General features: G+C 72.3%; 107 protein-coding genes and 2 tRNA genes (2 of these 109 cut by a window edge). 62 read left to right on the forward strand and 47 right to left on the reverse strand.

The window, feature by feature from the left end; genetic code table 11:
- Positions 1–179 carry the 3' end of an alpha/beta hydrolase gene (locus O7546_RS28530; protein ID WP_281600250.1) on the forward strand. 649 nt of this gene lie to the left of the window's left edge, so only the last 179 of its 828 coding nucleotides appear in the window; the start codon falls outside the window, past its left edge; its stop codon occupies positions 177–179.
- A 49-nt stretch (positions 180–228) separates the two neighbouring features.
- On the forward strand, positions 229–1,452 hold the full coding sequence (locus O7546_RS28535; protein WP_194800329.1) for an ABC transporter substrate-binding protein: 1,224 nt from the start codon (positions 229–231) through the stop codon (positions 1,450–1,452).
- 78 nt (positions 1,453–1,530) lie between these two features.
- On the opposite strand, the gene ddaH is transcribed toward O7546_RS28535, so the two are convergent.
- Positions 1,531–2,364, reverse strand: a complete 834-nt coding sequence (gene ddaH, locus O7546_RS28540) for a dimethylargininase (RefSeq protein WP_194800328.1) — start codon at positions 2,362–2,364, stop codon at positions 1,531–1,533.
- Between the two features lie 59 nt (positions 2,365–2,423).
- On the opposite strand from ddaH, the gene O7546_RS28545 reads away from it, so the two are divergent.
- Together O7546_RS28545 and O7546_RS28550 are read left to right on the forward strand one after the other, a co-directional pair.
- On the forward strand, positions 2,424–2,882 hold the full coding sequence (locus O7546_RS28545; RefSeq protein WP_013289323.1) for an Lrp/AsnC family transcriptional regulator: 459 nt from the start codon (positions 2,424–2,426) through the stop codon (positions 2,880–2,882).
- Positions 2,883–2,943: 61 nt separating this feature from the next.
- On the forward strand, positions 2,944–3,900 hold the full coding sequence (locus O7546_RS28550; RefSeq protein ID WP_194800327.1) for a zinc-binding dehydrogenase: 957 nt from the start codon (positions 2,944–2,946) through the stop codon (positions 3,898–3,900).
- Positions 3,901–3,907: 7 nt separating this feature from the next.
- On the opposite strand, the gene O7546_RS28555 is transcribed toward O7546_RS28550, so the two are convergent.
- The 3 genes from O7546_RS28555 to O7546_RS28565 all read right to left on the reverse strand — a co-directional run bounded on the left by O7546_RS28555 (position 3,908) and on the right by O7546_RS28565 (position 6,140).
- Entirely contained in the window at positions 3,908–5,062 is a 1,155-nt protein-coding gene (locus O7546_RS28555) for a hypothetical protein (protein WP_194800326.1), read from the reverse strand.
- 65 nt (positions 5,063–5,127) lie between these two features.
- On the reverse strand, positions 5,128–5,385 hold the full coding sequence (locus O7546_RS28560; protein WP_013289326.1) for a DUF6457 domain-containing protein: 258 nt from the start codon (positions 5,383–5,385) through the stop codon (positions 5,128–5,130).
- Entirely contained in the window at positions 5,382–6,140 is a 759-nt protein-coding gene (locus O7546_RS28565; RefSeq protein ID WP_194800324.1) for an NTP transferase domain-containing protein, read from the reverse strand. Before O7546_RS28565 ends, O7546_RS28560 begins: the two co-directional genes overlap by 4 nt.
- Positions 6,141–6,399: 259 nt before the next feature.
- Here O7546_RS28565 and fdhD point away from each other — a divergent pair, with 259 nt between their 5' ends.
- On the forward strand, positions 6,400–7,254 hold the full coding sequence (gene fdhD, locus O7546_RS28570; protein ID WP_194800323.1) for a formate dehydrogenase accessory sulfurtransferase FdhD: 855 nt from the start codon (positions 6,400–6,402) through the stop codon (positions 7,252–7,254).
- Between the two features lie 39 nt (positions 7,255–7,293).
- On the opposite strand, the gene O7546_RS28575 is transcribed toward fdhD, so the two are convergent.
- Positions 7,294–8,457, reverse strand: coding sequence for a DUF4192 domain-containing protein (locus tag O7546_RS28575; RefSeq protein ID WP_281600251.1), 1,164 nt, complete (start codon positions 8,455–8,457; stop codon positions 7,294–7,296).
- Positions 8,458–8,609: 152 nt separating this feature from the next.
- Between O7546_RS28575 and O7546_RS28580 the strand changes: the two genes are divergently transcribed.
- From O7546_RS28580 to O7546_RS28600, 5 genes are all read left to right on the forward strand, one after another.
- The gene (locus O7546_RS28580) at positions 8,610–9,524 is read left to right on the forward strand and encodes a fructosamine kinase family protein (RefSeq protein WP_194800321.1); all 915 of its coding nucleotides are present in this window, start codon (positions 8,610–8,612) and stop codon (positions 9,522–9,524) included.
- Positions 9,521–10,537 (forward strand): GTP 3',8-cyclase MoaA, encoded by a 1,017-nt coding sequence (moaA, locus tag O7546_RS28585; protein WP_194800320.1) that lies wholly within the window; start codon positions 9,521–9,523, stop codon positions 10,535–10,537. The genes O7546_RS28580 and moaA overlap by 4 nt, the downstream gene beginning before the upstream one ends.
- 2 nt (positions 10,538–10,539) lie before the next feature.
- Positions 10,540–10,785, forward strand: a complete 246-nt coding sequence (locus O7546_RS28590; RefSeq protein WP_194800319.1) for a MoaD/ThiS family protein — start codon at positions 10,540–10,542, stop codon at positions 10,783–10,785.
- Positions 10,786–10,805: 20 nt separating this feature from the next.
- A complete protein-coding gene (locus O7546_RS28595; protein WP_269697854.1) occupies positions 10,806–12,068 on the forward strand; it encodes a metallophosphoesterase in 1,263 nt (420 codons plus the stop codon).
- A gap of 94 nt (positions 12,069–12,162) precedes the next feature.
- Positions 12,163–15,348 carry a UvrD-helicase domain-containing protein gene (locus O7546_RS28600; RefSeq protein WP_194800317.1) on the forward strand — a complete coding sequence of 1,062 codons (3,186 nt, stop codon included), beginning with the start codon at positions 12,163–12,165 and terminating at the stop codon, positions 15,346–15,348.
- A gap of 30 nt (positions 15,349–15,378) precedes the next feature.
- On the opposite strand, the gene O7546_RS28605 is transcribed toward O7546_RS28600, so the two are convergent.
- Complete coding sequence (locus tag O7546_RS28605) at positions 15,379–16,008, reverse strand: A24 family peptidase (protein ID WP_194800316.1); 630 nt, start codon at positions 16,006–16,008, stop codon at positions 15,379–15,381.
- Positions 16,009–16,019: 11 nt separating this feature from the next.
- Positions 16,020–17,027 carry an EamA family transporter gene (locus O7546_RS28610; protein ID WP_228531854.1) on the reverse strand — a complete coding sequence of 336 codons (1,008 nt, stop codon included), beginning with the start codon at positions 17,025–17,027 and terminating at the stop codon, positions 16,020–16,022.
- A gap of 85 nt (positions 17,028–17,112) precedes the next feature.
- Here O7546_RS28610 and O7546_RS28615 point away from each other — a divergent pair, with 85 nt between their 5' ends.
- A complete protein-coding gene (locus O7546_RS28615) occupies positions 17,113–17,964 on the forward strand; it encodes a flagellar basal body protein FliL (protein WP_228531853.1) in 852 nt (283 codons plus the stop codon).
- Positions 17,965–18,107: 143 nt separating this feature from the next.
- A complete protein-coding gene (locus O7546_RS28620) occupies positions 18,108–19,343 on the forward strand; it encodes an ATP-binding protein (RefSeq protein ID WP_194800315.1) in 1,236 nt (411 codons plus the stop codon).
- Positions 19,344–19,363: 20 nt separating this feature from the next.
- Here the strand turns inward: O7546_RS28620 and O7546_RS28625 are convergent, their stop codons facing one another.
- On the reverse strand, positions 19,364–19,912 hold the full coding sequence (locus tag O7546_RS28625; RefSeq protein WP_194800314.1) for an N-acetyltransferase: 549 nt from the start codon (positions 19,910–19,912) through the stop codon (positions 19,364–19,366).
- Positions 19,913–20,047: 135 nt separating this feature from the next.
- Here O7546_RS28625 and O7546_RS28630 point away from each other — a divergent pair, with 135 nt between their 5' ends.
- Positions 20,048–20,593 carry a DoxX family protein gene (locus tag O7546_RS28630; protein ID WP_194800313.1) on the forward strand — a complete coding sequence of 182 codons (546 nt, stop codon included), beginning with the start codon at positions 20,048–20,050 and terminating at the stop codon, positions 20,591–20,593.
- Positions 20,594–20,800: 207 nt separating this feature from the next.
- Entirely contained in the window at positions 20,801–22,225 is a 1,425-nt protein-coding gene (locus tag O7546_RS28635) for a glycosyltransferase 87 family protein (RefSeq protein ID WP_281600252.1), read from the forward strand.
- 10 nt (positions 22,226–22,235) lie between these two features.
- Here the strand turns inward: O7546_RS28635 and O7546_RS28640 are convergent, their stop codons facing one another.
- The 5 genes from O7546_RS28640 to O7546_RS28660 all read right to left on the reverse strand — a co-directional run bounded on the left by O7546_RS28640 (position 22,236) and on the right by O7546_RS28660 (position 28,194).
- Complete coding sequence (locus O7546_RS28640; protein WP_194800431.1) at positions 22,236–22,661, reverse strand: molybdenum cofactor biosynthesis protein MoaE; 426 nt, start codon at positions 22,659–22,661, stop codon at positions 22,236–22,238.
- 35 nt (positions 22,662–22,696) lie between these two features.
- Positions 22,697–23,956: a molybdopterin molybdotransferase MoeA gene (locus tag O7546_RS28645; RefSeq protein ID WP_194800311.1), complete on the reverse strand. Its 1,260-nt coding sequence runs from the start codon at positions 23,954–23,956 to the stop codon at positions 22,697–22,699.
- Positions 23,957–23,993: 37 nt separating this feature from the next.
- On the reverse strand, positions 23,994–24,464 hold the full coding sequence (locus O7546_RS28650; protein WP_194800310.1) for a MogA/MoaB family molybdenum cofactor biosynthesis protein: 471 nt from the start codon (positions 24,462–24,464) through the stop codon (positions 23,994–23,996).
- Positions 24,461–24,952 carry a cyclic pyranopterin monophosphate synthase MoaC gene (moaC, locus tag O7546_RS28655; protein ID WP_013289345.1) on the reverse strand — a complete coding sequence of 164 codons (492 nt, stop codon included), beginning with the start codon at positions 24,950–24,952 and terminating at the stop codon, positions 24,461–24,463. The genes O7546_RS28650 and moaC overlap by 4 nt, the downstream gene beginning before the upstream one ends.
- Before the next feature lie 236 nt (positions 24,953–25,188).
- Complete coding sequence (locus O7546_RS28660; RefSeq protein WP_281600253.1) at positions 25,189–28,194, reverse strand: tetratricopeptide repeat protein; 3,006 nt, start codon at positions 28,192–28,194, stop codon at positions 25,189–25,191.
- Positions 28,195–28,853: 659 nt separating this feature from the next.
- On the opposite strand from O7546_RS28660, the gene O7546_RS28665 reads away from it, so the two are divergent.
- The 5 genes from O7546_RS28665 (at position 28,854) to O7546_RS28685 (ending at position 34,523) form a co-directional block, all read left to right on the forward strand.
- The gene (locus O7546_RS28665) at positions 28,854–31,319 is read left to right on the forward strand and encodes a bifunctional diguanylate cyclase/phosphodiesterase (protein WP_194800430.1); all 2,466 of its coding nucleotides are present in this window, start codon (positions 28,854–28,856) and stop codon (positions 31,317–31,319) included.
- A gap of 40 nt (positions 31,320–31,359) precedes the next feature.
- A complete protein-coding gene (locus O7546_RS28670; RefSeq protein ID WP_269697857.1) occupies positions 31,360–32,703 on the forward strand; it encodes a glycosyltransferase 87 family protein in 1,344 nt (447 codons plus the stop codon).
- Positions 32,700–33,332, forward strand: a complete 633-nt coding sequence (locus O7546_RS28675) for a phosphoribosyltransferase family protein (protein WP_194800307.1) — start codon at positions 32,700–32,702, stop codon at positions 33,330–33,332. The genes O7546_RS28670 and O7546_RS28675 overlap by 4 nt, the downstream gene beginning before the upstream one ends.
- Positions 33,333–33,355: 23 nt before the next feature.
- On the forward strand, positions 33,356–33,748 hold the full coding sequence (locus O7546_RS28680) for a zf-TFIIB domain-containing protein (RefSeq protein ID WP_281600254.1): 393 nt from the start codon (positions 33,356–33,358) through the stop codon (positions 33,746–33,748).
- A 94-nt stretch (positions 33,749–33,842) separates the two neighbouring features.
- Complete coding sequence (locus tag O7546_RS28685; RefSeq protein ID WP_194800306.1) at positions 33,843–34,523, forward strand: maleylpyruvate isomerase N-terminal domain-containing protein; 681 nt, start codon at positions 33,843–33,845, stop codon at positions 34,521–34,523.
- A gap of 6 nt (positions 34,524–34,529) precedes the next feature.
- Here O7546_RS28685 and dnaB read toward each other — a convergent pair whose 3' ends face one another.
- Entirely contained in the window at positions 34,530–35,933 is a 1,404-nt protein-coding gene (gene dnaB, locus O7546_RS28690) for a replicative DNA helicase (protein ID WP_194800305.1), read from the reverse strand.
- Between the two features lie 397 nt (positions 35,934–36,330).
- On the opposite strand from dnaB, the gene O7546_RS28695 reads away from it, so the two are divergent.
- Entirely contained in the window at positions 36,331–38,007 is a 1,677-nt protein-coding gene (locus O7546_RS28695) for a hypothetical protein (protein WP_194800304.1), read from the forward strand.
- A 66-nt stretch (positions 38,008–38,073) separates the two neighbouring features.
- On the opposite strand, the gene rplI is transcribed toward O7546_RS28695, so the two are convergent.
- From rplI to rpsF, 4 genes are all read right to left on the reverse strand, one after another.
- The gene (gene rplI, locus O7546_RS28700; RefSeq protein WP_135242573.1) at positions 38,074–38,520 is read right to left on the reverse strand and encodes a 50S ribosomal protein L9; all 447 of its coding nucleotides are present in this window, start codon (positions 38,518–38,520) and stop codon (positions 38,074–38,076) included.
- A gap of 14 nt (positions 38,521–38,534) precedes the next feature.
- The gene (gene rpsR, locus O7546_RS28705) at positions 38,535–38,774 is read right to left on the reverse strand and encodes a 30S ribosomal protein S18 (protein WP_013289355.1); all 240 of its coding nucleotides are present in this window, start codon (positions 38,772–38,774) and stop codon (positions 38,535–38,537) included.
- A 41-nt stretch (positions 38,775–38,815) separates the two neighbouring features.
- Positions 38,816–39,343 carry a single-stranded DNA-binding protein gene (locus O7546_RS28710; protein WP_018788497.1) on the reverse strand — a complete coding sequence of 176 codons (528 nt, stop codon included), beginning with the start codon at positions 39,341–39,343 and terminating at the stop codon, positions 38,816–38,818.
- An 82-nt stretch (positions 39,344–39,425) separates the two neighbouring features.
- Entirely contained in the window at positions 39,426–39,716 is a 291-nt protein-coding gene (gene rpsF / locus O7546_RS28715; RefSeq protein ID WP_013289357.1) for a 30S ribosomal protein S6, read from the reverse strand.
- Between the two features lie 631 nt (positions 39,717–40,347).
- Here rpsF and O7546_RS28720 point away from each other — a divergent pair.
- Positions 40,348–41,130, forward strand: a complete 783-nt coding sequence (locus O7546_RS28720; RefSeq protein WP_262012929.1) for a deoxyribonuclease IV — start codon at positions 40,348–40,350, stop codon at positions 41,128–41,130.
- The gene (locus tag O7546_RS28725) at positions 41,127–43,127 is read left to right on the forward strand and encodes a hypothetical protein (protein ID WP_269697858.1); all 2,001 of its coding nucleotides are present in this window, start codon (positions 41,127–41,129) and stop codon (positions 43,125–43,127) included. The genes O7546_RS28720 and O7546_RS28725 overlap by 4 nt, the downstream gene beginning before the upstream one ends.
- Before the next feature lie 21 nt (positions 43,128–43,148).
- Here O7546_RS28725 and O7546_RS28730 read toward each other — a convergent pair whose 3' ends face one another.
- From O7546_RS28730 to O7546_RS28740, 3 genes are all read right to left on the reverse strand, one after another.
- Entirely contained in the window at positions 43,149–44,705 is a 1,557-nt protein-coding gene (locus O7546_RS28730) for a glycosyltransferase 87 family protein (protein WP_194800302.1), read from the reverse strand.
- Between the two features lie 120 nt (positions 44,706–44,825).
- Positions 44,826–47,633 (reverse strand): transglycosylase domain-containing protein, encoded by a 2,808-nt coding sequence (locus O7546_RS28735; RefSeq protein ID WP_194800301.1) that lies wholly within the window; start codon positions 47,631–47,633, stop codon positions 44,826–44,828.
- Between the two features lie 194 nt (positions 47,634–47,827).
- Positions 47,828–48,274: a DUF5318 domain-containing protein gene (locus O7546_RS28740; RefSeq protein WP_013289362.1), complete on the reverse strand. Its 447-nt coding sequence runs from the start codon at positions 48,272–48,274 to the stop codon at positions 47,828–47,830.
- A gap of 175 nt (positions 48,275–48,449) precedes the next feature.
- On the opposite strand from O7546_RS28740, the gene O7546_RS28745 reads away from it, so the two are divergent.
- Positions 48,450–49,088, forward strand: coding sequence for a PadR family transcriptional regulator (locus O7546_RS28745; protein ID WP_120572535.1), 639 nt, complete (start codon positions 48,450–48,452; stop codon positions 49,086–49,088).
- Between the two features lie 23 nt (positions 49,089–49,111).
- Positions 49,112–50,191 (forward strand): inositol-3-phosphate synthase, encoded by a 1,080-nt coding sequence (locus O7546_RS28750; protein ID WP_013289364.1) that lies wholly within the window; start codon positions 49,112–49,114, stop codon positions 50,189–50,191.
- 65 nt (positions 50,192–50,256) lie between these two features.
- Here O7546_RS28750 and O7546_RS28755 read toward each other — a convergent pair whose 3' ends face one another.
- Positions 50,257–50,736 carry a methylated-DNA--[protein]-cysteine S-methyltransferase gene (locus tag O7546_RS28755; protein WP_194800300.1) on the reverse strand — a complete coding sequence of 160 codons (480 nt, stop codon included), beginning with the start codon at positions 50,734–50,736 and terminating at the stop codon, positions 50,257–50,259.
- A gap of 79 nt (positions 50,737–50,815) precedes the next feature.
- Here O7546_RS28755 and O7546_RS28760 point away from each other — a divergent pair, with 79 nt between their 5' ends.
- Both O7546_RS28760 and O7546_RS28765 read left to right on the forward strand, forming a co-directional pair.
- The gene (locus O7546_RS28760; protein ID WP_194800299.1) at positions 50,816–51,358 is read left to right on the forward strand and encodes a hypothetical protein; all 543 of its coding nucleotides are present in this window, start codon (positions 50,816–50,818) and stop codon (positions 51,356–51,358) included.
- A gap of 25 nt (positions 51,359–51,383) precedes the next feature.
- The gene (locus O7546_RS28765; protein WP_194800298.1) at positions 51,384–52,892 is read left to right on the forward strand and encodes a flotillin family protein; all 1,509 of its coding nucleotides are present in this window, start codon (positions 51,384–51,386) and stop codon (positions 52,890–52,892) included.
- A 56-nt stretch (positions 52,893–52,948) separates the two neighbouring features.
- Here O7546_RS28765 and O7546_RS28770 read toward each other — a convergent pair whose 3' ends face one another.
- Both O7546_RS28770 and O7546_RS28775 read right to left on the reverse strand, forming a co-directional pair.
- The gene (locus tag O7546_RS28770) at positions 52,949–54,985 is read right to left on the reverse strand and encodes a S8 family serine peptidase (RefSeq protein WP_281600255.1); all 2,037 of its coding nucleotides are present in this window, start codon (positions 54,983–54,985) and stop codon (positions 52,949–52,951) included.
- Positions 54,986–55,162: 177 nt separating this feature from the next.
- The gene (locus tag O7546_RS28775) at positions 55,163–56,623 is read right to left on the reverse strand and encodes a CCA tRNA nucleotidyltransferase (RefSeq protein WP_194800296.1); all 1,461 of its coding nucleotides are present in this window, start codon (positions 56,621–56,623) and stop codon (positions 55,163–55,165) included.
- Positions 56,624–56,755: 132 nt separating this feature from the next.
- Here O7546_RS28775 and murJ point away from each other — a divergent pair, with 132 nt between their 5' ends.
- The 7 genes from murJ (at position 56,756) to O7546_RS28810 (ending at position 65,034) form a co-directional block, all read left to right on the forward strand.
- A complete protein-coding gene (murJ, locus tag O7546_RS28780) occupies positions 56,756–58,504 on the forward strand; it encodes a murein biosynthesis integral membrane protein MurJ (protein WP_194800295.1) in 1,749 nt (582 codons plus the stop codon).
- Positions 58,505–58,915: 411 nt separating this feature from the next.
- Positions 58,916–60,526 carry a protein kinase family protein gene (locus O7546_RS28785; RefSeq protein ID WP_194800294.1) on the forward strand — a complete coding sequence of 537 codons (1,611 nt, stop codon included), beginning with the start codon at positions 58,916–58,918 and terminating at the stop codon, positions 60,524–60,526.
- Positions 60,527–60,569: 43 nt separating this feature from the next.
- A complete protein-coding gene (sigM, locus tag O7546_RS28790; RefSeq protein WP_194800293.1) occupies positions 60,570–61,274 on the forward strand; it encodes an RNA polymerase sigma factor SigM in 705 nt (234 codons plus the stop codon).
- Positions 61,271–62,218: a hypothetical protein gene (locus O7546_RS28795; RefSeq protein WP_194800292.1), complete on the forward strand. Its 948-nt coding sequence runs from the start codon at positions 61,271–61,273 to the stop codon at positions 62,216–62,218. Before sigM ends, O7546_RS28795 begins: the two co-directional genes overlap by 4 nt.
- A gap of 177 nt (positions 62,219–62,395) precedes the next feature.
- The gene (gene trxB / locus O7546_RS28800; protein WP_194800291.1) at positions 62,396–63,349 is read left to right on the forward strand and encodes a thioredoxin-disulfide reductase; all 954 of its coding nucleotides are present in this window, start codon (positions 62,396–62,398) and stop codon (positions 63,347–63,349) included.
- A gap of 38 nt (positions 63,350–63,387) precedes the next feature.
- Positions 63,388–63,711 carry a thioredoxin gene (gene trxA, locus O7546_RS28805; RefSeq protein ID WP_013289375.1) on the forward strand — a complete coding sequence of 108 codons (324 nt, stop codon included), beginning with the start codon at positions 63,388–63,390 and terminating at the stop codon, positions 63,709–63,711.
- A 162-nt stretch (positions 63,712–63,873) separates the two neighbouring features.
- Positions 63,874–65,034, forward strand: coding sequence for an N-acetylmuramoyl-L-alanine amidase (locus O7546_RS28810; RefSeq protein ID WP_194800290.1), 1,161 nt, complete (start codon positions 63,874–63,876; stop codon positions 65,032–65,034).
- Between the two features lie 8 nt (positions 65,035–65,042).
- Here the strand turns inward: O7546_RS28810 and O7546_RS28815 are convergent, their stop codons facing one another.
- Positions 65,043–65,699 (reverse strand): GNAT family N-acetyltransferase, encoded by a 657-nt coding sequence (locus O7546_RS28815; protein ID WP_194800289.1) that lies wholly within the window; start codon positions 65,697–65,699, stop codon positions 65,043–65,045.
- A 282-nt stretch (positions 65,700–65,981) separates the two neighbouring features.
- Here O7546_RS28815 and O7546_RS28820 point away from each other — a divergent pair, with 282 nt between their 5' ends.
- A complete protein-coding gene (locus O7546_RS28820) occupies positions 65,982–67,295 on the forward strand; it encodes a PLP-dependent aminotransferase family protein (protein ID WP_194800288.1) in 1,314 nt (437 codons plus the stop codon).
- Between the two features lie 7 nt (positions 67,296–67,302).
- Positions 67,303–68,295, forward strand: a complete 993-nt coding sequence (locus tag O7546_RS28825; RefSeq protein WP_194800287.1) for a D-alanine--D-alanine ligase — start codon at positions 67,303–67,305, stop codon at positions 68,293–68,295.
- Positions 68,296–68,297: 2 nt separating this feature from the next.
- On the opposite strand, the gene O7546_RS28830 is transcribed toward O7546_RS28825, so the two are convergent.
- The 9 genes from O7546_RS28830 to rpmH form a co-directional block, all read right to left on the reverse strand.
- Entirely contained in the window at positions 68,298–69,164 is an 867-nt protein-coding gene (locus O7546_RS28830; RefSeq protein WP_269697863.1) for a hypothetical protein, read from the reverse strand.
- Positions 69,165–70,731: 1,567 nt separating this feature from the next.
- Positions 70,732–71,772, reverse strand: coding sequence for a ParB/RepB/Spo0J family partition protein (locus tag O7546_RS28835; RefSeq protein ID WP_194800285.1), 1,041 nt, complete (start codon positions 71,770–71,772; stop codon positions 70,732–70,734).
- Positions 71,773–71,799: 27 nt separating this feature from the next.
- Entirely contained in the window at positions 71,800–73,137 is a 1,338-nt protein-coding gene (locus O7546_RS28840; RefSeq protein ID WP_269697864.1) for an AAA family ATPase, read from the reverse strand.
- Positions 73,138–73,382: 245 nt separating this feature from the next.
- The gene (rsmG, locus tag O7546_RS28845; RefSeq protein ID WP_228531913.1) at positions 73,383–74,246 is read right to left on the reverse strand and encodes a 16S rRNA (guanine(527)-N(7))-methyltransferase RsmG; all 864 of its coding nucleotides are present in this window, start codon (positions 74,244–74,246) and stop codon (positions 73,383–73,385) included.
- A 236-nt stretch (positions 74,247–74,482) separates the two neighbouring features.
- Positions 74,483–75,070, reverse strand: coding sequence for a R3H domain-containing nucleic acid-binding protein (locus tag O7546_RS28850; RefSeq protein ID WP_135242593.1), 588 nt, complete (start codon positions 75,068–75,070; stop codon positions 74,483–74,485).
- A gap of 211 nt (positions 75,071–75,281) precedes the next feature.
- Entirely contained in the window at positions 75,282–76,283 is a 1,002-nt protein-coding gene (yidC, locus tag O7546_RS28855) for a membrane protein insertase YidC (protein WP_194800284.1), read from the reverse strand.
- Positions 76,284–76,523: a membrane protein insertion efficiency factor YidD gene (gene yidD / locus O7546_RS28860; protein WP_013477538.1), complete on the reverse strand. Its 240-nt coding sequence runs from the start codon at positions 76,521–76,523 to the stop codon at positions 76,284–76,286.
- Between the two features lie 44 nt (positions 76,524–76,567).
- Positions 76,568–76,981, reverse strand: coding sequence for a ribonuclease P protein component (rnpA, locus tag O7546_RS28865; protein WP_194800283.1), 414 nt, complete (start codon positions 76,979–76,981; stop codon positions 76,568–76,570).
- A 34-nt stretch (positions 76,982–77,015) separates the two neighbouring features.
- Positions 77,016–77,153, reverse strand: a complete 138-nt coding sequence (gene rpmH, locus O7546_RS28870) for a 50S ribosomal protein L34 (RefSeq protein WP_018788530.1) — start codon at positions 77,151–77,153, stop codon at positions 77,016–77,018.
- 576 nt (positions 77,154–77,729) lie between these two features.
- On the opposite strand from rpmH, the gene dnaA reads away from it, so the two are divergent.
- The 5 genes from dnaA to O7546_RS28895 all read left to right on the forward strand — a co-directional run bounded on the left by dnaA (position 77,730) and on the right by O7546_RS28895 (position 84,367).
- Complete coding sequence (gene dnaA / locus O7546_RS28875) at positions 77,730–79,562, forward strand: chromosomal replication initiator protein DnaA (protein ID WP_269697865.1); 1,833 nt, start codon at positions 77,730–77,732, stop codon at positions 79,560–79,562.
- Positions 79,563–80,576: 1,014 nt separating this feature from the next.
- Positions 80,577–81,710 carry a DNA polymerase III subunit beta gene (dnaN, locus tag O7546_RS28880; protein ID WP_194800281.1) on the forward strand — a complete coding sequence of 378 codons (1,134 nt, stop codon included), beginning with the start codon at positions 80,577–80,579 and terminating at the stop codon, positions 81,708–81,710.
- A gap of 39 nt (positions 81,711–81,749) precedes the next feature.
- Positions 81,750–82,622, forward strand: coding sequence for a phosphogluconate dehydrogenase (NAD(+)-dependent, decarboxylating) (gene gnd / locus O7546_RS28885; protein WP_013283213.1), 873 nt, complete (start codon positions 81,750–81,752; stop codon positions 82,620–82,622).
- 16 nt (positions 82,623–82,638) lie between these two features.
- Positions 82,639–83,769 (forward strand): DNA replication/repair protein RecF, encoded by a 1,131-nt coding sequence (gene recF / locus O7546_RS28890; protein WP_281600256.1) that lies wholly within the window; start codon positions 82,639–82,641, stop codon positions 83,767–83,769.
- Between the two features lie 91 nt (positions 83,770–83,860).
- The gene (locus tag O7546_RS28895; RefSeq protein WP_228531909.1) at positions 83,861–84,367 is read left to right on the forward strand and encodes a DciA family protein; all 507 of its coding nucleotides are present in this window, start codon (positions 83,861–83,863) and stop codon (positions 84,365–84,367) included.
- Here the strand turns inward: O7546_RS28895 and O7546_RS28900 are convergent.
- The gene (locus O7546_RS28900) at positions 84,358–84,597 is read right to left on the reverse strand and encodes a hypothetical protein (RefSeq protein ID WP_013283216.1); all 240 of its coding nucleotides are present in this window, start codon (positions 84,595–84,597) and stop codon (positions 84,358–84,360) included. The two genes, O7546_RS28895 and O7546_RS28900, sit on opposite strands and share 10 nt — an antisense overlap.
- Positions 84,598–84,681: 84 nt before the next feature.
- Between O7546_RS28900 and O7546_RS28905 the strand changes: the two genes are divergently transcribed.
- Complete coding sequence (locus tag O7546_RS28905) at positions 84,682–85,170, forward strand: MarR family transcriptional regulator (protein WP_281600257.1); 489 nt, start codon at positions 84,682–84,684, stop codon at positions 85,168–85,170.
- On the opposite strand, the gene O7546_RS28910 is transcribed toward O7546_RS28905, so the two are convergent.
- Complete coding sequence (locus tag O7546_RS28910) at positions 85,155–85,709, reverse strand: hypothetical protein (RefSeq protein ID WP_013283218.1); 555 nt, start codon at positions 85,707–85,709, stop codon at positions 85,155–85,157. The two genes, O7546_RS28905 and O7546_RS28910, sit on opposite strands and share 16 nt — an antisense overlap.
- 548 nt (positions 85,710–86,257) lie before the next feature.
- Here O7546_RS28910 and gyrB point away from each other — a divergent pair.
- The 6 genes from gyrB to O7546_RS28940 all read left to right on the forward strand — a co-directional run bounded on the left by gyrB (position 86,258) and on the right by O7546_RS28940 (position 92,259).
- Entirely contained in the window at positions 86,258–88,204 is a 1,947-nt protein-coding gene (gene gyrB, locus O7546_RS28915; RefSeq protein WP_120572508.1) for a DNA topoisomerase (ATP-hydrolyzing) subunit B, read from the forward strand.
- A gap of 131 nt (positions 88,205–88,335) precedes the next feature.
- A complete protein-coding gene (gyrA, locus tag O7546_RS28920; protein WP_064448044.1) occupies positions 88,336–90,855 on the forward strand; it encodes a DNA gyrase subunit A in 2,520 nt (839 codons plus the stop codon).
- A 3-nt stretch (positions 90,856–90,858) separates the two neighbouring features.
- Positions 90,859–91,785 carry a DUF3566 domain-containing protein gene (locus O7546_RS28925; RefSeq protein WP_194800278.1) on the forward strand — a complete coding sequence of 309 codons (927 nt, stop codon included), beginning with the start codon at positions 90,859–90,861 and terminating at the stop codon, positions 91,783–91,785.
- A 143-nt stretch (positions 91,786–91,928) separates the two neighbouring features.
- Positions 91,929–92,002 (forward strand) — tRNA-Ile (locus O7546_RS28930).
- Between the two features lie 43 nt (positions 92,003–92,045).
- Positions 92,046–92,174: a DLW-39 family protein gene (locus O7546_RS28935; protein ID WP_013283222.1), complete on the forward strand. Its 129-nt coding sequence runs from the start codon at positions 92,046–92,048 to the stop codon at positions 92,172–92,174.
- 9 nt (positions 92,175–92,183) lie between these two features.
- Positions 92,184–92,259: transfer RNA gene (locus tag O7546_RS28940), tRNA-Ala, on the forward strand.
- A 2-nt stretch (positions 92,260–92,261) separates the two neighbouring features.
- Here O7546_RS28940 and O7546_RS28945 read toward each other — a convergent pair.
- Positions 92,262–92,609, reverse strand: a complete 348-nt coding sequence (locus O7546_RS28945) for a hypothetical protein (RefSeq protein WP_194800277.1) — start codon at positions 92,607–92,609, stop codon at positions 92,262–92,264.
- A gap of 445 nt (positions 92,610–93,054) precedes the next feature.
- The gene (locus O7546_RS28950) at positions 93,055–93,642 is read right to left on the reverse strand and encodes a DUF4240 domain-containing protein (protein ID WP_281600258.1); all 588 of its coding nucleotides are present in this window, start codon (positions 93,640–93,642) and stop codon (positions 93,055–93,057) included.
- A 203-nt stretch (positions 93,643–93,845) separates the two neighbouring features.
- Here O7546_RS28950 and O7546_RS28955 point away from each other — a divergent pair, with 203 nt between their 5' ends.
- Entirely contained in the window at positions 93,846–94,238 is a 393-nt protein-coding gene (locus tag O7546_RS28955; protein WP_281600259.1) for an ester cyclase, read from the forward strand.
- A 66-nt stretch (positions 94,239–94,304) separates the two neighbouring features.
- On the opposite strand, the gene O7546_RS28960 is transcribed toward O7546_RS28955, so the two are convergent.
- Both O7546_RS28960 and O7546_RS28965 read right to left on the reverse strand, forming a co-directional pair.
- The gene (locus O7546_RS28960) at positions 94,305–95,039 is read right to left on the reverse strand and encodes an LPXTG cell wall anchor domain-containing protein (RefSeq protein ID WP_269697880.1); all 735 of its coding nucleotides are present in this window, start codon (positions 95,037–95,039) and stop codon (positions 94,305–94,307) included.
- 79 nt (positions 95,040–95,118) lie between these two features.
- Positions 95,119–95,655 carry an ATP-binding protein gene (locus O7546_RS28965; RefSeq protein WP_194800273.1) on the reverse strand — a complete coding sequence of 179 codons (537 nt, stop codon included), beginning with the start codon at positions 95,653–95,655 and terminating at the stop codon, positions 95,119–95,121.
- Positions 95,656–95,706: 51 nt separating this feature from the next.
- On the opposite strand from O7546_RS28965, the gene O7546_RS28970 reads away from it, so the two are divergent.
- Genes O7546_RS28970 through O7546_RS28985 form a run of 4 tightly spaced genes read left to right on the forward strand, consistent with a single transcriptional unit; the run spans position 95,707 to position 97,695 of the window.
- The gene (locus O7546_RS28970; protein WP_194800272.1) at positions 95,707–96,012 is read left to right on the forward strand and encodes a metalloregulator ArsR/SmtB family transcription factor; all 306 of its coding nucleotides are present in this window, start codon (positions 95,707–95,709) and stop codon (positions 96,010–96,012) included.
- Positions 96,009–96,395: a VOC family protein gene (locus O7546_RS28975; RefSeq protein ID WP_013283243.1), complete on the forward strand. Its 387-nt coding sequence runs from the start codon at positions 96,009–96,011 to the stop codon at positions 96,393–96,395. The genes O7546_RS28970 and O7546_RS28975 overlap by 4 nt, the downstream gene beginning before the upstream one ends.
- A 10-nt stretch (positions 96,396–96,405) precedes the next feature.
- Entirely contained in the window at positions 96,406–96,954 is a 549-nt protein-coding gene (locus tag O7546_RS28980; RefSeq protein ID WP_194800271.1) for a hypothetical protein, read from the forward strand.
- 42 nt (positions 96,955–96,996) lie between these two features.
- On the forward strand, positions 96,997–97,695 hold the full coding sequence (locus O7546_RS28985) for a PH domain-containing protein (RefSeq protein WP_194800270.1): 699 nt from the start codon (positions 96,997–96,999) through the stop codon (positions 97,693–97,695).
- 3 nt (positions 97,696–97,698) lie between these two features.
- On the opposite strand, the gene O7546_RS28990 is transcribed toward O7546_RS28985, so the two are convergent.
- The gene (locus O7546_RS28990) at positions 97,699–98,289 is read right to left on the reverse strand and encodes a dienelactone hydrolase family protein (protein WP_194800269.1); all 591 of its coding nucleotides are present in this window, start codon (positions 98,287–98,289) and stop codon (positions 97,699–97,701) included.
- Positions 98,290–98,354: 65 nt separating this feature from the next.
- On the opposite strand from O7546_RS28990, the gene O7546_RS28995 reads away from it, so the two are divergent.
- Positions 98,355–98,945 carry a helix-turn-helix domain-containing protein gene (locus O7546_RS28995; protein ID WP_262012893.1) on the forward strand — a complete coding sequence of 197 codons (591 nt, stop codon included), beginning with the start codon at positions 98,355–98,357 and terminating at the stop codon, positions 98,943–98,945.
- An 89-nt stretch (positions 98,946–99,034) separates the two neighbouring features.
- The gene (locus O7546_RS29000) at positions 99,035–99,982 is read left to right on the forward strand and encodes an L-threonylcarbamoyladenylate synthase (protein WP_194800428.1); all 948 of its coding nucleotides are present in this window, start codon (positions 99,035–99,037) and stop codon (positions 99,980–99,982) included.
- Here the strand turns inward: O7546_RS29000 and O7546_RS29005 are convergent.
- Positions 99,979–104,448 carry an HAD-IC family P-type ATPase gene (locus tag O7546_RS29005; protein WP_281600260.1) on the reverse strand — a complete coding sequence of 1,490 codons (4,470 nt, stop codon included), beginning with the start codon at positions 104,446–104,448 and terminating at the stop codon, positions 99,979–99,981. The genes O7546_RS29000 and O7546_RS29005 overlap by 4 nt on opposite strands.
- A gap of 160 nt (positions 104,449–104,608) precedes the next feature.
- Between O7546_RS29005 and O7546_RS29010 the strand changes: the two genes are divergently transcribed.
- The 4 genes from O7546_RS29010 (at position 104,609) to O7546_RS29025 (ending at position 107,965) form a co-directional block, all read left to right on the forward strand.
- Positions 104,609–105,985 carry an MFS transporter gene (locus O7546_RS29010; RefSeq protein ID WP_281600261.1) on the forward strand — a complete coding sequence of 459 codons (1,377 nt, stop codon included), beginning with the start codon at positions 104,609–104,611 and terminating at the stop codon, positions 105,983–105,985.
- A gap of 358 nt (positions 105,986–106,343) precedes the next feature.
- The gene (locus O7546_RS29015; RefSeq protein WP_281600262.1) at positions 106,344–107,123 is read left to right on the forward strand and encodes an NAD(P)H-binding protein; all 780 of its coding nucleotides are present in this window, start codon (positions 106,344–106,346) and stop codon (positions 107,121–107,123) included.
- A 36-nt stretch (positions 107,124–107,159) separates the two neighbouring features.
- Positions 107,160–107,357 (forward strand): hypothetical protein, encoded by a 198-nt coding sequence (locus O7546_RS29020; RefSeq protein ID WP_013283252.1) that lies wholly within the window; start codon positions 107,160–107,162, stop codon positions 107,355–107,357.
- 59 nt (positions 107,358–107,416) lie between these two features.
- Positions 107,417–107,965 carry a YbaK/EbsC family protein gene (locus O7546_RS29025; RefSeq protein WP_194800427.1) on the forward strand — a complete coding sequence of 183 codons (549 nt, stop codon included), beginning with the start codon at positions 107,417–107,419 and terminating at the stop codon, positions 107,963–107,965.
- Between the two features lie 36 nt (positions 107,966–108,001).
- On the opposite strand, the gene O7546_RS29030 is transcribed toward O7546_RS29025, so the two are convergent.
- From O7546_RS29030 to O7546_RS29045, 4 genes are all read right to left on the reverse strand, one after another.
- Entirely contained in the window at positions 108,002–108,634 is a 633-nt protein-coding gene (locus O7546_RS29030) for a DsbA family oxidoreductase (RefSeq protein WP_013283254.1), read from the reverse strand.
- Between the two features lie 20 nt (positions 108,635–108,654).
- Positions 108,655–109,080, reverse strand: coding sequence for a SufE family protein (locus tag O7546_RS29035; protein ID WP_013283255.1), 426 nt, complete (start codon positions 109,078–109,080; stop codon positions 108,655–108,657).
- An 81-nt stretch (positions 109,081–109,161) separates the two neighbouring features.
- A complete protein-coding gene (locus O7546_RS29040) occupies positions 109,162–109,581 on the reverse strand; it encodes a CBS domain-containing protein (RefSeq protein WP_194800263.1) in 420 nt (139 codons plus the stop codon).
- 54 nt (positions 109,582–109,635) lie between these two features.
- Positions 109,636–111,405: a proline--tRNA ligase gene (locus O7546_RS29045; RefSeq protein WP_269697889.1), complete on the reverse strand. Its 1,770-nt coding sequence runs from the start codon at positions 111,403–111,405 to the stop codon at positions 109,636–109,638.
- A 173-nt stretch (positions 111,406–111,578) separates the two neighbouring features.
- Here O7546_RS29045 and O7546_RS29050 point away from each other — a divergent pair, with 173 nt between their 5' ends.
- Together O7546_RS29050 and O7546_RS29055 are read left to right on the forward strand one after the other, a co-directional pair.
- The gene (locus tag O7546_RS29050) at positions 111,579–111,956 is read left to right on the forward strand and encodes a VOC family protein (protein ID WP_194800261.1); all 378 of its coding nucleotides are present in this window, start codon (positions 111,579–111,581) and stop codon (positions 111,954–111,956) included.
- Positions 111,953–112,726 (forward strand): class I SAM-dependent methyltransferase, encoded by a 774-nt coding sequence (locus O7546_RS29055; RefSeq protein ID WP_281600263.1) that lies wholly within the window; start codon positions 111,953–111,955, stop codon positions 112,724–112,726. The genes O7546_RS29050 and O7546_RS29055 overlap by 4 nt, the downstream gene beginning before the upstream one ends.
- Here O7546_RS29055 and O7546_RS30800 read toward each other — a convergent pair.
- Entirely contained in the window at positions 112,701–112,835 is a 135-nt protein-coding gene (locus tag O7546_RS30800; protein WP_194800259.1) for a DUF397 domain-containing protein, read from the reverse strand. The genes O7546_RS29055 and O7546_RS30800 overlap by 26 nt on opposite strands.
- A gap of 32 nt (positions 112,836–112,867) precedes the next feature.
- Between O7546_RS30800 and O7546_RS29060 the strand changes: the two genes are divergently transcribed.
- Positions 112,868–113,425 carry a putative immunity protein gene (locus O7546_RS29060; RefSeq protein WP_194800258.1) on the forward strand — a complete coding sequence of 186 codons (558 nt, stop codon included), beginning with the start codon at positions 112,868–112,870 and terminating at the stop codon, positions 113,423–113,425.
- Positions 113,422–113,705: the 5' portion of a putative immunity protein gene (locus O7546_RS29065; RefSeq protein WP_194800257.1), read on the forward strand. 232 nt of this gene lie beyond the right edge of the window; only the first 284 of its 516 coding nucleotides appear in the window; it begins with the start codon at positions 113,422–113,424; its stop codon lies off the right edge, out of view. Before O7546_RS29060 ends, O7546_RS29065 begins: the two co-directional genes overlap by 4 nt.

Below are 113,705 nucleotides of genomic sequence, written 5' to 3' on the forward strand. Positions count from 1 at the left end.
GGTCCTGGGTGGCCGCAGATCACGCTGCCGGAGGCTCCGCCACGCTCATTGAGCTGCCCGAATGCGAGCATTTCGGGCTGATCGCACCGGGCTCCACCGCGTGGCCGCAGGTGGTGGCGGCGTTGCGGTCGCTTCACGATGATCTTCAAGGCATTGACGCAGCGTCGTCGACCAGGTAGAACGCCGAAGGGGTGTGCACCATGGCCACCCCGTCGGGAAGGAAATTCGGTGGCACAGATGAACCGCAGGCGGGCGCTGCAACTGCTGGCCGCGCTGGGTACCACCGGACTGGCGGCGGGTTGTGGCTCCGGGGACGACGAGTCCGGGGACCAGGCCGGATCCGGCAGCCCGATCAAAGTCGGGCTGATCGTGCCCGGCAGTGGAGCGAACAAGGCCATCGGTGACGAGATCACCAACGGCTTCCAGCTCTTCCTCAGCATGCGCGGCCAGCAGATCGCCGGCCACCCGGTCACGCTCGTGACCGCCGAGGAGGGCGACACCGCCGCCACCGGAAAGGCCGCCGTCGACCGGCTGCTCAAAGAGGGCGTGCTCGCGCTCACCGGCGTGGTCAGCCCCACCGTGATGACCGGTATCAAGGACGCGGTCGAGGAGGCCCGGGTGCCCCTGCTGGGCTCCAACGCCTCCCCGTCGACGCTCCAGGGCGTCGTCTACATCTGGCGTACCTCGTACGTGCTGACCGAGCCCGGCGAGGCGCTCGGCGAGTACCTGCGCCAGAAGCTGGACGCCTCCAGCCGGATCGCCATCTTCGGCACCCGCGGCCCGGGCAGCCAGGACGTCATCGAAGGGCTGCGGCGCGCGTACGAGCGGGGTCGCCGGCTCACCGAGGACCCGATCTTCACCGAGGACGACCCCAACCCGTCCCGGACGCTCTACTCGGGGCCGATCCGCAAGGCGCTCGAACGCAAGCCGGACGCGGTGTTCTGCCACTACTCCGGCGCGCAGGCCGTGCAGTTCGTCAAGCAGCTCTACGCCCAGGGCTACCGGGGTCCGATCTACGCCCCCGGGTTCCTCACCGAGGGCACCGCGCTCGACCAGCTCGACGACGGCGAGAAGGGCCGCGAGCGCAAGCTCATCCAGACGTACGGGATCGAGACCGCGCTGAACTACTCGGCCGACCTCAACAACACCGCGAACCGGATCTTCGCCTCGGCGTACCGGAAGACGTTCAACTCGGCGCCCACCACGTACGCGATGGCCTCCTACGACGCCGCGCTGGTACTGGACAAGGCGATCCGGCTGGCCGGGGGGAACCCCTCGCCGCAGCAGGTCAACCTGGCGCTGGGCAAGGTCGGCCAGGTGGACAGCCCGCGCGGCACCTGGCAGTTCAACCAGACCCGTACCCCGCAGCAGAAGTGGTACCTGCGCCGGGTGCAGACCGACGGCCGGCTGCTCTCCAACGTCGTGATCAACGAGCTGGCGACGCTGGGCTGACCGGCCCCCGTACGCGCGCAAGGGCGGTCTCCCACCGGGAGGCCGCCCTTCGCGCCGAGGCGTGGCGTCGAGCGTGGCTCAGTGCCGCAGCTCGGCGATGCAGCACTTCACGCTGCCACCGCCCTTCTTCAGCTCGGCCAGCTCCACCGGGACCGGGTGGTAGCCGGCCGCCTTCAGCTTGCCGGCGAGCCGGGTCGCCTCGTTGTTCAGCACCACGTTGAGCCCGTCGCTGACCAGGTTCAGGCCGAACGCCAGCGCGTCCTCGTCGTCCGCGACGATCGCGTCCGGGAAGAGCTGGGCCAGCACCTTCTGGCTGGCGGCGGAGAAGGCGCCCGGGTAGTAGACGACGTTCTCGTCGTCGATCGAGGCCAGCGCCACGTCCAGGTGGTAGAAGCGCGGGTCGACCAGGTGCAGCGAGACCACCGGCCGCCCGAGCGCCTCCTGGGCCTCGGCGTGCGCGGCCGGCTCGGTCCGGAAGCCGTACCCGGCGAGGATCAGGCCGCCGTGCGCCTCCGGCAGGTACGCGAAGTCGCCCTCACCCTCGTTCGTCTCGCTCGGCGCGATGAACCGCCAGCCCTGCTGCTCGTAGAACGCGCGGTGCGCGGCGGCCTCGGCGGAGCGCTGCTCGTGCTTGAACCGGGCGCCGTAGACCGTGCCGTCGACCACGAACGCGCCGTTCGCGGCGTAGACCATGTCCGGCAGGCCCGCCGCGGGCGTCAGCAGGTTCACCTCGTGGCCCAGCCCGACGAGCGTCTCGCGCAGCCGGTCCCACTGCTTGACCGCCAGGTCGGCGTCGACCGGCGTGGTCACGTCCATCCACGGGTTGATCGCGTACTCGACCGTGAAGTGCTCGGGCGAGCACATGAGATATGTCCGCTTTCGCGAGACTCGCTGCTGGTTCACGGTCACCAAGAGTAGGTACGGTACAACTTTGGTAACAGCCACAAGCATTGCTTCCCGGGAGCGGAACGTTGCAGATAGACGCGGTCGACCAGCGAATCATTGCGTTACTCGTCGCGGATGCTCGCGCCTCGTATGCGGACATCGGCAGCCGGGTGTCACTCTCCGCCCCCGCCGTCAAGCGACGCGTCGACCGCCTCCGATCCGCCGGGGTGATCCGGGGATTCACCGCCGTCGTCGACCCGGCCGCCGTCGGCTGGACCACCGAGGCGTTCGTCGAGCTGTTCTGCGCCGGCCGGACCACACCGGCGCAGATCGGCGCCGCCGCCCGCCGCCACCCCGAGGTGGTCGGCGCGTACACCGTCTCCGGCGAGGCGGACGCGCTCGTGCACCTGCGCGCCGCGGACATCTCCCACCTGGAGGAGGCACTGGAACGGCTGCGCGCCGAATCGTTCGTCACCTCGTCCCGCAGCACCATCGTGCTCTCCCGGCTGGTCGAGTCCCCCGGCGTCGGCCCGTCCACGCCTTGACCTCAACCCCGCTTCATGTCGTGCACTGACACCCGTGACCGGCGAGACGCGAGGGGGCGGTATGCGTGCGGTGTGGCTGCGGGAGTTCGGCGGACCGGAGGTGCTCGTGCCCGGGACGGCACCCGACCCGGCACCCGGACCGGGCCAGGTCCTCGTCGACGTGGCACACGCGAACATCACGTTCGTCGAGACGATGTTCCGGGCCAGCGGCTTCGGGCCGTTCGGCACCGAACTGCCGGTGATTCCCGGTAACGGCGTCGGCGGCACGATCACCGCGCTGGGACCGGACGTCGACCCGGCGCTCGCCGGCCGCGTCGTGGTCACCGCCACCGGCGGCACCGGCGGGTACGCCGAGCGCGTCGTCGTCGACCGGGGCGCGCCTGTCCCCGTACCCCCGGGGTTGCCGCTGGACGCGGCGGTGGCGCTGATGGCCGACGGCCGGACCGCCCTGATGCTGGCCCGGGCGGCCGGGCTGCGGCCGGGCGACCGGGTCCTGGTCGAGGCGGCGGCCGGCGGCGTCGGATCGCTGCTCACGCAGCTCGCGGCGGCCGCCGGCGCGACGGTGGTGGCCGCTGCCGGCGGCAACCGAAAGGTGGGCCTGCTCCGCGCCGCCGGCCTCGACGTGGCGGTCGACTACCGGCAGGCGGGCTGGACCGACCGGGTCCGGGACGCCGTGGGCGCCGTCGACGTGGTGTTCGACGGCGTCGGCGGGCCGCTCGCCCGGGAGGCGTTCGGCCTGCTGGACCCCGGCGGACGGATGCTCAGCTTCGGGCTGGCCGGCGGCACCTGGGCCGACATCCCGGCCGAGTCGGCAGCCGCACACGGAGTGACGCTGCTGAGCCCTCGGCCCGGCCCGGACGAGGTGCGCGCCCTCACCGAGGCGGCACTCGCCGAGGGCGCGGCCGGGCGGCTGCGGCCGCTGATCGGGCAGCGCTTCCCGCTGGACCGGGCCGCCGCCGCGCACGCCGCGATCGAGGCCCGGGAAACCCTGGGCAAGACCCTGCTCGACGTACGGTGAGCAGCGCTCAGAGGTACATGCCGGTGCGGTGCTCCTCGGCCCGGGCCGGCTTGTCGCCCTCACCGAAGAAGCGCTTGCCGCCGAACTCGCCGTGCAGACGGTCGTCCAGTTCGTCGGCGAGACCGGTCATCACCTGCACCGCGAGCATCAGGTGGGTGGGCTGGAAGTTGCGGCCGAACACCGGGATCGAGGCCCACACCGTGTCGTCGGCGCAGTAGAGCCGGCCGATCGGCATCCGGTTGGTCAGCTCGGAGAGCTTCACGTAGAGGCGCTCGGTCGGCTCGACCTCGGTCAGCACCGGCGAGAAGACGTCCACGAGCGGCGGATTGTCCCGCACCCGCACGAAGACCATGGCCGAGCCGGCCCGGATGTTGATGTCACCGTCGGAGTCGATCTGGAGCTGGTCGGACGCGGACTTCAGCATCGTCGACACGACGGTGCGGACCCGCTCCTCCAGGGCCAGCACGTCGTTCTCGCCGGACTGTGCGGCCGCTGCCGCGGCCAGCGCCTCGTCCAGGTCGGCCTCGACGTCGCGGTCCGGGCCGAACTCGCTGCGCGCGGTACCGAGCGGCTCCACCGGCAGCGCCTCGCCCTCTGCGTCGTGCACCAGGTAGACGAGGAAGGCCGGGTGCGGGGCACCGTAGACGTCACGCAGTGTGCGGGACAGCACCGCGGCCAGCCGGGTCGCCTCGTCGGTGCCGCAGTCCAGCCCGAACTGCTCGCCGGAACCCGGCACCACGCCCGGCGGCGACCAGCCGAGCGCCACCATGTCGGCCACCGCCGCCCGGTCCAGCCGGTAGCCCTGCGGCAGCGTGGCGTTTCCGACCGCGCGAGCCGAGAGCCGCCCCTCCTCGCCGGCGTCCACGCTCACCGAGTAGACGGCGTCGCCGGTGCCCGAGGCCGTCGGGTCGAGCGTGACCTCCAGGTGCCCACCGGTGGGCAGGCCGCGCAGCCGGTCGGCGAGCGCCCGGGCGAACTCCCGCCACGCCTCGGTGACCTTGGCCCGCAGATCGGCTGTGGTCGGCTCGTCGAGCAGGATCGACTCGTGGTGCTCCGGCGTACCGCCGGTTGCTTGATGCGCCGGCGTCGCGCCGGCGGCGTGGTGCTCCGGCGCGCCGCCGGCAGGCTCGTCGACCGGCTCCGAGGGGTGGTCCGCCGTCATGATCGCCTCCGTCCGTTCCCGCCACCCTACCCAGGCGCGAAGGGGACCGAATCCCGCGCGAGGCGCTAATCCTCAGGCGTGGAACCACCCAGGTCCACCGGCCAGGAACCGGCCAGCGCACTGAGCCGCTCGGCCGCCGCGGCCGGGTCCGCGCCGCGCCCCACCGCCAGCCCGAGCAGGTACGCGGTGACCGGCGCGCCCGGCCGGACCACCTGGTGGGCCACGTCCCGGGCCACGTCGAGCACCGTCGGCACGGGCACCCCCGCCGGGTCCAGGTCCAGCTCGGCGCAGACCGCCGTGACCCAGTCGTCCAGCACCGTCATCTCGTCCACTCCTCCGCCCGGCGTACGTCCTCGTCAGTGTCGCAGTCGAACCAGGGCGGCGGCCCCGAGCCGGACCAGGACACCTCGCGTACGGCGAGGTCGGCCAGCAGCCCGCGTACCGGCGCCCCGTCGAGCGAGCCGTCCCGCGTCGCGGCGAGCCGGTCTAGGGCGGATCGCAGGGCCGGTACCCGCCAGAGGGCGCAGAGGTGCTGGCGCCGGCCGTCCCCGTCCACGTAGCAGGCGAGCGCGGCGGACCGGCCGTCCAGCGCCTCCCGCCGGGCGGCGGCTACGTCTTCCGGCCCGGCGGCTGCAGGTGCGTCTTCCGGCCCGGCGGCTGCGGCGCCGAGCGCGGGCGGCGGGTAGTCGCGGGAGTGACGGGCGGCGAGCGCGGGCGGTGGATCGTCGCGGGAGTGAGCGGCGGCGAGCGCGCGTCGCAGCTCGGCCACCGCCGCGGTGGTGAGCAGCGGCAGGTCGGCGGCGAGCACCGCGACTGTCGTCGTACCGGGGTCGAGCAACGCCAACCCGGCTGCCGTGGCGGCCACCGGACCGCCCCCGGGCGGCTCTTCCCGGGCCGTCCGGACTCCCCTGGGCAGCGGGCCGGACGAGCCGACCACGATCCGCTGGTCCGCGTCGGCCACCGCATCCAGCACCCGGTGCAGCATCGGCCGGCCGCCTACTGCCCGGGCCGGCTTGTCCACCCCGCCCATCCGCCGGGCCGCGCCACCGGCGAGCAGGATCGCTGCGTACCCCGTCACCGCCTCACAGTAGCCACAGCCACGTCGCCGCATCCCGGCTCGGACCTCTGCCCGGCGTTGTCGGCGGTTTTCCGACGTTGATCGACTGCTTTCCGCCGAAGTGGTGGCATCCAGGGCCCTCCGATACCGCCACTTCGCCGAACTGGTGTCGATCATCGGGCCCCGGCCGGCCCTGGGGCGGCCGGGGGCCGGGGTGGGTGGGGGGTGGGAAGACCTGGGGCGAGGTGCGGGCGGCGGGGTGGCCGGGGAGGATGGCGGCATGGGACGGGCGACTGATCGGCGTGGTGTGCTGCGGATCGACCTCGACGCGGCCGGGGACGGCCGAGGACGGATCCGGCGGCAGGACACCCTGGCCGTGGAGGAGCCGCTGGAGATCCGCGTCGGCGCGGCCGGCCCGGGTCGACGCCGGCCGCTGGCGGTGACGATGCGTACCCCCGGCGACGACCTGGACCTGGCCATCGGCTTCCTGCTCACCGAAGGGCTGATCCGGTCGGCGGAGGACGTGCACACCGCGCAGCTCTGCGCCGGGGCGGAGACCCCGAACACGTACAACGTGGTCGACGTGGTGCTCTCGCCCGGCGTTCCGGAGCCCGTCACCGACCCGTCGCGCAACTTCTACACCACCAGCTCGTGCGGCGTGTGCGGCAAGGCGAGCATCGACTCGGTACGCACCCGCTCGCAGTTCGCGGTGCAGGACGACCCGCTGGTGGTCACCGCCGACCTGCTGGCCGGGCTGCCGGACCGGCTGCGTGCCGCGCAGCGTGCCTTCGACCGCACCGGCGGCCTGCACGCCGCAGGCCTCTTCACCCCCGCCGGGGAACTCGTCGTGCTGCGCGAGGACGTCGGGCGGCACAACGCGGTGGACAAGGTGCTCGGCTGGGCCACCCGGGAAGGGCGGCTGCCGCTGGCCGGGCACGTGCTGCTGGTCTCCGGACGGGCCAGCTTCGAACTCACCCAGAAGGCGTGGATGGCGGGCGTGCCGCTACTCGCGGCGGTGTCCGCGCCGAGCACGCTCGCGGTCGAACTGGCCGAGGAGGCCGGAATGACGCTTGTGGGCTTCCTGCGCGGACCGACCATGAACGTCTACACCGGGGCGGCGCGCGTCGCCGGCTGACGGCACCGGGATCGCGGACGTGGCCGGCCCGGCGGGCGCTCATCCGCGTGGCCGGCGTCGGCGGCGCCGCAGCACCGCGCCGTCGTTCGAACCGCCCCGGCCGTCCAGCGCGGACGGGGCGACTCCGCGCCGGAGCGCCTCGTCGAGCAGCACCGCGAGCGAGTAGCCGGGGTGGGCGGACAAAACCCGTTCCAGGGCGACAGCGGCCAGTGCCCCGTGCCCCGAGCGCCACGCGGCGAACGCGAGCAGGCAGCCCGGCGCGGCGATCAGGTCCGGCTCGGCGCGTCGCAACACGTCCGTCCAGAGGCTGATGTCCTCGTCCCGGCCGTCGGTGCGCGACCAGGCGTGATCGCGTACCGCGACGTGGACGAGGAGCACTGACAGCCAGGCGACCTCGTCGTCGTCCAGCCGCTCGCCGCGCCGCTGGCGGCGAAAGGCGGCTCGCACGGCTGCCGTGCCCGCCGCCCGCACCGCACGCGGCGCCGCACCCGATGCCGGACCGTCCGCCGGAACCGGCAGTTCCCCGTCCGATCCGGGGCCGTCGGCCGGGACCGGCGACTGTCCGCCCGACCCGGAGCCGTCGGCCGGTACGCCGCTCACCTGGCTTCCGGCCGATGATGCGGACGGGGATCCGGTGAGCGCGGCCAGGCGGAGACGGGCCAGAGCGGTGGCCCGGCGCATGGCGAGCCGGACCGGCCCGTCGAGCGGGGACACCTGTGCCGCGAGCGCGGCCCGGTCGGGCAGCGCGACCTGACCGGCGAACACGGCAGCCGCGCTGACCTCGCTGGCGGCCGGGTCGTACGGGGTGCCCTCGGGCGGGCAGCAGGACGGCTCGGCGCACAGGTACGACCACCAGCGCCCGTGGGTGACCCGCAGCGCGTCGAGGACCACCAGCCCGGTGGCGGTCAGCGCGTCACCGATCGCGTCCACGATCCCCGTCACCCGGGCGGCCGGACCGTAGCCGACGACTGTGGCGGCGTCGGCGTCCTGCCGGGCCACCACCTGCGCCAGGTGCCGGGCCGCCGGGCCGGGGTCGGCGCCCGGTGCGGGCAGGTCGCCTCGGGCGGCGAAGACGACGCGGCGGCCGCGTACCGCGACCACCACGACGCTGTCGGCGGGGTGGAAGCCGAGCAGGTAGGGCACGGCCGCGACCATGTCGGCCGGCGAGCGGACGGAGAGGCGCGCTGGCTCGGTGGAGTTCATGCCGGGAGCGTGGGCGGTGCAGTGCCACCGCGTCCGCCCCTGTGGACGACACGCCGTCCGTCCACAGATACGGAGCGTATCTGTCCAGCTCAGTGGCGATCGGCGGCGTCGCTCGGCACACGGATGTCCGGGGTACCGGCTACCTTGCGCACATGGACCTGGCGTACCTGCGGGCACACCCGGAGCACCTGCCGACCTTCCTGACCCACCAGCGGATCCGGGAGACGCCGGTCTCCGGTGGTGACATCTGCGCCGCCTCCCGGCTCACGCTGGACGACGGGCACTCGGTGTTCGCCAAGACGTGGCCGGAACGGGCCGCGCGTCCGCTGCCGGAGGGCTTCTTCGCCGCCGAGGCGGCCGGGCTGCGCTGGCTGCGCGAGGCCGGCTCGGTGCCCGTACCGGATGTGTTCGTCGTGTTGCCCGACCTGCTGGCGCTCGACTGGGTGGAGCCCGGCGAGCCGACGCCGGAGGCCGCGGAGGCGTTCGGCCGCGACCTGGCCGGGCTGCACCGCGCCGGCGCGCCCGCGTTCGGTGCGGACTGGCCGGGGTTCATCGGTTCGCTGCCGCAGGACAACACGCCCGACCCCGGTCCCTGGCCGGACTGGTTCGCCCGGCGCCGACTCCTGCCCTACCTGCGCCTGTCGGTCGACCGTGGCGCGCTGCACAGCGCCGGGGTGGCGCTCGTCGAGCAGGTCGTCGACCGGATCGGTGAGTTCGGTGGTGACGAGCCGCCGGCCCGGCTGCACGGCGATCTCTGGCCGGGCAATCTGCTCTGGGGCGCCGACGACCGGGTGTGGCTGGTCGACCCGGCCGCGCACGGCGGCCACCGCGAGACCGACCTGGCGCAGCTCGCGCTGTTCGGCGGCCCGCCGCACCTGGACCGGATCATGGCGGCCTACCGGGAGGCGTGGCCGCTCGCCGACGGGTGGCGGGAGCGGGTGCCGCTGCACCAGTTGCATCTGCTGCTCGTGCACGCCGCGATCTTCGGCGCGGCGTACGCGGACGCCGTGGGTTCCACCGCTCGTGCCGCCCTCCGCGGGCTCGACCGCGCTACGGTCGACCGATGAGCACCCCCCGGACGACGACCGACGGCGTTCTCGCCGACCGGTACGGCCGTGTCGCCCGGGACCTTCGGGTCTCCCTCACCGACAAGTGCAACCTGCGCTGCACCTACTGCATGCCGGCCGAGGGCCTGCCCTGGCTGTCCGGTCCGCAACTGCTCAGCGACGACGAGATCGTCCGGCTGGTGGGTGTCGCGGTGACCCGGCTCGGCATCACCGAGGTGCGCTTCACCGGCGGTGAGCCGCTCATCCGGCCCGGCCTGCCCGGCATCGTGGCGGCGGTCGCCGCGCTCACGCCCCGGCCGCGCATCTCGCTGACCACGAACGGCATCGGCCTGGCCCGCATGGCGTCCGCGCTGCGCGCGGCCGGGCTGGACCGCGTCAACGTCTCGCTCGACACCCTCGACCGGGACCGGTTCACCGCGCTGACCCGCCGCGACCGGCTCGGCGACGTGCTCGCCGGCCTGGCCGGCGCGGCGGAAGCCGGGCTGACCCCCGTGAAGATCAACTCGGTGCTGATGCGGGGCACGAACGACGACGAGGCGCCCGCGCTGCTGCGGTTCGCGCTCGCGCACGGCTACGAGCTGCGGTTCATCGAACAGATGCCGCTCGACGCGCAGCACGGCTGGGACCGATCGACGATGGTCACCGCCGACGAGATCCTGGCCTCCCTGCACGCCGCGTTCGCGCTGACGCCGGACCCGTCCGAGCGGGGCGCGGCACCGGCCGAGACGTGGCTGGTGGACGGCGGGCCGGCCCGGGTCGGGGTCATCGCCAGTGTGACCCGGCCGTTCTGCGGCGACTGCGACCGCACCCGGCTCACCGCCGACGGCCAGGTGCGCAACTGCCTGTTCGCCACCGAGGAGTCGGACCTGCGCGGCGCGTTGCGCGCCGGCGCGGACGACGAGGAGCTGGCCCGGCGCTGGCGGTCCGCGATGTGGGCCAAGCGGGCCGGGCACGGCATCGACGACCCGACGTTCCTCCAGCCCGCGCGCTCGATGTCGGCGATCGGAGGCTGAGGGTGGAGCTCACAGTCCGCTACTTCGCCGGCGCCCGCGCGGCCGCCGGACGACCCGAGGAGACCGCATCCGCGGGCGTGTCCCTGGACGAACTCCTCGATGAACTGGCCGCCCGGCACGGCGAACGCCTCGCGGTGGTGCTGAAGGCGGCGAGTTTCCTGGTCGACGGCGTGGCCTGTCATGATCGACGGGCACTGTTGCCGGCCGGGGTGACGGTGGACGTGCTGCCGCCCTTCGCGGGCGGCTGAGGGGGGCACACGTGCTGGCCATGGCGACATTCCTGGGCTTCGTCGTGCTCGTGATCGGCCTGATCCACTTCTACCTGTGGCAGCGGCTGGTCCGGGACACCACGCGTCCCGGGCGGTGGCGCCGGGCCGGTGGCGTGGCGATCGCGGCGCTGGCGGTGCTCGTACCGGTGACGATGGCGGGCACCCGCAGCGGCTGGTACTGGCTGGCCTGGCCGGGCTACCTCTGGGTCGCGCTCATGTTCTACCTGCTGGTGCTGCTGCTGGTGCTGGAGGTGCCGACCGCTGTCGTCCGGCTCGTGCTGCGCCGCCGGGCCCGCGCGGCGGTCGCCGCCGGCCCGGAGCCCGAGCCCGCACTCGTGGGCGCGGCGACGGCGGAGGGTGCGACGACGCCGCCGGTCGACAACGCCGACGTGCCCCCGGCCGGCACCCCCGCGCCGGACCACGACCCCTCCCGGCGGTTGCTGCTCGCCCGTGGGGCGGCGATCTTCGCCGGGCTCACCGCCGCCGGCGTCACCGGGTACGGCGTACGCACCGCGATGGGCCCGCCGCGGCTCGACCGGGTGCAGATCCCGCTGGCCAAGCTGCCCCGGAGCATGGACGGCCTGCGTATCGCCACCGTCTCGGACATCCACCTCGGGCCGCTGCGCGGCAGAGCGCACACCGAGCGGATCGTCGCGATGATCAACCGGATGGACGCCGACCTGGTCGCGGTGGTCGGCGACCTGGTCGACGGCACGGTGGCCGAGCTGGGCGAGGCCGCCGAACCGCTGCGCGACCTGCAGTCCCGGTACGGCAGCTTCTTCGTCACCGGCAACCACGAGTACTACTCGGGCGTCGAGGAGTGGGTCCGCGAGGTGGACCGGCTCGGCCTGCGGGTGCTTCAGAACGAGCGGCAGGAGATCCAGGCCCGGGGCGGTGTGCTGGACCTGGCCGGGGTGAACGACGTGAGCGCCGCCGGCACCGGGGTGGCCGCGCCCGCCGACTACGCCGCCGCCCTCGGCGACCGCGACCCGAGCCGCCCGGTGGTGCTGCTGGCGCACCAGCCGGTGGCCGCGCAGGAGGCGGCGAAGTTCGGCGTCGACCTGCAACTCTCCGGGCACACGCACGGCGGCCAGATGGTGCCGTTCAACCTGGCGGTGAAGCTCGAACAGCCGGTCGTCTCCGGTCTCGGCGAGGTCGACGGCACGAAGGTCTACGTCACGAACGGCGCCGGCTTCTGGGGCCCGCCGGTGCGGGTGGGCGCGCCTCCCCAGGTGACGCTCGTCGAGCTGCGCGCTCAATAGCGTGCATGGGCCGCCGAGTCCAGCACCGCATTGCTCAGGTCACCCGTACGCGTGGCGACGGGCGGGCGGGGGACCGGACGTGACAGGATGCGGCGTGCCTCCGTTCAGCGCCGCACCCCCCGGTGGCCTCCCGCCGTACGTCGCGGATCTGCACATCCACTCGAAGTACTCCCGCGCGTGCAGCCGCGACCTGACCCTGCCGAACCTGGCCTGGTGGGCCCGGCGCAAGGGCATCGGCGTGCTCGGCACCGGCGACTTCACCCATCCCGCCTGGTACGACCACCTGCGGGAGACGCTGCACCCGGCCGAGCCGGGCCTGTACCGGCTCTCGCCCGAGGCGGAGCGGGACGTCGCCCGGCGGCTGCCGCCCCGGCTCGCAAGCGAGGCGGAGGCCGACCCGGTCCGGTACATGCTGAGCGTGGAGATCTCCACGATCTACAAGCGTGACGACCGCACCCGCAAGGTGCACCACCTGATCTACCTGCCGGACCTGGACGCGGTGGCCCGGTTCAACACCGCGCTGGGCCGGATCGGCAACCTCGGCTCGGACGGCCGGCCGATCCTCGGGCTTGACTCCCGCGACCTGCTGGAGATCACGCTGGAGGCGAGCCCGGACGGCTACCTGGTGCCGGCGCACATCTGGACGCCCTGGTTCTCCGCGCTCGGCTCGAAGTCCGGCTTCGACGCGATCGCCGACTGCTACGCCGACCTGGCCGAACACATCTTCGCGGTGGAGACCGGTCTGTCGTCCGACCCGGAGATGAACTGGCGGGTCGGCAGCCTGGACCGCTACCAGCTGGTGTCGAACTCGGACGCGCACTCGCCGCCCGCGCTGGCCCGGGAGGCGACGGTCCTGACCGCCGCCCGCGACTACTTCGCGATCCGCGAGGCGCTGCGGACCGGCGACGGTCTTGCGGGCACCGTGGAGTTCTTCCCGGAGGAGGGCAAGTACCACGCCGACGGGCACCGCCTGTGCGGCGTGAACTGGTCGCCGGAGCGGACCCGCGAGGCGGGTGGGCGCTGCCCGGAGTGCGGCAAGCCGCTGACAGTGGGCGTACTCAGCCGGGTCGAGGAGCTGGCGGACCGGCCGGTGGGGCACCGTCCGGCGCACGCGCGCGAGGTGACGCATCTGGTGCCGCTGGCCGAGATCCTGGGTGAGCTGAACCGGGTCGGCGCGCGGTCGAAGAAGGTCGAGGGCAAGCTCAACGAGCTGATCGCCGCGCTCGGCCCGGAGCTGGAGATCCTCACGCGTACCCCGATCGAGGAGATCGGCCGGGTCGGCGGCGAGCTGCTCGCGGAGGGCATCGGCCGGCTGCGCCGCGGCGACGTGCGCCGGGTGCCGGGCTACGACGGCGAGTACGGCGTGATTACGCTGTTCGACCCGGCGGAGCTGGGCGCCTCGGGTGCCCGCGCGGGGCAGGAGACGCTGTTCGACGTACCGGTGCCCGCGCAGCGGCGGCCGGCGGAGCCGGCGCCGAAGCCGAAGGCCAAGCGCCCGGCGGCGGCCCGGCCCGAGCCGAAGCGCACGCCGCCGCCCGCGCCCCCGATCGCGCCGCCGCCGTCCCCGCACGAGCCGTTCGAGCCGATGCTCGCCGGGATGGAGGAGGTCGGCACCGGCCTGCTGGACCGGCTGGACGCGATGCAGCGGGTGGCCGCGTCGGCGCCGGGTGGTCCGCTGCTCATCGTGGCCGGTCCGGGCACCGGCAAGACGCGGACGCTCACCCATCGGATCGCGTACCTCTGCGCGGAGCTGAACGTCTTCCCCGACCAGTGCCTGGCGATCACGTTCACCCGGCGGGCGGCCGAGGAACTGCGGCACCGGCTGGACGGGCTGCTCGGCCCGGTCGCCGAGGACGTCACAGTCGGCACGTTCCACTCGCTCGGCCTGACCGTGCTGCGGGAGAACGCGGCGGCGGCCGGGCTGCCGGCGGACTTCCGGATCGCCGACGACGCGGACCGGGCGGCGGCGCGCGCCGAGGCCGGTGACGACGACGAGCGGTACGTGGCACTGCTGCGCAAGCGGGACCTGGTCGACCTGGACGAGCTGCTGACGCTGCCGGTGGCCCTGCTCAAGGGGGACCGGAAGCTGGTGCGGGAGTACCGCGAGCGGTGGAAGTGGATCTTCGTCGACGAGTACCAGGACGTCGACGCGGTGCAGTACGACCTGCTGCGGCTGCTCAGCCCGCCGGACGGCAACCTGTGCGCGATCGGCGACCCGGACCAGGCGATCTACTCGTTCCGGGGTGCGGACGTGGGCTACTTCCTGCGCTTCTCGCAGGACTTCACCGACGCCCGGCTGGTCCGCCTGAACCGCAACTACCGTTCCTCGGCGCCGATCCTGGCCGCCGCCGTGCAGGCCATCGCGCCGTCGTCGCTGGTGCGCGGCCGGCGCCTCGACCCGGCCCGCCTCGACCCGGAGGCGCCGCTGGTCGGCCGGTACGCGGCGAGTTCCGCCCACGACGAGGCCGACTTCGTGGCCCGTACCGTGGACGAGCTGGTCGGCGGCCTGTCCCACCGCTCGCTGGACTCGGGGCGGATCGACGGGCGGGCCACCTCGCTGTCCTTCTCCGACATCGCGGTGCTGTACCGCACCGACGCTCAGGCCGCACCGATCGTGGACGCGCTGGCCCGGGCGAACATCCCGGTGCAGAAGCGCTCGCACGACCGGCTGCGCGACCGTCCCGGCGTGCCGGCGATCGCCCGCGAACTGCGCCACGCCGGTCTTGACGGCTCGCTCGCCGCCCGGGTACGCCAGGCCGGGCAGATCCTGGCCGAGCGCTTCGCGGTGCCCACGCTCGACGGTTCCGGCGCGGTACGCCCCGAGGACGTCCGCACCGCGGTGGACCTGCTCACCCCGCTGGCCCGGCGCTGCGGCGACGACCTGGAGCTGTTCCTCAACCAGCTCGCCACCGGCGCGGAGGTGGACGCGCTGGACCCGCGCGCCGAGGCGGTCACGCTGCTCACGCTGCACGCCGCGAAGGGCCTGGAGTTCCCGGTGGTGTTCCTGGTCGGCGCCGAGGACGGCCTGCTGCCGCTGCGCTGGCCCGGCTCCGAGCCGGACGACGACGCGGTGGCCGAGGAGCGGCGGCTGTTCTTCGTCGGGCTGACCCGGGCGCAGGACCGGCTCTACGTCAGCCACGCGGGCCGCCGCGCCCGGCACGGCGCGGAACGCGACACCCGCCCGTCGCCGTTCCTCGATGTAATTGACCCGGCGTTGTTCGAGCGCCTGGACGCAACCGAGCCCCGCCGCCCGAAGGACCACCAGCTCCGGCTGATCTGACCGCCCGTGGCGCGCGGCCGACCGCGCAGGTCAGTTGAGGACGGCGGCGAGCCACGCGCCGCCGAGCAGCGCCGGGCCGAACGGCACCGGCGTGTCCCGGCGTACCCGGCCGGCGGCGAGCAGGACCAGCACCGCGACTCCGGCGAGCACGTGCGGCAGGAGCAGCCCGAGCCGCAGCGCCGGCCAGCCGAGCCAGCCCAGCGGCAGCCCGAGCGCGGCGGCGAGCTTCACGTCGCCGAAGCCGAGCCGGGCGCGAGGCAGCAGCGCCAGCAGCGCGTACCCGATGAAGGAGAGCGCGGCCCCGGCCACCGCGACGGCCAGGCGGCGCGGTTCGCCGGTCGCCGTCGCGGCCGCGGTGAGGCCGAGCCCGCCGCCGAGCGCGACCACGCCGACGAGCGGATCGGGCAGCCGCAGCGCGGTCAGGTCGGTGACCGTGAGGACCAGCCCGGCGGCGGCGACCAGCAGCAGCGCGGGCAGTGCCGGGTCGGTGCCCCTGGTGGCGGCGAGCCCGCCGAACACCACGACACCGACCAGGGCGAGCGTGCTCCGGCGCGGAGCGCCGCCAGGGGGAACCGCGACGAGCGACCGGCCGGCCGGCACCGCCACCCACCCGGCTGGTGCGCCGAGCAGGGCGATCCCCGTCACCAGCAGCGCCGACACGGGCGGGGACGCTACCGCCCGGCGGGCTCCCCGGCCGTCCCGTCGACGGCTGGTGGCGGGGACCGGCGGGGACGCTCGGTGCTCACCACCACCGCGACGCCGACCACGATGACCGCGCCGCCCATCAGCACCTGCGAGGTGATCGGTTCGGCGACGAACAACGCGCCGAGTGCCACCGCGACCACCGGGTTCACGTACGCGTAGGTGGAGACCAGGGAGATCGGCGCGTGGGCGAGCAGCCAGACGTACGCGGTGAAGGCGACGAGCGATCCGGCCACCATCAGGTAGGCCATCGCCGCCCAGGACCGGCCGGTCACCTCCGCGAAGGAGAAGCCGCGCAGCTCACCCCGGGCCACACCGACGAGCGCGAGCACCGCCGCGCCGGCGACCATCTCGTAGACGGTGGCCACGAACGGGTCCGCGGGCATCAGGATCTTCCCGGACAGGTACGAGCCGACCGACCAGCTCGTCGCCGCGGCGACCACAGTCAGCGCGCCCGCCACCGGCACGCCGTCGACCCCGTCGCGGGGCAGCACGAGCAGGACCAGACCGGCGAAGCCGAGCGCCACCCCGAGGAACGTCCAGGGTCGCGGCCGGTCCCCGCCCGTCGTCCGCAGCAGCACCACGAGCAGCGGCACGGTGGCGACGAGCAGCGCCGCCACACCGGACGGTACGGCGGTCCCGGGCGGGCCGGACTCGGCGAGCACCACCAGACCGTTGCCGCCGGCGAGCAGCAGCACGCCGATCAGCGCGGCGGAGCCGACGCGACGCGCGGGCACCCGCAGCGCGCCGGGTCCCCGCCGCAGGCGCAGCACGACGGCGAGCACCACGGCCGCGCCGGCGAACCGCATCGCCGCGGAGATCAGTGGCGGCAGGGACTCGACGGCCACCCGGATGCCCAGGTACGTCGAGCCCCACAGCAGGTAGACCAGCACGAGGGCGGTCCAGATCAGCGCGGTGCGGGCCGGCGGCGTCGCGGAATCGACGACGTTCGTCGCACTCGTGGGGCGTGAGCTCATCGTCTGTCCACGCTACGGTGGCCACGGCGTCGGCGTCCCCAGTTGGTGGCCGGCCTCTCAGCACTGGCGTACGCAGGAGGCGTTCATGTCGAACTTCGGTCCACCGGGCGGCGGCTCTCCCGACCCCTGGGGACGGCCCGACGACGGCTACGCCCCGCAGCCCGACCCCCGCTACGCTCCGCAGGGCGACCCGCGTTACGCCCCGCAGCCGGATCCGCGGTACGGCCCGCCGGGCGCGCAGCCGTACGGGCCGCCCGCCGACCAGTACGGCCCGCCCGACCAGTACGGGCCGCCCACCCAGCAGTACGGGCCCGCCGACCGGTACGGCCCGCCGGCCGATCAGTACGGGCCGCCGACGCAGCGCTTCGAGCCGGGCCCGGCCTGGTCCCCGCAGCAGGGTCACCCGGGTGACCTCTATGCCGGGCCGCAGTACGGGGGTGGTCAGCCGCCGTACGCCGAGCCGACGCCGCCGCCGAAGCGCGGGAAGGGCCCGCTGCTTGTGGTGGTGATCGTGCTGGCCGTGCTGCTGCTGGGCGGCGCCGGGGCGTACTGGATGCTGGGCCGGGACGAGCAGACGCCGACCGGCGGCACCACGGCCGCCACTGGACCGGCCGCGGATCCGACCGGCGAGGCCGCGCCGCCGAGCGAGCCGGCCGACACGACGCCTACGACGGCGGCTCCGGCCTCGTCGACCGATCCGCGTTTCGTCAAGGCGGGCCAGTGCGTCGCCAACGAGGGTGGCGGCGGCCAGCCGAAGCTGGTGATCGCCGACTGCGCCCCGAAGACGTACGAGGTGCTGCGCCGCATCGACGGCGCGACGAGCGGCAAGAAGGACGCGGAGGCCAAGTGCGGGAAGGTGGCCGGTTACACCGACTGGTACTTCTTCGACAGCGAGCTGGACACGCTCGACTTCGTGCTCTGCCTGAAGCGCCGCTGACCCTGTCCGCCTGTCGGTAACCAAAACTAGGGCTGTCTAGCATCCACGCTAGACAGCCCTAGTTTTGTATCGAGGCCGACACGCGGTAGCCGCCTCTACGCGCATCTAGCCTGGTCGCTAGAGAACCCGATACTGTGCGATTCGTGGATCCGGTCCGCAACCCGTACGCACCGGGCGCCGGGCAGCGCCCGCCCGAACTCGCCGGGCGGGGGCGGGAACTGGACGTCTTCGACGTGGTGCTGGAACGGATCGCCCGTGGTCGCCCCGAACGCAGCCTGATGCTCACCGGCCTGCGGGGAGTCGGCAAGACGGTCCTGCTCAACACGCTGCGTTCCGAGGCGATCAACCACCTCTGGGGCACCGGCAAGATCGAGGCCCGGCCGGACCAGTCACTGCGCCGCCCGATCGCCGCCGCGCTGCACATGGCGGTCCGCGAACTCGCGCCCCGGCACCGCGCCCCGGACCGGATCGACGCGTTCCTCGGCGTCCTCAAGGCCTTCGCGCAACGCTCCGCGCCCACCGGTCGGGGCGGCGCGGCGCCCAAGCTGCGCGACCGCTGGCAGCCCGGCATCGACGTACCGGCGAGCAGCGGACGCGCCGACTCCGGCGACATCGAGATCGACCTTGTCGAGCTGCTCAGCGACGCGGCGGCGGTCGCCACCGACGTCGGCACCGGCATCGCGATCTTCATCGACGAGATGCAGGACGTCGGCGCCGAGGACGTCTCCGCGCTCTGCGCCGCCTGCCACGAGCTGTCCCAGCTCGGCGCGCCGCTCATCGTCGTGGGCGCGGGTCTGCCGCACCTGCCGGCCGTGCTCAGCGCCGCCAAGTCGTACTCCGAGCGGCTCTACCGCTACCAGCGCATCGACCGGCTCGACCGGATCGCCGCCGACCAGGCGCTCTGCGCGCCGGCCGAGCGGGAGCAGGTCGAGTACGAGCAGAAGGCGCTCGACCTGCTCTACGAGAAGTCGGGTGGCTATCCCTACTTCGTCCAGGCGTACGGGAAGGCCACCTGGGACCACGCGCCCCGCTCACCGATCACCGCGGCGGACGTCCGGGTGGCCGCGCCCGAGGCGGAGGCCGAACTGGCGGTGGGGTTCTTCGGCTCCCGGTTCGAACGGGCCACCCCTGCCGAACGCGAGTACATGCGCGCGATGGCGACGCTGGCGCTGGTGGACGGTGAGGAGGGCGGCCGGGACGACATGGACGCGGCGGTGCCGACCGCCGAGATCGCCCGCGCGCTCGGCCGCAAGCCGGCCAGCCTCTCCCCGGCGCGTGACGCGCTGATCAAGAAGGGGCTGATCTACTCCGGCGAGCGGGGGACGGTGGCGTTCACCGTGCCGCACTTCGGCCGCTACCTGCGTACCCAGCCCGCCTGACCGCTGCTCTTGAAACGGCCTCAGACCCGCGACCACGGTGGCGGGAAGACCACCTCGCCGGCCGGCGGTGACGGCTCGCCGCTCGCCGACGGCGGCAGTACCAGCGCCTGCCACGGCTCCCCCAGCCCGGACCAGGGGCTGGTCAGCCCCAGCCGGTCCGCCGGGCCGAACCCGAACCGCCGGTAGTAGGCCGGGTCGCCCAGCACCACAACCAGCCGCTCGCCCAGCTCCGTCGCGGCGTCCAGCGCCGCCTGCACCGCCGCCGTGCCGTGCCCCAGCCGCTGCCGGTGCCGCGCCACCGCCACCGGACCCAGGGCGAGCGCCGGCCACGTACGACCGTCGTCGGTGCGTACACCGACGCGTGTGAGCAGCGCGTACGCCACCACCTCGCCGCCGTACTCGGCGACCACGGCCAGCTCCGGAATCCACGCCGGGCTGTGCCGCAACTCCTCGACCAGACCGACCTCCGGTGGGGTGGCCACGTCGGGGCGGGCGAAGGCGGCGGCCAGCACCCGGGCCACCGGCGCCTCGTCGGCGGGGCCCTCCGGGCGCAGTCGCAGCGTCGTCACCCGCGCGACCTTACCGAACGCGACCGGTCCATCCGCGACGGTCGCTGAAATCGATACCGTTCGGACGTCCACGTCGGCCGATACCTTTCGTGTGTTGCGGGGATGACGACGCCCCCGACGGGGTAAGACTGAGCCATGAAGCCCGTGCGCTCCCTCGCCCGAGTCATGTTGAGCGGCATCTTCGTGGTCAGCGGCGCCCGCAACCTGCGCAACCCGGAACGCCTGGTGCAGGCCGCGGAACCGGTCACCGGGAAGGTCGCCCCGCTGATCCGGAACGTGCACCCCCGAATCCCCACCGACACGGTCTCGCTGATCCGCGCCAACGCCGCCACCCAACTCGTCGGCGGCCTGATGCTCGCCACCGGCCGGTTCACCCGCCCGGCCGCGCTGGTGCTCGCCGGCTCCCTGATCCCGACCACCGCCGCCGGGCACGCCTTCTGGAACAACGACGACCCGGCCGCGCGCAACAACAACCAGGTCCACTTCCTGAAGAACCTCGGCCTGCTCGGTGGCCTCCTCCTCGCCGCCGCCGACACCGAGGGCAAGCCGGGCCTGCGCTGGCGCGCCGGCCACCGCATCGACCACTCACGCCGGTCGGTCAAACGCGCGGTCCGCACCGCTCGTCGCGAGGCGAAGATCGCCGTACGCTCCGCAGCCACCGCCCGCCGCATGCCCGGCTGACCAGGCATTTCGTACGACCCACCACCCCCCGCAAGGCCATCAATCACCTGAACCGTCCGAGACCCGTTAACGCGGTGGAAATGTCGCAAACACGTGTGGGATCGGACACGGTCGCGTAACGCGGGAGGCAGCAACGTGAGGCGCCGTTCTAGGCTCCGTGCTGGACCTGGACGGGTACGACGACCTTGGTACGGGGGTGGCCACGCCATGCCGACGACAGTCGGTAGACGGACCAACCGCCTCGCCCCGACCTCCCGCGTCGACCGCCGGATCGTGGTGCGCCTCGGCGTCGTCGCCGCCGTCTCGTACGCCGCGTGGCTCGCCATCGGCGCTTTCGGACGGCCGTACAACTTCTTCGACATGAAGATCTACCACGGCGCGGTGCTGTGGTGGGCCGGCGGCAACGAGCTGTACGACTTCGTCGCACCGTCGACCACGCTGGGCTTCACCTACCCGCCGTTCGCCGCCCTGGTCATGCTGCCGATGACGTGGCTGCCGGTGGACGGCGCCGGTTTCGTCAACGCGCTCGCCAGCATCGGCGCGCTCGCCGTCGTCCTCGCCGCGCTGCTACGCCCCATCGTGGACCGCCTCGGCTGGCCGCTCTGGTTCGCCGTCGGCATCGCCACCCCGCTCGCCGTCGCCATCGAGCCGTCCCGGGAGACGCTCGGCTACGGGCAGGTCAACCTGCTGCTGTTCGCGCTGATCATGGCGGACATGGTGGGCCTGCGCTGGCGGGCCAAGCGGGGCACCCACTACGAGACGGCCGACTCGCCGCTGGCCCGGTTCGTCTACAGCGGCGCCTGGGCCGGTGTCGGCATCGGGCTCGCCACAGCGGTCAAGCTCACCCCGGCGCTGTTCGTGGCCTACCTGATGCTCACCCGGCAGTGGCGGGCCGCGCTCACCGCTGTGGGCACCACGATCGGCGTGACCATCGCGACGTTCGGCGTGCTCGGTGAGGAGTCCCGCGCGTACTTCACCGGCGTGCTCTGGCAGACCGAGCGGGTCGGCGCGGCGGACATGACCGCCAACCAGTCCCTCGCCGGTCTGCTGGCGCGGCTCTACGACTCGATCGAGACGCCCGGCCTGCTCTGGCTGGCGTTCTCGGTGCTGATCCTGGCGCTGGGCCTGTCCCGGGCGATGAGCGCCCGCGCCGACGGCGACGAGCTGACCGCGTTCACGCTGGTCGGGCTCACCGCCAACGTGATCAGCCCGATCTCCTGGTCGCACCACCTGATCTGGGTCATCCCGTCGATCATCGTGCTGGCCGACGCCGCGGTACGCCGCCGCGAAGCCAGCCGCGGCCTGCCCCTGCGCGGCACCGGCGGCCCCTCGGCAAACGGCGTGCCGGCACTGCGCCCACCGATCTGGTACCCGACGTTGACCGGCCTGCGCCACGGCGTCGGCGCGCTCGGGCTCTACCTGCTGTTCCTGATCTCACCGATCTGGCCGTACGAGCACCAGCTCCCCGAGGTGTCCCACTACCAGGACGGCCTGTTCGGCGCGCTGATGGAGAACTCCCTGGCCATCGCGCTGATCGTGCTCGTCGCGGCGCTGCCGTGGCGTCCCGGCGCCGAGCCGGCGTTCTACCACGAGCGGCTGGGCCGCACCGCCGCGCTCGCCGGCCGGCGCTGAGCCGGCCGGTTCAGGGGCAGTTCACCCACTCCTCGGTGCCGTCGTCGAAGACCTGCCGCTTCCAGATCGGCAGCCGTGACTTCACCTCGTCGACCAGCCGGGCGCAGGCGGCGAACGCGGCCGCGCGATGCGCCGTGCTGACCGCCGCCACCAGCGCCACGTCCCCGATCTCCAGCGGGCCGATCCGGTGCGACACCGCCACCGCGTACACCTGCGGGTCGGCCGCTATCTCGGCCGCCACTTCGCGCAGCACCGCCTCGGCGGTGGGATGGCCCTCGTACTCCAGCCGGGTGACCGCCCGCCCGTGGTCGTGGTCGCGGACCACGCCCTGGAAGGACACCACCGCACCGGCCCGGCGGTCGGCGACCGCCGCCTCGTGTTCGGCCAGGTCGAGCGGCCGGTCGGTCACCGCGCCGAGCACCACGCCTGCTTCCACTGTCACGACGTCTCCCGTCGGCTCGTTCGTCGCGCTCACCCGAACCGCTCCCCGGGGGTCAGCGGCAGCGGCACGAGCGGCACCCGGTCGCCGGCCGCGCCGCTGGTGCCGGGCCGGATCACCGCGAACCCGTCCGCGCCGGCCAGCCCGCGCAGCATCGCCGAGCCGACGTGCCGCACCGGGTACGCGGTGCCGGCGACGCGGTCCCAGCGGGCCAGCGCCAGATGGGTGTAGTCGCCGCGCCCGGGAATCGGCTCGGCCAGCGTCACGTGCGGGAGCACCGGCATCTGCCGGCCGGTGAGACCGGCGAGCAGGGGCGCGACGAGCGACACCAGCGCCACCACTGCCGACTGCGGATTGCCGGGCAGACCGGCCACGAACCGCACCCGCCCGTCGCCGTCCACCAGCCTGGCCAGCAGCATCGGGAAGCCCGGACGCACCGCCACGGTGTTCACCACGTAGTCGGCGCCGAGCGCCTCCAGCGTCGGGTGCAGGTGGTCGACCGGGCCGTGCATGGTGCCGCCGGTCGTGCAGACCAGGTCGGCGTTGGCGAGCGCGCCCCGCAGCGCCGCCACGTGCGCGGGCAGCGTGTCGGCGACCGGGCCGACCACGTCGGCGGCACGCACCTGGCAGCCGTAGCGGCGCAGCCAGGCCGGCACCGACGGGCCGAGCGCGTCGCGGACCCGGCCCGCGCCGGGCGGACCCGAGGTGAGCAGTTCGTCGCCGAAGACCAGCAGCGCGGCCCGGGGTGGGCGGCGAACCCGCAGCGTGTCGTGCCCGCAGGAGGCGGCCAGGCCGATCACCGCCGGGTCCACCGGCGTGCCGGCGGGCAGCAGTTCCTCCCCGAGGTACGCCTCCTCGCCCGGCTCCCGCCACTCCGGCGCCGGGCGGGGCGTGCCGGCCACCAGGCCGTCCGCCGTACGCGTCGACTCCTCGATCCGCAGGATCGCCGTCGTGCCCTCGGGAACCATCGCGCCGGTGGCGATCTCCACCGTGCTGCCGTCGGTCTCCAACGGGGGTGCGGTCTGCCCGGCGAGCACCCGGCCGGCGACGCGCCACGGCCCCGCGCCGCGCACCGCCCAGCCGTCCACGCTGGAGGTGGGGAACGCCGGCAGGTCGGTACGCGTGGTCAGCGGCTCGGCCAGGGTGTGCCCGTCGGCCTCGGCCAGCGGCCGGGCGACCGCGGGGAGCGCGGCGGACAGGCCCACCGCGTACACCCGGGAGCGGGCCTCCTCCCACCCGGCCGGTGGTGGCGTACCCGCCTCGACCGCGGCGGCTTCGGTTTCCGTGCTCATCCGGCGAGCCTAACGCCGGGGCACGTGCCTCGCGGGTTCAGTGGTCGCCGCCGCGAAGCTGGTCGACGGCGTGCCGCAGGATCGGCCCGAGCACCGCCAGACCGTCCCGGGCGCCGCCGCGTGAACCGGGCAGGTTGACCACGAGCGTCCGGCCGGCCACCCCGGCCAGGCCCCGGGACAGCGCCGCCGTCGGCACCGTGTCGCGGCTGTGCGCGCGGATCGCCTCGGCGATGCCGGGGATCTCGTAGTCGAGCAGCGTGCGGGTCACGTCGGGTGTGCGGTCGGTCGGGGTGATGCCGGTGCCGCCGCTGGTCAGCACCACGTCGACGCCGTCGGCGCGGGCCGCGCGCAGGGCGTCGCCGACCGGTTCGCCGTCCGGCACCACCACCGGCGCGTCGACCTCGCACCCCAGCTCCCGCAGCCCGGTCACGAGCAGCGGGCCGCTGGTGTCCTCGTAGACCCCGGCGGCGGCCCGGTTCGAGGCCACGATCACCCGGGCCCGGATCACGGCCGGTCCTCCGGCCGGACCCACTCGCCGGTCTTGCCGCCCTCCTTGCGGAGCACCCGGACGGCGTCCACCGACGCGGCCGGGTCGACCGCCTTCACCATGTCGACAAGCGCCAGCCCGGCGACCGCCACCGCGGTCAGCGCCTCCATCTCGACGCCCGTGCGGTCGGCCGTCTTCGCGGTTGCGGTGATCTCCACCGTGTCGGCGGTGAGGTCGAGGTCGACTGTGACGCCGTGCAGCGCGATCGGGTGGCAGAGCGGGATCAGGTCGGGGGTGCGCTTGGCGCCCATGATGCCGGCGAGCCGGCCGACGGCGAGCGCGTCGCCCTTGGGCAGGCCGTCGCGGCGCAGCAACTCCACCACCTCGGCGGTGGTGCGGAGGCGGCCGGCGGCGACCGCGAGCCGGCCCGAGACCGGCTTGGCGGAGACGTCGACCATCCGGGCCGCACCGGCCGGGTCGACGTGGGTGAGCTGCGCGGGTTCGGTCACGGCCCGACCCTATCCGCCGGGTACGACGGCGTGGGTGCTCCGGCCGGCGGCGGGGAGGAACGTCGTGTCGGGTGCCGGTGCACGACGCTCCTCCCTCACCTGCCCACCGCCGATTCGCTGGGGGGAACTGACGGTGGGGGCCTCGTTCGGCCGGGTCCGCTCTGGCGGTGAACCCTCCCCGTGGCCGATGCCCCGGGACGCTAACGAACGCCGCGATAAGAAATCGATAAGCCGGTTCAGGCAGGGGTCTCGGCGAGCTGTCGGCGCAGGTCGTGGCGCTCGGGCGCACCCATCCGCTCGAAGATCGCCAACGCGCGCTGCCGGTACCGTCGTGCCTGCGCCGGCTGCTTCTCCGCCAGGTGTCCGGCCAGGCCGTCGAGGGCGCGGGCCTGCTCGTAGGGATGGCCGATCCGAGTGGCGATGGCGAGTGCCTCCTCGAAGACGGCCACCGCCTCGGCGGCTCGCCCCGTGGCTCCCAGGGTGACGGCCAGCTCGTTTCGTGCCCGAGCCTGGACGTCCCGCTCGCCGGACGCGGCGGCGGCCTCGATGGCGGCTTCGTGATGCCGCAGCGCGTCGTCGTAGCGGCCGAGTTGCCGGTAGGTGCCGGCGAGGTCGCTGAGCGTCTCGGCACGGCCGAAGCCATTGCCGGTGCGATCCCGGAGCGCGAGCGAGGCTCGGAGCAGGCGCTCCGCCGCGGCGTTCTGTCCCAGGCGGTATCTGAGGCCACCGAGATGCCCCAGTGCGTTCGACATGTGGAACGGATCCTGCTTGATCCGGGCGGCGAAGAGGTGCAGCCGATGAACCGCCATCGACTCGGCGTAACGACCGAGGTGGCGCAAGGTGAGGCCGAGGTTCGGCAGGACCGGAAGGGTGTCCAGCGCGTAGCTGCGCAACGTCATGCGATTGGCTTCGAGCGACTGGTGGAGTCGCCCGGTCAGCCAGTGCACGGCGCCGAGGTTGAACCGTGCCCGCTGCGCGCCCGATTCGTCACCGAGCCCGGTGAGGATCGACACGACCTCGTGCAGGTGTGTCGAGGCGTCCTGGTAGGCGCCGGTGCGTACGCACGCCGAGGCGAGATAGTTGTGCATGAGGGCCACGGCGTGCCGGTCCCCGCACCGCTGGGCGGCGGCGAGACCCACCGCGTGCGTGGCCGATATGTCGTCGAAGTAACCGCGGATGTAGAAGAACCGCCAACCGGCGCGAGCCAGGCGCCATGCCATCGGTTCATGGCCCTGGTCAGCCGCCTGACGGACGAAGGCGTCCAGGTTCGACCGCTGTTCCTCCAGCCAGTCCAGGTCGCGGTCGACGCGTCCGGCGAGCAGATCCGGTCGAAGCGGTTCTCCGAGCCGCAGGTGCTGCGCGAGCACCCGGCCGTCCTCGATCGACGCGGACGCCCGCACCACCGAGTGCAACACGTGATCCAGCAGCTTCCGGATCGCCGGTCGTCCGGTCGTCGGCTCGTCCTCCTGCCGGGCCAGTTCGGCGGCGTAACGCCTCATCAGGTCGTGCAGGCGGTACCGGCCGGCCGAGGTCTCCTGCACAAGGTGGCGGTCCACCAGTTCGTCGAGGACGTCCGCCGCGTCCCGCAGGGGCAGGTCGGTGAGGGCGGCGACCATGGCGGTGTCGAGGTGGTTCCCGGCCGCCAGCCCGAAGGATCGGAAGGCTTTCCGGCACGCCTCGTCGAGCGGCTCGTACGACTCGGCGAACGCCTCCATCACGCTTCGCGCCTCGGCACGGAGACCGGGGAGGAAGATCGACCTGTGGCTCAGCCTGTCGACGAGGTCGGAGATCCGCCAGTCGGGCCGATGTGCCAGCCGGGTGCCGGCCAGTCTGACGGCGAGCGGGAGGCAGCCGCAGATGTCGACAAGTTGTCGCGCGGCCTTCGGCTCGGCCGCCACCCGGCCGCTCCCGATGAGGGTGGCGAGCAGTTCGAGCGCCTCGGCCTCGGTGAGGACGGCGAGGGACACCGGCGGTCGTTCGGTGAGTGCCAGCAGGCGCCGCCGGCTGGTGACGAGGACGACTGCCGATCCGGAGACGGGTAGCAGCGGCTCGACCTGCCGGCTGTCGGCGGCGTTGTCGAGCACCACCAGCACCGAACGCGCGGCCAGTTCGCGCCGCCACATCTCCTGCCGGTCGGGCAGTTCCAGCGGTATCCGGCCGGTCGGCACACCCAGTTGGCGAAGCAGCGTGTCCAAGGCCGCCGCAGGCCGCATCCGCGTTCGCACGCTGTGTCCCCGAAGGTCGACGAAGAGTTGCCCGTCCGGGAAGCGCTCGGTCGACCGGGCGGCCACGTGCAGGGCGAGAGTGGTCTTGCCGCAGCCCGCCATGCCGTCGATCACGCGAATCGTCGGGCCGGAGCCGGGCGCCTCGCGCACTTCGCGCAACAATCGATCGACCATTTCCTCCCGGCCGACGAAATCCATCACTGTCCGGGGCAACCAATTGCGCTTATGCGCAGCACTCCGGATCGCTTCCACCTCGTGCGCCGATTCCGGAATCCGGCGTCGGGCCCGGGCCGCGACCATACGAAGTCGCTCCATCTCCGCGCTCGGTGGCACGCCGAGCTGGTCGGACAACGCCTCGCGAGTGGCGCGGTGGACGGCGAGGGCGCCTCCCGGGTCACCCGCCTGGATGAACGCGCGCATCAGGAGACACTGCGCCCGCTCGCGCAGCGGCTGATGCGAGACGTGGTCACGCAGTAACGACACCGCTGATTCGGGGCGCCCGAGGCTGAGATACGCCTCGGCCAACAGTTCCAGCGCCGCCTGGTGTTCCTCACTCACGGCCTCGCGCTGAACGGCGAGCGCCGGCCCCAGCGCCAAGCCGGCGAGCAGCGGGGCCGACGCGTCGACCACCTCGACGAGCACGGGGGCCGCCTGCGCGGCCTCCCCGTCGCGCATCAGATCCCGGGCACGGCGCAAGTGGAAGCTCAATCGATGAAGATCGATCAGACTTGCATCGACGAGGAGTCGGTAACCGCCGGACTCCCGGACGATCCTCGGCGCGTCGCCCACACCCGGGTCGAGGCTCCGACGCAGATTGGCGGCGTAGGTCCGGACGTTCGCGACAGCCGACCGAGGCGGCGCGTCCGGCCACAGCTCGTCCACCAGATGGTGCAGCGTGACCAACTGGTTGGCCCGTACGGCGAGTAGCGCGAACACCAACTGCTGCTTGGGGGTTCCAAGCGGAAGGTCCACGTCGCCGAGCCGTACCGCCAGACCCCCGAGTACCCGGATTTCCACGCCGCTGTTCCAGCCTCGGCCGGCAACCTGCCCACCTTCAGCGACAGCGTAATCGATTCGTCACAAAGGCGTCGCCCCGGCTCAGACGCCGGGCGGACGGACGGTCGGCGCACTCGTCCGACACGGCTGCCGAAGTGGCCCGAAGCACGGTTGTAATGTTTCGCCGCCGACGCGACGCTACTGACGGACTGAGCGGTCCCGCGCTATTCGATGCATTCAGCGACGGCGCGGGTACCCAAAGGAGACAGCCTGGCTTCGCTCTGCGAGCAGGTCATGGACAGAACGTCATTTAAGCTGCAATAGTTACTTATATTGCGCATACCGACATTAATTCTTTCAGACTCACTCGAATATCCCCTAACCTGCCCTCAGTCAGCAAGGCGCGGAAACGCACCGAGAAGGCACACGGCAGCCGGCGGCAATGCGCGGCAGCGGATCGAAGTAACGACTTCGGTCCGTGACCATTCCGCCCCGGAGCGATATTTGAGGAGGGCAGCACAATGCGCAGCACCGAATGGGGATGAGTTTCCCGGACCCGGGTGAAGCGGTAGGCTGCCGCTCATCGCATACCGACGGTGAGCGGCGGGTGACGCGGGTTGAGCCGAACCACGGAAAGCCGGACGGCTGTCGGCCCGCACCTGCGCGGGATCATCTACACGTTGGTCGCGGGGGCGACGATCGTCGCCCTCACCGCGATCCACTCCGCCCGTACGCAACCCCCCGACTCCGCACGTGACTTCGTCACCGTCATCGCACTCGTCGTCACGGTGACGCTGGCCACCGTCATCAAGACCCGTCTGCGGATCCGCTCCACCACCTTCTACTTCGCCTGGGTCGAGACCGCGATCGTCATCGGCCTCGCCGTCGCTCCACCCTCGTGGGTCGTCCTGGCCACCGGGATCGGCGTGGCGTGCGGATCAGTCACCCGCCTGGCACCCATCAAGGTGGCATTCGCCATCGCGAAGCACACCCTGGTGGCCGGCGGAGCCACTGTCGCCACCCTGTTGCTGGGAAGCGCCTGGCCCCCTCGGGAGCCACTCGGCATCGTCCTGCTGCTGGGGTTCGTCTACCTGGTGGCCGCAGTCCTCGACGACGTCCTCGCGATCCCGGTCATCGCGCTCGCCTCCCGCACGCCGATCCTCCAGCAGTTCCGCGACGACCTCGACCTGCGGATCGCCGGATTCGGCCTGCGCTTCCTGGTGGCCGCCAGCACCGTACTCATCCTGCGGGTCGACCCCCGCCTGTTGCCCGCCGTACCCGCGCTGGTACTCAGCCTGCACCTGGCCTACTCCAGCCGGATCCGCACCCGCACCGAGCAGCAGGCATGGCAGCGCCTGGCCCGCGCCACCGACGCCCTCAACGTGGTCGACCTCGACCAGGTGCTCACCACAGCGGTCACCGAGGCCAGCGAACTCTTCTCCGCCGACGAGGTCGAGATCGAACTGCGCGACGGCGGACGCACCATCCGGGGCAACGGCACGGACATCGCCTACGACGGAACAGCCCCCCGGCCCAGCGCCGTCGACGGTCAGATCATGCCGGTCGTGCTGGAGGGCCACGACCGCACCGACGACGTCGGCGTGCTGCGGCTGCGGTTCGCCGGCCCGGTCGAGCTCTCCGAACGCGAGCAGTACACCCTGCGTACCTTCGCCTCCGCCCTCTGCACCGCGGTCCGCAACGCCCAGGCGTACGCCGAACTCGCCCGCATCGCCGAGGACCACGCCTACGCCGCCACCCACGACGCCCTCACCGGCCTGTCCAACCGGCGGCACCTGCTCGACGAGGGCAGCGCCCAGCTCACCAGCCGGCACGCCGACGGCGTCACCGCCCTGGTGCTGATCGACCTCAACCACTTCAAGGAAGTCAACGACACCCTCGGGCACGGCGCCGGCGACCAGGTGCTGATCCAGGTCGCCGAACGCCTCCGCGGTGCCGCGCGCCCCGACGACCTGGTCGCCCGCCTCGGCGGCGACGAGTTCGCCGTACTCCTGCGCGGCCTGCCCGCCCCCGCCGTCGCCGCCCACCGCGCCGAGGCCCTGCTCGCGGCGCTGCACGACCCGCTCGACCTAGACGGCATGCGGATCAGCGTGGAAGCCAGCGGCGGCATCGCCGTCGCCCCCGCCACCGGCGGCATGGCCGAACTGCTGCGCCGCGCCGACGTGGCCATGTACCAGGCCAAACGCGCCGGCCAACGCGTCGCCACCTACGCGCCGGCCCGCGACACCGCCGACCTGAGCCGGCTCACCCTCGGCGGCGAACTGCCCCGAGCCGTCGCCGACCACGAGTTCACCGTCAACTTCCAGCCCATCGTCGACCTCGGCAGCGGCGAGGTGATCGGCGCCGAGGCACTCGCCCGCTGGCACCACCCCACCCACGGGCTCATCGACCCGCTGCGCTTCCTCGAAGCCGTCGAACGATCCGGGCTCCTCCCCGCGTTCGCCGAGGCGATCCTCGACCAGGCCCTCATCGCCGCCGGTTCCTGGCGCGACGCCGGCTTCGACCTGCCCGTCTCGGTGAACGTGTCCCCGCGCAGCCTGCTCGACGCCCGCTTCCCCGGCGCCGTACTGGCCCGGCTCCGCGCCCACGACCTACCGCCGGACCGGCTCGTCCTGGAACTGACCGAGACGCTCACCCTCAGCCAGCTCGACGTCGTCGACCGCGTCCTCAGCCGGCTGCGGGACTCCGGCGTCCGGCTCGCGCTCGACGACTTCGGCACCGGATACTCGTCGCTCTCCCTGCTCTCCCGCATCCCCGTACACGAACTGAAGATCGACCGCAGCTTCGTCGGCGTCATGGAGACCGCGCCCGAAGCCGCCGCCGTCATCCGCTCCACCCTCGACCTCGGCCGCAGCCTCGACCTCACCGTCGTCGCCGAAGGCGTGGAGAGCGAACCGCAACGCCGCGCGCTCTGGGAACTCGGCTGCGCCGCCGGGCAGGGCCACCTGTTCGCCCGGCCACTGCCCGCCGCCGCCCTCCTCGCCGCCCTCCAACGCGGCCACGGCGGCCGGACCGGCGCGCTCGCACCCGCACTGCACGACACCGGCGCCGTCATCCGCCTCCCCGGCCGCCGCACCGGCCGCACCCGCCCGGCACCCCCCGCCGCCAGCGACGCCCGGCAACCCTGACCCGGCCGGGGCACCCCGCCGGTCTGCCACACTGGCCCGCGTGACCGCCCACGCCGACCCGGCAACCCCCGTCTCCCGCCGCTGGTCGGCACTCGACACCGCCGCCGGCGGCCTCGCCCTCGACCTGGGCCTCTACGCCGCCGCCACCGTCTTCGCCGCGATCACCGCCGCCACCTCCACGCTGCCGCCGCACCGCGCCTGGGGCGCCGTCGCCACCATCGGGTACGCCCTCGCCACGCTCGCCGCGACCACCCAACTGCTCGCCCGACGCCGCGACCCCGGCACGCCCCTGGCCGGCCTGCCCGCACGCTGGACCGTCGCCGGCCTCACCTGGGCCGCCACCGCGCTCCTGCCGATCGTCACGCAGAGCGTCGAACGCGCCGGCGGACGCACCGACCGCGCCCAGGAGGAGGTGATCGTCGTCGAACACGCCGGCGCCCGCCTCGCCGAACACGGCACCCCCTACCTCGGACCCGACGCCATCGCCGCCCTGCCCCCCGGCGAACAGCTCCTCGGCTACACCCCCTACCAGCCCGGCATGGCACTGTTCGGGCTGCCCCGCGCCGCCGTGGACGCCTGGTGGACCGACTCGCGCGTCTGGTTCGCCGTGGTCACCGCACTCACAGTCGTCGCCCTCGTCGCCACGCTGCGCACCGGCGGCGGCCCGGCCGCGCCCCGCCGCGACGCCGCCGTCCTGCGCGCCGTCCAGGCTGCCACCGTCCTGCCCGTCTGCGCGCTCACCCTCGCCACCGGCGGCGACGACCTCCCCGTACTCGCGCTCTGCCTCCTCGCCCTCGCACTCGCCGCCGCCGGCCGACCCGGCCGGGCCGGCCTCGCAGTCGGCGCCGCCGGCGCCCTGAAGCTCTTCGCCTGGCCGGTCGCCGTCGTGCTGATCGTCTGGGCCGCCACCCGCCGGGCCGCGCTCCGCACCGCCCTCGGCGCCATCGGCCTCCCCGTCCTCGCCCTGATCCCGGTACTCCTCGTCGACCGCGACGCCCTCGTCGAGAACGTGCTGCGGTTCCCGCTCGGCCACGGCCTCGTCACCAGCCCCGCCCAGTCACCGTTCCCGGGGCACCTCATCGCCGAGGCACTCCCGGCCGGCCGCGCCGTCGCCGCCGCGCTGCTCGTCGCCGCCGGACTGGCCATCGCCGTCCGGCTGCTGCGCCGCCCGCCCCGCACCGCCGCCGCCACGGCCCTCATCTGCGGGTACGGGCTGCTCGCCGCGATCCTGCTGATGCCCTCCACCCGCTTCGGGTACCTGCTCTACCCGGCCGCCCTGCTCGTCCTCGCCCCCGCACTGGCACTCACCCGACCGGACGACAGGGCGACATTCCCGGCAACCGCCCCGCGCGACCCGGCCGGAAGGCGTACACCTGAGGAATGACCACCTACCGCGACCGGGCCGAAGCGGGACGTGAACTCGCCGAGCGACTCACCGACCTCGCCGGCCGCCCCGACGTCATCGTCCTCGGCCTGGTCCGTGGCGGCGTACCCGTCGCCCGGGTGGTCGCCGACCGGCTCGGCGCACCACTGGACGTTCTCGTCGTCCGCAAGCTCGGCGTGCCCTGGGCACCCGAGGTCGCGTACGGCGCACTCGGCCCCGGCGGCGTCCAGGTCCTCAACGAGATGGTCGCCGGCCGGATCAGCGAGAACGACAGGGCCCAGGTCCGCCGCCGCGAACAGGCCGAACTGGAACGCCGCGAACAGCGCTACCGCGGCGGCCGCCCACCGCTCGACCTCACCGGCCGCACCGCCGTCATCGTCGACGACGGGCTCGCCACCGGCGCCACCGCCCGCGCCGCCGCCCAGGTCGCCCGCCACCTCGGCGCCGCCCGCGTCCTCGTCGCCGTCCCGGTCGGCTCCGAGCAGGCGTACGACATGCTCGCCGCCGAGGCCGACACGGTCGTGAGCTGCCAACTCCCACACGACTTCGCCGCCGTCGGCGCGTACTACGAGGACTTCCACGAGGTCTCCGACGACGAGGTCACGCAGGCGCTGACCGCCACTGCGTGAAAACACCCGGTACCGTCGTTGTCATGCAGATGACCTGTCCCAAGTGCCGCGGAGAAATGCGCCAGTACGAGCGCAGCGGAGTAGTCATCGACCAGTGCGGCGAATGCCGGGGCATCTTCCTCGACCGCGGCGAGCTGGAAAAGCTGTTCGATGCCGAGGCCAACTGGAACCAGCAGCACGGCGGCGCCCGGCAGGCCGCGCCCTCCGGAGCCGGCTACCCACCGCCCCCGCCGCCCCCGCCCGCCGCGCCGCACCAGCCCGGCTACGGCGCCGTCCCCCCGCCCCCTCCTCCGCCGCCGCCCGGCCACGGCTACGCGCAGCCCGCGTACGGCCACAGCCAGCAGCAGCACTACGGCTACCACGGCCACTACCGGCGCAAGAAGAAGCACGGCTTCCTCGGCGAACTGTTCGACTGACCGCCGAGCACGCGCACGCCGGGCCGGTGCACCGCATCGACCCGGCGCGCTCGTCGCCGTGCCGCGCCTGCCACACCGTGGCAGGCTGCTCGGCATGAGCCCGATCCGGCAGCACGAGGCGCTGGCCCAGGCGTACGACGGCATCACCGCCGTGGTCACCCCGCTCGACGACGCCGGCCTGCAACGGCCCACCCGGTGCCGCGGCTGGCTCGTCGCCGACCTGCTCTTCCACGTCCTCTGCGACGCCCAGCGCGCACTCGTCGCCCTGGCCAGCCCCGCACCCGGACCGGCCGACGTGGACGACGTCAGCTACTGGCGCGCGTTCACTCCCGGCGACGACGACGCGGCCGGCGGGCACGCCTGGTGGGCACGCCGCTCCGCCGCCGCCTTCGACCGGCCCACCGGCGTGGTCCGCCTCTGGGCCGACACCGCGCCCGCCGCCGTCCGCGCGGCCACCGCAGCCGACCCCGACGGGCACGTGACCACGCAGGGTCACGTGCTGCGCGTACCCCATCTGCTCGCCACCCTGACCACCGAGGCGGTCATCCATCACCTGGACCTGGTGGTGGACCTGCCGGACGCGCCGCGGCCGGCGACGGACCCGACGCGGGTCGCGGTGACCACGATGGACGGCCTGCTCAGCGACGACGCGGTACGGCCGGTCGGCTGGGACGACCACGACTACCTGTTGAAGGCCGCCGGGCGGGTGCCGCTCACCGACCGGGACCGGCTGGAGCTGGGCGAGGCCGCCGGCTGGTTCCCGCTGCTCGGCTGACGCCGCTCAGACGATCGCCATGTCCACGAAGCGCGACAGGTGCAGCTGGGCCGCTACCGTGACCGTGTCGGTAGGACCATTTCTGTGCTTTGCAACAATAAAGTCCGCTTCGCCCGCTCGCGGCGACTCCTTGTCGTAGTAGTCATCGCGGTGCAAAAGGATGACAACGTCTGCATCCTGCTCAATCGAGCCAGATTCACGCAAGTCGGACAATTGCGGTCGTTTGTCGGTGCGCTGCTCGGGGCCACGGTTCAGCTGGCTCACCGCGATCACCGGGCACTCGACCTCCTTGGCCAGCAGCTTCAGGCCACGCGACAGGTCCGCGACCTCCTGCTGCCGGCTCTCGGTGCGCTTCGGCGAGGTCATCAGCTGGAGGTAGTCGACGACGATCAGCTTCAGGTCGTGCTTCTGCTTGAGCCGCCGCGCCTTCGCCCGGATCTCCATCAGGTTCATGCTCGGCGTGTCGTCGACGAAGAGCGGCGCCTCGCTGATCTCACCCATGCAGCGGGCCAGCTTGGTCCAGTCGTCGTCGGAGAGCTGCCCGCTCCGCAGGACGTGCAGCGGAACACGCGCCTCGGCCGAGAGGAGTCGCATGACGATCTCGACCTTGCTCATTTCCAGCGAGAAGATCGCCGACGCTTGATTGGCTCGAATCGCCGCATTTCGGGCAAAGTCCATAGATGCGGTCGATTTGCCCAAGCCAGGCCTGCCGGCCACGATGATGAGTTGGCCGGCGTGCAGGCCGTTGAGCAGGCGGTCGAGGTCGGTGAACCCGGTCGGCACACCCGTCATCACCCCGCCCTGGGCGCCGACCGCCTCGATCTCGTCGAGCGTCGGCTGGAGCATGTCGGCCAGGACGGCGAAGTCTTCGCTGACGCGCTTCTCGGTGATCTCGTAGACGGCCTGCTGGGCGAGGTCGACGATGTCGTCGACGTCGCGGCTGCCGCTCGGGCCGGTGCCGTAGCCGAGCTGCACGATCCGGGTGCCGGCCTCGACCAGCCGGCGGAGCACTGCTCGTTCGCCGACGATGCGGGCGTAGTAGGCGGCGTTCGCGGCGGTGGGCACGCTGGCGATCAGCGTGTGCAGGTAGGGGGCGCCGCCGATCCGGGCGAGGTCGCCGGAGTCGGCGAGCGCGGCCGCCACGGTGATCGGGTCGGCGGGTTCGCCGCGACCGTAGATGTCCAGGATCGCGTCGAAGATGGTGGCGTGGACCGGGCGGTAGAAGTCGTTCGTCTTCAGGATCTCCACGACGTCCGCGATGGCGTCCTTGGACAGCAGCATGCCGCCGAGTACGCACTGCTCGGCGGCGACGTCCTGGGGTGGTGTCTTCTCGAACGCAGATTCGCGTGGCGGCGGCTCGGGCGATTGTCCCCCGGTCCGTTCCGCACGCGTCTCGTCGGTGACCGACACGGGTTCCCCCCTCGCTGCGTCGGATCGAGTCCAGCTCTATCGCCGGGGTATGACAACTCTCCGCCGACCCTCCGGTCGATCGGGGGTCATCGCCCGGCGGTCGGTGGACCACGATACGGAACCCGAGGTCAGCCGCTCAACAAGGCCGGTGGATGAGCCTCGGGACAACCTGTGGACGCCTGGGGACAGGCATGTGCGCAGGGTGTGCACAGGGGTGTGGAAAAGTGATGGGGAATTCCGGGCTTATCGCCTCTGACCTGGGCTTTTCCTATCCCCACCCTGTGGACGGAAGATTTCCGGCCAAGCTTTGTCGTCGTTCGTCCCGTACTATCGCTGCGAACGGCGACACCTGGGACAGCGGGTTTACTTTCGGGTTGAGAGAGGTCACGCTCCGGCCGTGAGACACCGGGACTGGGGAAGCGGGGAGGACAGCCCGCGCGAGCGACGACCGAGCGGTTCCTGGGATGAGCCCGCCGGGTCGCGCCGGGTCGACTCGTACGCGCCGGAGGGCCACCGCACGGCAAGCCGGCGGCGGGCGATCGAGCGCGGCCAGGACGAGCCGGTGGAGACGTACCTTCCGCGGTGGGCGCTGGAGTCCGGGGTGAGCCGGGCGGACGGCGGTGGCCGGCATGCCGCGCCCGACGACGAGGAGGTGGAGACGCCGTCCTCCGGTGGTGGTCGGCGGGCGGAGGCCGGCCGGCGGGATCTGCGCGCGATCGGCGCGGGTCCGTTGTCGGACCACACCGCCGAGTGGACGATGGACGCCCCGCAGGAGCGGGGGTACGTGGGTAACCGGCGGGCGGACGAGGACGACGAGCCGGTGTCGGGTGCGGCGCCTCGAAGCCGTCCGCGCCGGGCGGCGACGCGCCGGCCGCAGGTGATCTGGTCAGGGCTGCCGGAGTCGGCGGGTTCGGGCGAGGAGCCGGCCGGGCCGGACGGTGGACGGCCGGCGGGTCGGCGGCGTCGGTCGGCGCCGGGTTCCTCCTGGCCGCCGCCGGCGGCGTCGGACTCCACCTGGTCGCGTCCGGCGGCCTCGGACGGCGCGTGGTCGCGCTCGGCGACGGAGGCCGAGTGGCCGGCGGCGTCGGACGCGGGCCGGTCGCCGTCGAGCGTCACCGATTCGGAGCCTGCCTGGGGGCGGGCGACCGATTCGGAGCCGACCTGGTCACGGGCGGCGCCGGAGTCGGCGCGGCCGCAACCGGCGGCGGATCCGTGGCAGCGTCGGCGGGGTGCTGAGCGTGAGCCGGTGGATCCGCCCGCTGTCGACCCGTGGGACGCGTCGGGGGTGCACGCCTGGGACCGGCCGGTACCCGCGAGCCGCTGGGAGCGGGCGGAGAGCGGGTGGGACCGTACAGAGCACACGGGTGAGTGGGACCGGTTCACCGACACCGGTTTCCTGGAGCCGGTGCGGGACACGGACGACCGGTATACGGGGGCGGATCCGTGGGATCGTTCTGCGCCGCCGGTGCGGGAGGGCTGGGCGTCGCCGGCGCGGGCCGAGGCGTTCTGGTCGGGTACCCGGCTCTCGGGTGACGATCCGCGGTGGATGGAGACGCCGTCGACGGCTCCGCGTTCGCCGGCGGTGGCGTACTCGGCGCCGCGTCCGCGTGTCGTGCCTCGCCGTCGCCCGGTGGAGCCGGCGCCGTCGACGTTGCGGCGTGGGGTGGACTCGATCGGTGGCGGTTCGTGGGGTCGTCGGCTGGAGGACGACCTGCTGGACCCGGATCCGGGTGGTCCGTTGCGGCCGCTGGTCTACACGGTGGCCTGTTATCTGGTGCCGGCGGTGCTGCTCGTGCTCGGTCTGCTGTTCCTCAGTGGTCAGCCCCCGGCGGGGTGCGTCACGGACATCACCGGTGGGGGTTGTGACTCGCCGCGTGCGCACGCCCTGGAGTCGTTGGTGTCGGCGGCGCCGCGGTTCGGGTTGGCGATGGTGAGCAGTCTGGTGGTGGCGGTGCTGCTGCGGCAGGTCGGTACGACGTGGCGGTCGGCGACTGTGGCGCTGGCGGCCGCTGTGGTGGGTGGTGGCCTGTCCACGGTGGTGATCAGCGCGGTGACGGGCAATCCGCTCGGCTGACCGGCGGGGATGCGGAAAGGCCCGCACCGGCAGCCGGTGCGGGCCTTTCGCGTCGTGCGTCGGGTGTCAGCCCTTGACCACGTTCAGGTCGAACTTGGCGGTCACCTCGGGGTGCAGCCGGATGCTGACCGGGTAGGAGCCGAGCGCCTTGATGTGGCCGGGCAGCTCCAGCCGGCGGCGGTCCAGGGTCGGGCCGCCGGCGGCCTTGACGGCGTCGACGATCTCGGCCGGGGTGACCGAGCCGAAGAGCCGCCCGCCGTCGCCGGCGCGGGCCTTCAGGTTGACCTTGAGACCCTCGACCTGGGTCTTGACCTCGGTGGCGTGGCCGAGGTCGCGGATCTCGCGGGCCGAGCGGGCCCGCTTGATGACCGTGACCTGCTTCTCCGCGCCCTTGGTCCAGGCGATCGCGAAGCCCTGCGGCAGCAGGTAGTTACGGCCGTAGCCGTCCTTGACCTCGACGATGTCGCCCGGAGAGCCGAGGCCGGACACCTCCTGAGTCAGGATGATCTTCATGTCCGTGCCTCCTCTCAGCGGGTCGTGGCCGTGTACGGCAGGAGCGCCATCTCGCGGGCGTTCTTGACCGCGCGGGCGATCTGCCGCTGCTGCTGCGAGGTGACGCCGGTCACCCGCCGAGCGCGGATCTTGCCGCGGTCGGAGATGAACTTGCGCAGCAGCGCGGTGTCCTTGTAATCGATGTAGGTGATCCCGTCCTTGTCGAGCGGGTTCACCTTCTTCTTCGGCTTGCGAAGGGCCGCAGCCTTAGCCATTGCTCGTGCTCCTGGTTTGCGATCGCGGGCGCTCGGCGCCATTAGAACGGAGGCTCCTCGTCGAAGTTGCCGCCCGAACCACCGCGGGAGGGGGCGGGGGCAGCAGAGGCCCAGGGGTCGTCGAAGTTGCCTCCGCCGCCGCCCTGGCCGCCACCACCACCGAAGCCGCCGCCACCGCCACCGGAGCGGGACATCTTCTGCACCTTCGCCGTGGCGTAGCGCAGCGACGGGCCGATCTCGTCGACCTCCAGCTCGATGACGGTGCGCTTCTCACCCTCGCGGGTCTCGTACGACCGCTGGCGCAGTCGGCCGGACACGATCACGCGAGCGCCGCGCTGCAGCGACTCGGCGACGTTCTCGGCGGCCTGGCGCCAGACCGTGCACGAGAGGAACAGCGGCTCGCCGTCCTTCCACTCGCCGGAGGCCTTGTCCATGAAACGGGGCGTCGAAGCGACCCGGAACTTGGCGACCGCCGCGCCGGAGGGGGTGAATCGCAACTCGGGGTCATCGGTCAGGTTGCCGATGACCGTGATGGTGGTGTCTCCTGCCATGACCATCTCCTCGCGCACTCATCTTTGTGTCGTACAGGCTCTCAGAGCCGTACGACAGCGTGGATGAGGCTTGTGATCCGGACGTGCCGGGTCTAGATGCTCAGCGCATCTCCGGGCGGATGACCTTGGTGCGCAGCACCGACTCGTTGAGTCGGAGCTGACGGTCCAGCTCGCCAACGGCCTCCGGCGTCGCCTGGAGGTCGATGACGGCGTAGATGCCCTCGGCCTTCTTGTTGATCTCGTACGCGAGGCGCCGGCGGCCCCACACGTCGGTCTTCTCCACCGAGCCACCCGCGGTCCGGATCACGTTCAGGTACGTGTCGAGCGACGGGGCGACGGTGCGCTCCTCGAGGCTGGGGTCGAGGATCACCATGACTTCGTAATGACGCAAGACGTGCTCACCTCCTGTGGGCTAAGCGGCCACGGTCCTTCCGTGGCAGGAGGTCGTGCGTCGTTGCCCGCGCCGATACCGGGGGAACCCGGCCGGACACACGGACAACCGGACCAGGATAGCCGGTCCGGACGATCATGGACGGGCCGGTGGTCCCGGTGCCGGTGCGGCGACAGGGGCCCACCCCCGGGCGAACCGGCGGGTGGACCCCTGTCCACGGGACCGCGGGGCGTCCCGTCCGCATTCCTTGGGTGGGACCTGGGGAGGAACGACCACACCGATGAGGTTGGATCGAAGACGCCCCGCGGAGCTTTATCGTGTTGTCACCTGGTCTGACCATACAATGGCTATCGTCACCGCTTGGGGTAAATGGAGGAATTGGTCCGACTGCCGGTTCCCGTGCCTGGATGACGAGCGGATCCCGCCCCGTCGTGCCGGGCCGCACGGCGGGGCGTCCCGTTGCCGGGGGTCCACCCTCGCCCGTCCGTGCTGTGGACCACGTGCGGGCGGAGCGTCGACCATCGATCCCACCTCGCACAACGACCGCCGGGCCGGGTGGTGACGCGTCCGACCCGCCGGGTGCCTCCCGCGAGCGCGCCGGCCGTCGCAGGCGCGACGTAGGCTGCCCTGCATGCGAATCGGAGCCCACGTCGACCCGACCGACCCGCTGGCCGAGGCGGCCGCCCGGCAGGCCGAGGCGGTCCAGTTCTTCCTGGCCGACCCGCAGGGCTGGAAGGCCCCGAAGCCGCGCGAGGACGCCGAACGCCTGCGCTCCGCCGACGTCGACCTCTACGTGCACGCGCCGTACGTGATCAACGTGGCCACGCTCAACAACCGGATCCGCATCCCCAGCCGCAAGCTGCTGCTCGCCCACGCCACCGCCGCGGCGGACGTCGGGGCCAAGGGCCTGATCGTGCACGGCGGCCACGTCAACGCGGGCCACGACGTCGCCGTCGGCTTCGACAACTGGCGCAAGACCTTCGCGTACGCGGCGGACTCGGGCGGCTTCCCGCTGCCGGTGCTGATCGAGAACACCGCCGGCGGTGACAACGCCTGTGCCCGGCACCTCGACTCGCTGGCCCGGCTCTGGGACGCGCTCGGCGACCACGAGGTCGGCTTCTGCCTGGACACCTGCCACGCGTACGCGGGCGGCGAGGAACTGCTGGGCCTGGTCGACCGGGTGAAGGCGATCACCGGCCGGATCGACCTGATCCACGCGAACAACTCCAAGGGCGCGTTCAACTCCGGCCAGGACCGGCACGACAACCTCACCGGTGGCACCATCGACCCGGAACTGCTGGTGGCGCTGATCCGCGCGGCCGGCGCACCGGTGATCGTGGAGACCCCCGGCGGCGTCGAGGGCCAGGCCGCCGACATCGCGTTCCTGCGCGGGCAGTTGGGCGCGGCGGCGTGACGACCGAGCAGTCCGGCAAGGCAGGCGGCGGCGCCGAGGCGGCGGACGCCGGGCCCGGCGACGGCACCGCAGACGAGGCCACCGGCGGGGAGAAGACCGACGCCCGGGACCAGGGCGCCGACGACACGGGCGACGCCAAGGACGGCGCCGCCGCCGCCGGAGATGCCGCCGCAGCCGAGAAGGCCAGGAGCGGCGACAAGGACACCACGGGTACGGCCGGTGACGAGCCCGCCGATCCGTGGTCCGCGTTCGGGCCCGCACCGGAGCCGGTGCTCGGCCGGCCCCGGCGGGCGATCCGCGCGGTCGGCCGGTTCCTGGTGCACGAGTGGACGCTCGCCGCCGTCGCCGCGCTGGCGCTGGCCGCGGCGATGACCTGGCCCACGTTGCGCTATCCGCGGCACACGCTGCCGCAGGACTACTGGGATCCGAGCCTGCAGGCGTGGCAGATGGCGTGGTCCGGCCACATCCTGCGCACCGACCCGGCGATGCTGTGGCACGCGAACACGTTCTATCCGGAGAACTGGAGCTTCGCGTTCTCCGACACGCTCCTCGGGTACGCCCCGGCCGGCCTGATCGGGGTCGGCCCGGAGCACGCCGTGCTGCGCTACAACATCATGTTCGTGCTGGCGCACGCGCTCGCCGCGTTCGGCGCGTACGTGCTGGCCCGGCAGCTCGGCGCGGGCCGCATCGGCGGCGCGGTGGCCGGGGCGGGCTTCGCCTACGCGCCGTGGCTGCTGGCCCAGGCGGGGCACCTGCACATCCTCTCCAACGGCGGCATCCCGCTGGCGCTGGCCATGCTGGCCCGGGGTCACGGCTGGTCCCTGCGCTACGGCTACCGGCCGCGTCGCCGGCAGGCGGGCTGGGCGTTCGCCGGGTGGCTGGTGGCCGCGTGGCAGCTCAGCCTGGGGTTCGGCATCGGGCTGCCGTTCGCGTACATGCTGGCCGGCACCGTTCTGGTGGCGGTGGTGCTGTGGTTCGTGCGGCGGCGCCGGGTGCGGCGTCCGTTCGGGCGGCGGCTGTTCCTGGCCGACGTGTTCGGCGGGCTGGCCTTCGCCGCGGTGGGCGCGGCGCTGGCGGTGCCGTACTTCAAGGTCGCCGAGCTGCACCCGAACGCGGAGCGGACGCTCGGTGACATCGCGCTCTACTCGCCGCCGGCGAGCGGGTTCTTCACCGCGCCGGCCGAGTCGCGGGTCTGGGGCGGGCTGCACGAGGGCGCCCGGGCCGTGCTGCCCTGGCATCCGGAGATGACGCTGCTGCCGGGTTTCGTGCTCTACGCGCTCGCCGCCGGTGGCCTGTTCTTCTCGGTCTGGCGGGTCCGGCACCGGATCTTCCTGCTGGCCGGCGTGCTCGTGACGATGGCGCTGGCGATGGGCACCCGGTTCTTCGGCGGCCGGTTCACCTACGTGCCGTTGTTCGACTACCTGCCGGGCTGGAGCGGGCTGCGCACGCCGGGCCGGATGATGCTCTGGGCCACGCTGCTGCTGGGCCTGCTCGCGGCCGGCGCGGTCACCGCGTTCTGCATGCGGGTACGCGAGCTGGCCGCCGAGCGGGTGCCGCCGTGGCCGGGCCCGTGGCTGCGTCTGGCCACGCTGCTGCCGTTGGCGCTGGTGATCGTGGAAGGGCTGAACGCGACGCCGCAGCCGGTGGTGCCGCGGCAGCCGGCGGCGATGCGGACGGTGGACGGCCCGATGCTGGTGCTGCCGAGCAGCCAGAACCTGGATCAGCCGGTGATGCTCTGGTCCACCGACCGGTTCCAGCCGATGGTCAACGGCGGCAGCGGTTTCACGCCGCGTTCGCAGGCCCAGATCCGCGAGGCGACTGTCAGCTTCCCGGACTACGCGAGTGTCGACTACCTGCGGCAGATCGGCGTGAAGAACGTGGTCGTGTTGCGCGACGAGCTGGCGGGCACCCCGTGGGAGGGGATGCTCGACCGGCCGGTCGACACGCCGGGCGTGACCCGGGAGCAGGTCGGCGAGGCGGTCGTGTTCCGGCTGTAGACCGGAACACGACCGGCTCGGTCACACCGGAACGGGTTCGACGGGCCGTTCGGCGGCTCGCGCGCGCCAGCGCTGATGCCAGGGCGCGTCGGGCGCGCCGTCGAGCACCCCGCCGTCCGGGTCGTCGGCGTAGGTGTGCCGGACCACGTCCAGCTCGGGCCGCACGATGTCCCGGATCACGAACCCGCAGAGCACCACCACGGTGATCAGGCGCAGGCTCGACGCGAGCACGAAGACGCCCTCGGGGAAGACCGGCCGGGACATGGCAGTGCCGAGCAGTTCGCCGTAGAAGGCGGCGAAGTAGCCGACCTCGGCGACCTGCCAGGCCAGGAACGCACCCCAGCGCGGCCGGGCGAGCACCGCGAGCGGCAGCAGCCAGAGCACGAACTGCTGGGACCAGACCTTGCTGAAGATGAGGAACGCGGCGACCACCAGGAAGGCGAGCTGGGCCAGCCGGGGCCGGCGCGGCGCCAGCAGGGCCAGCCCGGCCACGCCGAGGCAGGCCAGCCCGAACAGCAGGTACGACAGCCAGTTGAGGGTGGGGATGTTCGCGTTCAGCCACTCGAAGGGCCCGAGCTCGCCGGGTGCGGACGGGCTGATCCGGCCGTCCAGGTAGCGGCCGATGTACCAGAGCGTGCCCCAGTCGATGGGGCGCGTGGTGTTCAGGTCGAAGAAGCGTTCCCAGTTCTCCCGGTACGGGATCGCCACCGGCAGGTTCACCGCCACGAGCGTCACCAGCGCGGTCGCCGTGGCGACGAGCCCGGCCAGCATCTTGCCGGCGCGCAACGCGAGGACCAGGATCGGGCCGAGGATGAACAGCGGCCACATCTTGGCCGCGCCGCCCAGTCCGATGAGGACGCCTGCTACTCCGGGCAGCAGCAGCGCGTACCGGTCGGGCCGGGCGCGTGCCCAGGCCAGCAGGCCGAACGCGGCCAGGCCGATGGCGAGCAGGTCCCAGTTGACGGTGGCGGTGAGCACCAGCGCCGGGGAGAGCGCGAACAACGCGGCGTCCCAGGGTCGTCGTCGGCGCAGGCTGAGGATCACCGCGACGGTGGCGACGGCGAGCGCGCCGAGCACCAGCGCGTTCAGGTTGTAGAACCACTGGCCCTGGTTGATGGCGGGGTTGTCGGAGCCGAGGGCGTGCACCGGGAGGCCGAGGGCGCCCATGAAGTAGCCGGTCAGCACCGGGTACTCCACCGGGTGGTCGGCGTAGGGGACCTTGCCCTCGTTGAGCCCCTCGGCGTAGTAGAGCGCCAGCACGTCGGTGTAGCACATCCGGGTGTACTGGATGTTGTTCTGCCAGGCGCCGTCCTGGCAGGGCGACTTCTGCACCCAGTGCAGGGCCAGCGTCAGGCACACCAGGGCCAGCACGATCCGGCCGGCGGTCCAGAACCGGCTCTCCCGGCCGGCGCGCCGGTCGAGAGCGGCGGCGTGGTCGCCGAGCGGCCCGCCGATCAGGCCGGAGGCGCCGCGGACGAACCAGTCCGAGCGGGAGGGATGGTCCACCGTCTCGGCGGGTCGTGGCGCCGCCTCGGACGCGCCGGGCTCATCGATGCCTGCGGGCGACTGAGTGCTCATGGAGAGGCATCCTGCCGTACACCGGGGGTCGCCGTCCCGTCGCGCGCGGAGAAATTCCGGTACACGAAACGCGGCGGCGGCCGGACCCGAGGTCCGGCCGCCGCCGTCAGGTGGTACGCGTCAGTTCTGTCGTGTCGGTGGTGTGCTCGGTAGCAACCCACCGCCGCCACCGCCGCCACCGGGCCGTCCACCACCGCCGGGGAGCCCGCCTCCACCGGGGTTGGTGCCACCCTGGTCGCCGCCACCCGGGGTGCCGCCGCCGGGCGTGCCGCCGGGGCAGAACAGGCCGAGCGGGTCGCAGTTCTGGCCCGGCTGGCCGGGCTCGTTCGCCGGCGGTGGCACTTCGCCGTTGCCGGCGTCGTCCTTGCCGATGTTCGCCGCGGGCGGGAACTCTTCCTTGTCCTTGCCCTTGAGCGCGTCGTTCATGAAGCGCTGGAAGATGTCACCCGGCATCCGGGCGCCACTGATGTCCCGGCCGTCCTTGTACTTGATCGCCTTGCGGTCCTTGACGTTTCCGACCCAGACCGCGGTGGCGAGCTGCGGCGTGTAGCCGATCATCCAGGCGTCACCGTTGGCGGTCGTCTTGTCGTTGAGTTCCCAGGTGCCGGTCTTCTCGGCGACCTGACGGCCGTCCTCGAGCTTCTTGTTGATCTGGCCCGGGTACTGCTTCAGCACGGAGGTGACGTCGGCGACGATCTCCTTGTCGATCCGCTTTTGCGGATCGAGCTTCTCCCCGCCGAGCGTGTCCCACTGGCCGGTGTTCGGGTTCTGCTTCTGCACCTTCCGGACGAAGTGCGCCTTGTGGTAGATGCCCTCATTGGCGAACGTGGCGACGCCGTTGGCGTGGTCGAGCACCGTGATCGGGTACTGGCCGTAGCCGATGACGTGGAAGAACGGCGAGGGAGCCAGGTCCTTCGGGTCGGCCTTGGTCAGGTCGTGCGCCTTGGCCGGGTTGGTGTCGGTCTGCCACATGGTGGTGACGCCGGCCCGCTTGGCCATGTCGAGCACCTTGTCCGGCCCGATCTGCTCGGTGATGTAGTAGAACGGCACGTTCAGCGACTTCAGCGTCGACTGTTCGAGGGTGCAGGAGTCACCGCACTTGACCGTGTCCGCGCCGGCGTTGCTGACCTTGAACTTGGTGCCCTTCGGCGTGAACGCCGTCCCCTTCCACCGGGACTTGAGCGAGATGCCTTCCTTGAGCGCCGCGGCGAGCGTGTAGATCTTGAAGCTCGAACCCGGCGAGTGCCCGCCGCTTACTACGCCGTTGTCGACGTTCTTCCCGGCGTAGTCGGTGCCGGTGCCGTTGTCGCCGCCGTAGTAGGCGAGCACCCGGCCGGTCTTCGGGTCGATGGCCACCACGGCAGCCATCAGGTTCGACGGCTGGCCGGCGAGCTCGGAGCCCTTCTTGGCCCGTTGGGCCGCGGCGAGCGCCGCCTCCTGCATCTTCCGGTTGATCGTAGTGGTGATCTTGTAACCACCCCGGCTCAGCGCCTTGGAGCACAGAGGCTTCTTCTCGGTCGCCTCGGCCTCCTTGTCGGTGCAGAGCTTCATCTCGCGCAGTTCCTGCGAGACGTAGTTGACGATGTTGCCGTACGGGGTGTCGATGCCGAAGCCGCCGCCGCTGTTCTTCGACGGCTTCGCGATGTTCGTCGGGTACTCGGTGGGGTGCACCGGCGTGTTCGGCGCATCGAGCCACTTCTCCGTGATCATGCCGTTGATCACGTAGTTCCACCGGTCCAGCGCGGCGGTCGGGTTGATCGCCGGGTCGTAGCCCTGGTGGGTGGCGCTCGGCTCCGGCTGCTTGATCAGTGCGGCGAGCACCGCGGCCTCGGCCACGTTCAGGCTCTTGACGTCCTTGCCGAAGTAGGTCCGTGCCGCCGCCTGGATGCCGTACGCGCCCCGGCCGAAGTAGATGACGTTCAGGTAGTGCTGCATGATCACGCGCTTGTCGTACTTGTCGTTCAGCTTGGAGGCGAGGATCGCCTCCTTCACCTTGCGGCCGTACGTGTCCTGGTTCAGGTTCTCGAACGCGTTGCGCGCGTACTGCTGGGTGATGGTCGAGGCGCCCTGCTTGTCGCCGCCGGTGAGGTTGTTCCACGCGGCCCGGGCGATGCCCTTGTAGTCCACACCGGAGTGCTTGTAGAAGTTCCGGTCCTCCGCCGCGGCGACCGCGTGCTGGACGTGCTCCGGAATCTGGTCGATGGTGACGAGCTGCCGGTTCTGGTCGCCGATCCGGGCGATCGCGGTGCCCGTCGAGTCGTAGATGGTGGTGGACAGCGGCGGGATGGTGTCCTCCGGGAGCACCACCTTGGTGGAGTACCAGGTGAAGCTCACCACGCCGATGCCGGCGAGCATGATGAACACGGCGAAGCCGGCGATCAGGATGTTGATCCGGCGGCGCTTCTTGGCGCGCGCCGGGTCCTCACCGCGGCCACGCCGGCCGGGACCGAGCGGACCGCCGGGGCCGCCGGGACCACCGGGGCCACCGCCGGCGGCACCTGGTACCCGGGCGCGGCCACCGACTGCTGCCGCGCCGACGCTCGCGCGTCCGCCCACGCTCGCACGCCCGCCCACGCTCGCCGCGCCCACCGAGGCCCGCCCGGCCGGAGCGGCCGGGGACACCGGCACCGACGCCCGGCCGGCGCCGGCGCGCCCGGAGGCGCCGGGAGCCGGCGAGACGGGCACCGAGGCGCGGCCGCCCGTACCGGCCCGGCCGACCGAGGCCGAGCCGCGCGGGGCCGGAGCGGCGCCGCCGACCGAGGCCCGGCCGCCCGCGCCGTACGGTGTCGCGGAGGCGCGCGCCGAGGCGCCGCCGTCCGCCGCGCCGGACCAACCGTTCCCGCCCCGGCTCCCTTCGGAACCGGGGTCGCCGTTCGGGCCCGGGATCTGGGCCCGCCCACGCGAAGAACTGGGATCGCCGTAGTTCATTCCTCACACCCTGCCGGTCGCGGTGGGGCGCGGGGGCGCCGCCACCGGGTTGCCGTGAGCTGGAACACGGGACGTTACCCGCCGGCGGTACCGGCGCGTGCCCGTCAAATCCGACCTATTCGGACCAATTACGCTTAAAGGCTGTCGCTTCTGCCACCCGGGGAATGGGCCGGCAGCGATCGGGACAGCCACGTTCACCGTTGCGCCTCTCGCCTTCGCCGAGGGGTGGAGCCGTTGGCCGCGACCGACTCGTCCGCGTCCTCCGCCTCGCCCGCGAGACCGTCCCGGCCGAGCAGGAACTGCTCGACGAGATGGTTCCAGTCGCAGCCGGGGCAGACCTCCACCACGAACACCTGGAACTCACGCAGCGTCATGGCCAGGACGGGCAACTCGGCCCGGGTACGCGCCTGGCCGGCCGACTGCTTGAGTTCGTCCCCGTAAATGTAGTGGACGTGGATCAGGTTCTCGCTGCGGCAGATCGGGCAGCGGTGGTCGGTCGGCTCGCCGTGGAAACGAGCAGCGTTCTTCAGGTACGGCGAGGCGTCGCAGACGTCGTACGTGCCGATCCGCCCGGCGAGCAGTTCACGCAGCACAGCCCGCTTCTGAAGCGAGTAGTCGACGACCTGGCGCTGCGTACGCATGCGGGAAAGGGTACGCGCTCCGGCGAACCCAGGCGACCACGGTCACGATCCGTGATGATCGCGTCGCGTAAGCAGGGGTTTGCCCCACCCTCCCCTCTCCGCTAACGTGCGATGTATCGGTCCGATACATCGCGGTGGTTAGCTCTCCGCGCAGGGGGAAAAGAAGGGATGGCCCGTGCTCGAGCTCGCCATCCTCGGCCTCCTGCAGGAGGCGCCCATGCACGGCTACGAGCTGCGCAAGGAGCTGACCGCCAAGCTCGGCGCCATCCGGGCGGCGATCAGCTACGGCTCTCTCTACCCGACCCTGCGCCGGCTGCAGGCGGCGGGATGGATCGCCGAAGCCGCCGAGACACCCGCGACCGCCGAGGAGGTTCCCGCGCTGACCAGCCGACGCGGTCGGGTGGTCTACACCATTACCGCGGAGGGCAAGGAACGCTTCGCCCAGCTCATAGCGCAGGCTGGACCCGAGACGTACGACGACACGGGCTTCGGCGTGCACTTCGCGTTCTTCGCCCGGACCGACCAGGCCACCCGGCTCCGGATCCTGGAAGGTCGTCGCCGCAAGATCGAGGAACGTCGCGAAGGTCTTCGTGACGTGCTCGGCCGGGCAGCCGAGCGCCTCGACGCGTACACCCTGGAACTGCAACGCCACGGGCTCGACGCCTGTGAGCGCGAGGTCCGCTGGCTGGAGGAGCTCATCGCCAACGAGCGCTCCGGCCGGGCCCCGGCCGACCCGCGACCCGGGACGGCCGGTGGCCGAGGAGACAACGACAGCCCGCCCACGCCTGGAACGTCCAGGACAGAGCGGCCGTGATGAAGAAGAAGGAGGCAGACGCTATGGGCTCCGTCCGCGTCGCCATCGTCGGTGTGGGTAACTGCGCCTCGTCCCTCGTACAGGGCGTGGAGTACTACCGGAACGCCGACCCGAACGACCGCGTCCCGGGTCTCATGCACGTCACCTTCGGCGACTACCACGTTTCCGACGTGAAGTTCGTCGCGGCGTTCGACGTGGACGCCAAGAAGGTGGGCATGGACCTCGCGGAGGCGATCGTCGCCAGCGAGAACAACACGATCAAGCTGTGCGACGTGCCGCCGACCGGCGTCACCGTGCAGCGCGGCCCGACCTTCGACGGTCTGGGCCAGTACTACCGCGAGATCGTCGAGGAGTCGGACGCCAAGCCGGTCGACGTGGCGCAGGCGCTGCGCGACGCGCAGGTCGACGTGGTCGTCTCCTACCTCCCGGTGGGCTCCGAGGAGGCCGACAAGTTCTACGCCCAGGCCGCGATCGACGCCGGCTGCGCGTTCGTGAACGCCCTGCCGGTGTTCATCGCCTCGGACCCGGAGTGGGCGAAGAAGTTCACCGACGCCGGCCTGCCGATCGTCGGCGACGACATCAAGAGCCAGGTCGGTGCCACCATCGTGCACCGCGCCCTGGCGAAGCTCTTCGAGGACCGCGGGGTCGAGCTGCTGCGCACGTACCAGCTCAACTTCGGCGGCAACATGGACTTCATGAACATGCTGGAGCGCAACCGCCTGGTCTCGAAGAAGATCTCGAAGACCCAGTCGGTGACCTCGCAGATCCCGCACGAGATGAGCAAGAGCGACGTGCACATCGGCCCGTCCGACCACGTGCCGTGGCTGGACGACCGCAAGTGGGCGTACATCCGCCTGGAGGGCCGCTCCTTCGGTGACACCCCGCTCAACGCTGAGCTGAAGCTCGAGGTGTGGGACTCGCCGAACTCGGCCGGTGTCATCATCGACGCCGTCCGCGCCGCGAAGATCGCGCTGGACCGGAAGATCGGTGGCCCGATCCTCTCCGCCTCCTCGTACTTCATGAAGTCCCCGCCGGAGCAGTACGCCGACCACGACGCGCACGCCGCCGTCGAGGCGTTCATCGCCGGCGAGATCGAGCGCTGACACGCTGACACGCACAGGAAGGAAGGCCGGGTCCGCGCGGACCCGGCCTTCCTTCTTCGCGTACGTCAGGACCAGGCGCGCCGCAGCGCCACCGACGCCTCCAGCTCCAGCAGCGTCACCTTGCGCGGCAGCCCGCCGCCGAAGCCGACCAGCTTGCCGCCCGCGCCGACGATCCGGTGACAGGGCACGATCACCGGCACCGGATTGCGGTTGCAGGCCACCCCGACCGCCCGGGCGCCGCCGGGATCACCGACCGCCTTCGCCACCTCGCCGTAGGTAGCCGTCTCCCCGTACGGGATGCGGGTCATCTCCCGCCAGACGGCGCGCTCGAACTCCGAGCCCCGGGGCGCCGACACCGGGACGGTGAACTCGGTCAGCTCACCGGCGAAGTACGCCCGCAGCTCCGCCACCGCCAGCCGGGCCACCGCCTCGCCGGGTTCGCCCGAGGCCCCGTCCACCCGGCCGAAGTGCGCGCCGCGCACCGCGTCGTCGTCGGTGCCGACGGAGAACTCCCCGATCGGGGAGTCGAGCACGGTCCAGCGCATGTCACCTATTGTCGCGCGGCCGCCGACATTCTCCCCGACCGGCCCTGACCCGCCGCTGGACGTCCGCTGAACGAAGTCGATGTTGCACGGCGTCGATACCGTGCAGGTCATGGCCACCGGGACGCTCATTTTCCTGATCATCGGCGGGGTCGGTGTGGGCGTGCTGACGCTCGCCCTGCTCGGCTCGGGAGTGCTCCACCTCGGCCAGCCGGACGTCGACGGGCCGGTGTCGCTGGAGGCGGCCGCCGGGTTCACCGGGGCGTTCGGGTTCGGCGGCGCGATCGTCAACGAGTTGCTCGGGGGTCGTACCCCCGGAATGGTCGCGGCGGCGGTGGCCGGCGGCGCGCTCGCCGCCGTGCCCACCGGCTGGCTGGCGGCCCGGCTGAGCCGCGCGGCCCGCAACATGCGCACCGACGCCACACCCACCCGCGACCACCTGGCCGGCGCGATCGGGCTGGTGGTGACGCCGATCCCCAGCGGCGGCTACGGCGAGGTGCGGGTACGCCTCGCCGGTCAGCCGGTGAAGCTCAACGCCCGCGCCGACGGGCCGATGCCGGTCGGCACCCGGATCTTCGTGGTCGAAGCCCTGAGCGAGACCAGCGTGCACGTCGAGACCTACTGACCCCACCACACAGACGGGAACCCCCATGCCCCTGCTCGTCGCCATCGGCGGCGCGGTCCTCCTCGCCGTCGTCCTCGTCCTCTTCGTGTTGTCCCGGATCAAGGTGGCCGGGCCGAACCAGGCGTTCATCGTCACCGGCCGCAAGGGCCGCACCACCCAGACCGCCGACGGCGGCCGGGCCACCGACATGTCCGGGCAGAAGGTCGTGCTCGGCGCCTCGGTGTTCGTGCTGCCGGTGGTGCAGAAGCTCCAGTCGCTCGACCTGTCCAGCCGCCGGATCGACGTCAGCATCCGCGGCGCGGTGAGCAAGCAGGGCATCCGTACCGAGCTGCACGGCGTCGCGATCGTCAAGGTGGGCGGCACCGAGGACGCGATCCGGGCCGCCGCCCAGCGCTTCCTGAACCAGCAGGAGGAGATCGACAACTTCACCCGCGAGGTGCTCGCGGGCGCGCTCCGTTCGATCGTCGGGCGGCTCACCGTCGAGGAGATCATCCGGGACCGGGCGGCGTTCGCCAGCGCGGTCGCCGAGGAGGCCGAGCACTCGATGACCAACCAGGGCCTGGTGCTGGACACCTTCCAGCTTCAGGACATCCTGGCCGAGGGCTCCTACCTCCAGGACCTGGGACGGCCGGAGGCGGCCCGCGTGCTCAAGGACGCGGCCATCGCCGAGGCGCGGGCCCGCCAGCAGGCCGAGCAGGAGCGGCTGCTCGCCGAGGAGGCGATCGCCGAGGCGAACCGGAACCTGGCGCTCAAGCAGGCAGGCATCCAGGCCGAGATCGACGCGGCGAAGGCGAAGTCGGCGGCGGCCGGTCCGCTCGCGCAGGCCGAGCGGGACCAGGCGATCCTCTCCGAGCAGCAGAAGGTGGCCGAGCGCAACGCCGAGCTGAAGCAGCGCCAGCTCGACACCGAGGTGCGCAAGCCGGCCGACGCCGCCCGGTACAAGGTGGAGCAGGAGGCCGAGGCGAACCGCAACGCGGCGGTGCTCAACGCCGACGCGCAGCGGCAGGCCACGATCGCTGCCGCGCAGGCCTCCGCCGAGCAGGCCCGCCTCACCGGTGAGGGCGAGCGGGCCCGCCGGGCCGCGCTGGCCGAGGCGAACGCGATCGAGGGCGCCAAGGAGGGTGAGGCCGAGCAGCGTCGCCGTTCCGCGATCGCCGAGGCGGTCGAGCGGGAGGGCCAGGCCGAGGCCGCGGCGATCCTCGCCAAGGGTCAGGCCGAGGCCGACGCGATGGCCCGCAAGGCCGAGGCGTTCGCCGCGTACGGCGAGGCGGCCGTCCTGGACCTGCTGGTCAAGGTGCTGCCCGAGGTGGTCGGCGCGGCCAGCGCCCCGATCGGCGCGATCGACAAGATGACGGTGATCTCCACCGACGGCGCGTCCTCGCTGACCAAGTCGGTGGCCGGCAACGTCGCCCAGGGCCTCCAGCTCGGCAGCGACCTGACCGGCATCGACCTGGCCGGGCTGCTGGCGCGGCTGGGCAGCAGCGCCCAGCACAACGGCAAGACCACTGTGGACGGCAGCACCGTCACCCAGTGACGACGACGCCCGCCGGTTCCCCTCGGGAGCCGGCGGGCGTCGTGCTGTGGTACGGGTCAGAGCACGGCGACGACGAACTTCTCGCCGGCGCCCAGGCCGAGGGTCGGGCTGTTCCAGTCGATCGTCCGGCCGGCGATGAGCTGGCTGGTGCCGGCGCTGCCGGCGGTGACCGCCTTCTCGTTGATGTTCGCGTACAGGTAGACCGAGCCGTCGGCGTTGTAGTCGAGGAACGACATCCCCTCCCACGCGCCGATCGAGGCGCCCCGGGCGATCAGCGGCTTCGCCCCGGCGCTCTCCGCCGTGACGAACTTGCCGTTGATCTGGGCCTTCAGGCCGAAGGTGCCGTAGCCGTCACCGACGTTCACCAGCTCGTACTTCTCCCAGGCGCCGACGGTCGCCGAGCGCGCGATCAGCGGCTTCGCCCCGGCGCTCTCCGCCGTCACGAACTTGCCACTGGCCACCGACTTGATGCTCACGAGGGGCGCCGGGGCGTCGAAGTCGAACTTCTCGGCGGTGCCGATCGCGGTCTTGCTGGCGATCAGCGGGGAGGTGGCGCTCGGCGCGGTGACGTACCTGCCGTTGATCGCCGCCTTCAGGCTGATCGTGCCGTCGGTGTTGTCGACGATCTGGAACTTCTCCCACGCGCCGATGGTGGCCGAGCGGGCGATCAGCGGCTTCGCTCCGGCGCTCTCCGCCGTGACGAACTTGTTCGTGACCCGCGCCCGCAGGCCGAACAGGCCTCCGCCGGCGTCGACCACGTCGTACTTCTCCCAGGCGCCGATGGAGGTGCCCCGGGCGATCAGCGGCTTCGCCCCGGCGCTCTCCGCGGTGACGTAACGGCCGTTGACGCGGGCCTTGAGCCCGTACGAGCCGCGGGCCGTCACGGCCGAGCCGATGTGCAGCAGCCGGTCGGTGGAGCCCATGATGTCGTGCACCGCGCCGCCGATGCCGGTGGTCACGACCGAGTCGCGTACCTGCTGCGGCGACCAGGCCGGGTGCTCCTCCAGCAGCAGCGCGGCGGCGCCCGCCACGTGCGGGGACGCCATCGAGGTGCCGCTCATCGACTCCGTGCCGGCGCTGCTGCCGGCCTTGGCCGAGACGATGCCGGTGCCGGGCGCGAACAGGTCCAGGCAGCGGCCGTAGTTGGAGAACCAGGCACGCATGTCGACCCGGTCGGTGGCGCCGACGGTGATCGCGGCGGGCACGCTCGCCGGCGAGGAGCCGCAGGCGTCCTGCATGCTGTTGCCGGCCGCGACGGCGTAGGTGATGCCGGAGGCGATCGAGCGGGTGACCGCGTCGTTCACGGCCTGGTCGACGCGATCGACGCCGAGGCTCATGTTGGCGACGGACGGCCCGGTGGCGTTGGCGGTGACCCACTCGATGCCGGCGATCACCTGCTCGGTGTCGCCGCTGCCGGAGCAGTCGAGGACCCGGACGGCGACCAGGTCGACGGCCTTCGCGACGCCGTACGTCGTACCGCCGATCGTGCCCGCCACGTGGGTGCCGTGCCCGTCGCAGTCCTGCGCGACGTCGTCCTGCTCGACCGCGTCGTAGCCGTTGCGGGCGCGCCCGCCGAAGTCCTGGTGGTCGATGTCGATGCCGGTGTCGATCACGTACGCGGTCACCCCGGCGCCGGTGGCCGGGTAGGTGTACTTGCCGTCGGTCCGGGTCTTGAGCTGGTCGATCCGGTCCAGGCCCCACGGCGGAGTGGTCTGGGTGCCGGCGGTGCTCCAGCGCTGAACCTGCTGGACGTACTCGACGTCCGGGTCGGCGGCGAGCCGCGCGGCCTGCCGGGCGTCCATGGTGGCCGAGTAGCCGTTCAGCGCCTTGCCGAAGACCCGGCGGACGGTGCCGCCGTGCTCGCCGGCCAGCGCGGACGCGGCGGACTTCACCTTGGCCGGGGTGGTCTTGCCCTTCTTGAGGACCACGACGTAGCGGCCGGGCACCGCCTCGGCCGTGCCGGCGCCACGGACCGACGGTCGTTTCGGGTCGGCGAGGGCCGGCCCGGCGACTGTGGCGCAGAGGATGGAGGTGGCGCTGGTGAGGGCCAGCCCCACGAGCGCGGAGCGGCGCAGGCCGCCGTGACGTGTCATGAATCGACTCCCCGTGTCCAGCGACCGTCCGGAGCGGACGGGCGGATGAGATCGGACCAGCCGCATCTGTCGATCCGGCGGCTGCCGATGACTCATCATGCGGGAGACATCGACCGGAACGGGTCACCCGTTCGGTCGACACGCCGCCGTATCGTCGTCAGATCACGGACGCCGGTCTCAGCCGGTGATGCCCTCGTCGCGCGCCCAGCGCAGCAGCTCCGCCTCGGCCTCGTCGCGGTCCAGCGGCCCGCGCTCCAGGCGCAACTCCTTGAGGTACTGCCACGCGCGACCGACCACCGGCCCCGGCGGTACGCCGAGCAGCTCCATGATCGCGTTGCCGTCCAGGTCGGGCCGGACCCGGGCCAGGTCCTCCTCGGCGGCGATCCGGGCGATCCGCTCCTCCAGCGCGTCGTAGTCGGCCGCGAGCTGCGCGGCCTTGCGCCGGTTGCGGGTGGTGCAGTCGGACCGGGTCAGCTTGTGCAGCCGGGACAGCAGGTCACCGGCGTCGGTGACGTACCGGCGCACCGCCGAGTCGGTCCACTCGCCCCGGCCGTACCCGTAGAAGCGCAGGTGCAGCCCGACCAGCTTGACCACCTGGGAGGTGATCTCCTTGGAGTAGCGCATCGCCTTCATCCGGTTCTTGGTCAGCCGGGCGCCGACCACCTCGTGGTGGTGGAAGCTGACCCGGCCGTCCGCGCCGACCGCCTTTGTGGCCGGCTTGCCGACGTCGTGCATGAGCGCGGCCATCCGCAGCACGAAGTCGCAGCCGTCGGACTCCAGCGACATCGCGTTGCTGACCACTGTGAGCGTGTGCTCGTAGACGTCCTTGTGCTGGGCGTGCTCGTCGATGGTGAGCTTCAGGCCGGTCAGCTCGGGCAGGAAGCGCTCGGCCAGCCCGGTGTCGACGAGCAGGCGCAGCCCGGTGATCGGGTCGGCGCCGCAGAGCAGCTTGGTGAACTCGTCCCGGATCCGCTCGGCGGTGATCCGGTCCAGGTCGCCGGCCATCTCGGTCATCGCCGCCCGGACGTCCGGGTGGACGGCGAAGCGGAGCTGGGCGGCGAACCGGGCCGCGCGCAGCATCCGCAGCGGGTCGTCGCGGAACGACTCCTGCGGCGTCCCCGGGGTACGAATGATCTTGGCGGCCAGGTCGGCCAGCCCGCCGTACGGGTCGGTGAACCGGTGGTCGGGCAGGCTGACCGCCATCGCGTTGACGGTGAAGTCGCGGCGCTTGAGATCCTCGGTCAGGCTGGTGCCGTACTGCACCACCGGGTTGCGGCTGACCTGGTCGTAGACCTCCGCCCGGAACGTGGTGATCTCCAGGTTGAGGCCGTCGCGCTGGCAGGCGATGGTGCCGAACTCGCGTCCGGTCTCCCAGATCGACTCCGCCCAGCCGCGGATGACCTTGATGGTCTCGTCCGGGTGGGCGTCGGTGCAGAAGTCGAGGTCGTTGCCGAGCCGCCCGAGCAGTGCGTCGCGGACGGATCCGCCCACCAGGTGCAGTTCGTGACCGGCCCGGGCGAAGCGCCGGCCCAGCTCGTCGGCAACCGGCGAGACTCGGAGCAGTTCGGCGACGGCGTTGCGCTGCGCGGCGGTCAGTTCGCGGCGGTCGGCGGCGTGGGAGGCGGAGGCTTCGGACATGGGATCGCCAGCCTATCGGGCCGGAGGTGGATCGACCGCGCCGGGCGCGGGTAACGGGTCCGGGTTGACTAAGGTTCCGGTTGGGCAGGGCCGGCCGGGCCCGGTCGCCACGTACCCACTGGAGGCTGGCAGATGAGCGGCGGGCTCTACCGCAGCGCGAACGCGTCCGGCGGCGGCCTGCCGCCGGACGACGGCGCCACCTTCATCTCCGCCGAGCCGCTGAACCAGCCCGGCGTCGAGGCCGTCGCGCCGCCGCAGGAGGTGGTCGCCGAGACCAGCGCCGCGGCGAACAGCGCGGTGATGGCGATCGGCAGCCTGGTGAGCCGGGGTACGGGGTTCATCCGCAACCTGATGATCGGCGCCGCGCTCGGCACGATGGTCGGCGACGCGTTCACCACCGCCCAGTTCCTGCCCAACCAGGTGTACGAGTTCCTGCTCGGCGGCGTGCTGACGAGCGTCCTGGTGCCGGTGCTGGTGCGCCGCCGCAGGATCGACGCGGACCGGGGCGAGGCGTACGCGCAGCGCCTGCTGACGCTCGCGGTGCTGGCGCTCGCCGTGACCGCGCTGATCGCGGTGCTGCTGGCCCCGCTGCTGACCGCCGTGTACGCGGCCGGCGGCGACGATCCGGCGTACACCAAGCTCGTCACCCGGCTGTCGTACCTGATGCTGCCGATGCTGTTCTTCACCGGCATCAGCGCGCTGATCGCCGCGGTGCTGAACACCAGGGGGCACTTCGCCGCCCCGATGTGGGCGCCGATCCTCAACAACCTCGTCTCGATCGGCACGTTCGGCCTGTACATCGTCGTCTTCGGCGCGACCGGCCTCCGGCCCGACGAGGTGGGCTGGGACCGGATCCTGCTGGTCGGCGGCGGCACGCTGCTGGGCGTGGCGGTGCAGGCCGTCGGCCTGCTGCCCGCGCTGCGCAAGGTCGGCTTCCGGTGGAAGGCGCGGTTCGACTTCCGCGAGCTGGGGCTGCGCGAGCTGGCCCGGCTCGGCGCCTGGATGTTCTGCTACGTCGCGGTCAACCAGCTCGGCCTCTTCGTGGTGGTCAACCTGCTCAACCGGGCCACCGGCGGGGACGGCGAGAACGCCGGCCTGCTGATCTACAACAACGTGTTCCTGCTGCTGATGATGGCGCACGGCATCATCGCCGTCTCGATCATCACCGCGCTGATGCCGCGGATGAGCGCGGCGGCGGCCGAGAACCGGTTCCACGACGTCACCGCCGACCTGTCCCGGGGCACCCGGATGGTCACCGCGGTGCTCGCGCCCATCGCGGTCTGCTACGCGGTGCTGGCCGCCCCGATCTCGGTGGTGGTGTTCCGGTACGGCGCGTTCACCGGCGACAACGCGGTGGCCACCTCGACGGTGCTGCTGGTGGCGGCGCTCGGCCTGGTGCCGTTCGCGGTGAGCCAGCTCTTCACCTTTGCGTTCTACGCGCTGCCGGACACCCGTACCCCGGCTCTGATCAACATTCCGGTGGTGGCGCTGCGCGTGCTGCTCCAGGTGGGTTTGTTCCTGCTCTTCTCGAACACGTTCGCGGCGGCCGGGATGATGCTCGGCAACGCGGTGTCGTACCTGGCGGCGGCGATCATCTCGGCGATGCTGCTGCGGCCCCGGGTGGGCCGGATCGGGCTGGGCGGGATCATGCGGACGCTCGGCCGGGTGGTCGTGGCCGCCCTCGGCGCGGCGGTCGTCGGTGTGCTCGTGGTCGCGGTGCTCCCCGGCGACCCGGAGAGCCTGAGCTGGCTCGCCGCAGCGGTCCAGTTGGTGATCGGCGGCGCGGCGATCGGCGCGACCTACCTCGGGCTCGCCGTGGTGCTGCGGATCGGCGAGATCACCGAGGTGGTCGGGATGGTCCGGCGGCGCCTCGGGCGTTGACCCCCTCGCGGTGACCGACGGTGAACGAGGATCACCAGGCTGGGGATACGGCTGTGGATAACTTGGAATTCCGCCGTCCAATGGGCCTCTCGGCCTGTGGACAACCAACCGTACGGACGAGGGAGCGCAGGCCGGGGCGGGGAAAACCTCCCCGCCGCCGCACCGGTACGCCCCTGTGCCGCCTCCTTGCCGTCAACCTCTAGATTGGCGGTGCGTGTCCGGCTCGCCCGCCGGGTGGGCGGGCGACCCGGCCGGGGCCCGCGGCGACTGGCCTTCCGGCCGGTCACAGCGGGAAGATGACATGTCGGAGAACCGGGCATCCCGGGTAAGGTCGCTCTCGACGGGTACGACCGGGATCGACGCGGGTGTCGACACCGCGGCCGTTCCACCGAAGGCAGAGCGGGAAGCCACATGCCCAGCAGCACGGGTCCATCGATCGACGCGATCACCGAGGGAGGACGGGTGACCCAGGTCGGCGAGGGTCAGGAAGCGGAGGAGACCTCTCCTGCGGTCGTGACCTTCGGTGCTCCCACGGTCGGTGAGCTGCTCGCCGAGCGGTACGAACTGGTCGAGCACATCAACAACGACAGCGCGGGCCGGCTGGTCTGGCGCGGTGTCGACGTGGTGCTCCGCCGTCCCGTCGCCGTGGTCCTCCGCTACCCGGGTGGCGACTCCGCCACCGAGATGCTTCAGGCCGCGGTCGCCGCGAGCCGCGTCATCCACCCCAACCTGGTCGGCGTCTACGACGCGATCGACGAGGACGACCGGGCGTACGTGGTCCGCGAGTGGGTCGACGGGCAGTCGCTGCGCGAGATGGTCGCCGCCGACGGGCCGCTGGACCCGGCCCGGGCCACCGCGATCGGCAACGCCGTCGCCAGCGCCCTCGCCGCCGTGCACGCCACCGGCATGGTGCACGGCAACCTCCACCCCGGCACCGTCATGATCAGCGACGACGGCCGGGTGGTGCTCGCCGACGCGCGTACCGACGGCGCGGACAGCCAGGAGAACGACCTGCGCGCGGTCGGCGGGGTGCTCTACTTCGCCCTGACCGGGCACTGGCCGCACGGCGAGGCCCCGCTGCACGGCGCCACCGCCGGGCACGGCCGCGCCGCCCTGCCGGACGCCGTCCGGGACGCCGGCGGCGCCATCGCCGCGCCCCGGCAGATGCGCGCCGGGGTGCCGGCCTACCTCGACGACCTGACCATGGACCTGCTCGACCCGGAGATCCCCGCGCCGTCGTCGGACGTGCTGGCCGCCGAGCTGAGCCGGCTCGACATTCCGGCCGACGAGCAGTTCCTGGAGCAGGCCGGCCCGCTGCGATTCGCCGCCGACCCCGGCGAGGAGCCCTCCCCGCTGGCCGCGGCCGGTGGCCGCAAGGTCGCCATCGGCATCGCCGGCCTGCTGGCGGTCGCCCTGGTCGGGCTGCTCATCGGCATCAACGCGCTCGGTGGCGGCGACGACGGCGACAAGGAGCCGGTCGCCCAGCCGTCGAACAGCGCGCCGGCCACCGAGGGCGGGGCCGAGCCCGCCGCGCAGGTCCGCAAGCTCACCATTCAGGACGTACGGATCATCGACCCGGACGGCGACCGCGCCGAGGTGCGCAACGCCGAGAAGGTCATCGACGGGGACGACGACGAGGGCTGGGAGACCAACACCTACCGGACGAACGCCAAGTTCGGCGGCATCAAGAAGGGCATGGGCGTCTGGATCGACCTGGGCGCCCCGCACTCGGTCAAGCAGTTGGAGGCCACGCTCTCGGCCACCGGCGCCACCGTCGAGTTGCGCGCCGGCACCCGCGGCGACTTCCCGTCCACGTCCTCCGGTGACAAGCAGCTCGTCAACGCCTACTCGACGATGATCGGGCCGGCGAACGAGGACGGCGGCACCAAGATGATCTTCAACGCCTTCGAGCCGGACCAGAAGTACCAGTACCTGCTGTTCTGGATCACCAAGCTGCCGGTGAAGGACAACGGCAACACCTGGAAGCTCGGCGTCCAGGAGATCGTGGTCCAGGGCTCGTGACCCGGCCGCAGTCCCCGCCGCGCCACCGCCGCCGGATGTGGTGATGGCGGACCGCGACGGCACGCGTCCCGGCCGCTCCGACCTGGAGCTGCTGCGGGCGCACGCGGCCGGCGACCGGGACGCCTTCACCGAGCTGTTCCAGCGGCATCGGGACCGCCTCTGGGCGGTCGCGCTGCGGACGATCGGCGACCGCGAGGAGGCCGCCGACGCCCTCCAGGACGCCATGCTGTCGGCGCACCGCGCCGCGGCCCGGTTCCGGGGCGACTCGGCGGTCACCACCTGGCTGCACCGCATCGTGGTGAACGCCTGCCTGGACCGGATCCGGCGGCGGCAGACCCATGCCACCGTCCCGCTGCCGGACGGCGTGCACACCGACGGCGAACCGGGCCGGCACACCGGCGGCCCGGAACCGGCCGCACCGGCCCGCGACCACGACACCGCGCTCGTGGTCCGGCAGGCGCTCGCGGCGTTGCCGGCCGAACAACGGGCCGCGCTGGTCCTGGTCGACGTGCAGGGCTACCCGGTGGCCGAGGTCGCCGCCGTGCTCGGCGTCGCCGAGGGAACTGTCAAGAGCCGGTGCGCCAGGGGCCGGGCCCGCCTCGCCGTGCTGCTCGGGCACCTGCGGACCGGCACCGACGCACCGGCCGAGGACGTGCCGCGGCTCACTCACGGGAACCGCAGGCGCCCCGAGGGCGTCGGATCCTCGTCGGGAGCGTCCCGTCAGGCCGTCAGCCAGGAGGAGCCGTGACTTCCCGGGAGTTCAGCGAGGTCGACCACGACCTGCTCGCCGACTACCTCGGCGGGGCGCTGGACGGCACCCCCGAGCAGGCGACAGTGGCCCGGCTGGTCGAGGAGGACCCGGCGTGGCGGGCCGCGTACGCGAATCTCGCCGACGCGGTCGACCTGGTCGGCGCGGATCTGGCCGGCTGGGCCGCGGGCCCCGCGCCGGAGATGCCGCAGGCCGTGGCCGACCGGATCACCGCGGCGCTCGCCGGGGCCGGTCCCGCGCTGCGCGACGGTACGCCGCTCGTGCCGGCGCAGCCCGGCGGCGCGAGCCGGCCACCCGGCACGGCCCTCCGTCCCGACCGGCACAGCGGACCCGGTCGCCGTCCTCGGCGCTGGGCCCGCATCGCCGGGCCGGTGGCGCTGGCCGCGGCCTCGGTCGCCGCGGTGGGGCTCGGTGTGGGCCGGATGGCCGACTCGGGCGACGGCGGCGTCAGCACCGCCGACCGGGCGGGCGGGGAGGCGGCACCGATGGCCGCCGCGCCGTACCGGACCACCGGACCGGCAGTGCGCAGCGGCACCGACTGGACACCGGAACGCCTCGCCGCCGACCGGGCGGCCACCGGAGCGAAGTCGATCCCGGGAGACATGGCCGGCCCGTCCGGCGCGGCGCAGGACGGCGCGGAGACGCCCCTGTTCCGCGAGGATCAGCGCCTCAGCGCGCTCGGCGGGCTGGACCGGCTGTCCCGGCCGGAGACGCTCGCCGCGTGCCTCACCGCGATCGGGGCCGAGCACGGCGGCGGGCCGCTCACCGTGAACATGGTCGACTACGCCCGCTTCCGGGGCGCCCCGGCGCTCGTGGTGACGTTCGCGGACGCGGGCGGCGCCCGCTGGGGCTGGGTGAGCGGGCCGGAGTGCGGGGTACCCGGGTCCGGCGCGGACACGCGGTTCCGTACGCGGGTAGGGTGAAAACGCGGTCCCGACGCTTGTCCCGCCACGTGACCTGACCCACCGGATGACCGGCTCGGGAATCCCCGCTTCGTACGATGGCGTTCTGCAAGTCAGGCGCCGGCGTCCCTAGAGCCGTCGGCACTCGGGATCGACATCGGTGCGGCCGGTGACGAACACACACATCGGGAGACGGCAGTGGACGAGGTCCGCAACCTGATCATCATCGGCTCCGGTCCGGCCGGCTACACAGCGGCGGTCTACGCCGCCCGCGCCAACCTGAAGCCCCTGGTGATCGAGGGCGTGCAGTCGGGTGGCGCGCTGATGACCACCACCGAGGTGGAGAACTTCCCCGGCTTCGCGGACGGCATCCTCGGCCCCGAGCTGATGGACAACATGCGCAAGCAGGCCGAGCGTTTCGGCGCCGAGTTCCTCACCGACGACGTGACCCGGGTCGAGCTGAAGGACACCGGCGAGATCGGCTCCGACGCGGTGAGCACCGTGTGGGTGGGCGAGACCGCGTACCGCGCCCGCGCCGTCATCCTCTCCACCGGTTCGGCCTGGCGTCCGCTGGGTGTGCCGGGCGAGCAGGAATACCTCGGCCACGGTGTGTCGTCCTGTGCCACCTGTGACGGCTTCTTCTTCCGCAACCAGCACATCGTGGTGGTCGGCGGCGGCGACTCGGCGATGGAGGAGGCGAGCTTCCTCACCCGCTTCGCCGAGTCGGTGACGATCCTCCACCGCCGCGACTCGTTCCGCGCCAGCAAGATCATGGCGGACCGGGCGCTGAGCAACGAGAAGATCAAGGTCGAGTGGAACACCGTGGTCGAGGAGATCCTCGGCGACGACGGCAAAGTGAGCGGCGTACGGGTGCGCAACGTGCACACCGGCGAGAGCAAGGTGCTCGACGTCACGGGCGTGTTCGTGGCGATCGGGCACGACCCGCGCAGCGAGCTGTTCCGCGGTCAGGTGGAGCTGGACGACGAGGGGTACGTGAAGGTGCAGGCCCCCAGCACCCGTACCAGCGTGCCCGGTGTGTTCGCGGCGGGTGACGTCGTCGACCACACCTACCGGCAGGCCATCACGGCGGCCGGCACGGGCTGCGCCGCCGCGCTGGACGCCGAGCGGTTCATCGCCACCATCCAGGGCTGAGAGTTCCACGAGCAAGGTTCGGAGGAGGAGAGTTCATAGTGGGAGCAACCAAGGCGGTCACGGACGCCAGCTTCGTCAGTGACGTGCTGCAGTCCGACAAGCCGGTGCTGGTCGACTTCTGGGCGGAGTGGTGCGGCCCCTGCCGCAAGGTCTCGCCGCTGCTGGAGGAGATCGCGGGCGAGATGAAGGACCAGGTCACCATCGTCAAGCTCAACATCGACGAGAACCCGGAGACGGCACGCGCCTACCGGGTCATGTCGGTGCCGACGCTGACCATCTTCAAGAACGGCCAGCCGGTGCAGTCGATCGCCGGCGCTAAGCCGAAGGGCGAGCTGGTCAAGCTCATCGAGTCGGCGCTCTGAGCCGTACCGACACTGCCGGAACCCCCGTCACCACCCCCGGTGGCGGGGGTTCCGGCTTACCTGACCTGCATGAACGCGAACCCGCCGGGTATCGGCCACGGTACGCTCCGTAAGCATCCGTCGGAGTTCCGGTCCGCCAACGTCCGTGCAGAGGGGGTCGTCGTGCGTCCGATCCGACCCGGTGACCAGGGACCGGCGGTGGCCGAGATCCGTACCGTCCTCGCCGGCCTGGAGCTTCTCCCCGCCGAGGCCGCAGGTGACGACTACGACGCCCAGACCGAACGCGCGGTACGGGCCTTCCAGCAGTCCCGCGGCCTCAGTGTCGACGGGCGGGTCGGCGCCGAGACCTGGCGGGCGCTCGACGCGGCCCGCTGGCGGTTCGGCGCCCGCGCGCTCTACCACGCCGTACCCGAGCCGCTGACCGGCGAGGACATCCGCTCGCTCCAGGAACGGCTGCTGGAGATGGGGTACGACGTGGGCCGCGCCGACGCCATCTACGGCATCCGTACCTCCCGTGCGGTGGCGCAGTTCCAGCGGGAGATGGGCCTGAAACCGGACGGCTCGTGCGGGCCGCACACCGTCAACGCGCTGCGCCGCCTGGGCCGCAAGGTGGTCGGCGGCCGCCCGCAGTGGCTGCGCGAGTCCGACGCCATCCGGCAGGCCGGTCCGACGCTCGTCGGGCGGACCGTGGTGATCGACCCGGGGCACGGAGGCACCGACCCGGGCGTGGTGGTGCCCGACGGCACGCTGCGCTGGACCGAGGCGGACCTCGTGCACGACCTCGCGAGCCGGCTGGAGGGGCGGCTCGCCGCCGCCGGCGTACGGGTACAGCTCACCCGGGGCCCGTCGCCCGGCGCCTGCCTGCCGGACGCGGACCGGGCCCAGCTCGCCAACTCCCTCGGCGCCGACGTGTTCATCTCCCTGCACACCGACGGGCACGCCAACCCGGAGGCCGAGGGGGTGGCGACCTACCACTACGGCACCGACAACGGCGTCACGTCGGCCACCGGCGAGCGCCTCGCCGGGCTCGTACAGCGGGAGATCGTGGCCCGCACCGGGCTGCGCGACTGCCGTACCCACGCCAAGGCGTGGGAGCTGCTCCGGCTCACCCGGATGCCCGCGGTACGCGTCGAGGTCGGCTACCTCACCTCACCGGACGACAGAGGGCGGCTCGTCGACCCGCGTTTCCGGGACCGGGTGGTCGAGGCCATCGTGGCCGGCGTGCAGCGGATGTACCTGCCGATCGAGCGGGACGTGCCGACCGGCTCGATCGACGTGAGCGAACTGCGGGCGATCGTGGCCGCCGGCACCGTCGTCGACTGAGCCGCGACTCAGCTCGTCGAGCGGGTGGCGGGCGCCGGGCGGACCGGCCGCAGCAGCGTCTCCGGGCTCATCGAGCCGAGCAGCTTCTCCAGCGCGTACTCCACGTCCGACTTCCAGCTCAGCGCCGTCCGCAACTCCAGCCGCAGCCGGGGGTAGCGCGGGTGCGGCCGGACCGTCTTGAAGCCCACCGAGAGGAAGAAGTCGGCGGGCGCCACGCACGCGCGCGCCGGGTCGTCGCCGAACTTCGCGTCGCCGAACGCCTCGATCGCCTTGATGCCGCGCTTGGTCAGGTCGCGGGCCACGCCCTGCACCAGCATCCGGCCCAGGCCGCCGTCGGCGAAGGCGGGCACCACGTGCGCCGTCATCAGCAATGCCGCGTCCGCCGAGACCGGCGAGGTGGGAAACGCCATCGAGCGCGGGACGTACGCCGGTGGGGCGTACATGACGAAACCGGCCGGCATGCCGTCGACGTAGACGAGCTTGCCGCAGGAACCCCACTCCAGCAGTGTCTGGGAGACCCACGCCTCCTTCTCCAGGCCCGGGTCACCGGCCGCACAGGCCCGCTCCGCGGAGACCGGATCCAGCTCCCAGTAGACGCAGCTCCGGCAGGATCGAGGCAGGTCCTCCAGCGTGTCCAGGGTCAGGCTGACCAGACGTCGCGACATGAGCGCACCCCACCACTAGGCTCGGAGCGCCGGTTCCTCCCGCGCCCTCCTGCTCCCGACGAGCGATCGTACGCCCCTGTCCGACGGTACGGGAGGGAACGCGCGAACCCCCGCCCGGACGGCCGACGGCGGGTCCGGGATGTGGACGTGTCCACACGGCCGGTGCCGCGACCGTCACCGGGGACTACGATCGACCAACCGGCCCCCGCCGCCAATGGATGTCGGCATCGCGGGTACCACACCGGGCGGCAGCCCCGCCGACACCCGATCGAGGTGATGTCCATGACCGGCACGACGCTCGACGACTACACCGACCGGTACGCCCGGCGCGTCCGCGGGATGACCGCCTCGGAGATCCGGGCACTCTTCGCGGTGGCCAACCGGCCGGAGGTCGTCTCGCTCGCCGGTGGGGCCCCCTACATCGCGGCGCTACCACTCGACGCGGTAGGCGAGATGCTCGGCCGGCTCGGCTCCGAGCACGGCGCCACCACCCTCCAGTACGGCGTCGGCCAGGGTGCCCCCGAGCTGCGCGAGCGGATCTGCGAGGTGATGTCCCTGTCCGGGATCGACGCCTCCTGCGGCGCCTCGCCGGAGGACGTGGTGGTCACGGTCGGCGGCCAGCAGGCCCTCGACCTGGTGGCTCGCCTCTTCCTGGACCCGGGTGACGTGGTGCTCGCCGAGGGCCCGACCTACGTCGGCGCGCTCGGGGTGTTCCAGGCCGCCCAGGCCCAGGTGGCCCACGTGCCGATGGACGACGAGGGGCTCATCCCGGAGGCGCTGGAGACGGCCATCGCCGACCTGGCCCGGGCCGGCCGGCGGGTGAAGTTCCTCTACACCATCCCCACCTACCAGAACCCCGCCGGCGTGACGCTGAGCGAGGAGCGGCGCGAGCGGGTGCTGGACATCTGCGAGCGCGCCGGTCTGCTCGTGGTGGAGGACGACCCGTACGGTCAGCTCGGTTTCGAGGGCGAGGCGCCCCGGCCGCTGCGGGCCCGGCGGCGCGACGGGGTCTTCTACCTGAGCACGTTCTCCAAGACGTTCGCGCCGGGCCTGCGGGTCGGCTGGATCCTGGCCCCGCACGCGGTCCGCGACAAGCTGGTCATCGCCAGCGAGGCGCAGATCCTCTGCCCGAGCGCCTACGCGCAGTCGGCCGTCTCGACCTACCTGGGCACCATGCCCTGGCGGCAGCAGCTCAAGGTCTACCGCGAGATCTACCGCGAGCGCCGGGACGCGCTGCTCGACGCGATGGCCGACCTGATGCCCGAGGGCACCACCTGGACCAGGCCGCAAGGCGGCCTGTTCGTCTGGGCGACGCTGCCCGACGGGCTCGACTCCAAGGCGATGATGCCGCGGGCAGTGGCCGCGCGCGTCGCGTACGTGCCGGGGACGGGCTTCTACGCCGACGGCACCGGCGCCGGGCACATGCGGCTCAACTTCTCCTTCCCGACGCCGGAGCGGATCCGCGAGGGCGTCCGCCGGCTGGCCGGGGTGATGGAGCAGGAGATCGCCATGCGCAAGGTCTTCGGCGCGGTCGGCGGTGCCGGACCGCGCCGCCGCCAGGGCGGCTCGGACGCGCCCGGCCCCGACTTGGCATGATGCCCGCATGTCCGACAGCCCCGCCGCAACGCCTCCCGTGACCGGATCCGCCGTCGACGAGCTGCACGTGCTCGTACTCGCGGGCGGCCTCTCCTACGAGCGGGACGTCTCCCTGCGGTCGGGCCGCCGGGTGCTCGACGCGCTGCGCGCGGTGGGCGTCGAGGCGGAACTGCGCGACGCCGATGTGGCGCTGCTGCCCGCGCTGACCGCCGACCCGCCGGACGCGGTGGTGATCGCCCTGCACGGCGCCACCGGCGAGGACGGCTCGCTGCGCGGCGTCCTCGACCTCTGGGACGTGCCATACGTCGGCTGCGACGCCCGGTCGTCCCGCCTCGCCTGGGACAAGCCGTCCGCGAAGGCGGTGCTGCGCGAGGCGGGCATCCCGACGCCCGACTGGGTGGCGCTGCCGCACGACCGCTTCTCCGAGCTGGGCGCCGTCGCCGTCCTGGACCGGATCGTCGACCGCCTCGGGCTGCCGCTGATGGTCAAGCCGGCGCAGGGCGGTTCCGGACTGGGCGCCGCCGTGGTCCGGGAGGCGGCGTCGCTGCCGGCCGCCATGGTGGGTTGTTTCGCGTACGACCAGACCGCGCTCGTGGAACGCTACGTACCCGGGATGGACGTGGCGGTCTCCGTGCTCGACCTCGGCAAGGGGCCGCAGGCCCTGCCCCCGGTCGAGATCGTGCCGCGCAACGGCGTCTACGACTACGCGGCCCGCTACACCGCCGGGCGTACCACCTGGCACGCGCCCGCCCGCCTCGACGCCGCGACGACCGCTCGGGTGACCGAGGTGGCGCTCGCCGCGCACACCGCGCTCGGGCTGCGCGACGTGTCCCGGGTCGACCTGATCGTCGACGCCGGCGGTGACCCGCACGTGCTGGAGGTGAACGTCTCCCCGGGCATGACCGAGACGTCGCTCCTACCGCTGGCGATCCAGGCAGCGGGGCTGGACTTCGGCCGGGTCCTCGGCACGCTCGTGACCCGGGCCGCCGCCCGCCGCTGACCTCAGCTCTCCCGGGTACGCGCTGCGTCCGGCCGGTCGTTCTCGTCTCCGCCCTCGTCCCCCGACTCGTCGTCGCCTTCGCTCGTCGGCGCGCTGCCCGGCGCGGATACCGGCATCGAGCCGGCCTGCGGTGCCGGGTCGGGCTCCGACGGGCCCGCCGAGGGGTCTGAGACGTCCGCTGCCGCGTCGGACTCCGGGATCTCGTCCGCTGCCTCGATCACCGAGACGGACTCCTCCTCGGGCTCCTCAGCGGCGTTCGCGGGCGAGGTCGCGGAGAGACTCGACGGCGCCTGCCACTGGATGCGCGGCGGCTCGGCCAACGGACGACCGCCGAACTCGGCGAGCCACGCGGCCACCATGGCGAGGTTCTCCCGCCACTGGTCCTCGGAGATCGGCGGCAGGATCGAGTCCCACAGCGACAGGAACGTGCCCCGCAGTTGCAGCCGCCCGTACGGCCGCGCCAGGAACCACAGGTGCAGGTGCGCCGACCCGTCGCCCCACCGGTTCACGTGGACCCGGGCCACCCCGTCGAGCGACCGCACGGCCCGCTCCAGGCGGACGGTCATCACGCCCAGTTCGGCGGCGAGCAGGTTCGGCAGGTCGCCCAGATCCAGGTGGGAACGGGACTCCAGGATCAGGACCATCGGCAGGCCGGTGGGCCGGTCCATGGCGCGGACGCGCCACCGCTCGCCGACCCAGATGTACGCCTCGTCGGGCGCGTTGCAGGCGGTGCACTCCCGGTCCGCCTCGCCACGGCGGGGAGGTTCGAACGGTACGGGCTCGTCGAGCTGCTTGACGCGGAGATCGCCCTCGAAGGGGAAGGACGGCCACTGGGTGAAGTCGGGAACTGAGGGAGGGGTGTCCGGCACGACGCTGACCCTAACCGAGTTGGCGACGCCTGTCCCTACCTGTTCCACTGGCCGCCCACCGGTTGTCCACCGCGTTGTCCACAGGCTGCCGAGATCACCAGTACAGCGCGTCATGCACTGCTCAGCAAGGGTTTCCTCGCTTCGTTTCACGTGAAACAGGGAGTGCCTGTGGACAACTGCTGTGGATAACCTCGGGTGTCTCCGGGCTCGTTCTTCCAACGATCCGGCGACCGATCCGCACCGGGGTGTCGGCGGCTCCTTCTAGCCGTTTCACGTGAAACGCGAGTGCGCGTCGGTGCGCTTCTCGGCTCGGTGGCTCGGCTCACCGGCGCCGGGCCGGCCGTGTTCCGTGACTGAGTCCTCGGCGGGTCCGGCCGATCGAACGAGGCGCCGCGAGGCGACGGGGGAAGTAAGTCGGGAGGCGAACCATCCCGCGGTTGTTCGGTGGGAACGGACCGGGCCGCGCGGATCTCAAGCCGCGCCGATCACCGCTCGGCTTAATGGCCGGCGCCGCGCCTCATGGCTTGTACTCGGCACAGCCGGCACTCGATCGGATGAGGATCGGGTCGGTCGCCGCGTTTCACGTGAAACAGCAGACGGGTTCGAGCCGACCGGCCGAGCCGGGCCACACGGCCTCGGGTTTGCGCTCGATCGCTGATAGGGCTCGCCACCGCCCTGAAGTCTGCGACCATCCGGCCCGGGGCGGGGAGAGCTGGCAGGTCATTCGAGGGCGGCACCGACGACTCAGCGGGAAGCCGTCCCGGGAATGCTGACGGGCCGCACGCCTCGGCCCGCTGCCCGGGCTCCTCGCGAGAGTCCTCGGCTCGGCGGTCCCCGGTTCGGCGCTCCCCGGCTCCGTCCCCTCCCGGCTCCGTCCCGTCCCGGGTTCGGCAGCTCTCCGGTTCGGCATTCCTCGGCTCAGCGACCCTCGCTCGGCGCTCCCCGGTTCCGTGGAGCGCGGCTCGGTGCGCCGGGATCGGCTCACATGCGCAACCGGATCGGGCTCGGCAGAGCGACTCCCGCGCGACCGCCACGGCCTAGTGTGCTCAGCCCCTTGGGTCTGGGCCGTCGCCGTCAGCCCTCCTGCCAGACCAGCGAAGTGGGCGCGCACCGACTCGTCAACGCCGAAGGCGCCCTCGGAACCTTTGCGCACTCCGCCCTCGCGCACTAGGCCGCTCAGCGCTCGGGCGCACGGCGTGCCACCAATCAGCAGCGCGGCGAGTGGGTCCACCCGCGCCCCATCTCCCAGTCACCGGTCCCCGTTTCACGTGAAACGCGGAACGAGGCGCGACAGCTCACCAACGGATGCGACCCGACGCTCCCGCCCGCTTCGGCCGCGTCAGCGCGGGAGGGGCGCCCCGGGCCTTCAGTGAGCACCATCGGCACCGGACAGCCCGGCCCGTCGTCGGAGACGCCGACTTCCGAGTGGTCGTTCTCTCCGTCGACCGGAATCGCGGTGACCCAATGCCGCCGCCGGCGAACGAGCGGCACCGAACCGGCCCGGATACGGATCCGGCCGCATCCTCTCGTCGGGATGCGGCCGGATCGACAACCGGAGAAGGAAGGACTACGCCTCGGGCGTCCCGTCCTCACCCATGCCGATGATCCCGACGATCCGCTCCAGGTCGTCGACGGTGGCGAACTCGATCGTGATCTTGCCCTTGCTGCGGCCGATGTCGACCTTCACCCGGGTGTCGAACCGGTCGGAGAGCCGGTCTGCGAGATCGGTGAGCGCCGGGGCGTGCGGCTTCGGCCGGCGCTTGGCAGCGGCCGACTTCGCCGGCTCCTCGGCGAGCGCCAGGTGCACCAGCTCCTCGGCACCGCGTACGGTGATGCCCTCGCGGACGATCCGCTCGGCGAGCGCCTCCTGCGCCTCGGCGTTGTCGAGGCTGAGCAGAGCTCGGGCGTGACCGGCGGAGAGAACACCGGCGGCGACGCGGCGCTGCACGGCGGGCGGCAGGTTCATCAGCCGGATCGTGTTGGAGATCTGCGGACGGCTGCGGCCGATCCGCCGGGCCAGTTCCTCGTGTGTAGCGCCGAACTCCTCCAGCAGTTGCTGGTACGCCGCCGCCTCTTCGAGCGGGTTGAGGTTGGCGCGGTGGATGTTCTCCAGGAGCGCATCCCGGAGCATCGCGTCGTCCTTGGTGTCCCGGACGATGGCGGGGATGGTCTCCCGGCCGACCGCCTGGGCGGCACGCCAGCGCCGCTCGCCCATCACGAGTTCGAACTTGTCGGGGTCGAGCTGGCGAACCACGATCGGCTGGAGGAAGCCGACCTCCTGGATCGAGGTCTTCAGTTCCTCCAGTGCCTCCTCGTCGAAGACGTGCCGGGGCTGCTTCGGGTTCGGCACGATCGCGTCGACCGGGATCTCCGCGAAGCGCGCGCCGGGAACCGGGCTCAGCTGCGGCTCGGGCTCGGCGGCCGGCGAGGGGGTGCTTGCGACGCCACCGGTGATGGCAGCAGTCGCACCAGCGGCCGGAGCCGACGGCGCCGCAGCAGCCGGCGACGAGTCCGGTTCGGTGGCCGCCGGTTCGGCGCCCGGTACCGGGCCGGTGGGGATGAGGGCGCCGAGCCCTCGGCCCAGTCCGCCGCGGGGACGGTTCTTCATGCGACGCCTCCCAGCGACATCTCCGCACTACGCATTCCGGCTCACCGGCTCCTTGACGCCTCGCTCCGCGATCTCCTGGGCGGCCTCGAAGTAACTCGTGGCTCCCCGCGAACCGGGATCGTAGGTCATCACCGACTGGCCGTAGCTCGGCGCCTCGGAGACACGCACGTTGCGGGGGATGACCGCCTGGAGCACCTTGTCGCCGAAGTGGTTCCGGACGTCCTGCTCCACCGCGTCGGCGAGCCGGGTACGCCTGTCGTACATGGTGAGCAGGATGGTGGAGACCTCGAGCTTCGGGTTGAGGTGCTGACGAACCAGGTTGATGTTGTTTATGAGCTGGTTGAGACCCTCCAGTGCGTAGTACTCGCACTGGATCGGGATCAGCACCTCCTGCGCGGCCACGAGCGCGTTGACGGTCAGCAGGCCGAGCGACGGCGGACAGTCTATGAAGACGTAGTCGAAGTGCCCCGGGTACGCGGCGATGGCCCGCGCCAGGCGCGACTCCCGCGCCACCACCGAGACAAGCTCGATCTCGGCGCCGGCCAGGTCGATGGTCGCCGGTACGCACCAGAGGTTCGGGATGCCCTCGACGGCCTGGGCCACCTCTTCGAGCGGCACGCTGTCGATCAGGCAGTCGTAGACGTCGGGCACGCCCGTGTGGTGCGGCACGTTCAGGCCGGTGGAGGCGTTGCCCTGGGGGTCAAGGTCGACCACGAGCACCCGGTTGCCGTGCAGCGCGAGCGCCACGGCGAGGTTCACGGTGGTGGTCGTCTTACCCACGCCGCCCTTCTGGTTGGCGACGCACATCACCCGGGTCCGGTCGGGGCGCGGCATGGTGACCTCGCCACTGGGATTCAGGATCTGCACGGCGCGCATCGCCTCCATAGCCAACGGTGGATCATCCTCTTCGCGCGTCGGGGTTTCACGTGAAACGTACGTGCTGACGTCTACCTCGTCCCCGTACCCGTCTGCCTGTGGCGTGTCGGACGGCGCCACGGTGGCCTCGGGGGCGGCCGGGTACGGCACGGCCGAGACGGGCGGCTGGGGTTCGTAGCGGGTGGGTACCGCGGCGTTCGCTCGCACCGCGGGCGGGCGCGGGGTCGGTGCGTTCACCGGACCGTCGGCCGGATCGAGCGGATCGCGGGCCGGCGGTACATTCGCCGGCGCGGACGAGACGGGACGCGCCGGCCCGCCGACGGACGGTTCCCGTCGCTTGGGCGGCTGTGCCGGATGCGGGGAGGACGGTTCGCCGGACTCGTTCACCGTCCACTCCTGGTAGTTGGTTTCACGTGAAACGGGGTCGGCGGAGGGCTGGCCTCCTGGTCCGGTCAAACGTGGATCGTCGTACCTGCCGTCGTCATGCACCTGTCATCCCTACCCGCTCCGGATGGTCGGTCCGCACCCGTCGAATCGCGTCCGCGCCTTGCACGGCGCCGTCGGCTCGGCGGGAACCATCGGGTTCGGGTGCCGCCCGGCACCGCCGTTCCACACTATCGACGCGCGGTCAGCCTACGGCCGACGGGCGCGGTGGGTCCATGTCGGGTTGCGATCGATCGCGTCACGCCCACCGGTCCAACGACCGGACCGGGCATGCGGAATGGCGTACCCGCTCAGCGGTCGCCGCGACGGCGACCGCCACGCGACCGCTTCGGCTTCTTGGGACGGCGCGGGTTCACCACGCGCTCCCGGACCACCTCGACCACAGTCGCCGGGGGGTCGATCACCCCTTCGCCACAGCGGTGCAGTTCGGGGGTCCCGCCGCCGAGGCGGATCACGGCCTCGGTGTGCTCGGTGATCTCGTCGGCCGCCGAGGCGCCCTTGAGCGCGACCAGCCGTCCGCCGGGAGCCACGAGCGGCAGGCACCAGGAGGCGAGCCGGTCCAGCGGGGCCACCGCGCGGGCGGTCACGATGTCGGCGCTCAGCGGTTCCCGGTCGCGCGAGCCGGCCGCCGCCTCCTCGGCCCGCCCACGGAACACACGCACATCCCGGGTCACGCCGAGGCGCTGCACCGCCTCGATCAGGAAGGCGGTCCGCCGGGCCAGCGGCTCCACGAGCGTCACGGTGAGGTCCGGGCGCGCGATCGCCAGCACCAGACCTGGGAGCCCGGCGCCGGAGCCGACGTCGATCACGCTGGCTCCCTCCGGGATCCGTTCCGCCACCACCGCGCAGTTGAGCAGGTGCCGCTCCCAGAGCCGCGGCGTCTCGCGGGGCCCGATCAGGCCGCGGACCACGCCGTCGGTGGCGAGCAGTTCGGCGTACGCGGCGGCCAGGTCGAGCCGGTCGCCGAACAACGCGCGGGCGGCCTCCGCCAGCTCGGGCGGCAGCGTCGCCGTCGCCGGGTCGGGGGCACCGGCGTCGCCACCGTCCACGAGGGACGGTGCATCCGCCGACGGCTCCGCGAAGACCGGGTCGGCCGCCGCGGCCGGAGCCGCCGGTGCCACGTCCGCCGCCGGCTCACCGGAGAAGGCGGGCATCACGTCCACCGCCGGGTCTGCGGGCTCGACCCCGGTCACCACCCCCGGCTCGCCGGAGAAGGCGGGCTCGCCGGGGTCGGTCACTGCCTTTCCCGGGTACGCGGGGTCGGCCGGCCCGTCGTCGTCGGAGAAGACCGGGTCGACAGTGGGGTCGGGGCGCACAGCCGACGGCCCGGGCGGCGTACCGCCCGGGCCGGTCACGGCTCCTGCCGTCGTCTCGTCGGAGATCACGGACCTCAGTCCACCGGCCGGACGACGATGCGGCGGTTGGGCTCGACGCCTTCGGACTCGCTCTCCACCCCGCTCATCGCGTTCACCACGTCGTGCACGCACTTGCGCTCGAACGCGGACATCGGCTCCAGGCGCACCGGCTCACCGTGCTCCTTGACCTTCTCGACCGCGTTCTTCGCCACGGCGGCCAGCTCCTTGCGGCGGGCGGCCCGGTAGCCGCCGACGTCGAGCAGCAGCCGGCTCGGCGTACCGGTCTGGCGGAACACGGCCAGCCGGGCCAGTTCCTGGAGCGCCTCCAGGGTTGCGCCACGCTGGCCGACCAGGTTCTGCAGCCGGCCGCCGACCACCTCGACCACCGGGCGGCCACCCGACACCAGCTCGTCGATGTCACCGTCGTAGTCGAGGATGTCCAGCAGACCCTCGACGTAGTCGGCGGCGATCTCGCTCTGCCGGAACAGGTCGCTCTCGGCCGGGGCCTTCTTCTCCCGGGCCTCGCCCGCGGCGTCCTCGGTCTCGGTGGCGGCGGTAACGGGGGTCTCCTCGTCCAGGGACTGGTCGGCGCTGGGGATGCTGGTCTCGGTCACGGGTCTCATCTCCGTACTCGCTCGGCCGGACCGTCGGGGGTCCGCTGGTCTCCCGGGGCCGGCGGGAGGTTCGCCGGGTGCCCTCGGGCACGTCTGTACGGGCCAGTTTCGCCCGTGTCCGCGCTCCGCGCGGTGATTCCGGCCCGGCGCCGACTCCTCGGATGGCAGCACGCGGCCGGAACGGGCCACCGCCGACGTCGCCGACGGTGGCCCTGTGGGCTCAGCCCTGTCGCTTGGCGGGCTTGCTGCCACCCTTCTTCGGGTTGACCGGCTTGGCACCAGGCTTCGGGCCGGCCACCTTCGGCGCGGCGGCCGGAGCCTTCGCCGGCGGCTGGGCCGCCTTGCGGCCGAACAGGCCACCGGCCTTGGCCTGCTGCACCGGGTTCTTGCCGGAGGTGCTCTTGGCGGCGCTGGTGCTCTTCGCGGTCGGCGGCGGCGGGAACTTCCGCAGCACCCACTGCTGCTGGCCGAGCGTGAAGAGGTTGTTTGTGACCCAGTAGATGATCACACCGATCGGGAAGATCGCACCCGAGATCAGCAGCGACAGCGGGATGCCGTAGAGCATCAGCCGCTGCACCATGCGCTGCTGCGGGTCCTCGGCCCACCCGGTCTTGAGAATCATCTGACGGCTGGTCAGGTAGGTGGTGGCGATCATGATCAGCACCAGGATGCCGGCGACCACCTTGACCGTGCCGGTGTTCGCACCCAGCCGGCTCAGTTCCTCGGCGGTGGAGCCGAACTTGCCGGAGATCGGCGCGGTGAACAGTGTCGCGTTGGAGGCGCTGTTGAACTGGTCGACGGTCCAGCCGTACAGGGTCTTGCCCTGGTTGTCGGGGCTGAGGCGGCGCAGCGTGTGGAACAGGCCCAGGAAGACCGGGATCTGGAGGAACATCGGAAGGCAGCCCATGAGCGGGTTGGCCTTTTCCTTCCGATAGAGCTCCATCATCTCCTTCTGGAGCGTCTCCCGGTCACCCTTGTGCTTCTCCTGGAGCTCCTTGACCTTCGGCTGGAGCGCCTGCATGGCACGCTGCGACTTGATCTGCTTGACGAAGACCGGGAACAGGATCACCCGGACCGTCACCACCAGGAAGACGATGGCGAGGATCCAGGCCCAGTTCGTACCGATCACGGCCCCGACCGGAACTCCGATGGCGTCCCAGGCCGAGTGCCAGGTCAGCAGGATCCACGAGATCGCGTAGTAGATCCAGTCGAGACTAAACACTCAGGCTCCAGTCACGTCGGAACGGCGGCGGTCGCCCGGCTCCGGAACCGGGTCGTGTCCACCAGGGTGGAAGGGGTGGCAGCGCGACAGCCGACGGACCGTCAGCCAGGCTCCCCGCAGCGCACCGTGCCGGGACACCGCCTCCACGGCGTAGGCACTGCACGACGGGTAGAACCGGCAGCGGGCCGGCAGTGCCGGACTTATCCACCGACGGTACGCGATGATGGGCGCCAGCAGCATGCGGGCACCGGTTGTGGGCGGCGGAGTCGCCGTCGTCGGGCCGCTCACCGCGACCGCCGTCCCCGGGGGGCCCGCGCGGCGGCGATGGCCGCGTCCAGGTCGGCCCCGAGCCGGGTGTACGTCGCGTCGGCCGATGCGGGCAGCGCGCGTACCACGAGGGTCGTGCCGGCGGGCAGCTCGGCCAGCCGCTCGCGGACCAGGTGCCGGAGCCGGCGGCGGACCTTGTTGCGGACCACCGCGCCGCCGACGGCCTTGGACACGACGAAGCCGGCGCGGCTCGGTGCGGAGGTCTCCGCATCGAGGGTCCGCGCCGGCTCCGGCGAGGGTGTCGCGGTGGTGCCGATCGGCTCGGGGAGGGTCAGGTGGACCACGACGGCGCCGCGGCCGACGCGTCGGCCACCGCGAACCGCTGCGGCGAAGTCGCTACTGCGCCGCAGTCGTTGCGCGGCGGCCAGCACGACTGCCCACGTCCCCGGACCGGACCTGTCGGCGTCAGGCCGACAGGCGCGCGCGGCCCTTGGAGCGACGGGTAGCGATGATGGCGCGGCCGGCACGGGTGCGCATGCGCAGCCGGAAGCCGTGGGTCTTCGCGCGCCGGCGGTTGTTCGGCTGGTAGGTGCGCTTGCTCACGTCAGGCTCTCCGTTGTCGTACGCCCCGCGCGGCGGATCGCCCGGGGTCGTGTGCTGGTCCAGATCACCTGTCGGTGACCTCCGATCGGCGCTGCCGTGACACGCTCCCCGGCGATGCGGGATGACAGCCACGGACAGCAAGCATCAATCACCCTAGCAGAGGGCGAGAGAGCAGCCGCTCCAGCCTACGCAGGGGCGCAATGACCGTCAAACGTCACACTCGGGCGTCCGACCTGCGGGCAAGCGCGACCGAAGGGGCGGTTTTCACTGATGTTGCCAAGGTCGTCAGGGTGTCGCCGGTTGATGCTGTGGGGTCCGCGCTGTTAGCGTGCGCGATTGCGGTCGGCGTCGGGGGTCCGGGGTTTGTCGCCGATCGGCAAGACCGGACACGCTGTTGAATCGTTCGGCACGGTGAACCCGCTTCAACGCCTCCGTGGATCGAGGGGGGCAGGTCCGACCCGCGTCCGGTGGGCGGCCACAATCGGTCGGTACACAGGCTGTGGATAACTTGTGGATGACGACCGGTCAGCCGTCCGGGCGGGCGTGAGAAGGAGCAGGCGAGGGGGTGGCACGACGGTGACCGGAGCGACCGACCTTGCCGCGGTGTGGACGGCGACCACCGACGAACTCGCCGACGAGATCATCTCCGCGCAGCAACGGGCGTACCTCCGGCTCACCCGCCTGCGGGCGATCGTCGAGGACACCGCGCTGCTCTCGGTGCCGGACGCCTTCACCCGGGACGTGATCGAGTCCCGGCTCCGCCCGGCCATCACCGAGGCGTTGAGCCGCCGGCTCGGCCGGCCGATCCAGGTGGCGGTCACCGTACGGGTCGCCGACGACCCGAATGCCCGCCCGGCCGGCACCGTCTACCGCAGCAGCCCGGAGCCGCTGCCCGAGCACGACGGCGCCGCCCCGCTGCCCGGCTTCGACCAGCCCGGCCCGCCCGCCTCCGCCCAGGCCTTCCCGTCGCCGCGCCCGGAACCCGGGTACGCCGAGGCCGGATATGGCGAACCGCGCCCGGAGCAGCCACTCGACGAGCCGGCCCCGCGGCAGCGGACCGCAGACGGCGGCCGCCCGCACCTCATCCCGGCCGGCCGGGACGCGCAGGACACGCTCTTCAGCGCCGCGTTCGCCGAGCCGGTACGCACCGCGCCCGAGCGCCGCGCCTTCGACGAACGCACCCGCATCGAGCCGCCCGTGCCGGACGCCGGCGGATACGAGCCCCGCTACCGGGAGAGCCCGCCCGCCGACCCCGCGCCGATGCGCGGCCTGCCCCGCGACGGCGCCACCGACAACGGCCCCGGCCGGGGTGGCGCCGACCACCACCGTCCGGGAGGCGGCCAGGCCGACCGCAGGCTCCCCGGCGGTACGGAGAGCGGCGGCAACCGGCTCAACCCGAAGTACATGTTCGAGACGTTCGTCATCGGCTCGTCCAACCGATTCGCGCACGCCGCGAGCGTGGCGGTGGCCGAGTCGCCGGCGAAGGCGTACAACCCGCTGTTCATCTACGGCAGCTCCGGGCTGGGCAAGACCCACCTGCTGCACGCCATCGGGCACTACGCCACGACGCTCGGCAACGCCCGCTCGGTCCGGTACGTCTCGACCGAGGAGTTCACGAACGACTTCATCAACTCGCTGCGCGACGACAAGACGAGCGCGTTCCAGCGCCGCTACCGGGACGTCGACATCCTCCTGATCGACGACATCCAGTTCCTGGAGAACCGGGAGCGGACGCAGGAGGAGTTCTTCCACACCTTCAACACCCTGCACAACGCCAACAAGCAGATCGTGATCACCTCGGACCGCTCGCCGAAGCAGCTGGCGACGCTGGAGGACCGGCTGCGTACGCGCTTCGAGTGGGGTCTGCTCGCCGACATCCAGCCGCCGGACCTGGAGACGCGGATCGCGATCCTGCAGAAGAAGGCGGCCCAGGAGCGGCTGTTCGCCCCGCCGGACGTGCTGGAGTTCATCGCGTCCCGGGTGTCGAACTCGATCCGCGAACTGGAGGGGGCGCTGATCCGCGTCACCGCCTTCGCCAGCCTCACCCGTTCCTCGGTCGAGCTGTCGCTGGCCGAGGAGGTGCTGCGGGACTTCATCCCGGACGGCGCCGGCCCGGAGATCACCGCGGACCAGATCATGGTGTCGACGGCCGATTACTTCGGCGTGAGCCTGGAGGACCTGCGCGGCCATTCCCGCTCCCGGGTGCTGGTGAACGCGCGCCAGGTGGCCATGTACCTGTGCCGGGAGCTGACCGACCTGTCGCTGCCCCGGATCGGGCAGGCGTTCGGCGGCCGGGACCACACGACGGTGATGCACGCGGACCGCAAGATCCGTCAGCAGATGGCGGAGCGGCGCTCGCTCTACAACCAGATCGCCGAGCTGACGAACCGCATCAAGCAGAACACCTGACCGTCCCGCTCCCGCCGCTCCCGCCGCTCCAGCGGTGATCAAGGAGTTCGGGTAGCGAACACACGTCATTCCTGCCCCCAGACTCCTTGGTCAACAAGAAGGGGCGGACGCGCGAGCGATCTCGCCAGAGCTGAGCGTCACGCTCACGCGTGCCCCGAAAGCAGCCACGGTCCCGCCCTCACCGGCCGACCGTTCGCGTCGATCATGAGGTTAGCGGCGACAAACCGGACGCCAGATGCCGCCAACTTCATGGTCAACCCGTGCAGGGCTGGGCGCGGCCGGGCGGGCATGGCGGGTGGCAAGTAGCCGACAGCGGGGAACTGTTGACCCTCGACCCGGTGGAGGGCCCAGGATCTGTCGTGTGTTCGTCCACAGCTCGTACCCGTTGTCCACAACCCCTGTGTCACAGGCGGTGGACAACCACCCTTTGCACTCGGCCGGTTACCCACAGACTGTGGACAACTCCTGGGGACGACGCTGTGGACGCCTGGGGATGACGGTCCCGTTGTCCCCAGACAGCGGCCAACCTGTGGGCGAGCTGTTGAAGGTTCTGGGGACGACGGCTGTGGACGTCTCCGGCGCTGTCCACAGCGCTGGGGAGAAAACCGGTGGATTACCGGTGGACAACCAGTGGACAGCCGTGGAAAACCCGGCGGCCGGCGAGGGCTGTGGACCGGGACACGAGTTTTACCCCTGGTTCTCCACAGCCAAACCACCGGTGGATAACGTGTATGACCTGCGCGGACGGCGGTTCTCCACAGTTTGCACAGGTGCGATGAAGACGATGAGTTATCTCTTCTAAACAACAAAAACCAATCATCACCGTTGGACTTCCTGTGGATCGGGCCGGAGCACTGCTGTCGGCAGTCGCCCGGGGCACCTGGATCCACGGGGTCGGGCGCACAGCCGATGCCCCAGCGCCTTAAGGTGCGATGGGTACCCGCACGGTCGGGCGGGACGGGTGGCAGCGGTCGGCATGAGAGAGTTGTCGCTGACGTCGACGCGGAGGCATTGATGAAGTTCCGAGTGGAGCGCGACGCGCTCGCCGAGGCGGTCGCGTGGACCGCCAAGAGCCTGCCCAACCGACCCTCCGTACCGGTGCTGGCCGGGGTGATGCTCCGCGTCACCGACGGCAACCTGCAGGTCTCCGGCTTCGACTACGAGGTCTCCAGCCAGGTGACGGTCGAGGTGCAGGGTGACGCGGACGGCGCCGCCCTGGTCTCCGGCCGCCTGCTCGCCGAGATCACCAAGGCCCTGCCGGCCAAGCCGGTGGACATCGCCGCCGTCGGCGCCCACCTCGAACTGGTCTGCGGCAGCGCCCGGTTCACGCTGCCCACCATGCCGGTGGAGGACTACCCGACGCTGCCGGAGATGCCGGAGAGCGCCGGCACCGTCGACGCCGCCGCCTTCGCCTCCGCCGTGGCCCAGGTGGCTGTCGCCGCCGGCCGCGACGAGACGCTGCCGATGATGACCGGTGTACGGATCGAGCTGAGCGGCAGCACGATGGCCATGCTGGCGACCGACCGTTACCGCCTCGCGCTGCGCGAGATGGAGTGGAACCCGGACGACCCGGAGATCAGCCTCAACGCGCTGGTGCCGGCCCGTACGCTGCACGACACCGCGAAGGCGCTCGGCCCGCTCGGCGGCCACGTCACCATGGCGCTGTCCTCCGGCGGCGCCGGTGAGGGCATGATCGGTTTCTCCGGTGGCACCCGCCGCACCACCAGCCGGCTGCTCGACGGCGCCAACTACCCGCCGGTGCGCTCGCTGTTCCCGGCCGACCACAACGCCGAGGCCCGCGTCGCCGTCTCCTCGCTCATCGAGGTGGTCAAGCGCGTCGCGCTGGTCGCCGAGCGCACCACGCCGGTGCTGCTCAGCTTCAGCGCCGACGGTCTCGTGGTCGAGGCGGGCGGCACCGAGGAGGCCCGGGCCAGCGAGGCCATGGAGGCCACCTTCAGCGGCGAGCCGCTGACCATCGGGTTCAACCCGCAGTACCTCATCGACGGTCTGGCCAACCTGGGCGCGCAGCACGCCCTGCTCCGGTTCGTCGACGCGTTCAAGCCCGCGGTCATCTCCCCGGCAGGCGAGGATGGCGAGGTCATCCCGGGGTACCGGTACCTCATCATGCCGATCCGCGTGTCCCGCTGATCGCAGCAGCACGACCCTGACGTACGGAGGTAGGAGCAGATGCAGCTCGGCCTGGTAGGACTCGGCCGCATGGGCGGCAACATGCGGGAGCGGTTGCGGGCCGCCGGGCACGAGGTGGTCGGCTACGACCACAACCCGGAGATCAGCGACGCCGCCAGCCTGGCCGAGCTTGCCGAGAAGCTCCAGTCGCCCCGCGCGGTGTGGGTCATGGTCCCCGCCGGCGTCACCGACGCCACCATCGACGAGCTCGCCGGTGTGCTCGGCGAGGGCGACATCATCATCGACGGCGGCAACTCCCGGTTCAGCGACGACGCCCCGCGCGCCGAGCGGCTGAACGAGCAGGGCATCGGCTACATCGACGTCGGCGTGTCCGGCGGCGTCTGGGGCCGGCAGAACGGGTACGCGCTGATGGTCGGCGGCGCGCAGGAACACGTCGAGCGGCTGATGCCGATCTTCGAGTCGCTCAAGCCCGAGGGCGAGTTCGGCTTCGTGCACGCCGGCCCGGTCGGCGCCGGTCACTACGCCAAGATGGTGCACAACGGCATCGAGTACGGCCTGATGCACGCGTACGCCGAGGGCTACGAGCTGCTGGCGGCCTCGGAGCTGGTGACCAACGTCCCCGGCGTGTTCAAGTCGTGGCGCGAGGGCACCGTCGTGCGCTCCTGGCTGCTCGACCTGCTGGACCGGGCACTCGACGAGGACCCGGAGCTGGCCGAGCTGAGCGGCTACACGGAGGACACCGGCGAGGGCCGCTGGACCGTGGACGAGGCGGTCCGGCTCGCCGTGCCGCTCAACGTCATCACCGCGTCGCTGTTCGCCCGGTTCGCCTCCCGGCAGGACGACTCGCCCGCGATGAAGGCCGTCGCCGCGCTGCGCCAGCAGTTCGGCGGCCACGCCGTCCACAAGCGCTGACCGGTATCCACAGGCTGTGTACGTCCGCCGGCTCGAACTGGTCGACTTCCGCTCGTACGAGCGCGTCGGCGTCGACCTGGAGCCGGGGCCGAACGTGCTCGTCGGTGCGAACGGCGTCGGCAAGACCAACCTGGTCGAGGCGCTGGGTTACGTGGCGACCCTGGATTCGCACCGGGTCGCCACCGACGCCCCGCTGGTGCGGATGGGCGCCGCCTCGGCGGTGATCCGCTGCGCCGTGGTGCACGAGGGTCGGGAGCTGCTGGTCGAGCTGGAGATCGTGCCGGGCAAGGCCAATCGGGCCCGGCTCGGCCGGTCTCCGGCCCGGCGCGCCCGGGACGTTCTCGGCGCGCTGCGCCTGGTGCTGTTCGCGCCGGAGGACCTGGAACTGGTCCGCGGCGATCCGGCCGAACGCCGCCGCTACCTGGACGACCTGCTGGTCACCCGCCAGCCCCGCTACGCCGGTGTCCGCGCCGACTACGAACGGGTGGTCAAGCAACGCAACGCGCTGCTGCGTACGTCGTACCTGGCTCGGAAGACCGGCGGCACACGCGGCGGTGACCTGTCGACGCTGGCCGTGTGGGACGCGCATCTGGCGCAGCACGGCGCGGACCTGCTCGCCGGCCGCCTGGAACTGGTGGCCGCGCTGACCCCGCACGTGGCGAAGGCGTACGACGCGGTGGCGGCCGGCCGCGGCGCGGCGGGCATCGCGTACCGGCCCTCGGTGGAGCTGCCCGAACCCGGCGCGGACCGCGCGGCGCTGGCGGAGGCGCTCGCCGCCGCGCTGACCGCGAACCGCGCCGCCGAGATCGAGCGCGGCACCACGCTCGTCGGCCCGCACCGCGACGACCTGGCGCTGACGCTCGGCCCGCTGCCCGCCAAGGGGTACGCGAGCCACGGCGAGTCCTGGTCGTACGCGCTGGCGTTGCGGCTGGCCGGGTACGACCTTCTGCGCGCCGACGGGATCGAGCCGATGCTGGTGCTCGACGACGTCTTCGCCGAGCTGGACACCGGCCGGCGGGAACGACTGGCCGAACTGGTCGGCGGCGCGAGCCAGCTCCTGGTCACCTGTGCCGTGGACGACGACGTGCCGGCGACGCTGCGCGGCACCCGGTACGCGGTGGGCGAGGGGACGGTGCGGCGTGCCTGATGACGAGGTGCAGCTCCCGCCCGCACGGCTCGGGCCGGGACGCGACGCGCGTACCCCGGGAAAGCCCGCGGGCGGTGAGCCGGCCGCGAACCTGCCGGAGGGCTCGACCGGGCCGGAACTGGCCCGGGCGGTGCTCGACGCGGCGAAGGCCCGGCGGCAGGCGGCGGCCCCGCGACGGCGCGGCGCGGTCCGCGGCGACGGCGAGAAGCGGCTGCGCGGCTACTCCGGCCCGGGTCCGGACCCGCGCGACCCGCAGCCGCTCGGCGCGGTGCTGGACAAGCTGATGAAGGCGCGGGGCTGGCAGAAGCCGGCGGCCGAGGCGACGGTGTTCGGCGCGTGGGAGAAGGTGGTCGGCCCGGAGGTCGCGCAGCACAGCCGCCCGGTCAAGCTGGAGGACGGGGAGCTGACCGTGGAGGCGCGTTCGACGGCGTGGGCGACCCAGTTGCGCCTGCTGGCGGGCTCGCTGTTGCAGCAGATCGCCCGCGAGGTGGGCCACAACGTGGTGCGCAAGCTGCACATCCACGGGCCGGCGGCGCCGTCGTGGTCGCGCGGCCCCCGACGGGTACGCGGGCGCGGCCCCCGCGACACCTACGGCTGACCGACACCGCCCGAGCGCCGTGCCTCACGCCGGGCGCGCTTGAGTTCGCGCTGCTCACGGCTCCACTGCTTGCGGCGCTCCAGGTCTTCCTTCCACGCGTCGCGGGCCAGCTTCGAGCCGCCCTGCACCGCGCCCTGCACCTGGGACGGGCCGGCGAGGTTGCGGAACACCCAGCCCAACAGGCGGCCACCCTTGCCGGAGGCGTCGCCCACCTGCTCGTCGTCGCTCATCCCGCCGCCCTCTCGCTGTTTTGTGTGCAAACCATTGGTACACCAATCGTTGCTACCATCGCAACGACGACGAGGAGGACGCCGGTGACCGACGGCATCGAGGAGGACCCCCTGGCGCTGGAGCAGCAGGTCTGCTTCGCGCTCTCCGTCGCCGCCCGGAGCGTCGTCGCGGTCTACCGCCCGCTGCTGGAACCGATGGGGCTCACCCACCCGCAATACCTGGTCATGCTGGCGCTCTGGCAGCACGCGCCGCTGTCCGGGCGGGATCTGAGCCGGCTGCTCCAGCTCGACCCGGGCACGCTGTCACCGCTGCTCAAGCGGCTGGAGGCGGCCGGCTACATCAGGCGGGAACGCGACGCCGCCGACGAGCGCAGCCTGGCCGTCTCGCTCACCGACGAAGGGCAGGCGCTGCGGGCGCAGGCCAAGCGGATCCCGCCCGCCATCGTGCAGCGCCTCGGCCTGCCGCTGGCCGACCTGCGGCACCTGCACACAGCGCTGACCGAGGTGATCGCGGCCGCCAACCGGGCCACGTCTCCTCCCGGCACTGCGGCGCCCGGTCAGGCGTCGGCGTAGACCGCGAAACCCCGCTCCGCGCAGCGCCGGTAGAAGGCCGCCAGCACGCTCAGCTCGGCGCAGGTGAAGTTCCACTGCGGCGGATCGCCGCTCTCGTCCCGCAGCCGGTCGAGGCGGCTGTCCAGCCAGCGGAGCTGCTGCTCGGCCAGCCGACCGTCGCCGAGAAGCGCGCGCAGCACCTCGCTCACCGACTCGAACGTGACCGGCTCGCCGTACGGCCGGTGCCGGGCGACGAACTTCTCCACGCCCTCGGCGATCCAGGAGCAGCCGTCCGGGTCGATCACCGGGTCCTCGTCCTCGACCGCGTTCTCCGTGGCGTAGAGCACATTCTCCAGCCCGAGGATCAGGTCGACCAATTCGGTGTACGCGGTCGCGCGTACCGTGCCGGTCTTCGCGATCAGCTCGGCGAGCGCCGCGGTCGGCGCGGAGATCCGGGGCATGTCCACGATCTCGCCGAAGTCCACGAACTCAGCCGGCGCGACCGGGTCGTAGAAGCGGCCGGTCCGCGGCCAGTGCACCGCGACGTTGTCCAGCCCCATCTGGCGTCACCTCTCACCAAGCGTTTTCGGATCATCTCCGACGATCGTCCCGGTTCCGGGCGCAAAAGATCAAGACCGCAACGGCGGCGCCGCAAAAGCTACGGCACGCCGGGCCCGGCCGCGACCCCCGGTCGGGGCACCCGCCGATCACCGGTCGGATGATCGTCACGGCTCACGGTGGCCGGTGGCGCGGTACCGGCCCGTTGGCGTGTAGGGGGAGTCGCGGGCGACGCGGTTCGTCCGGCTACGGCATTCTCAGCCGCCCCGGAGAGGGTGCCGAGTGGCGGTTTGGTCGGCTCCGCACAGTAAGATTGAGGGCGAGACGAAAGACCCGAGACGGAGCGACGGACAGGGGCCCGCATGAGCCCTCGATCATAGTCCCGTATCAGGTCCGAGCCGATCGCGATCCGCGGGCAACCGCGGCGCCCGGCGCACACGATCCGAGCCTGGCGACCCCAGGGGCGGACCATGCGCGCCGACGTCGCGTCCTGTCCGCCGAACCCGCGCCCCCGCGCCCACGCGCGGCCGGTGCGAGAAAGTGGCCGAGCGTGGCAGCGGAGGACAACAAGAAGTACGGTGCCGAGTCGATCACCGTGCTCGAGGGCCTGGAAGCGGTCCGGAAGCGGCCCGGTATGTACATCGGGTCCACCGGCGAGCGCGGTCTGCACCACCTGGTGTGGGAGGTCGTCGACAACGCGGTGGACGAGGCGCTGGCCGGGCACTGCGACACCATCGACGTGGTGCTGCTGGCCGACGGCGGTGTCCGGGTGACCGACAACGGCCGTGGCTTCCCGGTCGACCTGCACCCCAAGCTGAAGAAGCCGGGTGTCGAGGTCGCCCTGACCGTGCTGCACGCGGGCGGCAAGTTCGACGGCAAGGCGTACGCCGTCTCCGGCGGCCTGCACGGCGTCGGCGTCTCCGTGGTGAACGCGCTGTCCACCCGGATGGCCGTGGAGATCCACAAGGACGGCTTCGTCTGGCGTCAGCAGTACGACCACTCCAAGCCGACGCCGCTGGAGAAGGGCGAGGAGACCGACCGCACCGGTTCGGCCGTCTCCTTCTGGCCCGACCCGGACGTCTTCGAGACCGTCGACTTCGACTTTCACACCATCTACCGGCGCCTCCAGGAGATGGCCTTCCTCACCCGGGGTCTGACCATCCACCTGCTCGACGAGCGGGTCCCGGAGGACGAGGACGGCAAGACCCGCGAGGTCACCTTCCACTACGAGGGCGGCATCGCCGACTTCGTCCGGCACCTCAACGCCTCCAAGAGCCCGATCCACAAGACGGTGGTCGAGTTCGGGGCCGAGGAGACGGGCATGTCGGTCGAGATCGCCATGCAGTGGAACGAGTCGTACGGCGAGTCGGTCTACACCTTCGCCAACAACATCAACACCCACGAGGGCGGCACCCACGAGGAGGGCTTCCGGGCCGCGCTGACGAGCGTCGTCAACCGCTACGGTGCCGAGAAGAAGCTGCTCAAGGGCGACGAGCGCCTCTCGGGTGAGGACATCCGCGAGGGTCTGGCCGCGATCATCTCGGTCAAGCTCACCGACCCGCAGTTCGAGGGTCAGACCAAGACCAAGCTGGGCAACACCCCGGTAAAGGGCTTCGTGCAGCGGGTCTGCAACGAGTCGCTCGTCGACTGGTTCGACCGCAACCCGGCCGAGGCGAAGATCATCATCCAGAAGGCGTCCCAGGCGGCACGGGCCCGAATCGCCGCCCAGCAGGCGCGCAAGCTCGCCCGGCGCAAGTCGCTGCTGGAGTCCGGCTCGATGCCCGGCAAGCTGGCCGACTGCCAGTCCACCGACCCGCGCGAGTCCGAGGTCTTCATCGTCGAGGGCGACTCGGCCGGCGGCTCGGCCAAGCAGGGCCGCGACCCGCGCGTCCAGGCGATCCTGCCGATCCGCGGCAAGATCCTCAACGTGGAGAAGGCCCGGATCGACCGGGTGCTGAAGAACAACGAGGTGCAGGCGCTGATCACCGCGCTCGGCACCGGCATCCACGACGACTTCGACATCGAGAAGCTGCGCTACCACAAGATCGTGCTGATGGCCGACGCCGACGTCGACGGCCAGCACATCCAGACGCTGCTGCTCACCCTGCTGTTCCGCTTCATGCGGCCGCTGGTCGAGCTGGGCCACGTCTACCTGGCCGCGCCGCCGCTCTACAAGATCAAGTGGAACAAGAAGGGCGACGACGCCCAGTACGCGTACTCGGACCGGGAACGCGATGGCCTGATCGCCCTGCGCCAGCAGAAGAAGCCCAACGCCCGCCCGGACGACATCCAGCGGTTCAAGGGTCTCGGCGAGATGAACTACCCCGAGCTGTGGGAGACCACGATGAACCCGGCCACGCGTACGCTGCGCCAGGTCACGCTCGACGACGCCGCAACCGCGGACGAGTTGTTCAGCGTCCTGATGGGCGAGGACGTCGAGGCTCGCCGGTCGTTCATCCAGCGCAACGCCAAGGACGTGCGGTTCCTGGACATCTGACGGACCCACCCGGGCCGGCCGGGCATCCACCGGTCGGCCCGGGAGTCCACAGAGTTATCCACAGCCTGAACGCTTTCCACAGCCGTTATCCACAGCGAGACCACGACTGAAGAGTCTGATAAGGGTTAACAGTGACCGATACTCCCGAGTCCACCCCGAACGAGCCGGAGACCCCGGAGACACTGGCCGCGGTCGTCCAGCACGACCGGATCGAGCCGGTCGGCCTCGAGGTCGAGATGCAGCGCTCGTACCTCGACTACGCGATGAGCGTCATCGTCGGGCGGGCCCTGCCGGACGTCCGGGACGGGCTCAAGCCGGTCCACCGCAAGATCCTCTACGCCATGTTCGACTCCGGCTACCGTCCGGACCGCGGGTACGTGAAGTGCTCCCGCGTCGTCGGTGACGTGATGGGCCAGTTCCACCCGCACGGCGACTCGGCCATCTACGACGCGCTGGTCCGGATGGCGCAGCCGTGGTCGCTGCGCTACCCGCTGGTCGACGGCAACGGCAACTTCGGCTCGCCCGGAAACGATCCGGCTGCCGCCATGAGATATACAGAATGCAAGCTCGACCCGCTGGCGATGGAGATGCTGCGGGACATCGACGAGGACACCGTCGACCTGCAGGACAACTACGACGGCCGGGCCAAGGAGCCCACCATCCTGCCGTCGCGGATCCCCAACCTGCTGATCAACGGCTCCGAGGGCATCGCGGTCGGCATGGCCACCAAGATCCCGCCGCACAACCTGCGCGAGATCGGCGCGGCGGTGCAGTGGTGCCTGGAGCACCCGGAGGCCGACGAGGCCACCACGCTGGAAGCCCTTCTCGAGATCGTCAAGGGCCCGGACTTCCCGACCCACGGCCTGATCGTCGGTCAGGCGGGCATCCAGGACGCGTACCGGACCGGGCGTGGCTCGATCCGGATGCGCGCCGTGGTCGAGGTCGAGGAGGACAAGCGGGGCCGGCCGGCGCTCGTGGTCAGCGAGCTGCCGTACCAGGTCAACCCGGACAACCTCGCCGAGCGCATCGCCGAGCTGATCAAGGAGGGCAAGCTCGCCGGCATCGCCGACATCCGGGACGAGTCCTCCGGGCGTACCGGCATGCGGATCGTGCTCGTGCTCAAGCGCGACGCGGTCGCCAAGGTGGTGCTGAACAACCTCTACAAGCACACCCAGCTCCAGGAGACGTTCGGCGCCAACATGCTGGCGCTCGTCGACGGCGTGCCGCGCACGCTCAACCTGGCCCAGTTCATCCGCTACTACGTCGAGCACCAGATCGAGGTGATCCGGCGGCGGACCGCGTTCCGGCTGCGCAAGGCCGAGGAGCGGGCACACATCCTGCGCGGTCTGTCAAAGGCGCTGGACGCGCTGGACGAGGTGATCGCCCTGATCCGGCGCTCGCCCACCGTCGAGGACGCCCGGCAGGGTCTGATCCGGTTGCTGGACATCGACGAGGTCCAGGCGACCGCGATCCTGGACATGCAGCTGCGCCGGCTGGCCGCCCTGGAGCGGCAGCGCATCCTGGACGACCTGGCGAAGCTGGAACTGGAGATCGCCGACCTCAAGGACATCCTGGCCAAGCCGGAGCGGCAGCGGCGGATCGTCTCGGAGGAGCTGGGCGAGATCGTCGCGAAGTGGGGCGACGACCGGCGTACCAAGATCGTCCCGTTCGACGGCGAGGTCTCCATGGAGGACCTCATCGCCCGCGAGGACGTGGTGGTGACGATCACGCGCACCGGGTACGCCAAACGGACCAAGGTCGATCTCTACCGGTCGCAGCGGCGCGGCGGGAAGGGCGTCAGCGGGGCGACGCTCCGCCAGGACGACATCGTCAGCCACTTCTTCGTATGCTCTACCCACGACTGGATCCTGTTCTTCACGAACAAGGGTCGGGTCTACCGGGCGAAGGCGTACGAGCTTCCCGAGGCCAGTAGGGTGGCCAAGGGCCAGCACGTGGCCAACCTGCTCGCGTTCCAGCCCGACGAGCAGATCGCGCAGATCATTGAAATCCCGAACTACCAGGTGGCCCCCTACCTGGTACTGGCCACGAAGAACGGCCTGGTGAAGAAGACGCGGCTCGAGGAGTTCGACTCCAACCGTTCCGGCGGCATCATCGCGATCAACCTGCGCGATGAGGACGAACTGGTCGGTGCGGTCCTGGCCGCTCCGGAGGACGACCTGCTGCTCGTGTCGAAGAACGCCCAGGCGATCCGCTTCAACGCCACCGACGAGGCGCTGCGCCCGATGGGCCGGGCCACGTCCGGGGTGATCGGCATGCGCTTCAGCGGCGAGGACGAGTTGCTCGCGGTCGAGGTGGTGCGAGAGGGTCTGGACGTTCTGGTCGCGACGAACGGGGGTTACGCGAAACGTACCCCGATCGAGGAATACCCGGTCCAGGGCCGGGGAGGTAAGGGCGTGCTGACCGCGAAGATCACCGAGCGACGCGGTGGCCTGGTCGGCGCGGTCGTGATCGATCCGGAGGACGAGCTGTTCGCCATCACGAGCAACGGCGGCGTCATCCGGACTCCGGTGAAGCCTGTACGCCGTACGCGTGACCGGAACACAATGGGGGTCAAGCTGATGGACCTCCCGGACGGCGTGACTATCGTGGCGATTGCTCGCAATGCCGACGAGCCTGACGAACAGGACTAGTTGATGACGGAGACACAGGCGAAGTCGGGGAACAAGGGGACCTCGGCCACTCCGGTCGAGGAGGAGGCCGCGCAGGGCGGCACACCAGCGACCGGCCGCGCGGCTGTGGGCCGGGCCACGGTTCCCGCCGACGCGCCTGCCCCGAAGTTCACCCGGGCTCCCGGCATGGCCCCGCCTCCGGACAAGCCGGCCGAGGACTCCGGTTCCCGGGACTCGGCCGAGACCAAGGTCGACGCGCCGACGTCGGCCGACGGTCTGGCCGCCCCGGCCGCCAAGCCCACGAACGCCACGAGCACCCAGCCGATCAAGGCGCCGTCGGCCGCCGGCCGGGCCTCCACCGGTACGACCGGCACGCAGCCGCGGATCGGCGCCGGCCTGGGTACCGCCCCGAAGGCGTCGCCCGACGGCTCGCGCCCGGGCGGCGCCGCGAACGTCCAGTCCCGGCCCGCCAACGGCGGCGGCCTGCCGCCGGGCATCAGCGGCGCGGCGGCAGTCGGCGCCGCGCGCGTGGGTGAGGCGGTACGCGCCGCGCGTACCTCGGTCAGCTCGGCCGCGTCGCGCGGACCGCGACGGGCCCGGCTGAACCTGAAGCGGATCGACCCGTGGTCGGTGATGAAGTTCGCCTTCGCGGTGTCCGTGGTGCTCTTCATCGTGGTCGTCGTGGCGACGTCGGTGCTCTACCTGGCGCTCGACGCGATGGGTGTGTTCAAGAGCGTCAACGACAGCCTGACCGACCTGGTGAACGCCGGTGGCGGCCAGGGCGGCGGTGGCTTCCGGATCACCGCCAAGGGCGTGATCCTGACGTCGTCGCTGATCGGCCTGGTGAACGTCGTGCTGTTCACCGCGCTGGCGACGCTCAGCGCGTTCGTCTACAACGTCTGCGCCGACCTGGTCGGCGGCATCGAGCTGACGCTCGCCGAGCGGGACTGATCGACCGGCGCCGGGGCACCGCGTAAAGCGGTCGCCCCGGCGTCGTACGTCCGGGTAGGTTCGAGATGGCGCGGGCGCTTCCACTACGCACCCCCGATTTGGGCGCGGTGGAGGCGATGGGTTAACCTAGCTCGTCGCTACGCGGGGCTATAGCTCAGTCGGTTAGAGCGCAGAGCTGATAACTCTGAGGTCGCTGGTTCGATTCCAGCTAGCCCCACCGCACATCGTCCGACGACAGTCGAGCGCGAGGGGTCAAGCACATGTTCAAGAAGCTCCTGATCCTGGCCGGCATCGTCGGTGTGGCCGCCGTCGTGGCCAAGAAGGTCAAGGCCTCGAACGACGAGCGCGCCCTGTGGCACGAGGCGACCACGGCGCCCGACCTGCGCTGACGCCGTCACGGGGCCCTAGCTCAACTGGCAGAGCACTGCCTTTGCAAGGCAGGGGTTAGGGGTTCGAGTCCCCTGGGCTCCACCACATCATTTCGCCTGATTACCAGCGGCTGTTTCGAGTGCCGCCTGGGCGGTCGGCTTCCATCGATCAGCGAAAGCCTCGGCGAACCGTTCATGATCTGATCGGCGTTGCACCCGGCCGACCTTCCGGCTGCGGTGTTGGAGCACGTGATGTCCGAGCTCGTGCAGCAGTACGTCGAACCGCATGAAGTCCCGCAACGCTACGGCCTCCGATAACGGTTGCTCGTAGAGGACGATCTCGCCTGGCACTCGGGTCCTGCCGTAGACGACGAATCCGGGCCGGAAGTCCTCGGTCTGCCGCAGCTCGAGAGCGCGCAACCCGTACCACGCCCAGGACCCGAGGGCCTCCAGCACGTCGCGAACGTCTTGTCCGCTCGCCGGGTGCGCGAACCCGGGCCGCGGTGCGTGAACGTGGATCCGCACCCGGTCGAGCCGGGGTGCCCGCCGGAGTGCCTGGCGGGAGCGGGGATCTGTTCGGAGGCTTCGGCTCACAGCGGCCATGCTCGGCGGGCGGCACTACCTACGACAACGGGTTTCTCCGTGGAGCAACTCGATGATGCCGGCGGGGTAGAGCGGACTCCTGGCGTCGAAGCTGTCCAGCGGTCGCCACATCACCTTGGTGCCCGCGTCGTCGCGTATCTCACCGAAGTCGATGCCCGCACCCAAGGGGCCGGTAGAGCGTCTGATCCTTGGTGGAGTCGTGGTACTCGAACACGAGCATGTCCTCACGGCGCCGGGGTACGGCCAGGGCAACCGGGCGGATCGACGGCACCCGTGGAGGTTATCGAAGTCTTTCGCGTCAGGGCGTCACGTACTGCCGGCGGGGGAACAGGCGCGCGAGGCGCGGCAGGCGTTGCGCGATCTCGGTGAGGCTGTCGCCGTCCCACGGCTGATCGTTCGGTTCCGGGTCGGCGTACGCGCGGTGACCTCGGGCGTCCAGCGCTTCGTGGAGCCCGTCACTCTGGCCGGGGGCGCGTCCGTACGCGTCGGCCGCGACGTAGGCGAGTTCCTCCCACTGTGGCCATTCCGCGTCTGCCCACTCGTCGTGACTGCGGCCGGCGAGCACACGAACGGCGGGCAGGTCGGCGAGGTTGTCCGGGTTCTTGGCGACGTGATGCCACAGGCGCTGCCCCTGGCCGATCAGCCACGGTTGGAAGTACCAGAACGTGTCGCTGCTGCAGAGGCCGTCCAGGATCTGGTTCGCCGCACCCCACATGGCGTACGTGTCGATCGGGCGGCGGGCGGCTTCCAGGTTGAGCTGGAAGTCCGCGATGTGTGCGAGGGAGAGCCGGCTGAGGTGGTGGGTCAACCAGGTCAGCCGGTAGTCCGGGTCGGTCGTCTCCTCGGCTGACCGCTCCAGGAGCGTCCAGAACTCCGCCTCGTCCACGGCGAGGACGGTAACGGAGGCGGTGCCCTACCGCTCGGTACAGAAAGTGACCCTGATCATGGACCGATCGGTACAGAAGTCTGTTACGGTCGTTGCAGAACCGAGCGGTACAAAAATTCGCTCCAGCGATCGGCCCGGGGAACGGGGCCGGCATCAACAGATGAGGAATACCGATCATGAGCTCCACCGCGACGGATGCAGGCATGTCCACCCAGGAACTGCGGGACTTCTACCTGCGGTACGTCGAGCTGGCCAACAAGCGGGAGTTCACCCGCATGGCCGACTTCGCCCACGAGGAAGTCATCATGAACGGCACCCCGGTCAAGACGGCGGACATGGTGGCGGAGTTCTACAAGCACGTGGAGGCGGTGCCGGACCTCCACTGGGAGATCCAGGACGTCGTCGTCGAAGGCGATCGGATCGCGGCCCGGCTCGTCGACACGGGTACCCCGGTCAAGGAGTGGAACGGCCTGACCCCCACCGGCAAGTCGGTGGCGTTCACGGAGACCGCCTTCTACCGGGTCCAGGACGGCAAGTTCAAGTTCATGTCGTACCTGATGGACACCGACTCGGTGCGGCGGCAGCTCGCCGGCTGACGGGGGATCCGGAAAACGCGGCGCGCCCAGCCCGATGAGGCATCGAGCTGGGCGCGCCCAGGGGAACTATGCGACGAAGCGGGAACGACGTCGGCGTCCGATGACGTAGCCGACACCGCCGAGGAGCAGAAGCGCCCCGCCGACGCCGGCCACGGTCGCGGTGTCGGCGCCGGTCACCGGCAGCCCGCCGCCCTCGCCGCCACCGGGCGCGCCGAGGCTGGCGGAGGGAGTGACGGGCGGTACGACTGTCGACGTGGCGCTGGGCGTCGCGGTCGGCGTGGTCGTGGGCTGAGACGGCGTCGGAGTCGCCGTCGGCTGGGACGCGCAGTCGAGCGCGCGAGCCTCGTACAGGCCGATGTTCAGGTAGGCGAGGTAGACCTCGACGGACGGGTCGTCGAGCACCTTCTGCGCGGCGGCCCGCACGTTGGGGCCGGCGCCCGTCATCGTCTGGCCGATCCTGACGCGCAGAGCCGTCGCCCAGCGATTCTCCAGGTTCTTGAGGTATGCGCGAAGGTCGTCAGAGGTGCCCTTCAGTCGCTCCTCGATCTCGCTCGGCAGAACGGGCAGCGATTCGGCCTGCGCTTCGTCCAGAATCCGGTAGGCCAGCAGCCGCAGCTCGGAAACGGGGGCGCTGTCGAGGTCGATTGTGACAAGTTCGCGGAAGTCCTTGTACACCTCGCGTTCGACAGTCTGGCAGGACTCGTTGAGCCCGGGCGCTGCGGTTTGCGCCGCCGCCGCCGGCGCCACCGGAATCAAAAAGGCCAGCGCCACCAGGGCACCGGCCGGAATCTTCCATTGCATGTGGACTTTCCTCCCCGTGGAGATCAAAACATGCAGATGTTACCGGCGTCGGTCCGAAAAGCAAGGGGCATTGATTGCGCTAACGACGCAGTCGATCAACTACCTCTTCTATCGATGCCACCCGGTTTGCCAGTGGGCCCGCCGGCACGTCGGCGAGGTCGAATCCGGCCTCGCGATAGGTCAGCTCGTGAATCCGTTCGAAGACGAGTGACTCCTTGAAGCTGATCCGACGCGCGGCCGTCGCCTCGACGAAGCCCTGATTCCGTACGAAGAAGACGGTTCGCTCCGCCGTCATGCGCTCGATCTCATCGAACAGCGCGGGTGGCGGCGTCAGCCCCAGGTGGCGGCACAACGCGAGCGTGCAGACGGGTGAGCGGTCGTGGAACACCACGTCGCCGCCGAACATCTCGGCTCGGCACCGACGCCTCCGCTGGAGATCCAGCACCCACTCGGCGAAGCCCGGCTCACGCCACGGCTCGGGCCGCCCGAGCGCCTGGTGCAGCGCGATCACGTCGGTCGCCGCCTCTTCCACGACGGGGTGGCCGTCGATCTCCAGGTGGCGCAGGATCGCTGTCTTACCGGAGCCGGGAGCGCCGGTGAGGATGTATCCGGGCATGACGTCCTCCGATTGCGGGCAACCCCTTGATAGGCAAGCTGTTACTTGCCTATGGTGGGTGACGTGGGCGATCTGTACCAGGCGCTGGCCGATCCCACCCGCCGCCTGATCCTCGACGAGCTGACCGAGCGCGACGGTCAGACCCTGTTCGAGATCTGCGGCCGGCTGGCCACGAAGCACCAGGTCGGTTCGTCCCGGCAGGCGATCTCCCAGCACCTCGACGTCCTGGAGGCCGCCGGCCTGATCGTCACGCGGCGGCAGGGCCGCTACAAGTTCCACCACCTCGACACCCGCCCGCTGCGGTCCATCACCGAGCGATGGCTCAGGCCCGACGCACCCACCCAGGAGAACCCATGAGAATCAACCTCACCAGCGTGTACGTCGACGACCAGGACAAGGCCCTGCGCTTCTACACCGAGGTGCTGGGCTTCGTGAAGAAGACGGACGTGCCGACCGGCGAGTACCGCTGGCTGACCGTGGTCTCGCCGGACGCCCCGGACGGCGTGGAGCTGCTGCTGGAACCCGACGCGCACCCGGCCGCCAAGGCGTTCAAGGAGGCGCTCGCGGGCGACGGGATCCCGCTGACGCAGTTCGCGGTGGACGACGTGGCCGCCGAGCACGACCGGCTGCGGGGCCTCGGCGTGCTGTTCACCCAGGAGCCGGTCGACATGGGCCCGGTGACCACCGCCGTGTTCGACGACACCTGCGGCAACCTGATCCAGATCGCACAGTACCGGTAGCGGGTCGACAATGGCCGGACCGTGGCGTAACCCGGCGCTTGCCGCCGCGGTGGCTCGCCTGGAGGACGAGATCCGGGACGCCTGGGCGCGGCTGCGCGGTGAGCTGGACGTGGCGCCGGGCTCGCCCGAGGAGAGCGAGCTGGCCTGGCTCGTCGTCGACGACCCCGGAGCGTACGACTGGCGGACCGTGGACGGCGCGGTGGACCGGCTGACCTGTCCGGACTGCGGGGCGCGGCTGACCGCCGGACCGGCGACGTGCGAGACGTGCGAGTTCCGCCACCGGATGCGGTTCGGCGCCCGGGAGCGCGACCGCCCGCACGTGCCGCCCGGCAACGAGCACGCGTTGCGCGTCGCCACGGCGGTGACCCGCAGCCGCCACCGCTACTCACCCCGGGCGCGGGTCGGCTACGAGCTGGTCCTGCCGGACCTGCTGGCCGGTGCCCTGCCCACGACTCCCCAGGCCCAGGCCGCCAAGGCACTCATCAACACGTTGACCGACGACGAGTGCGACCGGGTCGCGAGCCTCGCCGAGGTCGCGGAACTGGCGAGAGGGCGTTGACTCCGCGCGGAACCGCTGGACACGATCGGTCATCCTGGCGGCATGACGGTGTGGCGGCGCCCGTACTCGCTGGACCTGACCACCTCCGGCTTCATGGTCGTGGCGGGGCTGGCGGTCGGCTTCTTCGTGCTCATCGTGTTCGGGTTCCGCAGCGGCAGACTCCTGGAAGGGGAGGCGGTGGTCCTCGGAGTGTGGAACGCCGGCGTCCTCGCCGTCGCGGTCCGCCGCGCGATGCTCGGCGTCTGGGTGAGCCCCGTCGGCGTACGCTCGCGCTCGCTGCTCCGCACGACCACAGTGCCGTGGGCCTCGGTCGTGGAGATCCACAGCGGTACGGCTTCGATAGCGGGTCTGGACATGGGACGCGACGCGATCGTCATCGAGCGGATCGACGGCGAGCCGGTGCAGACGCCGATCCAGTCCGGCGCCATCGTCCGGCCGTTCCGCCTGGAGCTGACCCGGCTGGTCACCTGGCCGGAGCACTACGACGAGATCCTCGCGAACCTGCGGGAGTGCCACCGGAATGCCCGGCCCGCGGAGCAGCGCGGTCCGGCGAGGCCGGCGAGCCCGGCGCCGGATCCGGTCCGCGTCGGCCGTCCGGACCCGCCGGAGCAGATTCGGCGGCCCGCTCCGAGTGCCGCGCAGCGGCGTGACCTCCACGCGTTGACCAGGCAGTACGAGCGTGGGGTGCTGACCGACGCCGAGTACGCGGCCGCGTTGGCGCGTCTGCGCGGTGACGGGTAGGCGTCAGCCGAGCCGGTCGAGCAGCTCGCGGCTGCGGCTCACCACCAGCGCGGTGGCCTCGGCGTCGTACGAGGGCAGCGAACTGTCGGTGAACAGGTGCCGGTCGCCGGGGTAGACGTACAGCTCGCCGCGTTCGGGACCGACGATCGACACCAGCTCGCGCGCGGCGTCCACGTCGCCTTCGAGCCCGAAGAACGGGTCCTGTTCCATGCCGTGCACCTGCACCGCCACCCCGTCGGGCCAGGGGCCGATCGCCCACTCGCCGGTCACCGGCAGGCAGGCCTCGTAGAGCAGGGCGGCCCGGGCGCCGGCCCGGGTCTGGGCGAGCCGCTGGGCGATGGCGGCGCCCCAGGAGACGCCCGCGTAGACGAGGCCGGCGGGCAGGCCGGCGACGTACGCGTCGGCGCGCTGGTCGAGGACGTCGCCGCCGATCCGCTTGATCAGCGCGGCGCCGTCGGAGATGGTGGCCGGCCGTTCGCCGTCGAAGAAGTCGGGGACGTGGACGGTGTGCCCACCGGACCGCAGCGCGTCGGCGAGCGCGCGGACGCCGTCCGTGAGCCCTTGAATGTGGTGGAAGAGCACGATCTCGGCCATCACTACACTCCTGAGTTGTCAGACCAGAGTTATCGAACGAACCAGAATCTTAGAACGGTCGAGAAATGTCGGTCAATGAGCGAATCCCGGACTACGACCTCGACGACCTGCTCGTGGTCACCGCTCCGGAGCAGTTGCGCGCGCTCGCCGACCCGCTGCGGAGCACGCTGCTCGAACTGCTGCTGGAGCGCGCCGCCACCGTGAACGAGATGGCCCGCGCGGTCGACCGGCCGAAGAGCAGCGTGGCGTACCACGTGAACCAACTGGTGGACGCCGGTCTGCTGCGCGTGGTGCGGACCCGCCGCGTACGCGCCATCGAGGAGCGGTTCTACGGGCGGGTGGCCCGCACCTACTACGTCGGCGCGCTCAGCCGGGCCGAGGACAAACAGGTGGTGTCCCGGATCAACGGGCTCGCCGAGGCGGCAGCCGAAGCGGCTGCCGCACACGCCGCCGACGAGCTGCGGTGCACCCTCGTGCACGCGCGCATCCCGATCGAGGACGTCCGCGAGTTCTGGGCGGAGGTGCAGGCGCTGGCCCGGCGGTTCGCGCAGATCCCCCGCGCCGGCGACCAGGTGTACGGCTTCGCCGCCGGCCTCTACCCCACCGACGCGCCCACGCTCCCCGACACGGACCCCGCCACCGACAGGCGCGACTGACGGCCCCGCCACGCGACGGCAGGGTCTTGCCGGTGCGGCGAACCGGGCAGGCTAGCGTCGGAAGCGTGAGCACCGGATCCCCGCGCGTCCTGCCGGCCGAGCGCGGCATCGACGAGGCAGCCGCCGTCCTGCGCGTCGGCGGGCTGGTCGCCTTCCCCACCGAGACGGTCTACGGGCTGGGCGCCAACGCGCTCGACGCCCGGGCCGCCGCGCGGATCTTCGAGGCGAAGGCCCGGCCCAGCTTCGACCCGCTGATCAGCCACCTGGCCGACGCCGCCGACCTGGCCGCGCTGGTGGGCGAGGTACCCGCGGTGGTGGCCGAGCTGGCGAAGCGGTTCTGGCCGGGCCCGCTCACCCTGATCGTGGACCGCCCGGAGATCATCCCGCCGATCGTCACCTCCGGCCTGGACACGATGGCGGTACGCGTACCGGACGAGCCGTCGGCGCGGGCGCTGATCGCGGCGGCGGGCGTGCCGGTGGCGGCGCCGAGCGCGAACCGGTTCGGCCAGCTCAGCCCCACCCGGGCCGAGCACGTGGTGGCCGGGCTGGGCGGCGCCGTGGACGTGGTGCTCGACGGCGGGCCCACCCGGTGCGGCATCGAGTCGACGATCGTGGACGCGCGCGGCGACCGGCCGGTGGTGCTGCGGCTGGGCGCGCTGCCGGTGGAGGCGATCATCGAGGCGGTCGGCCCGGTCGAGGTGCGCCAGGGCAGCTCCGGTCAGCCGGTCGCGCCCGGGACGCTCGCCGCGCACTACGCGCCGCGTACCCCGTTGCGGTTGGGCGCGGCGGCCGAGCCCGGCGGCGGCCGACGGGGATTCCTGGCCTTCCGGGAGCCACCGGCGGACGGCGACTGGGCCGCGGTGGAGGTGCTGTCGCCCGACGGCGACGTGACGGCGGCGGCGGCGCGCCTGTTCGACGCGCTGCACCGGCTCGACGCAGCAGGGGTGACCGAGATCGTCGCCGAGCCGGTGCCGGAGACCGGCGTGGGCCGCGCGATAAACGACAGGCTGCGGCGGGCCGCCGCCACCTGGCACTAAGAACCGGGCTGCGGCAGGCGGTCGACCAGCTTGGTCAGCGCGCCGTTGGCGAACGTCGCGCCGAGCGCCGAGCCGGTGGCGATGGTCCAGCCCACCGGGCCGAGCGGGGTGCAGCCGAAGAAGTGGCTGACACCGGGCGTCTGCACCACCGCCACGAGCACGCCCACCGACGCGGCGGTGGCGGCGAGCACGCTGGGGCTGGTGCCGCCGGCCAGCACGGTCTGCCCGAGCTGGGTGCCGATCAGCGAGGCGAGCGCGACGGTGCTGGCGCGCCGCTGGGTTCCGGTCCACCTGGCGATCGTCCAACCGGCGGTCGCGCCCAGCGTGGTCGCCGCCGCGCGCAGCCCGATCTCCCGGGTCATGGTGACGCCGAGCGAGGAGTCCGGGCCTTCCCGCAGCAGGTGGTCGGCGCTGTCGTCGGCGGGCGGGCGGACCGCGATGGCGAGCGCCGGTGCCAGGTCGGTGAGCAGGTTGACCAGCAGGAGTTGCCGGCCCCCCAGGGCGGACCGGCCGGTCGCGGCGGCGCTGAGCACGCTGAACGCGATCTCGCCGAGGTTGCCGCCGACCAGGATGCTCAGCGCGTGCCGCACGGACGACCACATGGCGCGTCCCTCGACCAGCGTGGCGATGATCGTCTCCAGCCGGTCGTCGGTGACCACCAGGTCGGCGGCGGCGCGGGCGGCGGGAGTGCCCCGCTGACCGAGCGCGATGCCGACGTCTGCCAGCCGGATCGCCGGCGCGTCGTTCGCGCCGTCACCGGTCATCGCGACGGTGCGGTCCTGGCGCTGCAACGCCTGGATGATCCGTACCTTGTGCGCGGGCGTGCAGCGCGCCACCACGTCGGTGGCCATCAGGCGCTCGGCGAGCGCGGCGTCGTCCAGCCGGTCCAGGTCGGTGGCGGTGACGACGCGCTGACCGCCGTCGTCCGGGCTGATCGTGGCGGCGATCGCCTCGGCCGTGGCCGGATGGTCGCCGGTGATCATGACGGTGTGCACGCCCGCGGCCCGGATCCGGGCCACCGCCGGCCGGGCGCTGTCCCGCACCCCGTCGGCTAGCGTCAGGAAACCCACGAAGACAAGCCCGTTCACCTGCTCGTCGCTGACCTGCTCGGTGGAGACCCGGCACTCGGCCACGGCGAGGATTCGGTGCCCGGCACCGGCCCGCCCGGCCAGCATGGCCTGCACCTCCTCGCGCCCAGCCTCATCGAGCGGCCGGTCCCCCTCGGCGGTGCGCCGGGACGCACAGCGCGGCAGCACCGACTCGGGGGCGCCCTTCACGCTCAGCAGCAGCCCGCCGGTGCCACGGCCGACTGTGGCGCTGTAGCCCCGGGACGGCTCGAACGGCAGCCCGGCCGTGGCGGTCCACTCCGGCGCGCCGGTCCGCTCGGTCACCCCGGCGGCGTCGGCGCCGTGGCGTACCGCCCGGTCGGTCTGCTGCGGCAACTCGTCCGGGTCGTCCGCGGCCGGGGTGGCCCGCACGGCGGCGGCCAGCGTCGACCGGAGCGGCTCGTCCAGTTCGTCCAGCACGGCGTACCGGCCGTCACCGGTACCCACCCCCGCCAGCAGCAACTTCCCCTCGGTGAGCGTGCCGGTCTTGTCGAAGCAGAGCACGTCGACCCGGCCCAGCGCCTCGATGGTCCGGGGGTTGCGGACCAGGGCGCCGTGCTCGGCCAGCCGCCGCGCCGCCGCCAGCTGCGCGGCACTGACCAGGAACGGCAACCCCTCCGGCACCGACGCCACGGCCAGGTTCGCGGCGGTCGCCGCCGTTTCGGCAAGGGGTACGCCCCGAAGCAGCCCCGCCCCGGCGACAGCGATCGCCGAGGCGGCCGCCAGGGGTACGGCGCTGCTCGTCAGCCTGCCGAGCCGCGCCTCCACGCCACTGACCGGCGGGGCCTGCCGGGCCATCGCGAGGCTCCGCCCGGCCTCGGTCTCCGCACCGGTCGCCACCACGACGGCGGTTCCGTGCCCGGCGGCCACTGTGGTGCCCTCGAACAGCATCGAGTGCCGTTCGGCGACGGCCGCCGCGACCACCGGTTCCGGACTCTTCGCCACCGGCAGCGACTCGCCGGTCAACGACGACTCGTCGGCCTCCAACCCCTCGCTCGTCAGCACGCGGCAGTCGGCCGGTACGGCGTCCCCGGAGCTGACCGTGATCACGTCGCCGCGTACCAGCTCCTCGGCGGGCACCACCCGCTCGGTGCCGTCGCGCAGCACCCGGGCGGTGACCGCCGAGCGGGACAGCAGCTCGGCCAGGGAGCGTTCGGTGTTGCGCTGGTGCACGGCGCCGACCAGCGCGGACCCGCCCACCACACCGCCGACCAGTGCCGCGTCGACGAGCGAGCCGAACGCGGCGGAGAGCACCGCACCGGCGGCCAGCACCGGGGTGAGCGGGTTGGACAGCTCCTCCACGAACGCGCGGAGCAGCCCGGCCGGGCCGTGCTCGTCGCCGACCTCGACGCGCCGGCGGCGGGCCGCCTCCTCCTCGGCCAGCCCGGACGGGCCGGTGGCGAGCTGGTCCAGGACGGTCTGCGCCGGCATCAGGTGCCAGGCGGTGAGCGCGGGCGTCGGTGCGCCGGTCCGGTCCGGCAGCCGGTGCGCCCGGAACACGCCGTGCGCGAACGCGAGCGCCGCCGCGCCGTTCACCGCCGCCAGGGTCGGGCGGGGCAGCCGCCGCCGGTCGGCGGTGAACGCGGCGAGCGCGCCGAGCCCGCTGCCGGCCATCGAGATCCGGACGTTCTGCTCGGTCATCCGGCGGGCCACCCCGGCGGCGTCGACGAGCAGTGCGGGTACCCGCAGGTCGTCACCGACCAGCAGGTGCGCGCCCCACGGCGGCAGATCGTCCGGGCCGTACACGCCGAGGCCGCAGTCCGAGGCGGCCAGTGCCGACCGCTCACCGGAGACCACCATCACCACCGCGCCCTCGCGTTGCAGGTCGTGCACCGCGTCGGCGAGCCGGGCACCACCGGGTACGAGCAGGTCGGCGAAGTCGTACCGGCCGTCGTCCGCGCCGCCGACCACGAGCCGCAGGCCCGCCTGCCGGGCGGCCGACGCCAGCGCGTCCACACCCGGCGCGGGCTCCGGCTCGACCCGCAGGACGGCGGCGAGCCGGCCGTTCTCGGCGAGCCCGAGCAGCCGTCCACCGTCGGCGCGCAGCCGGGCGCTGTCCGGAGTGTCACCGGGATCGTCGGCGCCGAGGCGGTCCAGCGGGCCGATCCGCCAGCCGTCGGCGGCGCGTACCGCATCCGGCTCGGCCGGGTCGAACAACGCGAACGCCCGGGCGGCGACCTGCCCGGTGTCGGCGTCGGCCAGCGGCGCGAGGTCGGCCAGGACGCCCCGGTCCGAGCCGAGCACCGCCGCGTCGAGCACCACCGTGTCGATCCGGTCCAGCTCCCGCAGCACACTGCGGTCCATCGCGATCACGCCGCGCCGGGCGAGCATCCGGCCGAGTTGGGCGCCGTACCCCTCGCGGCCGGAGCCGGGCGCCTTCGGCAGCGAGGACAGCGCCAGCGCGGCGGCGCGCTTCGGCCCCAGCACCGGCAGCGCCGCCGCCCCGGCGACCACGCCGGCCGGGAGCACCCGCTTCGCGTACCGCTCGGGCTGCCCGTCGGGCACCGGGCAGGGCCGTTCGCCGTCGGGCACCCGGGCCACAGCCCGCTCCGGGTCACCGGTCAGGTGTGGTTCGGCCCGCCGCCACGCGGCCAGTTGCGCGGCGCCCTCGCCCCACTGCACCACGCGCTGCGCGCCGTCGAGCACGATGCCGGCCCAGCCGCCGGTGAGACCCTGCACCACGGCCTCGGCCAGCGGGAACAGCACCTCCGCGCGCGGATCGGCGCGGATGCCCAGGCCGGCCAGCGCGTGCAGCTTCGGGTGCAGGTCGACGGCGCCGAGCAGCCCGGCCACCTCGGCCGGGATGGGGGTGAGCGGCAGGACCCGGGTAGCAGCGGAGATGCTCAACCCGAGCACATCGGACAGCAGCGCGCCGAACGTCCGGGCCGTACGCGGTCCGTCCTCGGGCGGCTGCGGCGGCTCGATCTCCGGGTCCGGCTCGTACGGGCAGGTCTGCTCCACGCGCGCCACAGTGGCGATCAGGTCGCGCAGCTTCGGCGCCGGATCCCCGGTCGCCACCACCACCCGGCCCGACGGCGCGTTCACCCGCGCCCAGGTCACGCCCGGCATCGACTCCAGCGCCGCCTCGACCTGGCGGGCCAGCCGGTCGCCGCCGTCCTGGCAGACGCCGTGCACCTCGATGTGGTGGCGGCCGTCCTGCGACCACACGCGGCGGCTGGTCAGCCCGGTGAGTCGGGCCAGCCGGGCCGCCGCCGTACCGACGCTGCCCGCCACCTCGCTGACCCGGGCCGGCACGGCGTCAGTGGGCAGGGCCGAACCGACGGTACGCGCGACACGCGCGGCGGCCTCCGGTACGACAGTCGGAGACAGCAGGAGGCCGGCGAACCGTCCCAGCGCCATCTCGCCTCCCGGTCTCGTCCCGGCGGCCCGACTTCCCGGCGCGGAGTCCGTTATGCCACCCCGACGGCAGAAGTTTCCGGGCATCACCCCGCTGTTCCCGCCGGACGAGACGCGCGCCACAGTTGACCTCAACCGGGGGTGAGGTCCGAGGCTGAACGCCATGACCAGCACCACCGCCGTACCGGCTGACCCACCCGTCGACCTCTGGTCGCCGCGCCTGCGGGCGATGACCGTGGGCAGTGTCGCCCTGGTGTCCCTGCTCGCGTTCGAGGCGCTGGCGGTGGGCACCGCCATGCCGACAGTGGCGCGCAGCCTCGACGGGCTCGGCCTGTACGCGCTGGCGTTCGGCGGTTCGTTCGCCTCCGGCGTGGTGGCGATGGTCGCCTCCGGCATCTGGTGCGACGCGCGCGGGCCGCGCCCGGCCATGTGGCACGGGGTCGTCTGGTTCGTCGCCGGGCTGGTGGTGGCCGGTGCTGCGACGACGATGGAGGTGCTGGTCGTCGGGCGGGTGGTGCAGGGCTTCGGGTCCGGACTGGTCTCGGTGGCGCTGTACGTGGTCGTCGGTCAGGCGTACCCGGAGCAGTTGCGGCGGCGGATCTTCGCCGCGTTCGCCGCGGCCTGGGTGGTGCCGTCGCTGGTCGGCCCGGCGCTGGCCGGGCTGATCGTGGAACATCTGGGCTGGCGGTGGGTGTTCCTCGCGGTGCCGGCGGTGGCGATCCCGGCGGCGTTGCTGGTCCAGCCGGGCCTGCGGGCGCTGACCGCCACCGTGGCGACCCGCCCGCCGGCGGGTGCGTTGGCCCGGATCGGCTGGGCCTGCGGGGCGGGGGCGAGCGCCGCACTGCTGCACTACGGGGGGCAGCAGCGCGGCGTGCTCGCCGCCGCCCTGATCGCCGGGGCGCTGGCCGGGCTGTTCGTCTGCGTGCCGCACCTGCTGCCGGCCGGGTTCCTGCGCGCGGCGCGGGGACTGCCGACGGTGATCGGGCTGCGCGCGCTGGCGTCGGCGGCGTTCGTGGCCGCCGAGGTGGTGATCCCGCTGATGCTGTCCCGGGAGCGCGGTTTCTCGCCCACCGGCGCCGGCCTGGTGCTGACCGTCGGGGCGCTGTCCTGGTCGGTGGGCTCGTGGATCCAGGGCCGGATCGGTTCACCCCGTTCGGCGGCGACGCTGCCCCGGGCCGGGCTGGCCTGCATCACGATCGGTACGGCGGGCGTCGCGTCGGCGCTGGTGCCCGGGCTGCCGGTGCTGCCGGCCGTGCTGAGCTGGTCGGTGGCCGGGCTGGGCATGGGCCTGCTCTATCCGTCGCTGTCGGTGCTCACCCTGGAGCAGTCCGCCCCGGCCGAGCAGGGCCGCAACAGCTCCGCGCTGCAACTGGGCGACTCGCTCGCCGCCGCCAGCGTGCTGGCGCTCACCGGCGCGGTGCTGGCCGCCGGCGCGTCCCCCGGCCCGGCCGGCTTCGCGACCACGCTGGCTGTGGCAGCCGCATGCGGCCTGCTGGGCCTGCTGCTGGCCGGCCGGGTGGTGCCACGCCCTGTCGGCTGAGCGGCATCGGCTCTGCCGTCCGTCACGTTCGGTGACGCCGCCGATCGAAGGCATCACCGGAGATCGGTATGACTCCTGGTCATATTTATGACTCAGAGGTATGTCGATCGAGGTGGATGTTGTTCGCGTGGACCTCACGCATCGTCACGGGCGAGCCGAATACGCCCTCCGCCGTCCTCCTCGTGCCGCAGGATCGGTGTGATCACGGCGACCCGCCGCGCGGTCACGATCCGCGCCCGGCCCCCGTCCTTGGGAATGCAGCCGGACGAATCGGCTACGGCGCGAACCCACTGCGGCGTCGGTGGAGTCGGCAGGAACGACGCGCACGGCGGTTGCGGTGTGAGCGGGAGGAGTGGCGATGCGGGTGCTGGTGACCGGGGCGACCGGGCGGCTCGGACGGGTGGCGGTGCCCCGGCTGCGGGACGAGGGCTTCACGCTGCGCGCGATGAGCCGCGGGCCGCGTACCGGGGACGGGGTCGAGTGGGTGACCGCCGACCTGGCCACCGGCGCCGGGCTGGCGGAGGCGGTCGCCGGGGTGGACGCGGTGCTGCACCTGGCCTCGTCGCCGCAGCGGCGCACCCACGACATCGACGTGCTCGGCACCCGCCGGCTCGCGGTGGCCGCGGGTCACGCCGGGGTGCGTCACCTGGTCTTCGTCTCGATCGTCGGCGTCGACCGGGTGCCGCTGGGCTACTACCGGCACAAGCTCGCGGCCGAGCAGGTGGTGGCCGCCGGGCCGGTGCCGTGGAGCGTGTTGCGGGCGACCCAGTTCCCCGAGTTCCTGGACGGGCTGCTGCGCGGCGCGGGCCGCCTCGGCCCGGTGATCGGGGACCGGGCGGTGCTCGCCCAGCCGGTCGACAGCGGTGAGGTGGCGGACCGGCTCGCGGTCCTGCTGCTGGCCGGACCGTCGAACCGGGTGGAGGACTTCGGCGGACCGGAGGTGCTGCGCTACGACGACGCGGCCCGCGCCTGGCTGGCGGCCCGGCGGGTACGCCGTCCGCTGCTGCCGGTCCGGATCCCGGGCCGGCTCGGGCGGGAGCTGCGGGCGGGTGGTCTCACCACGACCGCCACGCCGACCGGCGTGCGGACCTGGGCCGACCACCTCGCTGACACGTACGGGGGAACCGGCGGAAGATGAGAAACGGTCGGGTCCGCACCGGCCTACGGTGACCGCATGCTGGTCTTCGTCGCCACCGTGGTCCTGTACGTCTTCGGTTTCGTCTTCCTCTACGGCGTGATCCGGGTCGGCGTCCGGCACGGCATCGAGGACGCCGAGGCGAACCGTCCCGAGGTGCTCCGCCGCCGGCAGCTCACCACGACCGAGAGCCGGGACTTCGCGCAGGAGAACGCGTTCCTCACCAATCCCAACTGAAGGGCGGGAGCGGGGTCCGGCCGGTCGATCCGTCCGACGGGTGCGAGGATCGCGGCATGATGGGGACGCTGAAGACGGAGCCGGCCCGGACCCGGCTCGACCTGCTGGCCCCGCCGGTCGCCGCGGCCCTGCGGGAGTGGCCGGCCGAGGCCCCGGTGGACGTGGACGACGTACTGGTCGCCCCGATCGACGCCGACCTGGCCGACACCGCCGCGTTCTGCGAGGCGTACGAGGTGGGGCTGGAGGAGTCGGCCAACTGCGTGGTGGTCGCCGGTAAGCGTGGCGGCGAGATCCGGTACGCGGCCTGCGTCGTGCTCGCCACCACCCGCGCCGACGTGAACGGCGTGGTCCGCAAGCTGCTCGACGTGCGCAAGGCGAGCTTCGCGCCGATGGCCGAGGCGGTCGAGTCGAGCGGCATGGAGTACGGCGGGATCACGCCGATCGGCCTGCCGGCGGACTGGCCGATCCTCGTCGACTCGCGGGTGATCGCCACGCCGCACGTCATCATCGGCTCGGGCGTACGGCACAGCAAGATCGCCCTGCCCGGGCCGGCGCTCGGCGCGCTGCCCGGGGCGAGGGTGGTGGAGGACCTGGCCAAGCCGGCCTAGGTTCTCATCCGCATCGATCTTGTTCCACGTGAAACATCAGGCTGCCGCTTCGCGCTGCGCCACCTCGCGCAGCGCGGCGAGCAGCGTCTCCGGCTCCTGGGCGCCGGTGACCGCGTACTTCCCGGCCAGCACGAACGTCGGCACGCTGGAGACGCCGAGCTGGTGCGCGGTGCTCAGGTCGGCGGCGACCTCCCGGCGGCCCAGGTTCGACTCCAGGTACTGCCGCGCCTCGGTCTCGTCCAGTCCGGCCTCGCCGGCCAGCGTGACGAGCGCGTCGATCGAGCCGACGTCGACGCCGTCGTGGAAGTGCGCCCGGTAGAGCCGCTCGACCATCTCGGCGGAGCGCCCGTGCTCGGTGGCGAAGCGCACCAGGCGGTGCGCGTCGAACGTGTTCGCGGCCACCGCCCGGTCGAACCGCAGGTCGAGGCCCGCGCCCGCGGCGACGCCGGTGACGTGCGCGGCCATGCCCTCGGCCTTGTCCCGCCCGCCGAACTTGTCGCCGAGCGCCTCCAGCAGCGGCTTCGGCTCGGTGACCGGCGTCGGGTCCAGCTGGAACGGCCGGAACCGGACGTTCACCTCGCCGTCGTACGACTCCAGAGCCTGTTCCAGCCGGCGCTTGCCGATCCAGCACCAGGGGCAGACCACGTCGGCGTAGATCTCGATGTCCATGACCAGCGACAACCCGCGGGTCAGGAGATCTGTTCCCGGACCTGGCGCTTGAGCCGGGCCAGGATGGCGGTGCCGCCGCGTACGCGCAGTGGGCTGATCGCCTGCGCCAGGCCCATCCGCTGGTAGAGGTCGTCCGGTACGGCGAGCACCTCCTCGGCGCTCGCCCCGGCCAGCCCTTCGGCGAGGATGCCGGCGAACGCCCGGGTGGTGGGCGCCTCCGGCGGGCAGTCGAAGACGGTGCTCACGGTCTTGTCCGCGTTCACCTCGGCGCGCAGGAAGAACGCGGTCTGGCACTCGGGGACCTGCTCCAGCTCCTCCCGGTTCACGCCTTCGGGCAGGGGCGGGATCACGTCGGCGAACTCCAGCAGCATCTCCAGGACGACGTCGCGGGGCGCGGCGGCGAACTCGTCGACGATCTCGGCCAGCTTGGTCGGCATCTCGGGCATGGGTCGAGGCTATCCGTCGCCGAGCTCCACCACCCGGCGGTGCCGGGCGGGGCCCCGCGTCACGCGAGCGGGGCCCGCCCGTCACACGTTCGGTGCGGCCTCGCTGATGTCGCTGAGCGCCGACTGGGGGTCGAGCTGCATGGCGAGGTCACCGAGGGAGACGATGCCGACGAGCTTGCGCTCGTTGTCGCACACGAGCACCCGGCGGATGTTGCGTTCGCGCATCAGCGCCGCCGCCTCGTTCGCCGTGCAGTGCTGCTCGATCATCACCACCTCGCGGGTGATGATCGAACCGATCGTGGTGGTGCCGGGGTCGGCGCGCTCGGCCACCGCCCGGACCACGATGTCGCGGTCGGTCAGCATGCCGGCGAGCGTGGCGCCGTCGGTCACCACGACGTCGCCGATGTCCGACTCCTTCATCACCCGGGCCGCCTCGTCCAACGGGGTCTCCGCCGGGAGGTAGACCACCTGTCTGGTCATGACGTCACTGACGCGGAACATGAGAGCCTCCGAACGCTTCGGTCGATCCGTCTGCGGTACCCGGTGGCGCGATCGCTACACCCCGTCGCGGCGCGTCGCGCCCACCTCGTCCCGCAGGCGCTCCACGATGGCCTCCACCGGCAGTTCGGTGCGCTCGCCGGTGGCCCGGTCGCGCAGTTCCACGTACCCGTCGGCCAGGCGGCGGCCGACCACGACGGCGCGCGGGATGCCGATCAGCTCGGCATCGGTGAACTTCACCCCGGCGGACACGTGCGTGCGGTCGTCGACAAGCACCCGCAGGCCGGCGGCGGCGAGGCGCCCGCCGAGGTCGAGCGCCGCGTCGAGCTGCGGCCCCTTCCCGGCGGCGATCAGGTGTACGTCGCACGGCGCGACCGCCGCGGGCCAGACCAGCCCTCGGTCGTCGTGGTGCTGCTCGGCCACTGCGGCGACCGCCCGGGAAACGCCGATTCCGTAGCAGCCCATCGTGGGCCGGACCGGCTTGCCCTGGGGGCCGAGCACGTCGACCGCGAACGCGTCGGTGTACCGGCGTCCGAGCTGGAAGATGTGCCCGACCTCGATGCCACGCCGGATGGTCAGCTCACCGTCGGCGCAGGCCGGGCAGGGGTCCCCGGGCCGCACCTCGGCCGCCTCGATCGTGCCGTCCGGTACGAAGTCGCGCCCGCACACCACGTCGGTGGCGTGCCGGCCCGGCTCGTTCGCGCCGGTCAGCCAGGCGGTGCCGGGCACCACGCGGGGGTCGACCAGGTAGCGGATGCCGTGCTTGGCGAGGATCTGCGGCCCGATGTAGCCGCGGACCAGCTCGGGGTGGGCGTCCCAGTCCTCGAAGACCGCCACCGTGGCCGGGGCGAGCACCGCCTCGACCCGCTTGAGGTCCACCTCGCGGTCGCCGGGCAGGCCGATCACCAGCGGCTCGCCCTGTTCGGCGCCGGGCCGGCGGACGGTGAGGACCACGTTCTTCAGCGTGTCGGCGGCGGTCCAGCCGGTGCGCCCGCCCAGCTTCCGGGCCTCGGCCAGCTCGACCAGGGCGGCGATGGTCGGCGTCTCCGGGGTGTCGTGCACCTCGGCGGGCGGATGCGCGTCGGGGTCACCGGCGGCCGGGGGGCGGGTCACCACCGCCTCGGTGTTCGCCGCGTAGGCGCAGGCGGTGCAGCCGACGAACGTGTCCTCGCCGACCGGCGTGGCGGCCAGGAACTCCTCCGACGCGGACCCACCCATCGCGCCGGACATCGCGTGGACAGTGGTGAAGTCCAGGCCGAGCCGGGTGAAGACGCGTTCGTAGGCGGCCCGGTGCCGGTCGTACGCCGCCTGGAGCCCGGCCTCGTCCAGGTCGAACGAGTAGGCGTCCTTCATCAGGAACTCGCGCCCGCGCAGCAGACCGGCCCGGGGGCGGGCCTCGTCGCGGAACTTGGTCTGGATCTGGAACAGCGTCACCGGGAAGTCCCGGTACGAGGTGAACAGGTCCTTCACCAGCAGCGCGGCCAACTCCTCGTGGGTCGGCGCGAGCAGGTGGTCGGCGCCCTTGCGGTCGGCGAGCGTGAAGATGTCGTCCCCGTACTCGGTCCACCGCCCGCTGGTCCGGTACGGCTCGGCCGGGAGCAGCGCCGGGAAGTGCACCTCCTGGTCGCCGATCGCGGTCATCTCGTCCCGCACGATCGCGGTGATCCGGTCCAGCACGAGCTTGCCCAGCGGCAGCCAGGTGTAGCCGCCCGGCGCGGCCCGGCGGACGTAGCCGGCGCGCAGCAGCAGCCGGTGGCTCGGCACCTCCGCGTCGGCCGGGTCCTCGCGCAGGGTCCGGAGCAGCAGGGTCGACATGCGCAGCAGCATTGGCGCAGCCTATGGTGCGAGCGGAGGGCCGGGCGACCCCTTTCGGTGTCCGCGCGGACCGATCGTCGCCGGCTCGGCGGGGTGGCGGCATCCGACTGGTGTCGATGCCGCCACCCCGCCGAGATGGTGCGGACGGGCCGGTAAATGTCGCGGGTGCCGGGTAGGAATGCGGCATGGCTGAGCGACCGCTGATGAAGCTGACGACAACGGTGCTGGACGCGCCGTCCGCAGAGGACCTGGCCGCGTTCTACGAGCGGCTGCTCGGCTGGACCCGGCGCGAGAAGGAAGCCGATTGGGTCCTCCTCGCCCCGCCGGAGGGTGGCCACTGGCTGGCCTTCCAGGACGAGCCGGCCTACGTGCGGCCGGTATGGCCGGCCGGTCCCGGCGACCAGCAGATGTCTGTCCACCTGGACATCAAGGTCGGCGACCTGGAGGCAGCCGTGGCGTACGCGGTGTCCGTGGGCGCGACGCTGCCCGACTTCCAGCCGCAGGACGACGTCCGGGTGCTCCTCGACCCGGACGGTCACCCGTTCTGCTTCTACCTCTCATGACCGGCGGCGCCAGCGCGGCGGCTCGGGCGACCAGCCAGTACGCGACGACGACCGGCAACCTGATCGCCCGCATGGCGCTGCACGCGTACGGCACCAATCCGCAGAGCTGGTTCGCCTGGCTGGGCGAGCGGCTGCCACTGGCCGGGGACGTGCTGGAGGTCGGGGCCGGCACGGGCGAGCTGTGGCACCGGGTCGGCCACCGACCCCGGCTGACCCTCACCGACTTCTCGCCCGCCATGTGCGCGCGACTGCGCGAGGTGCCCGGCGCGCGGGTGCTGCGCTGCGACGCCACGCACCTGCCGTTCGGTGCCGGCGTAGCCGACGCGGTGATCGCCAACAGCATGCTCTACCACCTGGACGACCCGGATGCCGCGCTGCGCGGGTTCGCCCGGGTGCTACGCCCCGGCGGCCGGCTCACCGTCGCGGTGAACGGCCGCGACCACATGGCCGAGCTGAACGCGCTCGGCCCGGTGATCGGGTGTTCCGACCTGGCCGTCCGGTTCCACGACAAGAACGACGTCACCGCCGAGGCGACACCCGCACGGGTCGCCGCCCACTTCGACGACGTGACGGTCGAGCGCTACCCGGACGAGCTGGTGGTGCCCGCCGCCGAGCCGATCCTTGCGTACGTCGCCAGCATGATCGGGCCGCTCACCGCCGCACAGGAGGCGGCGGCCCGCGCCGCGATCGAGGCCCGCATCGACGCCGAGGGCGCCTTTCGGGTACGCAAGCACACGGTGCTGATCAGCGCGACGCGCGGCTCCCGCTGACCCGGACGAAGGCCCGCCAGGCGTCGGGTGTGAAGGTGAGCACCGGCCCGGCCGGGTCCTGCTGTCCCGCACCCGACCACCCCGGCCAGATCGCTCCGGTCAGCTCCACGAGGTCACCATCACCGATACGATGCCCGCGACATGACTGCGCCCGGGGACTTCGACCTGACGATGGACGAGTTGCGCGAGGTGGCGCGGTACGCGGTCCGCCACGCGGAGGACGTCCTCCCGGTCTACGAGCGGGCGGTCCCCGATGACCCGCGTCCCCGCGCGGCTGTCGACGCGGCCTGGACGTTCGCGCGCGGTGCCGCCCGGACGAGACTCCAGCGGGTCACGTCCCTCGACGCGCACCGGGCCGCCCGGTCCGCGCCCACCGAGGCCGCCCGCCTGGCCGCCCGGGCCGCCGGTGACGCCGCGGCGGCCGCGTACCTGCACCCGATCGCGAAGGCCACCCAGGTCGGCCACATCCTGCGGGCCGCCGCCAACGCCGCGCGTGTCGCCGAACTGGAGGCCGGCGGCGACGAGACCGTGGGCACGGCGGCGCTGGACGGGTACCGGCGCCTCGCCACCCCCGTGCTCGTCGACGTGCTGCGCCGCTATCCGCAGCTGACCGGCGGTGGCAGCCGGGTCGCCCGGCTGATGAGCAAACTGGACCACGACCTGCGCCAGGGCGCCGCCGGGCCGGAGGCCGCGTCGTGATCCTGCCGAAGGTCCGCGATCCCCGGTTCACCACGATCCGCCGGGGCGGCACGCTCACCGACGAGCACCACCACCTGCTGGCGCTCTGGGCCGCCACCTGCGCGGAGCACGTCCTCGGCCTGTTCGAGGCGGTCCGGCCGGACGACAGCCGCCCACGCGAGGCGATCGAGCACGCCCGCGCCTGGGTGCGGGGCGAGGTCAGGATGATGGAGGCGCGTGCGGCGGGTGGGCACGCCATGGGCGCGGCCCGGGACCTGCGCGGCGCGGCCCGCGACGCCGC

It is taken from the genome of Micromonospora sp. WMMA1976 (genome assembly GCF_027497335.1).
GTDB classification, from domain to species: Bacteria; Actinomycetota; Actinomycetes; order Mycobacteriales; family Micromonosporaceae; genus Micromonospora; species Micromonospora aurantiaca.

What these genes read in the sequence shown, in the direction of transcription:
- O7546_RS28555 (WP_194800326.1), bottom strand. Translation starts at nt 5,062, where the DNA reads ATGACGGCGGACCACCCCTCGGAGCCGGTCGACGAGCCTGCCGGCGGC.
- O7546_RS28765 (WP_194800298.1), top strand. Translation starts at nt 51,384, where the DNA reads ATGCCCCTGCTCGTCGCCATCGGCGGCGCGGTCCTCCTCGCCGTCGTC.
- O7546_RS29055 (WP_281600263.1), top strand. Translation starts at nt 111,953, where the DNA reads ATGACCGGCGGCGCCAGCGCGGCGGCTCGGGCGACCAGCCAGTACGCG.
- fdhD (WP_194800323.1), top strand. Translation starts at nt 6,400, where the DNA reads ATGGGACGGGCGACTGATCGGCGTGGTGTGCTGCGGATCGACCTCGAC.
- O7546_RS29030 (WP_013283254.1), bottom strand. Translation starts at nt 108,634, where the DNA reads ATGGACATCGAGATCTACGCCGACGTGGTCTGCCCCTGGTGCTGGATC.
- O7546_RS29010 (WP_281600261.1), top strand. Translation starts at nt 104,609, where the DNA reads ATGACCAGCACCACCGCCGTACCGGCTGACCCACCCGTCGACCTCTGG.
- O7546_RS28850 (WP_135242593.1), bottom strand. Translation starts at nt 75,070, where the DNA reads ATGAGACCCGTGACCGAGACCAGCATCCCCAGCGCCGACCAGTCCCTG.
- O7546_RS28645 (WP_194800311.1), bottom strand. Translation starts at nt 23,956, where the DNA reads ATGAGCACGGAAACCGAAGCCGCCGCGGTCGAGGCGGGTACGCCACCA.
- O7546_RS28815 (WP_194800289.1), bottom strand. Translation starts at nt 65,699, where the DNA reads ATGTCGCGACGTCTGGTCAGCCTGACCCTGGACACGCTGGAGGACCTG.
- O7546_RS28980 (WP_194800271.1), top strand. Translation starts at nt 96,406, where the DNA reads ATGGCCGGACCGTGGCGTAACCCGGCGCTTGCCGCCGCGGTGGCTCGC.
- O7546_RS28785 (WP_194800294.1), top strand. Translation starts at nt 58,916, where the DNA reads ATGCCCAGCAGCACGGGTCCATCGATCGACGCGATCACCGAGGGAGGA.
- O7546_RS28610 (WP_228531854.1), bottom strand. Translation starts at nt 17,027, where the DNA reads ATGAGCTCACGCCCCACGAGTGCGACGAACGTCGTCGATTCCGCGACG.
- O7546_RS28730 (WP_194800302.1), bottom strand. Translation starts at nt 44,705, where the DNA reads ATGAGCACTCAGTCGCCCGCAGGCATCGATGAGCCCGGCGCGTCCGAG.
- O7546_RS28760 (WP_194800299.1), top strand. Translation starts at nt 50,816, where the DNA reads ATGTTGCACGGCGTCGATACCGTGCAGGTCATGGCCACCGGGACGCTC.
- O7546_RS28970 (WP_194800272.1), top strand. Translation starts at nt 95,707, where the DNA reads ATGGTGGGTGACGTGGGCGATCTGTACCAGGCGCTGGCCGATCCCACC.
- O7546_RS28990 (WP_194800269.1), bottom strand. Translation starts at nt 98,289, where the DNA reads ATGGCCGAGATCGTGCTCTTCCACCACATTCAAGGGCTCACGGACGGC.
- O7546_RS29005 (WP_281600260.1), bottom strand. Translation starts at nt 104,448, where the DNA reads ATGGCGCTGGGACGGTTCGCCGGCCTCCTGCTGTCTCCGACTGTCGTA.
- O7546_RS28615 (WP_228531853.1), top strand. Translation starts at nt 17,113, where the DNA reads ATGTCGAACTTCGGTCCACCGGGCGGCGGCTCTCCCGACCCCTGGGGA.
- gnd (WP_013283213.1), top strand. Translation starts at nt 81,750, where the DNA reads ATGCAGCTCGGCCTGGTAGGACTCGGCCGCATGGGCGGCAACATGCGG.
- O7546_RS28720 (WP_262012929.1), top strand. Translation starts at nt 40,348, where the DNA reads ATGCGAATCGGAGCCCACGTCGACCCGACCGACCCGCTGGCCGAGGCG.
- O7546_RS29060 (WP_194800258.1), top strand. Translation starts at nt 112,868, where the DNA reads ATGACTGCGCCCGGGGACTTCGACCTGACGATGGACGAGTTGCGCGAG.
- O7546_RS28575 (WP_281600251.1), bottom strand. Translation starts at nt 8,457, where the DNA reads ATGAACTCCACCGAGCCAGCGCGCCTCTCCGTCCGCTCGCCGGCCGAC.
- O7546_RS29035 (WP_013283255.1), bottom strand. Translation starts at nt 109,080, where the DNA reads ATGCCCGAGATGCCGACCAAGCTGGCCGAGATCGTCGACGAGTTCGCC.
- rsmG (WP_228531913.1), bottom strand. Translation starts at nt 74,246, where the DNA reads ATGCCCGCCTTCTCCGGTGAGCCGGCGGCGGACGTGGCACCGGCGGCT.
- O7546_RS28770 (WP_281600255.1), bottom strand. Translation starts at nt 54,985, where the DNA reads ATGACACGTCACGGCGGCCTGCGCCGCTCCGCGCTCGTGGGGCTGGCC.
- O7546_RS28965 (WP_194800273.1), bottom strand. Translation starts at nt 95,655, where the DNA reads ATGCCCGGATACATCCTCACCGGCGCTCCCGGCTCCGGTAAGACAGCG.
- murJ (WP_194800295.1), top strand. Translation starts at nt 56,756, where the DNA reads ATGAGCGGCGGGCTCTACCGCAGCGCGAACGCGTCCGGCGGCGGCCTG.
- O7546_RS28995 (WP_262012893.1), top strand. Translation starts at nt 98,355, where the DNA reads ATGTCGGTCAATGAGCGAATCCCGGACTACGACCTCGACGACCTGCTC.
- O7546_RS28755 (WP_194800300.1), bottom strand. Translation starts at nt 50,736, where the DNA reads ATGCGCTGGACCGTGCTCGACTCCCCGATCGGGGAGTTCTCCGTCGGC.
- O7546_RS28550 (WP_194800327.1), top strand. Translation starts at nt 2,944, where the DNA reads ATGCGTGCGGTGTGGCTGCGGGAGTTCGGCGGACCGGAGGTGCTCGTG.
- O7546_RS28630 (WP_194800313.1), top strand. Translation starts at nt 20,048, where the DNA reads ATGAAGCCCGTGCGCTCCCTCGCCCGAGTCATGTTGAGCGGCATCTTC.
- rpsR (WP_013289355.1), bottom strand. Translation starts at nt 38,774, where the DNA reads ATGGCTAAGGCTGCGGCCCTTCGCAAGCCGAAGAAGAAGGTGAACCCG.
- O7546_RS28910 (WP_013283218.1), bottom strand. Translation starts at nt 85,709, where the DNA reads ATGGGGCTGGACAACGTCGCGGTGCACTGGCCGCGGACCGGCCGCTTC.
- O7546_RS29040 (WP_194800263.1), bottom strand. Translation starts at nt 109,581, where the DNA reads ATGTTCCGCGTCAGTGACGTCATGACCAGACAGGTGGTCTACCTCCCG.
- O7546_RS29045 (WP_269697889.1), bottom strand. Translation starts at nt 111,405, where the DNA reads ATGCTGCTGCGCATGTCGACCCTGCTGCTCCGGACCCTGCGCGAGGAC.
- O7546_RS29050 (WP_194800261.1), top strand. Translation starts at nt 111,579, where the DNA reads ATGGCTGAGCGACCGCTGATGAAGCTGACGACAACGGTGCTGGACGCG.
- O7546_RS28900 (WP_013283216.1), bottom strand. Translation starts at nt 84,597, where the DNA reads ATGAGCGACGACGAGCAGGTGGGCGACGCCTCCGGCAAGGGTGGCCGC.
- sigM (WP_194800293.1), top strand. Translation starts at nt 60,570, where the DNA reads ATGGCGGACCGCGACGGCACGCGTCCCGGCCGCTCCGACCTGGAGCTG.
- O7546_RS28985 (WP_194800270.1), top strand. Translation starts at nt 96,997, where the DNA reads ATGACGGTGTGGCGGCGCCCGTACTCGCTGGACCTGACCACCTCCGGC.
- O7546_RS28750 (WP_013289364.1), top strand. Translation starts at nt 49,112, where the DNA reads ATGGGCTCCGTCCGCGTCGCCATCGTCGGTGTGGGTAACTGCGCCTCG.
- O7546_RS28820 (WP_194800288.1), top strand. Translation starts at nt 65,982, where the DNA reads ATGACCGGCACGACGCTCGACGACTACACCGACCGGTACGCCCGGCGC.
- O7546_RS28680 (WP_281600254.1), top strand. Translation starts at nt 33,356, where the DNA reads ATGCAGATGACCTGTCCCAAGTGCCGCGGAGAAATGCGCCAGTACGAG.
- O7546_RS28925 (WP_194800278.1), top strand. Translation starts at nt 90,859, where the DNA reads ATGACGGAGACACAGGCGAAGTCGGGGAACAAGGGGACCTCGGCCACT.
- dnaN (WP_194800281.1), top strand. Translation starts at nt 80,577, where the DNA reads ATGAAGTTCCGAGTGGAGCGCGACGCGCTCGCCGAGGCGGTCGCGTGG.
- O7546_RS28740 (WP_013289362.1), bottom strand. Translation starts at nt 48,274, where the DNA reads ATGCGTACGCAGCGCCAGGTCGTCGACTACTCGCTTCAGAAGCGGGCT.
- O7546_RS28675 (WP_194800307.1), top strand. Translation starts at nt 32,700, where the DNA reads ATGACCACCTACCGCGACCGGGCCGAAGCGGGACGTGAACTCGCCGAG.
- yidD (WP_013477538.1), bottom strand. Translation starts at nt 76,523, where the DNA reads ATGCTGCTGGCGCCCATCATCGCGTACCGTCGGTGGATAAGTCCGGCA.
- O7546_RS29020 (WP_013283252.1), top strand. Translation starts at nt 107,160, where the DNA reads ATGCTGGTCTTCGTCGCCACCGTGGTCCTGTACGTCTTCGGTTTCGTC.
- O7546_RS28560 (WP_013289326.1), bottom strand. Translation starts at nt 5,385, where the DNA reads ATGACGGTGCTGGACGACTGGGTCACGGCGGTCTGCGCCGAGCTGGAC.
- rplI (WP_135242573.1), bottom strand. Translation starts at nt 38,520, where the DNA reads ATGAAGATCATCCTGACTCAGGAGGTGTCCGGCCTCGGCTCTCCGGGC.
- O7546_RS28735 (WP_194800301.1), bottom strand. Translation starts at nt 47,633, where the DNA reads ATGAACTACGGCGATCCCAGTTCTTCGCGTGGGCGGGCCCAGATCCCG.
- O7546_RS28955 (WP_281600259.1), top strand. Translation starts at nt 93,846, where the DNA reads ATGTCCACCCAGGAACTGCGGGACTTCTACCTGCGGTACGTCGAGCTG.
- O7546_RS28775 (WP_194800296.1), bottom strand. Translation starts at nt 56,623, where the DNA reads ATGTCCGAAGCCTCCGCCTCCCACGCCGCCGACCGCCGCGAACTGACC.
- O7546_RS28595 (WP_269697854.1), top strand. Translation starts at nt 10,806, where the DNA reads ATGGCGACATTCCTGGGCTTCGTCGTGCTCGTGATCGGCCTGATCCAC.
- O7546_RS28975 (WP_013283243.1), top strand. Translation starts at nt 96,009, where the DNA reads ATGAGAATCAACCTCACCAGCGTGTACGTCGACGACCAGGACAAGGCC.
- O7546_RS28825 (WP_194800287.1), top strand. Translation starts at nt 67,303, where the DNA reads ATGTCCGACAGCCCCGCCGCAACGCCTCCCGTGACCGGATCCGCCGTC.
- O7546_RS28580 (WP_194800321.1), top strand. Translation starts at nt 8,610, where the DNA reads ATGGACCTGGCGTACCTGCGGGCACACCCGGAGCACCTGCCGACCTTC.
- O7546_RS28685 (WP_194800306.1), top strand. Translation starts at nt 33,843, where the DNA reads ATGAGCCCGATCCGGCAGCACGAGGCGCTGGCCCAGGCGTACGACGGC.
- O7546_RS28835 (WP_194800285.1), bottom strand. Translation starts at nt 71,772, where the DNA reads ATGAAGAACCGTCCCCGCGGCGGACTGGGCCGAGGGCTCGGCGCCCTC.
- O7546_RS29025 (WP_194800427.1), top strand. Translation starts at nt 107,417, where the DNA reads ATGGGGACGCTGAAGACGGAGCCGGCCCGGACCCGGCTCGACCTGCTG.
- O7546_RS28635 (WP_281600252.1), top strand. Translation starts at nt 20,801, where the DNA reads ATGCCGACGACAGTCGGTAGACGGACCAACCGCCTCGCCCCGACCTCC.
- O7546_RS28960 (WP_269697880.1), bottom strand. Translation starts at nt 95,039, where the DNA reads ATGCAATGGAAGATTCCGGCCGGTGCCCTGGTGGCGCTGGCCTTTTTG.
- O7546_RS28935 (WP_013283222.1), top strand. Translation starts at nt 92,046, where the DNA reads ATGTTCAAGAAGCTCCTGATCCTGGCCGGCATCGTCGGTGTGGCCGCC.
- moaA (WP_194800320.1), top strand. Translation starts at nt 9,521, where the DNA reads ATGAGCACCCCCCGGACGACGACCGACGGCGTTCTCGCCGACCGGTAC.
- O7546_RS29015 (WP_281600262.1), top strand. Translation starts at nt 106,344, where the DNA reads ATGCGGGTGCTGGTGACCGGGGCGACCGGGCGGCTCGGACGGGTGGCG.